Source organism: Micromonospora sp. NPDC005979, from assembly GCF_040614415.1.
Classification (GTDB): Bacteria; Actinomycetota; Actinomycetes; order Mycobacteriales; family Micromonosporaceae; genus Micromonospora.
This window is the reverse complement of sequence record NZ_JBEXUR010000020.1, coordinates 1-110687: the sequence shown is the minus strand read 5'-3', so window position 1 is coordinate 110687 and position 110687 is coordinate 1. Positions and strand designations below refer to the sequence as shown.

Below are 110687 nucleotides of genomic sequence, written 5' to 3'. Positions count from 1 at the left end.
GGCCGCCGGCTGATCACCAGCTACCTGACGGTCCCGGCGTACGCCGAGTTCCACCGCTGGCTCGGCCGCGACGGGACGCTCGGGCCGATGTGGGATATGCCGGCACAGAAAGTGCAAGATCGCGGCCAGGCCCGGTCGATCATGGAGTTGTGGTGCCCGGCTCGGGTGGTATGGGTAGTTTTGTCGCCCACCACAACTCCATGATCGATCGGGCTCCGTGCAGCGACGCGGTTCCGAGCGGCGAGCGGGCGCAGTGCGGGAACGGGGCGCCGAGCGGGGACCGGGACGCCTGCCGGAACGGGGCGCCGAGCGGGGACCGGGACGCCTGCCGGAACGGGGCGCCGAGCGGGGACCGGGACGCCTGCCGGAACGGGGCGCCGAGCGGGGCTGAATCCGTCACGCGGCGGTTTCCCCACGGGCGTGCCCGGAGCGGGCATGCTGGGGCGGTGATCGCTCGCTTCAAGGACCTCTGTCTGGACGCCGCCGACCCGCTCGCCCTGGGCGGCTTCTGGGCGCGGGTGCTCGACGCCGACGTGGCCGACGCCGGTGACGGCGACACCAGGGTCGACCCTCGGTCGGCGCGCTCGGACGCCGAGTCGATCTGGGTGAACCGGGTGCCCGAGCCCCGGGTCGGCCGTACCCGCGTACACCTGGATCTGCGTTTGGCCGACGCGGACCCGGCGGCGCTCCTCGCGGCCGGCGCGCGGTCGGTGCGCGAGCCGGACGGCGACGTCGAGCGGTGGGTGCTGGCCGACCCGGAGGGCAACCAGTTCTGCGTGCTCCCGGCCGGCGACGAGGCTCGGCCGGGCCCGGTCGAGCTGGTGGTGGCTGCCGTCGACCCGGCGGCGCAGGCGGCGTGGTGGGCCGGTCTGCTGGGCGGCACGACCGGGTCCGGGCCGAACACCGCGTCGCTGCACGACGCCGCCGGTTTCCCCTGGCAGGCGTGGGTGTTCGACGGGATCGACGAGCCCAAGACCGTGAAGAACCGGATGCACTGGGACGTCGAGATGACGGCCCCGGAGCCGACCGCGCTGCTCGACGCGGGTGCGACGCTGCTGCGTGAGCCGGTCGACGGGGCGCCTTGGTGGGTGCTGGCCGACCCGGAGGGCAACGAGTTCTGCGCCTTTTCGCCGTCGACCACCGGGTGAACGACCGACTACCGAGCGCGGGCGCGGTGCACTAGCGTCTTTCCCAGCGCCGCAGCCAGCGCGTTCGCCGCCGCCGTCGACACGCCTCCGGCCGACCCAGCCTGCCCGATCGGTTGGTTATCGCGGGAACGCCCTTCCGCCACTGCACCGGTTCGGCAGGATCGTCCCCAACGAGGGAGGTGCCGCCGTGCAGGACACCCGCGCTCTCGCCCTGACGTTCGAGGTGAGCGGCCTGCCACCGGTCAAGACCGAAGCGTTGTCCATCTTCGCCGCCGGGCACCGGCAGGCGACGAGGGTCCGCACCCTGCTCCAGGCCGCCCTGGGCGCGGCCCAGCGCACCGGCTGGACGCCGTTGCCCGGGCCGATCGAGGTGGACGTGGTTCTGCGGTGCCCGCCCGGGCACCGTACGTCCGACGCCAGCACCCTGCTCGGCGGCGTCTGCGCCGTGCTTCAGGACAAGAAGCGCGTCGCCACCATCGGCCTGGCGCATCTCGGCGTCCTGGTGGACGTCGCCCTCTACGACGACGACCGGCAGATCCGCCGGTTGTCGTACCAGGAGGAACCGGCGGAAGACTTCTCCTACCAGGTGCGGGTCGCCGCCGTACCCACCGGAGTTTGACCGACGGCCGCGGTGGGGTATCGCGGACGCCGACGAAGGGAGCACCGATGTCGGAGCCACATGTCACGCTCGACCCACGCGGGCTCGATCCTGTGCAGCAGAAGCTGCGTGGCCCGTTGGAGGACCAGCTGACCTCGGCTCTCCAGGCGGCCACCGACCGGATCCGCGCCAGCTACGCGGGCGAGCCGGTCGAGCAGGTGTGCCAGCGGCTGTTGGACGAGACCCGCTCCGGGTTGCACCCCGACATCGCGGCCGGCTTCAACCCGGACATGGACGAGTTCTGCCGCGTGGCGATTTCGATCGTCCGCGGCGGCTCGGACGAGGCGGACGCCCGCCACGCCGGCGACGGCCGGCACCGCGCCTAGGGCCTGTTTGACGAGGACTGGCCGGGTCAGGACCGGGTCCGCAACTACCCGGCCCTGACCCCCGGCCGTCCGACGGGGGAGCGGACAGCTCCGGCATATCACCACGCGCGTGGGCGTGGCACGACGCCACGCGGCTCGGTGGGGAGGCCCGGCCGCCCTGCACTCAGCTCCACGGTGCCCACCTGTCGGACGCCGGTGCGCCCCCGGCACACCCCGAAAGGCCGCGAACGCCGGCTCAGGCTAGGCGGATCGCGCCGGGCCGGACAAGCGCTGCCGGGCCCGCCGCGACGTGACTGATCTCAAGGGCGAAAAGCGGCAGGTACGCGTAACGCGACCATGATCGTCGACGCTGTTCGGATTCGACGGTCAGAAGTGGTCCAGCAGGTCCCGAAAGGCCGCGAGCCGCAGCACGCCGGTGTCGGTCGGGTCCAACTCGTCGTTCTCCAACACCCAGGTGTTCTCGTTCGGGATGAACACCGCGTTCAGCCCGGCCGCCCGCGCCGGCAGGATGTCCGACTTCGGGGAGTTGCCGATCATCCACGCCCGAGCCGGCTCGAACCCGTGCTCGCCGACCAGCCACCGGTACGTGTCGACGTCCTTCTCGGCCACGATGTGCGCGGCCACCGAAGTGGTGCAGCAGGCCGCAGGCGTCCAGCTTGCGCTGTTGCTCCTCCCGGTCGCCCTTGGTCAGCAGCAGCAGCTCGTGCCGCTGCGCCAGCTCGTCGAGCGCCTCGGCCACACCGGGCATCAACTCCACCCGGTGCTCCACCAGAGCCAGGGCCAACCGGTCGATCTCCTGGCGCTCGGCGTCGGTGGCGGGCCGGTCGCGCAGCCGCTCCAGGCAGTCGCCGAGGCTGCGCAGGAACACCTTGCTGCCGTACCCGTGCGCCACCGCGTTGGCCCGCTCGATGTCGTCGAGGATCGCCCGGATCTCCGTCCGGTCCATCGTGGGATGGTCGATCCAGGCCAGGAAGTCGTCGATCACCCGCTCGAAGACGACGTTGTTCTCCCACAACGTGTCGTCCGCGTCGAAGATCAGCACCTGTGCCCGTCGGCGGGCCTCCTGGTCCACGGTCATGCCGACCCCTCCTCGCGATCATGCTCGTGCGGACGCGACTCTAGGGCATCGCGTACCCCGCACCCACCGGGTTCCCGCTCGTCGGGCAGGGCCACCACAGCAGCCTCTCCGTGATCATCGCTTCCCGCTCCTGGTGCGCCTCGGGGCGCAGACGACCACCGCGGGTGAGCATGACGACGCCGTGCAGCAGGCTCCAGCCCACCTCGGCGAGCGTGTCCGGGTCGCGGCCCTGGGCCAGCGGAAGCAGCGCCGCGCGCAGCGCGGCGAAGACGGCCCTCGGCGCCGCCGGCACCCCCGCCGCGCCGAGGGCGAGGTCCGGGGTCAGCGCCAGCATCGCGTCGTAGACAGCCGGATTGGCGTACGCGAAGTCGAGGTACGCGCCCGACATCACCGCCCAGGCCCGTTCGGGGCACGGGTTGTCGGCGTGTGCGGCGGTCAGCGCGGCGGCCAGGTCGGCGAAGCCGTGCACCGCGACGGCGGCCAGCATCGCCTCCTGGTCGGCGAAGTACCGGTAGAGGTCGCCGATGTCCATGTCGGCCCGTTCGGCGACCCGCCGGACGCTGAGCCCCATCCAGCCCTCGGCCTCGGCCAGCTCGCGGGCGGCGTTGACGACGAGCAGGCGTCGCTCCTGGTCGGTGGCCTCCTCGGCGGGTACGGACACCGGCCGAGCGTATCGACCCGCACTGCCCGCAGCCGCCTCGTGACGGATTGGTGACTGACGCGACTCGATCACGGACCCGTGGACGCACCTTTCTCAACCCTGTGCGGGTAACCCCTTGCGCAATGGTCAAGAAACGTTGACCATTACTCGCATGCCAACCGACGATCTTCCCGAAGCGCTGCACCTCACCACCGACGAGCAGCTCCGTGCCGTCTCCAACCTCACGCGTCACCGGATCATGGCCGTGCTCCGCTTCGAGCCGGCGACGATCACCCAGATCGCCGAGCGGGTGGGCCTCGCAAAGGGAAGCTCCAGCTACCACGTACGGCTGCTGGAGCGGGCCGGCCTGATCAGGGTGGTACGGACGCGGAAGGTCCGGGGCGTCACCGAGCGCTACTACGCCATGGCCGCGCGGGGGATCGTGCTGCCGGATCCGGGCGAGGGAGGGCCGGACGTGCTGATGCGGCACGCGGTGGCCGACCTGGAGGCGGCGCCGGCGCAGAGCGAGCGACACGTCCGGATGGCGCACCTGCGACTCACCGAGGAGCAGTTCGCGGAGTTGGGGGCGCGGCTGCACGCGCTGGCCGACGAGTACCGGGAGCTGTCGGACCCGACACTGCCGGACGCGTCACTCGTCTTCGCGCTGTTCCACCCGGGCCAGCGTCAGCAGACCGGAGAGGACGCCAAATGACCTCGGACGCCCAGACGTTACCGACCGGGTTCGGGCGACTGTGGACTGCGCAGACGGTGTCCTCGCTCGGTGACGGCGTGTCGCGTGCCGCGCTGCCGCTGCTCGCGTTGACGTTGACCCGGGACCCGCTGGCGCTCGCCGTCGTCGCGGCCGCCGGGACTCTGCCGTGGCTGCTCTTCGGAGTGCTCGGCGGCGCGCTGGTGGACCGCTGGGACCGCCGTCGCACGATGTGGGTCACCGACGCGGCGCGTGCGGTGCTGCTCGGGATACCCGCGGCGGCGGCCGTGCTCGATGTGCTGAGCATTCCGCTGCTCGCGACCGTCGCCTTCCTGCTCGGCCTCGGTGGACTCTTCTTCGACACGGCCGCCACGGCCTACCTGCCGGACCTGCTCGGCCGCCATCCGGCGCTCCTGGAGCGCGCCAACTCCCGGCTGCGCGGCGCACAGACCGCCATGTCCGGCTTCGCCGGACCGCCCGCGGGCAGTGCCCTGCTCGCGCTCGGGCGGGCGGTACCGCTGCTCGCCGACGCGGTGTCGTTCGCGCTCTCCGCACTCCTCGTACGGTCACTGCCCGCCGTACCCCGGCCGGTGCCGCAGGCCCGTGAGTCGCTGCTACGGCAGGCACGGGCCGGCGCCTCGTACGTCTTCCGGGACCGGCTGCTGCTCGGCCTCGCGCTGCGGCCGGCGGTCGGGAACGTCGCCTTCCTCGCGGTGGAGACCGTCCTCGCCCTGTTCGCACACGACCGCCTCGGCATCGACACCTACGGCTTCGGCCTGCTCCTCACCGCGGAGGCCACCGGCGGGCTGCTCGGGGCGGGCATCGCTTCCCAACTTGGCGGACGACTCGGCATCGGCACCGCGCTGACCTGCACAGCCGCCCTCGAAGGGCTTGCCATCCTGAGCCTGGCCGCCGCCCCGAACCCCTACGTCGCCGGTCTCGCGCTCGCCGTCTGCGGAGCGGGCATGGGCGCCACGATGGTGCTCGGACCCTCGCTGCGACAGACGATCGTTCCCGCCCACCTGATGGGCCGGGTCGCCTCCACCTCCCGCATGCTCGCCATGTGCGCCGCCCCGCTGGGCGCCTTCCTCGGCGGCTGGCTGGCCACCGCCTACGACGTCCGCACCCCGCTCTACGCCGCCGCCGGCCTTCTCCTCGCCATGACCGCCGTCACCGCGACCATGACCAGCAACCGCCGGGTCGAGGCGGCGCTTCGTCGTTCTTCCGACCGGGAGAGTGCCGCGCGGGACAGCCGCCCCGCCGCACTGATCTCCGCCTGATCGACGCATCACACCCCGACGACACGACCTGCCGGAAAGGCATCAGATGCTCTACTCGACCGCACGCGTCAGCACCGACCGCCCCCACCGCTACCTCAGGCAACTGGTCTCCCACCTGGGGCACAAGGTGCCCACCGAACTCGACGAGGAACGCGGGTCCGTCACGTTCAGCCGCGGTAACTGCCTGCTCGTGGCCTCGACGACCCACTTCGACATGATCGCCAGAGCCGACGGGGCGGACGCGATCACGGCCGTGCAGGACACCATCACCCGCCACCTGCTGCGACTCGCGACCAAGGACGAGCTCACCGTCGACTGGCTGCCCCTGGTGCGACCCGCCACCACCGACGACGACGCCGCACTCCTCGCCCTCGACGACGCGGCGTGGACCGCCGGGTCGAGGCTGCCCACCACCCGCGAGAAGGCGCGGACGGCGTACTTCAACGACCGCCGACGGCCCGAGACCCACCTCGTCGCCACTCTCGGCGGGCAGGTCGTCGGCGCCGTGAGCACCCACCAGACGACGCCCTTCCCGGAAGCAGCTCACGTCTTCGGCCTGTGGAACCTGCTGGTGGCCGAGCAGGCCCGCCGCATGAACATCGCCTCGGCCCTGCTGACGGCCGCCGAACGCCGGGCCGCCGAACGAGGTGCGAGGAAGCTCGGGCTGCGCGTTCTGGCGAGCAACACCGGCGCCCTACGGCTCTACGAACAGCACGGTTACGCCGTCGAAGGCCGATACGTCGACGAGTTCCTGATCGACGGCGCCTACGTCGACGACATCACCATGGGCAAACGTCTGACCCCGCTCTCGTAACGCGCCGCGCCGGAACGACCCCGAGGCGCGGGCTGGACCCTGACCAGGCGTGCCACAGCCGATCCGTCGCTCGTTAGGTGAGGAGATCACCACGACGGGAGGGCACGTGGCCGTTGGGCGGCAACGGCCCGGGGCAGGCCGATGAGCGGGAAGCCCGGCGTGCCGCTGGTCCGCGGCGAGGCCAGCCTCCAGCGCGCCACCTTCCTGGAGCTCTTCCTCGACCTGGTCTTCGTCTTCGCCCTCACTCGGATCTCGGCGCGGTTGATCGCCGACTTCACCGACGGCCAGCGAGGGGTGCTCGCGGGTCTCGGCCAGGCCCTCCTGCTGTTCCTGGCCCTGTGGGCCGTGTGGTCGCTGACCGTCTGGTCGACCAGTTGGCTGGATCCGGAGGCGCCGATAGTCCAGACCGTGATCGTCCTGACAATGATCGGCGCCATGACGATGGCCGTCGCGGTGCCGGACGCCTTCGGCGCGCGTGCCGCCCTCTTCGCCATCACCTACGTGAGCCTCCAGATCGGCCGCGTGGTCTACTTCCACGTCGCCGGGCATGGCCGGCCGGATCCGCTGCAGACGCTCCGGGTCCTGTCCTGGTTCGGCGTCAGCGCGCCGCTCTGGGTCATCGGCGCGCTGGTCGACGAGGGCACGGTCCGCGGGCCGCTGTGGACCGTCGCCGTACTTGTCGACTACACCGGGCTGCACCTCGGGTGGCCGCTCCCCCGTATCGGCGCGCAACGGATCGGCGGCCGGATGATCGCGGCCGAGCACCTGGCCGAGCGGTACCAGCAGTTCCTCCTCATCGCGATCGGGGAGGCGATCTTCGTGCTCGGGCTGGCGTTCAGCGGCAGCGGGTTCCACGCCGACCAGACCGGCGGCTACGTGGTGGCGCTGGCGACGACCGTGCTGCTGTGGCGGATCTACTTCCATGTCGCGGGCCGGGTGCAGGACGCCGCCATCAGCCACTCGCACAACGCTCCCCGGCTCGCCACCGAGATGGCGTTCGCCCACCTGACGATGATCGCGGGGATCGTCCTGACCGGGGTCGGCTTCGAACTGTTCATCATCGAGCCGCGCGGACACCTCCCGGCGGTCTGGCTCATCGCCATCCTCGGCGGCCCCGCGCTCTTCCTCGCCGGACGGTCGGCCCTGGAGTACCAGGTGTTCGCCCGGGTCTCCCGATCCCGGCTGGCGGGCCTGCTGGCCCTCGGCCTGCTGGTGCCGGTGACAGTCCACCTCGAACCGCTCACCGCCGGGATGGCCGCGGCCGTCGTGCTGACCGCCGTCGCCGTCGGGGACGCGCGACGCTCCCGCCGCCGCCGGACGGAGACACCACGGCCCCCGTTCTAGCTTGGTCCCATCACCAGACAGCCCTTGCTTCGCGATCTTCTTCCCTAGACAAGAGGAATGATCGACCAAGGGCTATCCCCATGATCAGCCGGGGTCGATGCCACCGCCCGACAGGTTAAAGATCAAGCTAGCCCCGCCCGGCTCAACCCCCCACGGCTCATCGGCTGAGCGCGGTCGGACGCCGCAGGTGCGACAACTTCTCGGGGTTACGCACCGCGTAGAGCCCGGTCACGAGGCCGTCGTCGATGCGAAGCGCGACGACCGTGTCGATCTCACCGTCCACGACCAGGACCAGCGCCGGGTGACCGTTGACCTCGGCGGGCCGCAACGACAGGGCGGCGACCCGGATCCGCCTGCTGGCCAACAGGCGAGCCACCTTGTCGGCTCCTCGGACGGGCCGCGACAACGCCTGCCTGATGCCGCCGCCGTCGCCCAGGAGCACCACATCCGGCGCCAGGACGTCCAGCAGGCCCTGCACGTCGCCAGTCTCGACCGCCCGCCGGAACGCGTCGAGCACCCGCCGGGCGTCGGCGGTGGAGACCGTCCCCCGGGGTCGGCGCGCGGCGACGTGCGACCGTGCCCGGTGGGCGATCTGGCGGACCGCCGCGGGGCTCTTCTCCACGGTCGCGGCGATCTCGTCGTAGTCCAGCTCGAACACCTCCCGCAGCACGAACACCGCCCGTTCCGTCGGGCCGAGCGTCTCCAACACCAGCAGCATCGCCATCGACACGTGCTCCGCCAGCTCGACGTCGTCGGCGACGTCGGGCGTGGTCAGCAGCGGCTCGGGCAGCCAGGAGCCGACATAGGACTCCCGGCGCCGCCCGATCGTCCGCAACCGGTTGAGGGACTGGCGGGTGGTGATCCGGACCAGGTAGGCGCGCGCGTCGCGGACCGCCGCGTGGTCGGCGTCCGCCCACCGCAGCCAGGTCTCCTGGAGTACGTCCTCAGCGTCGGCCGTCGAGCCGAGCATCTCGTACGCCACCGTGAAGAGCAGGTTCCGGTGCGCGACGAACGCGTCCACGGCGGGATCCATCCGCGACTCCTGTCCTCGACGTCGGCTCACCACCACCCGACACCGGTCGACGGTCTCCTGTGACACCACGGGCCTGTGCAGCACATCACCCACCGGGCTGAGTCACAGCCGCCGGGCCGGCGGTGTCTCCTGGTCGACCCCGACCGGAGGGAACGTCCATGAACATCGCGCTGTGGATCGCGGCCGGACTGCTGGCCACGGTGGCGCTGGCCGGCGGCATCACCAAGACCTTCGTACCCCGCAGGAAGCTGGCCTCGCACCGCGGCGGCGGGTGGACCGGGGACGCCAGCGACGGCTTCGTCAAGACCCTGGGGGTGCTCGAACTCCTGGCCGCCGTCGGCCTGATCCTGCCCGCCGTGCTCGACATCGCGCCGGTCCTGGTGCCGATCACCGCCATCTGCTGGATCGTGCTGATGATCGGCGCGATGATCACCCACCTGCGCTACGACGGGGCGAGGTTCGTCGCGTTGAACGCGGTGTACCTGGCCCTGGCCGCCTTCGTCGCCTGGGGTCGGCTCGGTCCCGAGCCCTTCACCGGCTGACGTTCACTGGATCTCCACACCGCCTCGCTAGCCTGGCGCGATGACATCGCCTCGACGCCTTCTCCTGGCCGGGCTCGGCGTCGTGGGCCTGCTGGCCTGCGGTTGGGGCCTGTGGTTCGCGTCGCTGTGGGCGTTCGGCGACGAGGGCTCGCTGCCGCCCAAGTGGCGGATCCCGGAGGTGCCCGCCGGGGCGACGGTCGTCGACGAGAGCGAGACGTGCGCCTCCGGCGGGTGCTCGTGGCAGGTGACGGTCGCGCCCCCGGTTGGCCAGTCACCGGAGGAGCTGGCCGAGACGATGGGCCTCTCCGAGCAGCAGGACCTGCCGCCGAAGCTGCTCGACCCCGGGTCCGTCTACGTGGTGGCGGAACCCCGGAACGGCCAGTTGGTGATCCACGTCGGCTACGAGTAGTCCGACGGGTCGTGCCCGCACCCACATGATCGTGCTCGATCCAGGATGTAGTGCCCTCCCGCGCCGAGGACACCACTACAACAAGGATCGAGCACGATCATGCCGCGCATGTCCGCAAGATCCACACAGCTTCGGCGATGTCGCTGGCTCAGGCCGTCGTGATGCAGCACCATCACTGAAGTTGCGCGGATCTTGCGGCCCAGCGGCGCTCACCGCGCAGCGGCGCTCACCGCGCAGCGCGGCGAGGGTCGGGGTCAGCGGCGACGGCCTACGAGGGCTGACGATCAGCCCAGGCCGCGCTGCCGGGCGAGCAACTCGACGGCGTCCTTGGCCTCCCGCAAACCGACACCGGTCGCCTCCCGGTATGCCTTGATGGCCTGGATCTTGCGGCCGGCGAGCAGCTCTTGCAGGACCGCCCCGGGGGCCTCGAGCTCCGGCTCGTGGATGTCGAGGTGCGCCATGATCAGATCCAGCTTGCGCTCGACCACGGCGAGCCGGCGAGCCAGCTGATCGGCATCGGAACGACGGCCACCCCCAGCGACCAGGAACACGAGCACGAGCGACAACACGACGGCGATGGGCACTGTCCACTCCATAACGCGCCATTGAACACCGGCGCGGGTACTGACACCACGCCCGCTTCGGGCTCGTTGGTCGAGCCCGTCCGGCATGCGTGATCTTTCCGGCGGGCCCCGGCACGGCATCCGCGTCATCCCGCACCCATGACCCGCCCGCCCGCACACCCGCACACCCGCCCGCATGATCCGCACACTTTCGGTGAAGTTGCTGCTTCCGGCCGCCGTGATGCAGCAGCATCACCGAAGTTGCGCGGATCTTGCGGGCACGGGCGCGATCATGGTGGGCCGGGCACGGTCAACGGCGCAGGGTGAGGATCAGGTCGGCGACCAGCGCCGTCCACCCGGTCTGGTGCCAGGCACCCAGGCCGGCGCCGTTGTCGCCGTGGAAGTACTCGGGGAAGGCGACCAGGTCCCGCCAGTCGGGGTGGGTCTGGAACAGCCGCGCCGCGCCGTAGATCGGTCGGCGACCCCAGTCGTCCTGGGTGAAGAGCGAGATCAGTCTCCTCGACAGGTCGTCGGCGATCTCGTCCAGCGAGAGCTTCACCCCCGAGCGCGTCGGATACTCCACCTGGAGGTAGTCCCCGAAGAACGCGGCGTAGTCGCGCAGCGCGCTGATCAGCAGGAAGTTCGTCGGCATCCAGATCGGCCCACGCCAGTTCGAGTTGCCGCCGAACAGGCCGCTCGTCGACTCGGCCGGCTCGTAGCCCACGGAGAACTCCTGCCCACCGAGGTTGACCGAGAACGGCTTGTCCAGGTGTGCGCGGGACAACGTACGGAGGCCGAAGTCGGAGAGGAACTCGTCCGTGTCGAGCATCCGGGCGAGCAGCCGGACCACCTGCTCCTGACCGACCATGGACAGCAACCGCTGCTGGCGGCCGTCCGGGCCGATCCGTCGGGTGCCGATGACCTCGGCGTACTCCGGGCGGTTGGTGAGGAACCAGCGCAGCCGCGCGCCCAGCTCCGGCAGGTGGTGCAGGGTCTTGGCGGTGAGGCGGGTGGTGGCGGCCAGCGGCAGCAGCCCGACCACCGAGCGGACCTTCAGCGGCACCTTCGTGCCGTCGGCGAGCCGCAGCACGTCGTAGAAGAACGCGTCCTCGTCGTCCCACAGGCCCTGCTCGTACGCGGCGGCGGCGATGTAGAGGAAGTGCTCGAAGAACTTGGTGGCCGTGTCCACCCAGGTCCGGTCGTGTTCGGCCAGCACGATGGCCATGTCGAGCAGGTTGAGCGCGTACATGGCCATCCAGCCGGTGCCGTCGGACTGCTCCAGCACGCCGGCCACCGGCAGCGCCGCCGAGCGGTCGAACGGTCCGACGTTGTCCAGCCCCAGGAAGCCGCCCTCGAAGACGTTGTTGCCGCCGGTGTCCTTGCGGTTGACCCACCAGGTGAAGTTGAGCAGCAGCTTGTGCATCACCCGGCCCAGGAACTCGAAGTCCTTGCCGCCGTCGATCTCGAACACCTTGAGGGCCGCCCACGCGTGCACCGGCGGGTTCACGTCGCCGAACGCCCACTCGTACGCCGGGATCTGCCCGTTGGGGTGCAGGTACCACTCGCGGAGCAGGAGCAGGATCTGCTCCTTGGCGAAGCCGGGGTCGACCCGGGCGATGCTCACGCAGTGGAAGGCCAGGTCCCAGGCCGCGTACCAGGGGTACTCCCAGGGGTCGGGCATGGAGATGACGTCGAAGCTGGTCATGTGCCACCAGGCGCTGTTGCGCCCGTGCCGACGTCCGGCCGGTGGTGTCGACCCGGGGTCGCCGTCCAGCCAGCGTTTGACGTCGAAGTGGTAGAACTGCTTGCCCCACATCAACCCGGCGATGGCCTGCCGGGCGACCAGCGCCTCGTCGGCGGTGGCGGCCTCGGGGATCACGTTGGCGAAGAAGCGGTTCGCCTCGGCCCGCCGGGCCCACACCACCGACTCGAAGCCGTCGCGCAGGTCCGCGGGGGGCGGTGGGCCGGCCGCCGGGGGCGACGCGGTACGGGTCAGCCGCAGCCGGATCTGGCGCTGCCCACCGGCCGGCACGTCGAGCACGTAGTGCAGCGCGCCCTTGGTGCCCTCGCGGGCCGGGTTGACGGTGGGCGCGCCGTTGACGACGTGGTCGTTGATGCCGTCCTTCGGGTACGGCGAGCGGCCCGCCAGGCCCCAGAGCCGTTCGGCGTTGGTGTCGTTGTCGCAGAGCAGCGGCACCGGGCCGCCGTCGCCTTCGAGCAGCAGTTGCCCGAGCACCCGGTGCTCGCCGACCAGCCGGGTGCCCTCCCCGGTCAGCCGGGGAATCCGGTCGCCGCCGGGCAGCCCCCAGGCCCAGGTGTTGCGGAACCAGAGGGTGGGCAGCACGTGCAGGGTCGCCGCCTCGTCGCCCCGGTTGGCGACGGTGATCACCATGCACAGGTCGGTCGGGGACGCCTTGGCGTAGTCGACGGTCACCGCCCAGTACCGGTCGTCGTCGAAGATGCCGGTGTCAACCAGCTCGTACTCGGTGTCGTCCCGGCCGCGTAGCGCGTTCACCGCGACGAGTTCGTCGTACGGGAAGGCGGCCTGCGGGTAGTGGTAGCGCCAGCGCATCCAGGAGTGCGTCGGGGTGCTGTCCAGGTACCACCAGTACTCCTTGGCGTCCTCCCCGTGGTTGCCGCTGTCACCGCCGAGGCCGAACATCCGCTCCTTGAGGATCGGGTCCTTGCCGTTCCACAGCGCCAGGGCGAACGCGAACGTCTGTCGGTCGTCGCACACGCCGGCCATGCCGTCTTCATTCCACCGGTAGGCTCTGGACCGCGCATGGTCGTGTGGGAAGTAGTCCCACGCCGTACCGTGCTCGCTGTAGTCCTCCCGCACCGTCCCCCACGCCCGTTCGGACAGATAGGGACCCCATGCACGCCAGTCCTGCTCCCCCGAGTCGGCCTGGGCGAGCCGAAGCCGCTCAGCGTCGGGTGGCGAGGCGTCGGAGGACGATCCGTCAGTGATCACGTGCACATCTTTGACGCCGCCGCGGTACTCCACCACAGCGGCCATTCTCGTCGTGGCGTGTTACACCTCGACGGCGGTGGAGGAAAGTTGATCGACATTATTTTCGGTCCGCAGGTCTGCGGCGACCTGACCAGCGCGTCCAGCCGGGAGTGGCTGGTGCCCGACGGCCTCGGCGGGTACGCCATGGGCACCGTCGGTGGGCTGCGGACCCGCCGGTACCACGGCCTTCTGGTGGTGCCCGGCGATACGCCGGCGTCCCGCCAGGTGGGACTGGTCAGCCTCGACCCGGCCGTCACCCTGCCGTCCGGGGCGCGGGTACGTCTCGGCGCGCACGAGTGGTCCTCCGGCGACGTCGACCCGCGTGGATTCGAGCTGCTGGAGCGCTTCGAGCTGGTCGACGGGCTTCCCCGCTGGCGGTGGCGGATCGGCGCGGTCGTCATCGAACGCGAGCTGGCCATGCTGCCCGGCCGCTCCTGCGTGGCCGTGGTGCACCGGCTGGTCGCCGGCGGTCCGGTCCGGCTGGAGCTGTCCGCCGCCTGCACCTGGCGCGACGCGCACGGCGAGCGGCGGGCCGACGGGCCGACGCCGCAGGTCGAGACGGTCGCCGACGGCGCGGTGGTCGAGGGCGCGTACCGGCTGGCCGGCCCCGGGTGGGCGCCGGAGGGGCAGTGGTGGCTGGGCGTGCACCACCGCGAGGAGGCCAACCGGGGCCTGCACCCGGACGAGGACGTCTGGTACGCCGGCCGCTTCGCCGGCGAGCTGGAACGCCCCGGTGACACGGTGTCGGTGCGGGCCTGGGCGGCTCCGCTCGACGAGGAGCCGCCGCCGGCCGTCGAGATCGTGGCGACGGCCCGGCGACGCAACCGGCAGGTGGTGGCGACGGCGAAGCCGGCCGATGACGTGGACGCGACGCTGGCGCTGGCCGCCGACGCGTTCGTGGTCCGCACCCGGCAGGCGGCGGTCGACGTGGTCGCCGGCTATCCCTGGTTCGGGGCCTGGTCGCGGGACACGATGATCTCGTACGAGGGGCTGTTCCTCTGCACGGGTCGGGCCGCCGAGGGGCGGGAGCTGCTGCGGGCGTACGCGGCGACGCTCTCCGAGGGGATGCTCGCCAACACGGCCGACACCGGCCGGGTGGAGTACAACACCGTCGACGGCACGCTGTGGTTCCTGCACGCGGTGAGCCGCCACGTGACGGTCACCGGCGACACCGATCTCGGCGACGAGCTGCTGCCCGCGCTGCGCGGGGTCGTCGACGCGCACGTCGCCGGCACCCGGTACGGAATCGCCGTCGACCCGGCCGACGGGCTGCTCACCCAGGGCGCCCCGGGCACCGCCCTGACCTGGATGGACGCCCGGGTCTACGGCGTGCCGGTCACCCCGCGCACGGGCAAGCCGGTCGAGGTCAACGCGTTGTGGATCAACGGGCTGGCCGGACTCGCCGAGTTGACCGAGCTGGCCGGGCAGGACGCGGGCGAGCTGTGGCGACTGCACGGGCGGGCCACCACCTCGTTCCGGGAGCGGTTCCCCGCCCCGACCGGGTGGCTGCACGACGTGCTGGACGCGCCCGCGCCGGCGTATCCGCTGGGTGGGGCCGCCCTGCACGACGACGACGCGCTGCGCCCCAACCAGTTGCTGGCCTGGTCGTTGCCGTTCGCGCCGCTGGAGCCGGACGAGGCGACGCTGCGCCGGGTCGCGAACGGGCTGCTCACCCCGCTCGGGCCGCGCAGCCTCGCGGAGGACGCGGCCGAGTTCGTGGGTCGCCACCGGGGCGGCCCGGCCGAGCGGGACGGCGGATACCACCAGGGCACGGTGTGGCCGTGGCTGCTCGGCCCGTACGTGGATGCCACCCGTCGGGGCAAGATGCCAGTCGATGACGTATTGATTGGCATTGAGTCCCATCTGACCGAATATGGGCTAGGATCGGTAAGTGAGACGGCCGACGGTGTCGCGCCGCACTCCGCCACCGGCTGCCCGTTCCAGGCGTGGTCGGTGGCCGAGCTGCTGCGGGTGCGCCGAAGAGGCCAGTAGCGCTTTACATGACCGCAACGGCGGTGTCTCCGCTGGTTATCTCGGCGCCGGCAGGATTGGCCCCGATCCAGACGCGACGGCGACATCGAACTCCGGTGTCGGTCGGCGCGCGCCCGGGGACAACTCAAAGGGGGCCGCATGTCACCCGACGCCCACGTGATCGACATCAACCCCGCCCGCCAGCTACGGGTGCTGATGCTGTCGTGGGAGTACCCGCCGGTGCTCGTCGGCGGCCTCGGCCGCCACGTCCACGCCCTCTCCGTCGCCCTGGCCGCCGCCGGCCACGAGGTCACCGTCGTCACCCGCCACGCCGACGGCGCACCCCTGGAGGAGTACGCCGACGGCGTACGCATCCTGCGCGCCCCCGAAGACCCCGTCGCCTTCCCCCTCGCCACCGGCTCACTGCTCGCCTGGACCATGGCCTTCAACCACACCCTCACCCGCACCGCACTGCGCGCCACCCAGGCCGGCGCCTACGACGTCATCCACGCCCACGACTGGCTCGTCGCGCACACCGCCGTGACCCTGTCCGAGCATCTGGATCTGCCGCTGGTCACGACCATGCACGCCACCGAGGCGGGCCGGCACCAGGGCTGGCTGCCCGAGGAGATGAACCGCACCATCCACGGCGTCGAACACTGGCTCAGCGGGGCCTCCACCCGCGTCATCACCTGTTCGGGTTACATGCGCGACCAGGTCAGCGCGCTGTTCGACGTACCGACCGGGCTGGTGGACGTGGTCCCCAACGGGGTCGACGACCGGGCCTGGCGGGCCCGACCACGCGCGGTCGCGTCGGCCCGTGCCCGGTTCGCCGCGGACGGCCCCCTGGTCGGGTACGCCGGCCGGCTGGTCTACGAGAAGGGCGTCCAGCACCTCGTGCACGCGGTGCCCCGACTGCGCGAGCGGCACCCCGGGCTCCGCGTGGTGATCGCCGGCGACGGCCCGTACCGCCCCGAGTTGGAGGCCGAGGCCCGTCGCCTGGCGCTCGGCTCGACCGTCCGCTTCACCGGCTTCCTCGACGCCACCCAACTGCCGGCAGTGCTCGGCGCCACCGACGCGACGGTGGTCCCCAGCCTCTACGAGCCGTTCGGCATGGTGGCCCTGGAGGCCGCGGCGGCCGGAGCACCCCTCGCGGTGGCCCGTACCGGCGGCCTCGCCGAGATCGTCGAGCCCGGCGTCACCGGCGTGACGTTCCCGCACAGCGACCCGGTCGCCCTCGCGGGCGCGGTCGACCGACTGCTCGGCGACGAGGTCTTCGCCCGGCGGGTCGCCCGACGGGCCCGGACCATGGTCGGCGAGCGCTACGGATGGGCCACCATCGCGGCCCGCACCGCCGCCAGCTACGCCGCCGCCCGGCGCGAACACGGCCCGCTCCAGGCTCGCCGGGCCGCCGCCCGACTGGCCGGCGGACGGAACCGGATCGCCATTCCGGAGGGCAATCTGCTCGCCGCCGCCGACCACGCCGCCTCTTGAGCTAGGTCGGACGACCTATAGGTACCTTCCAATCCGCTGGTTAGGGTGTACACCGGACAGCGGCTGAGAAGGAGCGTGCGCAGGTGCTGATCGCCGGTCGGTACCGGCTGCTGGACCTGGTGGGCCGCGGCGGCATGGGTCGGGTCTGGCGAGCCCGCGACGAGATGCTGCACCGCGAGGTCGCGGTCAAGGAGGTCGTACCGCCGAACTGGCTGGCCGACCACGAGCGGGCCGAGCTGCGCTCGCGCACCCTGCGCGAGGCGCGCACCGCGGCCCGGCTCAACCACCCCGCCGTGGTCCGGCTCTACGACGTCGTCCAGGTCGAGGGCAGTCCGTGGATCGTGATGGAGTACGTCCCGTCGCGCACCCTGCAGGACGTCCTCGAAGCCGAAGGGCCCCTGGAGCCGGCCCGCGCCGCCCGCATCGGCCTGGCCCTGCTCGACGCCCTGGAGGCCGCGCACACGGCCGGGGTGCTGCACCGCGACATCAAGCCGCAGAACGTGCTCGTCGCCCACGACGGCCGGGTGATGCTCACCGACTTCGGACTGGCCACCTTCGACGGCGGGGACGGCGCGATGACCCGCCCCGGGATGGTGCTCGGCTCCCCGCAGTACGTCGCCCCGGAGCGGGCCGCGGAGGGGGTGTCCACGGTGGCCGCCGACCTGTGGTCGCTGGGCGCCACCCTGCACGCCGCTGTGGAGGGCCGCTCCCCGTACGCCCGCAGCAACGCGATGGCCACCCTCAGCGCGCTGGCCGCCGGCCCACCGGACCCGGCCCCGCATGCCGGTCCACTCGCGCCGGTGCTCGACGGGCTGCTGCGCCGCGACCCCCACGACCGTCTCGACCACGACGAGGCCCGCCGGCTGCTCGCCGCCGCCGCGGGCCCGACCGGCATCTCGTCCACTTCCGGGGAAGTCGCCCACTCCACCACCCCGCAGCCCGTGCCCGACCCGATCGGCTCCGGCGTCCACCCACCCGGAGACGCTCCCCTCGATGATCGCCCGAGCGTCGAACCGGACGTCCCGTACCCGCCGGACGCCGCCATCAGCACGACGGGGCGAGCGGCCCGCCGGCCAGCGGCCCGGCGGGCCGCTCTGGTCATCACGACACTGCTCGTGGCGGCGGCCGCCGGGGTGGGCACCGCGCTGGCCGTGGCCGGCGACGCCCCGACCGACACCGCCGGGCCGACCACCACCCCGACCGCCGGACAGGTGGACGACGGTCGAGGGCCGGACGGGGAGTACGGCGACGACCGGGGCGGCCCGCACCGCGGCGGCCCGGGTCGGCCGCCGCCCGGGGGTCGCGACGTGCCCCCGCCGCCGTTCCCCTGCGTCCGCCCGGACATCGTCGGCGCGCCGGTCACGGTCGGGTCGCCCGCCGCCGGCGAGCGGTTCCGGCCGCCACCGGGATGGGTGTGGCATGCCGACACCACCGGTTTCCGGGTCTCCGTCCCGGCGACCTGGTACTACTCCCGGGAGGGCACGGTGGCCTGCTTCCAGGACCCGGCCACCGGCCGGGCGTTGAGCGTCGCCGAGGGCGGCGCGGCCGACCCGATGACCCGACTACGCGCGGCCCGCGACGAGGCCGCTCGGGCCGGTGCGCTGCCCGGCTACGACGAGATCCGGCTCGCCACCGGCGACACCGGCGCGGAGTGGGAGTGTCGGTGGGACGCCCCGGACGGCCCGCGGATCCACGCCCGGCAGCAGATTGTGGGTGAGTCGCGCTGGACACTGGGTTGGATCACCGACGACCGCGACTGGAACACCGCCGACGGGGACTGGGCCACTGTGCGAAAGAGTTTCCGACCACCCCGCTGACCTGCGCCGTATGGCCCTGCCCGGCCCCCCGTCCGGCGTGGATCGAGGCCGCTCAGCGGATGAGAAAAACGGCGACGGTGGCTATCGTGTAACTCAGGGTGACCGAGGGGGAGCGACCGTGCAGCAGTTGCTGATCGCGGGTCGGTACCGGCTGCTCGACCTGGTCGGCACCGGCGGGATGGGCCGGGTGTGGCTGGCCCGCGACGAGATGCTGCACCGGGACGTGGCGGTGAAGGAGGTCGTGCCGCCGGCCTGGCTGGCCGAGGCCGAGCGGGCGGAGCTACGGCTGCGCACGCTACGCGAGGCGCGCACCGCCGCACGGCTCAACCACCCCAACGTCGTCCGGCTGTACGACGTGGTGCACGACGGCGAGAACCCGTGGATCGTGATGGAGTACGTGGCATCCCGGTCGGTGCAGCAGATCATCAACGCCGAGGGTCCGCTCAACCCCACCCGCACCGCCCAGATCGGGCTTGCGGTGCTCGCCGCGCTGCGGGCCGCGCACACCGCCGGTGTCCTGCACCGCGACGTGAAGCCGCACAACGTGCTGGTCGCCGACGACGGGCGGGTGGTGCTCACCGACTTCGGCCTGGCCACGTTCGACGGTGGCGACGGGGCGATGACCGGCCCGGGCCTGGTGCTCGGCTCTCCGCAGTTCGTCGCACCGGAGCGGGCGCGCGACGGCGTGTCGGACCCGCGTACCGACCTGTGGTCGCTGGGCGCGACGCTCTACGCGACGGTCGAGGGGCAGTCCCCGTACGCCCGGTCCAGCGCGATGGCGACGCTCAGCGCGCTGGCCACCGAGCCGCCGGATCCGATGCGCCGGGCCGGCCCCCTGCGTCCGGTGATCAGCGGCCTGTTGCAGCGCGATCCCTGGCGGCGCTTGACCGCCGCCGAGGCCGAGCCGCTGCTGCGCGCGGCGGCAGCGGCGGCCGACCACGACCAGCCCTCGCCGCGGTCCACGGCGGTCGCGGCGGTCCGCGGCGCGGCCCGGGCGGCCGCGTCCGCCCCGGTCCGCGCTCCCGATCCCGCGCCGGACGCGGCGACGTCGGCCCACCGCCCGGCGGACCGCGCCGTGGGCCGACGCGGACGGGTCATCGCATGGAGCGGCGCAGCGACCGCGGTGGCCCTGCTCGTCACCGGGGGCGTCACGGCGGCGCTGCTGCACCGCCCGGACGACCGCACGCCACCGTCCGGCTCCGGCGGCGGCGCGACCGCCACCCGACCGGCCGCGTTCGCCTGCGCCACGCCCCCGCCACCGACGGCCACGCCGGTGCCCTCGACCCCACCACCGAAGGACGCGCGGTACGGGCTACGGGACGGCTGGACCTGGCACACCGATCCGACCGGCTTCCGCATCGCGGCCCCGGTGGGCTGGGCACGCTGGACCGAAGGGGCGGTGACCTGCTTCCGGGAGCCCAGCGGGGCGCGCGTGCTCAGCGTCGAGGCGGGACCGCTGCGCACCGATCCGGTGGCGCACCTCGACGCCGAGGAGGAGCGGCTCGTCACCGCCGACGCGCTCCCCGGCTACCGCAAGGTGGACATCTCCGCACTGGACGTCTTCGACGGCGGGGCGCTCTGGGAGTGCAGTTGGGAGAACGCCGCCGGCGAACGGGTGCACAGCATCCGGCTGCTCGCCAACACCTCGGCCGGACACGCCTACACCGTCTCGTGGTTGACAAAGGAGTTCGACTGGCAGGTCAACGCGGCATACTTCGTGATGATCCGGCAGAGCTTCACGCCCACCCTCTGACACTGTCCGCTGTGGACACCTCAACTGACGCCCCTGCGACACCGGTGCTGGCTACAGTGGCGTAGTTTTGGCGCTCAAGATCCCTGGGGAGGGTGAGCCGAAGATGATGGGACCGTCGCACGCGCTGTCCGGCGCGGCGGTATGGCTGGCCGGGTCCTGGGCGCTGGACCAGTTCGCCGACTACCACCAGTCGCCTCTGGCGCTGGCGGTGGGCACGGCGGTGTGCGCGGGTGGGGCGCTCTTTCCCGACCTCGACCTGTCCGGCAAGGTGACCCGCAACCAGGGTGGCGCCACCGTCGCCCGCACGTTCGGGGTCTTCTCGCTCTTCGTGGCCGAGGTGATGGAGAAAATCTCACTCGGCGTCTACTACGCGACGAAGCTCAGCAAGGACCCGCGTCGCAACAACGGGCACCGGACGCTCACCCACACGCTCCCGTTCACGCTGCTGGTCGGCTGGGGCACCACCGCGCTCTGCGCCGCGTACGGCAAGTGGGCGGTGATCACGATCCTGTTCTTCATGTTCGGCCTGGCCCTGCGCGGGCTCTTCGACGAGTGGGCCGAACGGGCCGGCTGGGTGATCGTGACGCTCGCGTCGGCCGGAGCGGCCTGGTTCACCTTCGCCAACCTTCCGGGCGGACGGGGTTATCCGCTGATCGGCACGGCCGTCGGGGTGGGCTGCCTCGTGCACATCCTCGGCGACATGATCACCAGGGCCGGGGTGCCGATCCTCTGGCCGATACCGATCCGCCGCCGCATGTGGACGATGATCGGCCTCCCGAACAGCATCGCGCTGCGCACCGGCAGCAAGACCGAGGTCGTCGTCCTGCGCGCCGTGCTGACCGTGGTCGTGGTCCTCGCCACCGCGGGCCTGATCGCGCCCTCAGTCCTACAACGCCTCAACATAGACGTATAGCCCCCTCCGCCGCCCCGCCCCGGCCGCCCCGGCCCGGCCCCGCCCCGCCCCGGCCCCGCCCGGCCCGGCCGCGTCGATCTTGCACTTTCGGATGCCGATCCGCCCCGTTTCGCGACCTATGTCGCCGCAGAAAGTGCAAGATCGACGCGATGAGGGACGTCGCCGACGTCAAGATCGTGCTTGATCCAGGATCCAGTGGCCTCCCCGTCGCTCCGAGAGCACTAGATCCTGGATCGAGCGCGATCATGCCGGCCCGGAGGGCCGGGAAGGACCCGACCACTCACGCCGATCTTGCACTTGCGGTTGACGAAGTGTTGATGTTTGCGCAATTTGTCGGCGCAGAAGGTGCAAGATCGGCGCGCCCCGTGCCCCCTGCCCCGTGCCCCGCGCCCCGCGCCCCGCGCCCCGCGCCCAAGATCCGCACAACATCGGGGAAGGTGCTGCATCCGCCACGCCGGAAACAGCAACATCGGTGAAGTTGCTGCCGCGAGCACGCCGAGGCACGCCCAGGCACGCGCTCAGGACAGCGCGGGCACGCCCTGGCGGCATCTGCGGATCGCGGGTGCCAGCTCGCCTGACTTCTTTTCGACATCGGCTATTGACGGTGCCGTAACACGTGACCTAGCGTCTGTCGAAACGTTTCGTCGAAACGCTTCGACGATCATCCGGGAGCGGTTCCACTCCAGGCCGGAGGAGGTGCTTGGTGGCCACGATGCACGACGTCGCCCGCCTTGCGCAGGTCTCGGTGAGCACCGTGTCGTACGTGCTCACCGGCGCCCGGCCGATCTCCCAGGCCACCCGCGCCAAGGTGCTCGCGGCGATGGCCGAGCTGGACTACCAGCCCAACGCCATGGCCCGGGGGTTGGCCAGCCGGCGCAGCCGCATCCTGGGTCTGCTGATGCCGATGGACGAGCGTGGTCTGGGCGCGACCGAGACCGCTTTCGTCACCGGCGCCGCCGCCGCGGCCAGCGCGGTCGGCTACCACCTCGTGCTCTCGCCGGTCGGCGGGGGCGACCTCGACGACCTGCGCCGGCTCGCAACCCAGCGGATGCTCGACGGCGTGGTGCTGATGGAGGTGCAGCTCGCCGACGAGCGGGTCACCGTGCTCCAGGAGGCGGGGGTGCCGCTGGTGCTGATCGGGCGTACCGGCGACGCCACCGGGCTGTCCTTCGTCGACATCGACTTCGACCAGACCGTGCGGGAGGCCGTCGCGCACCTGGTCGGGCTGGGGCACCGCCGGATCGTCTACGTCAACCACTCGGCGGCGACGCTGGCCAGCGGTTACGGCCCGGCGTTGCGTACCCGGGACGCGTTTGTCACGGCCATGACCGGCCACGGCCTGGAACCGATCATGATCCCGGCCGAGGACAGCGCCGCCGGTGGGCGGGCGGCTCTGGCCGCCGCGCTCGCCCGGGCCCCGGAGCTGACCGCCCTGCTGGCGATGAACGAGACGGCGCTCTTCGGCATCCTCGGTGAGCTGACCGGGCGCGGACTGTCGGTGCCCGACGACGTGTCGGTGGTCTCGATGGTCACCTCGCCGCAGGTCGCCGAGTTGGCCACCCCGGCGTTGACCGCGATGACCTCGCCCGGGTCGGCCCTGGGCCGGATCGCGATCGAGGCGTTGGTACGCCATCTGGACGGCCCCGGCGACGAGCGCCACCAGCAACTGCTGCCGTGCTCACTGGAGGTGCGGGGATCGACCGCGGCACCACGAGCAGAGCAACCCCATGGGGGCTGACCAGTAGAAACGGCCCGCCGCCGCGCGGCAACGCGACGACGGGCCCAGTGAGATACCGGGCTCGATACTCAACGAGGAGGATAGCAATGCAGCGATTTCGCCGGATCGTCGCGGCGATCGCCCTGGCGGCGACCGCGACGACCACCGTGGCCGCCTGCGGCGGCGGCGAGAGCGAGGACGACAGCGGGGCCAAGACCCTCAAGCTCTGGCACTACGAGAGCGAGAACAGCGCGATGGGGGTCGGCTGGAACAAGGCGATCGAGATCTTCAAGGCCGAGCACCCGGGCGTCGAGGTGCGTTTCGAGCGCAAGGCGTTCGAGCAGATCCAGCAGAACGCCGGCATGATCATCAACTCGTCCGAGGGCCCGGACATCATGGAGTACAACAAGGGCAACGCGACGGCCGGCCTGCTGTCGTCGCAGGGCCTGCTCACCGATCTGAGCGCCGAGGCCGACAAGCGTGGCTGGGCCGGCAAGCTCAGCCCCAGCCTGCAGACCACCGCGCGGTACAGCGACAAGGGCGTGATGGGGTCGGGCAACTGGTTCGGCGTGCCGAACTACGGCGAGTACGTCACCGTCTACTACAACAAGGACCTGTTCGACCGCAACGGCGTCAAGGTGCCGACCACGCTGGCCGAGATGACCGCCGCGATGGACACCTTCGTCAGCAAGAAGATCACCCCGCTGGGCATGGCCGGCGCGGAGTACCCGGCCGGGCAGCTCTTCTACCAGTTGGCGCTCTCCAAGGCCGACCGGCAGTTCGTCGACAACTACCAGCTCTACAAGAACCCGGTCGACTTCAAGGCCGACCCGCTCAAGTACGGCGCGGACACGTTCGCGGAGTGGGTGCGCAAGGGCTACGTCGCCAAGAACTCGGCGAGCCTCAAGGCCGAGGACATGGGCACCGCGTTCATCGCCGGCAAGACCCCCATGATCGTCTCCGGTAGCTGGTGGTACGGCCGGTTCAAGACCGAGATGAAGGCCAACTGGGACACGTTCCTCTTCCCCGGCAACACCCTCAACGCCGGGTCGTCGGGCAACATCTGGGTGGTGCCGTCGAACAGCAAGGCCAAGAGCCTGGCGTACGACTTCATCGACATCACGCTGCGTCCGGAGATCCAGGACCTGATCGGCAACAACGGTGGCGTCCCGATCGCCGCCGACGCCTCGAAGATCAGCGACCCGAAGGACCGCAAGCTGATCGAGGACTTCAACACGGTCAGCAAGTCCGACGGCCTGGCCTTCTACCCGGACTGGCCGGTGCCCGGCTACTACGACGTGCTCGTCGGCGGCTTCCAGGGGCTGATCAACGGTTCGAAGTCCCCGGACCAGGTGCTCGACACGATCGCCAAGCCGTACGCCGATGGCGTCAAGGAGATCACCGGCAAGTGACACGGCGAGCGGCGGGCGCGGCCGGCACGACCGGAGCGCCCGCCCGCACCGCCGGGAAGGATCTCCCATGGCAGTCTCCGAGACCGTCGCCGTCACACCGTCGACGGCGACGCCCACCCCGCCGACACCCCGCCGCCGACCTCGCGGCCGTGACGCGGCGTACTGGCTCTACCTGCTCCCCGGGGCAGCGCTCTTCCTCCTGGTCATCGGCGCGCCGCTGGTCGGCACCGGCTACCTGTCGCTGACGAAGTGGTCCGGGATCGGCGACCCCACCTTCATCGGGTTCGACAACTACCAGCGGCTGCTGGACGACGAGGTGTTCTGGGCGTCGTTCCGCAACACCGTGGCGATGATCGTCGCGATGGTGGTGGTGCCCACCCTGCTGGGGCTGCTGCTCGCCTCGGTGCTCTTCGACGTCATCGGCCGCCGGTTCCAGCCGCGTACGGCCGCCGGCCTGCGGGCCGCCTTCTACCTCCCGCAGGTGCTGCCGGTGGTGGTCGCCGGCATCGTGTGGGGCTGGATCCTGCGCCCGGACGGCGCGTTCAACAGCCTGCTCGACGCGGTCGGCCTCGGCGCGCTGCGCCACGACTGGCTCGGCGACCCGGACACGGCGCTGCCGGCCGTGATGGCGGTGATGATCTGGGTGCAGATCGGCTACCCGGTGGTCGTGTTCATGGCCGCGTTGCAGCGGGTGGACCCGGAGCTGTACGAGGCGGCCGAGGTCGACGGCGCGAACTGGCTGCACCGGTTCCGGGCGATCACCCTGCCGCAGATCCGGCCGGAGACCTTCGTGGTCGCCCTGACCTGCACCATCGCGGCGTTGAAGGTGTTCGGGCCGATCTTCGCGCTCACCCGGGGTGGCCCGGAGAACGCCACGAACGTGCCGTCCTACTTCGCCTACTACACCTTCTTCAAGAAGCTCCAGGTCGGCTACGGCTCGGCGATCTCCACGGTGCTCACCCTGATCATCGTCGTGGTGGCCGGGATCTTCATCTGGTGGCAGGCGCGCACCGAGCGCCGGGACCGGGGGTTCTGACATGGCCGTGACTCTCACCCCGGCCCCGACGCCGGTCCGCCGGCCGGTCCGCGACCGGCACCACCGCGGCGTGAGCCGCTGGGTCGTGCTCGCCCTGGTCACCGTCGGCGCGCTCGTCATGCTGGTGCCGTTCGCGTTCATGCTGCTCAACGCGTTCAAGTCGCCCGGTGACTATTCGTCGGCCGGGCCGCTGAGCTGGCCCAGCGAGTTCTACACGAAGGGCCTGCGGACGTACTGGAACGAGGTCGACTTCCCGCTCAAGCTGTGGAACTCGGCGCTCATCGCCGGTTCCGTGGCGGTGCTCGGCGTCCTCGTGTCGCTGCTGAACGCGTACGCCCTCGGCATCGGTCGGGTCCGTGGCCGACTGTGGATCGTCGGGCTGTTCCTGTTGGCCAACATGCTGCCGCAGGAGGCGCTGATCTACCCGCTGTACTACGTGGCGAAGGAGGTCGGCCTCTACAACACCCGGCTCGCGGTGATCATCATCTTCACCGTGATCCAGAGCGCCTTCGGCACGTACCTGCTGGCCTCGGTCCTGGGCACCTTCCCGCGCTCGCTGCTGGAGGCCGCCGCCCTGGACGGCGCGGGCAAGTGGACGGTGCTGTGGCGGGTGGTCTTCCCCAACCTGCGACCCACCCTGGCCGTACTCCTCATCTTCTTCTTCATCTGGACCTGGAACGAGTTCCTCATCCCGCTGGTCATGCTGATCGACAACCAGACGCAGACCATCCCGGTCGCGCTCGCCTCGTTGCAGGGCGACCGTCTGATGGACGCCCCGACGACGAACGCCGGCGCTCTGATCAGCCTGGTGCCGGCCATCCTCTTCTTCCTCATCTTCCAGCGCACTCTGGCGCGCGGCATCACGGCAGGAGCCGAGAAGTGAAGTTCACCGACGGGTACTGGCAACTGCGCCCGGGGGTCAGCGTGCTGCGCCCCGGCGCGGTGGAATCGGTCGAGCCGGACCAGAGCGGCTTCACCGTCTTCGCGCCGGCCGGTCAGATCACCGGTCGGGGCGACACCCTGAACCGGCCCGTCGTCACCGTCCGGTTCTTCTCCCCCGCGCCGGGCGTCATCGGGGTGACCATCGGTCACCACAGCGGCGGGCTCCCCCGCGAGCCGCACTTCGAGTTGACCGCCGACAACGACCAGCCGGTCACCGTCGACATCACCGGCATCACCGCGTCGCTGACCAGCGGCGAACTGACCGCGCGGGTCGCGCTCGTCGACGGCTGGCGGGTCCAGTTCCGGCACGGCGACCGGTTGCTCACCGCGTCCACCGCGCGCAGCGTCGGGATCGTCACCGACGGCCGGGGCCGCCGGCACGTGCACGAGCGGCTCGCCCTCGGCGTCGGCGAGACGGTGTACGGGCTGGGCGAGCGCTTCGGCCCGTTCGTCAAGAACGGCCAGACTGTCGACATCTGGAACGCCGACGGTGGCACGGCCAGCGAGCAGGCGTACAAGAACGTGCCGTTCTATCTGAGCAGCGCCGGCTACGGGGTCTTCGTGGACCACCCGGAGCACGTGTCGTTCGAGGTCGGCTCGGAGGTCGTGGCGCAGAACCAGTTCAGCGTCGAGGGCCAGTCGCTCACCTACTACGTCATCGACGGGCCCACCCCGAAGGACGTGCTGCGCCGGTACACGGCGCTGACCGGGCGACCGGCCCGGGTCCCCGCCTGGTCGTACGGGCTGTGGCTCTCCACGTCGTTCACCACGTCGTACGACGAGAAGACCGTGACCGAGTTCGTCGACGGGATGGTCGAGCGGGACCTGCCGCTGTCGGTGTTCCACTTCGACTGCTTCTGGATGCGCCAGTTCCACTGGGTCGACTTCGTCTGGGACCCGGCGACCTTCCCCGATCCGGAGGGGATGCTGCGCCGCCTGCACGAACGCGACCTGAAGGTGTGCGTCTGGATCAACCCGTACATCGCGCAGCGCTCGTACCTCTTCGAGGAGGGCCGCCGGGCCGGCTACCTGGTCCGCAACCCGGACGGCTCGGTCTGGCAGTGGGACAAGTGGCAGGCCGGCATGGCGCTCGTCGACTTCACCAACCCGGACGCGGTCGCCTGGTTCACCGGCAAGCTCAAGGTCCTGCTGGACATGGGCGTCGACTGCTTCAAGACCGACTTCGGTGAGCGCATCCCCACCGACGTGGTGTGGCACGACGGCTCCGACCCGCAGCGGATGCACAACTACTACTCCTACCTCTACAACAAGGCCGTCTTCGAGTTGCTGGAGGCCGAGCGCGGCGAGGGCGAGGCGGTGGTGTTCGCCCGCTCCGCCACGACGGGTGGGCAGCAGTTCCCGGTGCACTGGGGTGGGGACTGCGAGGCGACGTTCGTCGCGATGGCGGAGTCGCTGCGCGGCGGGCTGTCCCTGGCGGCGTCCGGCTTCGGCTACTGGAGCCACGACATCGGCGGCTTCGAGGGCACCCCCGACCCGGCCGTGTTCAAGCGGTGGATCGCCTTCGGTCTGCTCTCGTCGCACTCGCGGCTGCACGGTTCCGGCTCGTACCGCGTGCCGTGGGCGTACGACGAGGAGGCCGTCGACGTGCTGCGGCACTTCACCCGGCTCAAGCTCAGCCTGATGCCGTACCTGGCGGCAGCGGCCGAGGAGGCACACCGCGACGGAATCCCCATGATGCGCCCGATGATCGTGGAGTTCCCGGACGATCCGGCCGCCGCGCACCTGGACCGGCAGTACATGCTCGGCTCCGACCTGCTGGTCGCGCCGGTGCTCAGCGCCGACGGTCAGGTCACCTTCTACGTCCCGGCCGGAACCTGGACGCACCTGCTGACCGGCGCCCAGCTCACCGGTCCGGCCTGGGTGACCGAGAAGCACGAGTTCGACAGCCTGCCGGTGCTCGCCCGTCCGGGCGCGGTCATCGCGTTCGGCGCGCGCTCCGACCGGCCCGACTACGACTGGGCGGACGGTGTCCGCCTGTGCCTCTACGCCCCGGCCGAGGGGCAGCGGCGTCGGGTACGGATTCCGTCGCCCGGTGAGGGGGCCGGCGCGGAGTTCGAGGTAGGTTTCCGCGACGGCGTGGCCAGGGCGGAACTGGTGGCGGGTGAATCGTCGGCGTACCACTGTGTGGTGGCCGGGACGGAGGTGGCAGGACAGTGACGGCACATGCCTTTCCGGAGAGTTTCCTGTGGGGTTCGGCGACGGCGGCCTACCAGATCGAGGGCGCGGCCAGCGAGGACGGCAGGGGCCCGTCCATCTGGGACACCTACAGCCACACCCCGGGGCGGACGCTGAACGGCGACACCGGTGACGTGGCCGCCGACCACTACCACCGCTGGGCGCAGGACCTCGACCACGTCGCCGAGCTGGGCCTGGCGGCGTACCGCTTCTCGATCTCCTGGCCCCGGGTGCAGCCGGGCGGCTCCGGCCGGCTCAACCAGGCCGGCGTGGACTTCTACTCCCGGCTGGTCGACGGCCTGTTGGAGCGCGGCATCCGCCCGGTGGCGACCATGTACCACTGGGACCTGCCGCAGGAGTTGGAGGACGCCGGCGGGTGGCCGGTACGGGACACGGCGCTGCGCTTCGAGGAGTACGCGGCGGGGATCGTCGCCGCGCTCGGCGACCGGGTGCACACCTGGACGACGCTCAACGAGCCGTGGTGCTCGGCGTACCTGGGTTACGGCTCCGGCGTACACGCGCCGGGTCGGACCGAGCCGGCGGCGGCGCTGGCCGCCGTACACCACCTGAACCTCGCGCACGGCCTGGCCGGTCGCGTGGTCCGGGAGACGGCGCCGACCGCCGAGCTGTCGGTGACGCTGAACCTGCACGTCATCCGCCCGGCCTCGGACGTGGCGGCGGACGTCGACGCGGCCCGCCGCATCGACGCGCTGGCCAACCGGGCGTTCCTCGGGCCGATGCTGAACGGGGCGTACCCGGCCGACCTGCTGGCCGACACGGCCGCTGTCACGGACTGGTCGTTCGTGCGCCACGGCGACGAGAAGGTGGCCGCCGTGCCGCTGGACGTGCTGGGCGTCAACTACTACTCCAGCACCCTGGTCCGCGCCTGGGACGGGCACTCGGCGCGCTCGGACGCCGACGGTCACGGCGCGTCGGCGCACTCGCCGTGGGTGGGCGCGGACGACGTCGACTTCCTGCCGCAGCCCGGTCCGTACACGGCGATGGGGTGGAACATCGACCCGCCGGCGCTGACCGAGCTGCTGCTGCGGCTCCAGCGCGAACATCCCGGCCAGCCCATGATGATCACCGAGAACGGCGCGGCGTTCGACGATGTGGTGTCGGCCGACGGCCGGATCCACGACGACCGGCGGATCGACTACCTGCGTCGGCACATCGGCGCGATGGCCGAGGCCCGTGCCCAGGGCGCCGACGTACGCGGCTACTTCGTCTGGTCGTTGCTGGACAACTTCGAGTGGGGTTACGGCTACGACCGCCGCTTCGGGATCATCCGGGTCGACTACGACACCCAGGAGCGCACCTGGAAGGACAGCGCGCACTGGTACCGACGCCTCGCCACCACCGGCCAGTTGGATCCGCCCTCGGAGTAGTCGGCCCGGCTCCACCGACCGGCAGCAAGGGTGTTCGGCCCCTTTGCTCTGCTTCAGCGGAGGCAACACCTGGTGTCCGGATAACGGACGCACGGTGTTGCGCGGGTTGAAGCAGAGCAAAGGGGCGACAGGTGGGTGCTGCCCCCGCCGATGTCAGGCGTGCGACTACACGCCGACGCGCTGCGGCGGGACGGTGAGGCCGTAGAGCTCCATCAACTCCGGGCTGTCGACCCGGCTGCCGTCGGCCACCGAGTCGCAGGCGATGTCGACGATCTGGTCCTTGTGCGCCAGCAGGTACGGCCGCGCGCCCACGTCGGCGCTGGCCAGGGTGGCGATGCCGGACCAGTGTCGGCGGCCGAACAGCATCGGGTAGCCGCGCAGCCCGTCGTAGGTGGCGCACACCAGCACGTCCGGGTACGGCAGCGCGGCCACCCGGCGTACGGCCGCCGCGGTCAGGCCCGGCATGTCGACCGGCACCACCACCACCGCCTCGATGCCCGCGTCGTCCATCGCGGCCAGACCGGCGCGAATGGACGAGCCGACCCCGGTGCCCCACGCCTTGTTGACCACCACGGTGGCCTTGCCCAGGTCGGCGGTCTCCCGGACCTGGTCGGCCGCGGCGCCCAGCACGATCACGATCTGCTCGCAGCCTGCCTCGGTCATCGTGTCGATCATCTGGTTGACCAGTGGCTTCTCGCCCTGGTGCAGCAGCGCCTCGGGACCGCCGATACGGCGTCCACCACCTGCGGCGATGATCATTCCTGCGATCCGGTTCAGCTGGGCCCCCTCAAGCACGGGACCGACCGTGACCGGCCGGCCCCTCCTACGGACACTGCAACGAGGAGAGCCGCGCACGGGTGGCGGGGCGAAAAGGGAAAATAGTGCAACCGTTACGCAACGGACGGCTACCGAACCCGGCGGCCAGGCCGGTCAGGCGGCGTCGGCGTAGCAGTCGACGATGGACAGATCGAGCGGGAAGCGCACCGGAGTCTCGCCGAAGAGCAGCGCGGTGGCCCGCTCGCCCGCCCGGCTCACCGCGGCCGCCACCGTCTCGGCCTGCTCGGCGGGCGCGTGCACGATGACCTCGTCGTGCTGGAAGAAGACCAGTTCGGCGTCGGCGCCGGCCAACTCGGCGCGCAGGGTGGCCAGCAGCGTCGAGGCCCACTCCGCGGCGGTCGCCTGGATGACGAAGTTGCGGGTGAACCGTCCCCGGGACCGCGCGGCACGCGCACGCGGGCTCTGCCGGTCGGCGGCGGCGTCCGGGTCGATCGGCCCCTCGTCCGGGTCGGCGGGCCCGACGCCACCCGGCGGGCACGTCCGACCCAGCCAGGACCGCACGAGGCCGCCCGCCTCGCCGGTACGCGCCGCCGCCTCCACGTAGCCGAACGCCGTCGGGTAACTGCTCTTCAACACCGCCAGCGCGGGCACCGCCGCCCCGCCGGTCTGCCCGTACATGGCGCCCAGCAACGCCACCTTGGCCCGGGGACGGTCACCACCGAACGACTCCCGCGCCAGGGCGGCATAGAGGTCGCCGGCCCCACCCGCCGCCGCCAACCGCGCGTCCCCGGAGACCGCGGCCAGGACGCGGGGCTCCAACTGGCCGGCGTCGGCCACCACGAGCCGCCAGCCCGGGTCGGCCACCACCGCCCGCCGGATCACCTTGGGGATCTGCAACGCGCCACCGCCACGGGTCGCCCAGCGGCCGGAGACGACCCCGCCCGGCACGTACTCCGGCTGGAACCGCCCGTCGCGCACCCACTGCTCACGCCAGGACCAGCCGTGCGCCGTCCAGATCCGGTACAGCTCCTTGTATTCCAGGACCAACGGCACCGCCGGGTGGTCGACGCCGCGCAACACCCAGGCCCGGGTGTTGGGTAAGTCCACGCCGGCCCGGGCAAACGCCTTGAGCAACTCGGCCGGGGAGTCGGCGTGCAGCCGCCGGACGCCGAACGCGTCGGCGATCCGGGCCGCCAACTCGGCCAACCGGCGCGGCGGCCCGCCGACCGGGGACGGCTCACCCAGCAGCTCGGCGAGGATCTCGTCGTGCACGTCGGCACGCCAGGGCAGCCCGGCGGCACCCATCTCGGCAGCGATCAGGGCGCCAGCCGACTCGGCGGCCACCAGCAACCGGAACCGGCCGGGGTGCTCGGTCCGCAAGGCCCGGGCGAGCTGATCGGCGTACACCTGGGTCAGTGCCTCGAGGCCCGGGCCCGGCGGGCCCGCCAGCGTGTCGAAGAGCGCGCCCTGGCCGTGCCCGGGCGGCGCGGCGGCACGCGGCGGTGGGTCGGCCGGCACCGGCCCGCCGGTCAGGCGGGCCCAGGCGGCGGCCAGCGCGCGGGGCTCGCCCCACCGGCCGGCGTGCCCGAGCAGCAACGCCTCGGTCAACTCCACGTCGTGGCACCGCTCGACCCGCACCCCGGCCCGCAGCAGCGCCGGGTAGATCGTGCCCGCGCTCGCCCAGACCCAGCGCGGGCGCGAGACCGCCTCCCGGGCGGCCACCGCAGACGCGAGGTCGGTGACGGACTCGGTCGGGCCGGCGGGGCGGCCGGCGGCGTCGAGCGGGCACAGCTCTCCCCCGCCCTGCTCATCTGCCACCACCGCCACCAGCACGAATGTGATTCTGCCTTCCCCCTCCGACAGGAAAACGGGTCGGTGGGTCGGCCCACCGCTCGGTAGCGTTACCGGGTGCCCGTCCAGATCCCGCACCCCGACCCTGGCACCCCCGACACCCGTGGTCCGATGCGGTACCTGTGGTGGCTGGTGCGTCGCCAGCCCGGCCGGGTTTTGCGCGGCAGCCTGCTCGGCACGGCCTGGATGGTCGGGTTGTCGGTCCGGCCCTACCTCATCGCCCGGGCCGTCGACGACGGGCTGCGCGGCCGCGACTCCCGTGCCCTGATCCTGTGGGTCGCGGCGATCGTCGTGGCGGGAGTGGGGTTGTCGTACCTGGGCATCATGCGGCACCGCACGATGACCTTCATCCGCGAGGACGCCAAGGCCCGCTCCGCCGAGGTGCTGCTGCGTCACCTGTCCCGGGTCGGCGCGGCGCTGCCACGCCGCTCCGCCGCCGGTGAGGTGGCCACCGTCGGCGGGTCCGACATCGAGTGGACGGCGCAGGTGCTGACGCTGACCGGTCCCGGGGTCGGGGCGGTCGTCGCGTACGCGGTCATCGCCGTGGTGCTCTGGTCGATCTCCCCGGTGCTGGCGCTCTGTGTGCTGGTGGGCATGCCGGCGGTCGGGCTCGTCGTCGGGCCGCTGCTGCGCCGGCTCGAACGGGTGGAGTCGGTCTACCGCGGGCAGCAGGGCGCGCTGACCGCCCGGTCCGGCGACATCGTGGCCGGGCTCCGGGTGCTCGCCGGGGTGGGTGGCCGGGACCTCTTCGCCCGCCGGTACGCGGCCCGATCGCAGGCCCTGCGGGCCGAGGGCTACCGCGTCGGAGCGGTGATCAGTTGGATCGACGCGGCGACGGTCGCCATCCCCAGCCTCTTCCTGGCGGCGGTGGTGTGGCTGGCCGCGCGGATGGCCGTCACCGGCGACGTCACGGTCGGCGAGCTCGTCGCCGTCTACGGCTACGTGGCGACGCTGATCGTGCCGGTCTGGTTCCTGTTGGAGGGCAGTCACCAGCTCATCCGGGGTCGGGTCGCCGCCCGGCGGATCGCCGGCCTGCTCCGGCTCGCCCCGGACGACGTCGGTGGGCCGGGCCGCCGGTGGCCGGCCGGTGTCCCCGGCGCCCGCGACCCGCACGCCGTCCCCGCGCCGACCGGCCCGGCCAACCTGCACGACCCGTCGACCGGGCTCAGGGTACGCGCCGGCCGGCTGACCGCGGTGGCCGCCGACGACCCGGCCGACGCCGTGGCGCTGGCCGACCGGCTCGGCCGGTACGTCACCAGCGACGTCACCTGGGGCGGCGTGCCGCTGACCGCAGTCGCCCTGGACGAGGTCCGGGCCCGGATCCTGGTCGCCGACCACGACTCGTACCTCTTCGCCGGCACGCTGCGCGACGTGCTGAGTCCCGGGGCCGACGACGACGAGATCCGCGCCGCCCTGCGGACCTCGTCGGCCGACGACATCGTCGACGCCCTGCCGGCCGGGCTGGACACCCCGCTGGACGCCCGGGCCCGGACGCTGTCCGGCGGTCAACGCCAACGGGTACGGCTGGCCCGGGCGCTGCTCGCCGAGCCGGAGGTGCTGATTCTCGTCGATCCCACCTCGGCCGTGGACGCGCACACCGAGGCCCGGATCGCCGAGCGGCTACGGACCGCGCGGGCCGGGCTGACCACGGTTGTGCTCGCCACCTCGCCCCTGCTGCTCGGCCGCGCCGACGAGGTCGCGCACCTGAGCGCGGGTCGGATCACCGCCACCGGCACCCACGACGGCCTGCTCGAATACGTCCCCGGTTACCGGCACCTGGTGGCCCGGGGCAGCGACGACGAGCAGCACTCCGACGCCGAGGAGGCGCACCGGTGAGCCGCCTGCCGGTCGCGGATCGCGGCACCGTACGCCGCGCCCTGCGAGACATGATCAGCAGACATCGTCGGGCGGTCGGCGTCGTGCTGGCCCTGCACAGCGCCGCCGCGCTCGCCGGGCTCGCCCCGCCGTGGCTGCTGGGCACCATCGTCGACCGGGTCACGGCCGGCGCGGGCGTGGCGACGGTCGACCGGCTGGCCCTGGCGATCGCCGGCTGCGTCGTGGTGAGCGCGCTACTCGCCCGGTACGCCCAGTACGCCGGTCACCGCTTCGGCGAACGCGCCGTCGCCGAACTGCGCGAACAGTTCGTCGACCGGACGCTCGCCCTGCCCGTGTCGGTCGTGGAGCGGGCCGGCGCGGGGGATCTGGCGACCCGCAGCTCGGTGGACGTGGCGACCGTCGGCACCACGGTCCGGGACGTGGCGCCCACCATCGTCATCGCCTCGGTGCAGTTGACGTTGCTGTTCGGCGCGGTGTTCCTGCTGCACCCGCTGCTCGGGCTCGCGGCGCTGGCCGGTCTGCCGTCGATCGTGGCGGCGACCCGGTGGTACCTACGGCGGGCCAGCTCCGCGTACCTCACCGAGGGCGCGGAGGCGGCCGAGCTGACCGAGGCGTTGACGACCACCGCCGAGGGCGCCCGCACGGTCGAGGCGCTGCGGTTGGCCGACGACCGCGTCCGGTACGGCACCACCCGCGTCGCCCGGCTGTGGCAGGCCCGCCGGGCGACACTCGCGCTGCGTACCGTGTTCTTCTCGGTGGTCGAGGCCAGCTATCCCCTGCCGATCGCCCTGGTGCTCCTGGTCGGCGGCTATCTGCTCTCCGCCGACCTGGTGTCCCTCGGGTCGGTGGTCGCCGCCGCGCTCTACCTGCAACAGGCCATCGACCCGATGGACCGCCTGTTGCAGTGGACCGAGCAGGCGCAACGTGGGTTCGCGTCGTACGCCCGGGTGCTCGGGGTCGGGCTGGTCCCACCCGAGTCGCCAGGCGGCACGGCCACGTCACGGGGCGAGCGGCTCGTCGTGGCCGAGGCGCGGTTCTCGTACGCCGACGGCCCCGACGTGCTGCACGGCATCGACCTGGAGGTGCGGCCCGGCGAACGGTTGGCGATCGTCGGCCCGTCGGGCGCGGGCAAGTCCACGCTGGCCCGGCTGCTCGCCGGGATCGACGCGCCCCGGCAGGGCGTCGTCAGCATCGGCGGTTGCCCGGTCACCGACCTGGACCCGGCCGAACGGCGACGGCGGATCGCCCTGGTCACCCAGGAACACCACGTCTTCATCGGCTCGGTCCGCGACAACCTCGCGTTCGCCGCCCCGGACGCCACCGACGACCAGATGCGCGCCGCGCTCGCCATGGTGGGCGCCGACTGGTTCGACGCGCTGCCCGACGGTCTGGACACGGCGCTCGGCGACGGCGCCCGGCAGCTCGGCGCGGCCGAGGCCCAGCAGGTGGCGCTGGCCCGGTTGGTGCTCGCCGACCCGCACACGCTGATCCTGGACGAGGCGACCGCGGCCCTCGACCCGAGCACCGCCCGGCGGACCGAGCGGGCCCTCGCGGCGGTGCTCGTCGGACGGACGGTCATCGCCATCGCGCACCGGCTGAACACCGCGCACGACGCCGACCGGGTGGCCGTCCTGGCGGACGGCCGGATCACCGAGATCGGTAGCCACGACGACCTGGTGGCGGCCGGCGGGGCGTACGCGGCGCTCTGGCGCTCGTGGCACGCCCGCGCCGACGCGCGGTGACCGGAGTTACTTGACCGCGCCGGAGGTGAGGCCCGCCTGGATCTGCCGCTGGAACACCGCGTACACGATGATCATCGGCAGGATGGCGATGGTCAGCGCGGCGAACAGCCCGGACCAGTCGGCCTCGTAGCCGGCGTTGACCGAGATGTCGGCGATGCCCTGGGTGAGCACCCACTTGTCCTTGGCGTTGGAGAGCAGCACCAACGGAAGCTGGTACTGCGCCCACTGTCCGATGATGTTGAAGATCGCCACGCTGATCAGGCCCGGCTTCGCCATCGGCATCATGACCTGGAAGAACAGCCGGGTGTGCCCCGCGCCGTCGATCATCCCCGCCTCGGCGACCGAAGTCGGCAGCGTCTTGAAGAACGCGGCCAGGAAGAAGATCGTGAACGGCAGCGAGTAGGCGATGTAGACCAGGATGACGCCCTGGTAGGTGTCCAGCATGCCGAGCTGCTTCACCACGAAGAAGAGCGGCACCAGGGCCAGGAACACCGGGAACGCCAGCCCCGAGACGAACAGGTAGTAGATCGCCCGGTTGCCCCAGAACTTGTAACGCGCCAGCACGTACGCGGCCATCGAGCCGAGCAGCATGGTGCCGAAGGTGCTGCACGCGACCACGAAGACGCTGTTGAGGAAGTACCGGCCGACGTTCGCCTTGGTCCACGCCCGGCCGAAGTTCTCCCAGCGCAGCTCGGCCGGCAGGGTCCATGGACTGCTGAAGATCTCGCTGGTGTTCTTGAACGCGGCGAGGAACGTCCACAGGATCGGGACGATCACGATCACCGCCCACACGGCGAGCGCGATGTGCCCGAGGCTGGCGAAGAGCCGTACCTCCGAACGAGGGCCCTTGCCCCGCCGGCCGCCGGTCGCGGACGGATCGCCGGTCTTCGGCGGTAGCGCCGCCGGCGTCGGCGGCAGCGTCGACTGCGGGTTCATCAGTACTCCACGCTTTCCCGCTTGGTGAGCCGCAGCGTCAGCGCCGCGAACGTGAGGGTGAGGAAGAACAGCGCCACGCCCATCGCGGAGGCGTAGCCGTACTTCGAGTAGACGAACGCGTTGCGGTAGATCTCCATGGCCAGGACGGTGGTGGCGCCGTCCGGGCCACCACCGTCCACCGAGAGCACGGCCACGATGGCGAACGCGTCGAACGCCGCGATGCCCAGGTAGACCCACGCGACCTGGAGCGTGTCCCAGAGCAGCGGCAGGGTGACCCGGAAGAACAGCGTCACCTTCGTCGCCCCGTCCATCTCCGCGGCCTCGTAGATCTCACCCGGGATGGAGGCCATCCCGGCCGAGAAGAGCACCACGTAGAAGCCGACGGCCTGCCAGACCAGCACCGCGAGGATCGACCAGAGGGCCAGGTTCGGCTTGATGAGGAAGAGGATCGGCTCCAGGCCGAACTTCATCAGCACACCGTTGATCAGACCCGACTCGTTCGGCCGGTAGACCATCTGGAACAGCACCGCGATGATCGCCACCGCCAGGACCTGGGGGAAGAAGAACACCACCCGGTAGAACTTCGCCCCCCAGACCCCCTGGCGTTGACCGCCGCTGCTCTTGCCACCCACGTTGAGCAGGAAGGCGAAGAACAGCGCGATGGCGATCGTGATCAGCGGCAGGGCAAGCAGCAGTACGCCGTGGTGCTGGACCGCCTTCCAGAAGGCCCCGTCGTCGAGCAGCTTCCGGTAGTTGTCGAAGCCCACCCACTGCGGGGCGGAGAGCCCCCGCCAGTTGGTCATCGAGATCTGGAACGCCTGCGCGTACGGCCAGATCACGAATGTCACGTACAGCGTGACCGGGAGGAACAGGAACCCGACCACGAAGGGATACTTGCCGTGCCGCATGACCCTAGCTCCGATCGATCAGCGCTTGAACTTGGCGACCGAGCTGTCCTTCTTGATCGCGTCGGCGCGCTTCTGGATCCGCTCCACGAAGGCGTCCGCGTTGATCCGGCCGAACATCAGCTCGTTGGTGGCGCTGCGCGCCTCCGTGTCGAGCTCCTTGTACCAGCCGTCGAAGTACAGGTTGAACACGTCCTGGCCGGCCGCCTTGAGCGCGGCCTGCGAGCTGGCCACACCGGGCGGGAAGGCGAAGCCCTCCGAACCGGCGGTGACCACGGTCGGGGCCTTGACCACCTCGGTGAAGCCCTTCGCACCCTCCTTGGACAGCATCTGGCGCATGTACTCCAGACCGCCCTTGGGGTTCTTGCTCTTGGCCGAGACGAAGTAGCCCTCGCCCGCGGTGGCCCGCAGCGCGGTGGCCGGCAGCTTGTCCGACGCGGTGAGGCTCGGCACCGGCATGAGCTGGTAGTCGAAGCCGGCCGGGGTGTCCTGCTTCTGCTCGCCCTCCAGCCAGTCACCACTGGGGTACAGGGCCACCTTGTACTGGTTCTGCCGCAGCTGCACGTCGGTGTGCTTGAGCCCCTCGAAGCTCTTGTCGCTGAACTTCGCCCCGACCTCGGCCCACGCCGCGGCGGCCTGCTTGACCGCGTCCTGCTTCCAGGCGCCGTCCTCCAGGTTGTCGATGTTCTTCAGCACGTCCGTGCCACCGATCTTGGCGGCCTGGGTGAGGATCACGTTCCACTGGTAGTAGGCCGCGTTCGCGCCCGCGTACCCGTACGGCGTGATGCCCTTGGCCTTGATGGCGGTGAGCAGCTTGATGAAGTCGTCCCAGGTCTTCGCCGGCGCCCAGCCGTTGTCCTTGAACAGCTTGGCCGAGTACCAGATGCCGAAGACGGTGGAGACGTAGTACAGCACGTACGGCTTGCCGTTGAACGAGCCCGCCTCGACGGTGCCCGGCACCACGGTGTCGCGGACCTTCTTGGCCGGGTCGTCGACCGACGGGGCGTCCCACAGCTCGGTGAGGTCCTGGAGCTGACCGTCGGCGACCAGCGAGCCGAAGTCGATCAGCTTCTCGCCCGAGTTGTTGACGAACTCCGGCGGGTTGCCGGACGCGAACCGCGGCTGAAGCACCGTGGAGACGGCCTGCGTGGACTGGTGCTTGATCTCCGCCTTGGGAAACGCCTTCTTGTACAGCGGCTCGTGCACGTCGGTCGCGTACTTCTCGCCGTAACCGCCGTTGAAGATGATCACCTCGATGGGAGCGTCCTCCTTGACGCCCAGCGGGTTCTTCTCGCTCTTGGTGCCTTCGGCGGCCTTCTCATTGTCCTTGTCACCGCCGCTGCTCGTCGCGCAGGCGCTGAGCAGGCCGATGGCCGGGGTGGCGAGCATGCCCACGGCGGCGGCGCGACGCAGCACCGTGCGGCGGTCGAGCGCGGCCGGGTGCTCGGGGGTAATCGACATCGTCGTCTCTCCTTGTGGAATTCGGGTCAGGCCGTACGCCGGAGACGTCCGGCGTACCGCGACTCGAGGGCGATGTTGTGCTCGTCCCCACCGGGGACGTTGGCGGAGAGGTAGATAGGGGGTACCTCCCCGGCCTGGTGGAACCGTCGTACGACCTCAGCGGTCAGCAACTGCGCCAGCAGCGCCGTGGTGACCGAGGAGACCGCACAGACCGCGCCGCCGCCCTCGAGCGGCAGCAGTGCGTCACCGTACGGCGCGCCGTTGTCCAGCACGACGTCGGCGAGGTCGGCGAGCCGTTGACCGGACGGGTGCCGTGGCGCCACCCGCGCGGTGTGCTCGACCGAGGTGACCGCGATCAACGGGTGACCGCGCTCGGTGACCAGCGCCGCCAGCTCGACCACCGAGCCGTTGATGCCGGACTGGGACGCCACCACGAACACGTCGCGCGGCTGGGGCGCCGCGAGCGCGTAGATCTGGTGGGCGATGGAGGGATCACGTTCCAGCTTCGGGTCGGCGAGCACGTCGCGTGGGGCGTCGCCGTGCACCACCAGGTCCCGTACCGAGAGCCGGTTCGTGGGGACCAGCCCGCCGGCGCGCGCGACCAGCTCGGCGGCGAACGCCTCGGAGTGCCCGGCCCCGAACGCCTGGAGCACGCCGCCGGCGCGCAGGCTGTCGGTGATCAGGTCGGCGGCCCGGGTGATCCCGTCGGCCTCCGAGTCGAGCAGGCGGTCGAGCACCGGACGGACCGCGTCCGCGTACCCCTGTGCGCTGATCATGAGAGGACCCCCTTGGCGGCCTTGTGCCCGTCGACGGCCTGCGCGGTACGCCGGAAGGCCGCGTGGGCGCGGTCGTGGGTGCGCTGTGCGACGGCGATGTAGAGCAGGTCGAGCACCACCAGTTGCGGGTGGCGGGCGGAGAGCGCGTCCGGCCGGAAGGTGGTCGCCTGGCTGGCCGTGAGTAGCACGATGTCGGCCAGCTCGGCCAACGGCGAGCGGGGGAAGCCGGTCAGGGCGAGGGTCGTGGCGCCCCGACTGCCCGCCTCGGCGAGCATCTCGATGGTCTCCCGGGTCTGGCCGGTGTGGGAGATGCCGAGCGCCACGTCGCCGGCGCCGAGCAGCGCGGCGCTGGCCAGCCCCTCGTGCACGTCGCTCCACGCCCAGGCGGCCACCCCGATCCGGTGCAGGCTGAACTGCATCTCCTCGCCCACCAGGGCGCTGCCGCTGGCCCCGAAGATGTTCACCCGGGTGGCGCCGGCGATCGCCACGGCGGCGCGTTCCACCTCGCCGAGGTCGAGCAGCGCGGCGGTGTCGTGCATGGCCCGGGTGTCGGCGGCCATGATCTGGTCGAGGACCCGACCGAGGGGGTCGTTCGGCTGGATCTCACGGCCGATGTCGACGGTCCAGCCGGCCGAGCGGGCCCGGCCGGTCTCGGCGGCGATGCCGAGGCGCAGGTCGGCGTACCCCTCGAAGCCCATGGCCCGGCAGAAACGGGTGATGGTGGCCGGTGAGGTGCCGCTGCGCTCGGCCAGTTCCACGATGGTCGAGCGCGCCGCGGCCTCGGGGTCGCTGAGCACGTGCTCGGCGACCCGGCGTAGCGCGCCGGTCAGCTCGCCGAGCCCGTTGCGCACCCGGGCCAGCACCCCGTCGGAGGCCGCGCTCCTTCGGTCGATCGCGTGGGCGTCGACCACCGCGGTCCCCGCGGCGGTGTCCACCTCGTGATCAACCATGGGACGCCTCACCTTTCCGAAAAGACTGTTAACTGTTAGTGGTAAAAGTTCTTACTGAACGGCCCTCCGTGTCAAGACTGTGGGCGAAGTTTTCAAACTGTTACCTGGCGCACAAGCCTCGCGGTCCCTCCGGAGTTGCCCCACGCGGCCGTGCCGACCAGCATGAACAGGCCCGTGACCACGCAGCGCAAGGAGGCCCGTGCCGATGTCCGACACCGTCGTGGTCGGTCTCGACGTCGGGGGTACGTCCACCCGGGCGACCGCCCTGACCCTCGCCGGCGAACGCCTCGGCACCGGCAAGGCCGGCGGTGGCAACCCCACCAGCCACGGTGCAGAACGGGCCGCCGCCGAGGTGCTGACCGCGCTGCGCGCCGCGCTCGCCGACGTCGACCCGAACCGGGTGGCCGCCGGCACCATCGGGCTGGCCGGAGCGGCCCGGCTGCTCGCGGACCCCGCCGGACGCGCCGCCTTCGACTCCGCCTGGCACGACGCCGGCCTGCGCTGCCCGTACGCCGTGCACGGCGACGCCCTCGTCGCCTACGCCTCCGGCACCGCCGAGCCCGACGGGACGATCCTCATCGCCGGCACCGGCGCGATCACCGCGCAGGTCGTCGACCTGCGGCTCGACCGGGTCGCCGACGGGCACGGCTGGCTGCTCGGCGACGCCGGATCGGGCTTCTGGCTCGGCCGCGAAGCGGTCCGCCGACTCCTCGCCGACCTGGACGCCGGCCACGCTCCGGGCAGGCTGGGCGCGGCCGTGCTCACCGAACTCGTGGGCAGCGCCGACGTGGCCCGCCGCAGCCGCGACACGGTGGACGCCACGATCCAGGCGGTCACCCGGCGACCACCGATCGACCTCGCCCGGCTGGCGCCGCTCGTCGTCACCGCGGCGACCGACGGCGAACCGGTCGCCACCGCCCTGATCGCCGAGGCCGCCGCGCACCTGGCCGAGAGCGTCACCCGCATCCGCCCGGCGGAGTCGACGACGCCGGTCGTGCTCGGCGGTGGACTGCTCATCGCGGACACCCCGCTCGCCAGCGCCGTCCGCGCCGAGATCGGTCGACGCTGGCCGACGGCGCCCCTGCGTACCGCCGGCGACGGCGCGGCCGCAGCCGCCTGGCTCGCCGCCCGCGACCTCCCCGAGGTCACCGACCCGGCAGCCCTGCACACCCTCCTCTTCCCCACCCCCTGACCCGGGCCCCACCCGCTGACCGGACTGCAGCCGGTCATGATCGTGCTCGAACCAGGATGTAGTGGTCTCACGCGACGAGGAGGGGACTACATCCAGGATCGAGCGCGATCAAGGCGGCGCCCGACCCTCCCCATGCGCCCAGACCCGCCCCACCCGCCGTCTAGCGACCAAGATCCGCGCACGTTCGGTGAAACTGCTGCCTCAGAACGCGCCGAGCCAACAGTTTCACCGAAGTTGCGCGGATCTTGGTCAGCATGGCGTGCGCCGGACCCCCCAAAACCCACCTCCCCCACCCAAGCCCTCACCCCGGTGATCAAGAGGTTCGCGTCAGCGAGAGCGCGATCAGTGACGCAAACCTCTTGATCACCGCGACCGGGTGGGCCGGGTGGGGTGGGTGGGGTGGGTGGGGTGGGTGGGGTGGGTGGGTGATCGGTATCGGTCAGGTGGTGGGCTTCGTTCGGGGGCCGGGCGGGGTCGCACCGTTCTCGACGGTGTGGCCGGTCAGGTTTGGGTGGGGAAGCCGAGGTTGACGCCACCGTGGCGCGGGTCCAGCCAGCGGCTGGTGACCACCTTGCTCCGGGTGAAGAAGCGCACCCCGTCCTCGCCGTGGGCGTGCAGGTCGCCGAAGAGGGACGACTTCCAGCCGCCGAACGAGTGGTACGCCATGGGCACCGGGATCGGCACGTTGATGCCGACCATGCCCACCTCCACCTCGTGCTGGTAGCGGCGGGCCGCCCCGCCGTCGTTGGTGAAGATCGCCGTGCCGTTGCCGTACGGGCTGGCGTTGACAAGTGCCACGGCCTCGTCGTACGAGCCCACCCGCACGACGCTGAGCACCGGCCCGAAGATCTCGTCGGTGTAGATCGACAGGTCCGGGGTCACCCGATCAAAAAGGGTCGGGCCGAGCCAGAAGCCGTCGGGGTCACCGTCGGGCGTCACCGTCCGCCCGTCGACGACCGGCACCGCCCCGGCGGCCACGCCCGCGTCCACGTAGGACCGGACCCGCTCGGCGTGCGCGGCGGTGACCAGCGGTCCCATGTCGCAGCCCCGCCGGCCGTCACCGGTGCGCAGCCCGGCCATCCGGGCGGCGATCCGCTCCACGAGGGCGTCCGCGACCGGCTCCACCGCCACCAGCACGGAGATGGCCATGCACCGCTCCCCCGCCGAGCCGAACCCGGCGTTGACCGCCGCGTCCGCCGCCAGGTCCAGGTCGGCGTCGGGGAGCACCACCATGTGGTTCTTCGCCCCACCGAGCGCCTGCACCCGCTTACCGGCGGCGGTGCCGCGTTGGTAGACGTGCCGGGCGATCGGGGTGGAGCCGACGAACGACACCGCGCGCACCTCGGGGTGGTCCAGCAGCGCGTCGACCGCCTCGGCGTCGCCGTTCACCACGTTGAACACCCCGTCGGGCAGGCCTGCCTCGGCGAACCACTCGGCCAGCAGCAGCGCCGCGCTCGGGTCCTTCTCGCTCGGCTTGAGCACCACCGCGTTCCCGCAGGCCACCGCCACCGGCACGAACCACAGCGGCACCATCACCGGGAAGTTGAACGGCGAGATCACCGCCACCACGCCGAGCGGCTGCCGGATCGTGTACGAGTCGACCTCGGTGGAGACGTTCTCGCTGAACGCGCCGCGCAGCGCCGAGGGCATTCCGCACGCGTACTCGATGACCTCCAGGCCGCGCTGCACCTCACCGGCGGCGTCGGCGAGCACCTTGCCGTGCTCGGCGGTGATCACCTCGGCGAGCCGGTCCCGGCGGGCGTGCACCAACTCCCGGAACGCGAACAGCACGGCGGACCGCCGGGCCAGCGACGCGTCGCGCCAGGTCCGGGCCGCTTGGGCGGCGGCCCGCACCGCGACGTCCACGTCCGCGGTCGAGGCCAGCTCGACCTCGGCGGTACGACGACCAGTGGCCGGATCGAACACGTCACCCCGCCGCTCGGACGTGCCGCCGACCCGCTTGCCGTCGACGAAGTGGCCGATGCTCACGCCGCCCGGACCGCCGATGCTGGTGCCGCCCAGACCGCCCGTGCTCACGCCGCCCAGACCGCCGGTGCTCATGCCGTCACCTCCGCGGACGAGCGGATCGCGTCGACCAGGATCGCCAGGCCCTCGCGGGCCTCGTCCTCGGTGAGCGTCAACGGTGGACCCATCCGCAGCACGTTGCCGTAGAGCCCGCCCTTGCCGGTGAGCAGACCGCCGTCGCGGCACGCCTCGAAGACCCGGTTGGTCAACGCCGGATCCGGCTCGCCGCTGCCCGGCCGGACGAACTCGACGCCGAGCATGAGCCCCTTTCCCCGTACCTCGGCGACGCAGTCCAGACCGCCCACGGCGGACCGCAGGCCGTCGGCGAGGATCGCGCCGACGCGGGCCGCGTTCGCCTGGAGGTCGTGCGCGACCAGGTAGTCGAGCACCGCGTTGCCGGCCGCCGTCGAGATCGGATTGCCGCCGAAGGTGGAGAAGCTGATCCCCGGCACCGCCTGGAGCACCTCGGCCCGGCCGACCACCCCGGCCAGGGCGAACCCGTTACCGATGCCCTTGGCGAAGGTGAGCAGATCCGGGGTCACGCCGTGCGCCTGGTAGCCCCAGAAGTGCTCCCCGGTACGCCCCCAGCCGGTCTGCACCTCGTCGGCGATGAACAGGATGCCGTGCTCGTCGAGGACCTTCTTCCAGGCCGCGAAGAGCCCGTCCGGTGGGTGCACGAACCCGCCCACGCCCTGGATCGGCTCGGCGATCAACGCGGCCACGTCGCCGGACGTCTGGGTGGCCAGCACCTCGCGCAGGTCCTCCACGGCCGCGTCGACCTGCTCGTCGGCGCTCAACCGGGCCAGCAGGCCGCGTACCCGGTCACCGGAGTGCAGCCAGGCCACCTGCAACGGATTGAGCGCGCTGGCCGACCAGGTGCGGTTGCCGGTGACGCCCATCGCCGCGTACGACCGGCCGTGGTAGCTGTTGCGCACGGCCAAGACCTGGTGCGAGCGGCGGTGGTTGGTGGCGACCAGCAGCGCCGCCTCGTTCGCCTCGGTGCCCGAGTTGGTGAAGAAGACCCGGGCATCCGGGATACCGGAGCGCTCGGCGATCTTCTCGGCCAGCTCGACCTGCTGGCGGATCAGGTAGAGCGTCGAGGTGTGCACGATGCCGGTGGCGAGCTGCCGCTCGACGGCCTCCCGGATCTCCGGGATGTCGTACCCGAGCATGTTGGTCAGCACGCCGCCGAAGAAGTCCAGGTAACTGCGGCCCTGCGCGTCGGTGACCCGGCGGCCGGAGCCGGAGACCAGCTCGATCGGCTCGGCGTAGTACAGCGGCATCCAGGGTGGGAGAACGGCCCGGTGCCGGGCCAGCAGGTCGTCGGTCATCGTGGCACCCTTCAGCGGCGTTCGTGGATACCGCACGCTCCCACCGGCGGCCGGTGTGGACAACTGTCAGGGTGTAGCGCAGAGCGGGTAGGACCTGACACTCAGGCGGCGGGCGGACGCCACGGCAGGTGCAGGACGGCGGCGACCACCGCGAAGGCAGCCCAGCCGGCCCCCAGCGCGCCGGCCGTCGAGACGTCCTGGACGTAGTGGTACGCGGTGAGGAAGGCGACCAGCGCGAGACTGTTGCGGGCGAAGTGCACGGTGAACTCGGACAACTGGTGTCGCGCCTCGACGGCCACCAGCACCCCCGAGTACGGGAACGTCACCACCATTCCCCGCAACACGGCCCCGAGCAGCGCGGTGAGGATCGCCCCCACGAAGATCACCGCCAGCTTGAGCGGTACGGGCAGCCCTGCTGCGGCTGACCCGTCAGCGGTGACGGTGACCGGTCGGGCGCGATGGCGGCGCAGCAGCATGGCCGTCGCCCAGAGCACGAGCGTGCCGGCGAGGGCCGCCTCGAACGGAACGTCGACGGCCATCAGGCCGGCGCTCAGCGCCACGTAGACGCCGATCCCCGCGCCGTCGGCGAGCAGGATGGGCCAGCGCAGCCGCCGGTGGGTGACCGCCACGGTGACGAAGAAGAGGTTGAGCCCGAGCACGCCGAGCACCTGCGCGCCGTCGACGTCGTACCCGGTGGTCACCAGGGCCAGCGTCATCGGCAACGGAAGGCTGTAGACCAGCGCCCGGAGCCGTACCGAGCGGATCACGCTCACCGCCCCGACCACGGCCGTCACCAGCAGGACGGCGCTCCACGTCATGGCGTCGGCGTCGGGTCCTCGAACGTCGCCGCGCTCGCGCAGGCGTCGAACACCCGGGTCAGTCGCTCGACGTCGGCGCGGTTGACGGAGAACTGGTTCTCGCCGATCTCGCCGTGGGCGGTCATCCGGGCCTCCCAGCAGCTCGACGAGTCCCAGAGCGTCAGGTTGACGAGCAGGTGCGGGCCCACCGCGCCGAAGGGCAGCAGCCCCACCCGGGCCCCGGCCGCACGTTGCCGACCGGCCAGGTCGGACAGTTCGTCGGTCAACGTGGCGTAGACGAAGACCCGGGTGATCCGTACGCCCCGCCGCAGGGCCTCGACGTTCGCCTCCCAGTAGCGGCGGCCGATCTCGCTACGCCACCAGCTCAGCTCCCCGCTCGCCCGGGGCATCACGTTTGTCAACGCGTCCAGCCGGTGTACGCAGGCGCGGGTCGCGCCGAGCAGGTCCTCGGCCTCGTCGCCCCGCCGGATGACGCGCCCCTGCGCGAACTGCTCGGCCTCCAGCCGGAACTGCTCGTAGCGTCGCCGCGCCTCCACCGCGACCCGCGTGCCGGCGTGCTGCTCCGTCGCCTCCCGCATCGCGACGACCACCTCGGTGGCGGTGTGCGCGAGCCACGGTGGACCCTCCAGCAGCGTCCGCAGGTGGAACCGGCGTTCCGCGCGGGCCAGCGAGTCCACCAGCAGCGAGATGGTGATGCCCATCAGGCCGGCCAGCAGCGACTCCACGCCCGAGGCCGCGCCGGTGAGGTCGAGCAGGACGCTGAGGGTGATCGACAACGTGATGCCGACCAGCGCCACCGGGTCGGTGTGCGCCACCAGCCGGAGGAAGCCGCTCGCGGAGGGGCCGCCCCCGCGCCGTGGGCGCGCACCGTCACGGGTCATCGAAGTCCCCCCATCAGCCGCTGCGGCCAGCGTAAACATCAGCCACAACAGCCGGCCGGTAGCATCCGGCAGGTGCAGGAGACGCAGACAGGTACGGTCACCCAGCGGATCGAGGCCTGGGTGTGCTCCACCGCGCTGCGCGGCCTGGTCGGGCACTTCGGCGGCGACTGGCCGGCCGGCGACCTCGCCGAGGCGCTGCGGTACCTGGACGACTTCTCCGCCCGCCACTGGGACTTCCGGGGCGGGCGGGAACGACCCGACGCGCGCGAACCGGACCTCGATCCGGCCACCGCGATGCGGGTCATCGACACGGCCGCCGCGCTCGGGCTCGTCCACCCGGTATTGCCGGCCCGGTCGGCGTACGCCCATCTGGTCGTACTGGGCGGGCTGGCGCACGCGTGCGTGCGGCGCGTCGGGTACGCGGCGCACCTGCTTCGCGCCGGCCTGACGGTACGGGGTGAGGTTGCCGTGCTGGGCAGCTTCCGACCGCTGTCCGAGTGGGAACGGGCCACCCTCGCCGACGCTGGTCTTCCGGCCGACGAGACCGAGGTGGACGTGCTGGACACCGCCGTCCGGCGGGTGTTCGAGGTAGCCGCGCCGGCGGAGCAGGCCGGCGTGGACGCCGGACACCCGCACCACTCCTGGTCGTCGCGGACCTACCTACCGGCGGGACTGCCACCGGTACGGGTGCTGGCCGCGCCGTCCAGCGAACCGGACCGGCGGCGGGCACACACCGCCGACACCCAACGGTTCTGGGCCGGGCACGCGCGACTCGCCCCGGGTGACGAGGTGCTGATGGTCACCGCGCCCATCTACGTGCCGTTCCAGCACTGCGACGCGCTGCGCACCCTGGCCGTGCCCTACGGCTGCCACATCGACACGGTCGGGGTGGATCCGGCGGTGGCCGATCCGGCGGTGCTGCCCGAGCAGACCCTCACACCGGGCCGCTACCTCCAGGAGATCCGCTCGGCGATCCGCTCGATGCGCGCCCTGCACGAAACCCTGGGCTGAGCTGTGCTCAGCCGGCGGTGTCGCGGACGGCCTGGGCGAAGACCTCGGAGCGGTGCTCGAAGTTGCGGAACCGGCCGTAGCTCGGGGCGGCCGGCGACAGCAGCACCACTCCGCCGGCCGGGGTGACCTCCCGGGACAGCCGCACCGCGTCCACCAGGTCGTCGACCAGTTCCGTGCGCACCTTCGGCAGGTTGGCCAGCGCCTCGACGATCCGCGCGCCGCTGTCCGGGATACCGATGACGGTCAGCTCGCGCTCGGCCAGGTGCTCGGCCAACGGGGTGTAGTCCAGCCCCCGGTCGTTGCCGCCGACGATCACCGTCAAGGGGCGCCCGTCGTACGCGTCGATGGCGTGCATGGCCGCGTACGGGCTGGTGGCCAGCGTGTCGTCGACGAAGGTCAACCCGGACGGGTCGGTGATCTCGGTGAGCCGGTGGGCCAGCCCCTGGAACTCGGCGACGGCGACGGCGAGGTGGTCCTTGGCGGCCACCACGTCGACACCGAGCGCGTCGAGCACGGCGAGCGCGACGCAGAGGTTGCCCTCGTTGTGCCGGCCCACCAGCGGCAGCACGGCACGCGGGAAGAGTGGGTGGTCACCGAGGTGGAACCAGGGCGTACCGTCCGCGCCGGTGGCGACGTGGGTGGTGTCCGGCCGGCCGGCCCGGGTCGCGGGCAGGTCACCCAGCTCGGTGGCGAGCCGCGGGTCTCCGCCGTTGACCACGATCGTCTCCGGGTCGTGGGCGAGCAGGTTGAGCTTGTCGCGGTAGTACTCCCGCTCGCCGCCGTGCGCGTCCAGGTGCTCGGGGAACAGCGCGGTGACCACGGCGACCCGGGGCGAGTCGGTGAGGTCGCTGCACTGGTAGCTGGACAGCTCCAACACGTACAGCTCGGCGTCCGGCAGGTCGAGCGTGGGCACCCCGATGTTGCCGCCGAAGACGTTGGGTCGGCCCATCGCGGTGAGCAGGTGGCTGATCAGGCTGGAGGTGGTGCTCTTGCCCTTGCTGCCGGTGACCCCGACGGTGCGGGCGGCGTGGTCGGCCATCCACAGGGCGGTGCCCTGGGTCACCGGGACGCCACGTCGCCGCAGCTCGACCAGCCACGGATGGGTCTGCGGCACCCCGGGCGAGCGGACCACCACGTCGGCGGCGGTCAGCCGGGCGAACCCCGCCTCGCCGGTCACCAGGGGAGCCGCCTCGGCCAGCGGACCGTCCCACGGCAGCGACAGGAAGTTGGCGCTGTCGTCGACGGCGACCAGCTCGGCGGGGCCGTGCGCCGCGATGGCGGTCACAGCGGCCCGGCCCTCCCGACCGGTGCCCCAGACGGCGACGGTACGTCCGCGCAGGTCAGACAGGCGCACGGGGCTCTCCTCGGGGTCACGGCGGCGGCTGGCGGGGCCCGGTCCGGACACGGCCGGACGAACCAGGGCCTAGTATGGCGTGTGCCCAACGAGCAGCTCCGGCGGATGGACGCCTTCACCTTCCCGTCCTACTCGATCGACTTCGCCACCGGCGAGGTGTTGTTCGACTACGCGCTGACCGGCCCGGACGGTGACCAGCGGTTCACCGAGGTGATCACCCTCCCGCTGCCGGCGGAGCCGCCGTCCGACGAGACGGTGGCGGCCCTCAACCGGGTGCTGGAGGTGCTGCACCTCGTCGCCGGGGTCAGCTACTACAAGGCCGCCGCGCCGCCCCGACTGGTGCTACCGGCGCCGCTGGGCGCGGCCACCGTCGACTACGTCACGGCCGTCTACACCAAGGGCCTCGCCGAGTACGCGTACCGCAACGAGTTGCCGTACGTGCTGGAACTGCGTCCGGAGGTGCCGTCCGGTGACGTGACGCCCGCCCGGGTGTACGACAACTCCGACCGTCGCCCGCTCTCGGCCGTCGGCGGCGGCAAGGACTCGATAGTGAGCTTGGAGGCGCTGCGCCGCGCCGAGTTGGACCCGGTGCCGTTCTCGGTGAACCCGAACCACGTGATCGTCGCGGTGAACGAGGCGTCCGGGCTGACCCCGCTCGCCGCCCGCCGCCGGATCGACCCGGTGCTGTTCGACCTGAACGCCAGCGGGGCGTTGAACGGCCACATCCCGGTCACCGCCATCAACTCCCTGATCGCGGTGGCGACGGCCGTCCTGCACGGACTGGGCCCGGTGGTGATGTCCAACGAGCGCTCCGCGTCCGATCCGAACCTGATCTGGAACGGTCACGAGATCAACCACCAGTGGTCCAAGGGCGTGGAGGCCGAAGGGCTGCTGCGGGGCGCGCTGGCCGAGCACGCCGGGCTCACCGAGCCGTACTTCTCCCTGCTGCGATCGCTGTCCGAGCTGCACATCGCCCGGCTGTTCGCCGAGTTCACCCGGTACGACGACGTGGTGACCAGCTGCAACGCCGCCTTCAAGCTGCGCGACGCCTCCGAGCGCTGGTGCCGGAACTGCCCGAAGTGCCGGTTCGTCTTCCTGGCCATGGCGCCGTTCATGCCCCGGGAGCGGGTCACCCACATCTTCGGCGGGGACATGCTCGCCGACCCGGACCAGATCCCCGGCTACCGGGAGCTGCTGGGCGTGGACGGGCACAAGCCGTTCGAGTGCGTGGGCGAGGTCGAGGAGTCGGTGGTGGCCCTCGGCCTGCTCGCCGAGCAGGACCAGTGGCGCGACGCCCCGGTGATCCGAGCCCTGGTGGACGCCGTCCCCACCACCGCCTGGTCGGCCGTGGCGACGACTGACGTCTTCACCCCCGGCGGCCCCAACCACATCCCCCCGACCTACGCCAAAGCCCTAACCTCCCTCGCCTGACCGCCGCGGTAATGACGACGTGGGCGTCGCCGGAGGCGATGTCCAGGACGGGTGACCCGGCGGCGAGCGTGGCGTGGTTCACGCTCGCGGAGACCTACGGTTGTCTGGTGCCCGCGAGTAGGCGATGGGTGGCGGGTTCCCGCTGTTGTCATAGCCGCCACCAGGGGCCGGGCCAGCCGCCGTGGTCAGGTGGGCGGCGTTCGCATCGAATGGCTGGAACGTCTCGAAATCGGTGCCCGCGTACTGCACATGACCCATCCGACCAGGATCCTGCCCCTCATACCCACCCGAGTACGCACCGACCTGGTAATCCTCCTGCAGCGCGGCATAACCCGCGTAGGAATACACCCCACCGGCCGACGGCTGCACCGAACCCATCACCGCCTGCGGGACCGACTCCCACCCGGCGCCCCCGTACTGCCCCCCACAACCAGGCTCATACCCCATCCCACCCGGCGCCTGCGCCCTATACTGCCCCGGAACGACGCCCGCACCATCAGAGAACTGCGCCGACGACCCACCACCCCCACCCGTGTCGGCAGGACGGTGAGTTGCTTGACTCGCCGCGACCGCCTTCCCCCAGGCCCCGACCGCGCCGTACTCCTCCAACAGGGCCCGGACATATTCGGGACACCCCTTGGGAACACCACGTCGACGGAAGTCTTTGAGGTCACGACCGAGGTGGACGGTCGTGCTACCGGCTTCGAAGATGTGCCTAGTCGGAGGGACCGCCACGAGCCTTTTTTTCGAATCTGCGTAAAAGTCTTCCAATGCTTGCGCAAATGCGCGCCATTCATTGTCACTCTTCTTCTTTGGACCGCTCTTCGCCATCGCTTTCGCCGAGCTTCCGATTGCCCCGCACTCCCGCAAGAACTTCCTAGTGTCCGCGGGCATGCTTTTGGGAACATCCGCACCCTCCCGCCTCCAGTGAGCAAGGTCTCGTCCGAGGTGCACCATGATTCCGTTACTGGCTTGCGCTTCGAACTTTGTCGAGGGGAGTTCGGACATCTTCTTGCCGGCATCCGCATAGTATTTTCGGGCCACCTCGTCGAATGCCGCCCATTCAGCAGCACCCTTCCTTTGGCGGGAGGGCACGATCGCTCTCGCCAAACTTCCGATCGCTCCGCACTCCTCCAGGAACTTCTTGGTGGCTGCGGGCATCCCCTTGGGGACCGTCCCCGGCCCGCGCATCCAATTTTGGAGGTCTCGTCCGAGGTGTACCACAACCCCGTTACTGGCCTGGCGCTCGTACATCTGGGTGGGGATTTCTAGCACATTTTCGGTGCCATCTGCGTAGAACTCTCGCGCCACCTCGTCGAACGCCGCCCACTCCTCTGCGGTCTTCCTCATACGCTGCGGCACGAGACGCCCTCTCTTCTTCAATAGGTTTGCACTGATATAACTGAAGTGTGCGGCAAGGGTAGGTCAACGTGGTCGTTGCCAATCAGGCCGTCATTCCTCGTCCGGAGTTGGCCAGCGGGCGGATTCAACGTCGACTCGCCCGGACGGGTAACCCGGCGGTCGGTTCCTGGCCGTGGCGGGCCGCGCCGGCCACCGCCTGGTCCGCAGTGGCAATGTCGGGGGTCTTCACCCCCAGCGGCCCCAACCACATTCCCCCGACCTACGCCGAAGCCCTGATCTCCCTCACCTGAAGACGACGTTTGCAACGAAGGCGGATTTCCTCCTATGGCCAAGCCACTGCCGGGCGATTATGGTCGCGGCGGTCTGCGAGTTCCCGGCCGCCAGGAATAGTTGGTGGGCGGCGGGTTGCCGCCATTGTCGTAGGCGTCAGGCCCGGGTGGGTTGGTGGTGGTGAGGTAGGCGACTCCCATGTCGATTGGCTGGAAGTTCTCCCACTGAGTGCCCGGATATTGTCTCGTATAACCGATCGGAGTAGCGGACCGGGCAGGAAGTTCCGCCGGGTTCTGGGTCGAATAGGTGCCGCCGTCGTAGTAGCTCTCGGATTGCGCGGATCCCTCGCCGTAGGAGTGCGTGTACATGGCGGCGTTGCCGGTCGGTTCGCATGGAGGGTTGGTGGTGGTGAGGGTGGTCGCATCCATGCTAATTGGCTGGAAGTTCTCCCACTGAGTGCCCGGATATTGTCTCGTATAACCGATCGGAGTAGCGGACCGGGCAGGAAGTTCCGCCGGGTTCTGGGTCGAATAGGTGCCATCGCCGTAGTAGTTCTCGGGGGGCGCCGGGTCGCTGCCGTAGGAGGAGCGCATATGCATGCCCGCCACGCTGGAGAGATGCTCTGAAGGCTCGGCTAGGGCCCCGCCAGATGCGGCCATTCGAACACGCTCCCGCGCCTGGTACACGGCACCGGGATGCTGGCTGGCAGCGATCGCTCTCCCCCAGTCGCCGATCGCCCCGTACTCCTCCATGAGCTTCATGATGTCCTCGGGACAATCCCTGGGAACACCACAACGAGGGTCACGATAGTCAGACAGGTTCCGTCCGAGACGGACTTCGATGCCGTCAACCACCTGGGTGTACGACTTTGCAGGTACGACCGTGAACCTCTTACCCTCATCTTCGTAGAACCTTGTCAACGCAATCTTGAATGCCCTCCACTCTGCACTGGTCTTCGATCTACCCCGGCCAATTTGGCTGGCGGCCACCGCAATTGACCAATCGCCGATCGCTCCGTATTCCTCCATGAGCTTCTTGATGTCCTCAGGACAACCCCGGGGAACGCCCTCCCTCCGCCAACGCCTGAGATCATCTCCGAGATTCACCTGGATCCCGTTGGAGTAGGCCACGTGAGTCTGCTTGGGTACGACCGTCAGCCTCTTGGTCTCATCTTCGTAAAATTTGTTCAAAACATCCTTGAACGCTTCCCATTCTTCCCTGGTCCTCTTTTTCCTCTTCCCCATTTGTGCCGCCTCTCGCTGCGCTTTCACCGATTGGAACCTGTTGGACTCGGTGCGACTTCGGCTGCTGCACACCGGTCCGGGTTGCCGGTCACCCGGGGCGTGCACCCCCCTCAGCCGTGGTGACCGGCTGATCGTCCCTACGGGTCGCGGGTGTCTCCGGTTCGAGCTCGCCGCGGATAAAGTGCGACGTCGATGTCGGAAGGTGATGAAAACTTCGTCAGGGGGTGCGGACCGCTTCCAGGGCCAGCAGGGCCACGTGCAGGGAGAGGCTGGCCTCTACCGAGTCGAGGTCCACGTCGAGGATGCGGGCTATCCGGGCCAGGCGTTCGTAGAAGGCCGGCCGGGACAGGTGCGCGGCGGCCGCGCCGGCGGACTTGTTGCGCCCCTGCTCCAGGTACGCGCGCAGGGTGTCGAGGAGCCGCTCCCGGGGGTGCTGGGCGTCGTACTCCAGGAGCGGGCCGAGTTCCCGCTCGACGAAGGTCTGGAGTCGGGGCTCGTCGCGCAGCAGGTGCAGCAGGCCGGCCAGACCCACGTGCGGCAGCCGGAATACCGGCAGGTCACGCCGGTCCCGCCGGGCGGCCTCGGCGATCTGCCGCGCCTCGACGAGCGACCGCCGGGCCTCGCGCAGACTGTTCACCCCGGATCCGGCGGCCACGATCACCCCGGCGGAGGCGTTCGACGCGGTCCGGCCCGTGGCGGCGTCGAGGCGTACCCGACGAAGGGCCTCGGCGAACGCGGACAGTGCGCGGTCCTCGGCGGCCGGGTCGGTCAGGGCCAGCAGCGCGCCCACCGAGTTGTCGTCGACGGCGCTGGTCAGTGCCGTCAGTTTGGCCTCCCGCAGCGCCTGGCCGACGGCCTCGGAGAGGTCGCGTAGCCGGGCCTGGCCGGCTTCGGGGCCGCCGTCGACGGCGGAATCGTCGGCTCGGTGGCGGACCAGCACGCCGACGAGGTGCCGACGGTCCAGCGTCACGCCGAGCGCCTTGGCGCGCAGCGCCACCTCGTCGACCGGCCGGGAGTGGTCGAGCAGGGCGGTGAGCAGGGTGCGGTGGAGCTGTCGTTCCAGCCCTTCGGCGTCGCGGCGGATCAACCGGCCCAGCGCGAGGGTGGACGCGGCCCGCTCGACGAGGATGTTCAGCCGATTGGGGGGAGCGTCGGTGGGCGCGTCGCCGCTCGCCGGCCAGCGCAGCAGCAGCCGTCCCCAGTCCTGGCCCCGCGCGCCGACGACGGTCACCAGCCAGCCGCTGTCCGGGTCGTACGCGGTCCGCCCGACCGGACGGACGCGCCGGGAGTGCTGCTCCCAGCCGTCCAGCAGCAGCTCCGCGCTCTCCCCCGCCGGGTCGTACCCGAGAACCTGCCGGGACAGGTTCTCCAGCACGACCGGGCACCCGGACAACTCGGCGGCCTGTCGGATCACCTCGGCGGCGTCGGCGCCCTCGACGGAGAGGTCGGTGAACCGCTGGTGGATCTCCTCGGCGGCACGCAGCTCGGTGAGCTGCGCGTCGACGATCAGCGCGTGCACCGCCTCGGTGATCCGCACGAACGGGGTGGCCCGGCGCAGCTCGACCAGGGGTAGGCCGCGTCGTTCGGCGGCGGCGGTCATCACCCGGGGTACGCCGGTGACGTAGCGGCGGCCCAGTTCGACGACGAGTCCGGAGACACCCACGTCGGCGAGGTCGCCGATGAATGCGCGCAGTCCCGCGTCGTCGGCCGGCAGGCCGATGCCGGTGGTCAACACCAGCTCGCCGCCGCCGAGGAGGGTGGCGATGTCCGGGACCTCGGCGACGTGCACCCAGCGGACCGGCCGGTCCAGCCCGGCGTCCCCGGCGACCACGCGCGGGGCGCCGTGGCGGACCGGGTCCAGGGTCAGGATCTCACGGACGGTAGGGAACACGGCCGACACGCTACCGTCCGTGACCCCGGGCTTCGACCGGCCGGGTACCGGATCAGTCCGTGCCGAACTCCATGGCCGCCCGGTCGAGCGCCTCGTCCGCGGCGGTGGCGACGCCTCGGGAGGCGATGGCTTCCGCGCCGCCCTCCGGCATCGCGCCGATCAGTCCGGTGGAGGCTGCCTGCGCGGCCCCGATCATCCGCTCGCTTCCCGCGCCACCGACCATGCCGAGGGAGGCGTACTGCTCCAGCTTCGCCCGGGAGTCGGCGATGTCGAGGTTGCGCATGGTGAGCTGGCCGATGCGGTCCGACGGGCCGAAGGCCGAGTCCTCGGTGCGCTCCATCGACAGCTTGTCCGGGTGGTAGCTGAACGCGGGGCCGGTGGTGTCGAGGATCGAGTAGTCCTCGCCCCGGCGCAGCCGCAACGTCACCTCACCGCTGACCGCCGTGCCGACCCAGCGCTGCAACGACTCGCGCAGCATCAGCGCCTGCGGGTCCAGCCAGCGACCCTCGTACATCAGGCGGCCGAGGCGACGACCCTCGCTGTGGTAGTTGGCCAGGGTGTCCTCGTTGTGGATGGCGTTGACCAGCCGCTCGTACGCGATGTGCAGCAGCGCCATCCCGGGCGCCTCGTAGATGCCCCGGCTCTTGGCCTCGATGATCCGGTTCTCGATCTGGTCGGACATGCCCAGGCCGTGCCGGCCGCCGATGGCGTTGGCCTCCAGCACCAGGTCGACGGCGCTGCCGAACTCCTTGCCGTTGATCGTCACGGGACGGCCCTGGTCGAAGCCGATCGTGACGTCCTCGGTCGGGATCTCCACCGACGGGTCCCAGAACTTCACGCCCATGATCGGGCTGACCGTCTCGATGCCGGTGTCGAGGTGCTCCAGGGTCTTCGCCTCGTGCGTGGCGCCCCAGATGTTGGCGTCGGTGGAGTACGCCTTCTCGGTGCTGTCCCGGTAGGGCAGGCCGCGCTCGAGCAGCCACTCGGACATCTCCTTGCGCCCACCCAGCTCGGTGACGAAGTCGGTGTCCAGCCACGGCTTGTAGATGCGCAGCATCGGGTTGGCCAGCAGGCCGTAGCGGTAGAACCGCTCGATGTCGTTGCCCTTGAAGGTCGAGCCGTCGCCCCAGATCTGGACGTCGTCGGCGATCATCGCGCGGACCAGCAGGGTGCCGGTCACCGCCCGACCCAGCGGGGTGGTGTTGAAGTACGAGCGTCCGCCCGAGCGGATGTGGAAGGCGCCGCAGGTCAGCGCGGCGAGGCCCTCCTCGACCAGGGCGGCGCGGCAGTCGACGAGTCGGGCGACCTCGGCGCCGTAGCTGAGCGCACGGCCGGGGACCGAGCCGATGTCGGGCTCGTCGTACTGGCCGATGTCGGCGGTGTACGCGCAGGGGACGGCGCCCTTGTCGCGCATCCACGCGACCGCGACCGAGGTGTCGAGGCCGCCGGAGAAGGCGATGCCGACACGTTCGCCGATGGGCAGGGAGGTGAGAACCTTGGACACGGGGAAGATTATTCAACAAGACGCATGGTCATGCAAGCGGATCGCCGCGTCCCAGTTCCCAGAAGGCCACCGCCGCCGCCGCGGCGACGTTCAACGAGTCCACTCCGCGCCGCATCGGCAGGACCACCCGCACGTCGCTGGCCGCCTGCGCCGCCGCCGTCAGGCCGGGCCCCTCGGCGCCCAGCAGCAGCGCCGCCCGCTCGCGCTGCGCCGGCGTCAACCGCTGCATGGGTACGGCGTCCGGCGCGGGCGTCATGGCGAGGACGGTGAACCCCGCCGCGCGTGCCTCGTCGAGGCCGGCCGGCCAGCGGTCGAGCTTGGCGTACGGCAGCGCGAAGACCTCCCCCATGCTCACCCGCACGCTGCGCCGGTAGAGCGGGTCGGCGCAGGACGGCGACAGCAGCACCGCGTCGACGCCCAACGCGGCGGCCCCCCGGAAGATCGCGCCCAGGTTCGTGTGGTTGTTGACGTCCTCGAGGATCACCACCCGGCGCGCGCCGGCGAGCACCTCGGCCGCCGTCGGCAACGGACGGCGGTGGAAGGACGCCAGCACTCCCCGGTGTACGTGGAAGCCGGTGGCCTTCTCCAGCACGTCCTGGGTGGCGGCGTAGACGGGCGCGTCGCCGGTGTCCAGGTCGGCCAGCTGGTCGACGCGCTTGGCGTCGATCAGGTACGACCGGGCCGGATAGCCGGCACGTAGCGCCCGGCGCAGCACCAGCTCGCCCTCGGCGATGAACAGGCCGTGCGGAGGCTCCCAGCGGGTGCGCAGCTCGACGTCGGTAAGCGCGCGGTAGTCGGCGATCCGGTCGTCGTCGGGGTCGGTGATCTGGTGGACGGGCACCCGACGATTCTGCCGGACGCCCGGCTGCCACCCCGACGTCCGCCCGGCGGGGGGTGTTTTGCCCGGTCGAGAAGGGGAACGACCGGTGGGATACCGGACGCCACGGGAAGGACCAGCCAGGTGAGCGCAGAGCACACGGCACCGGCCGAAGGGGGCACCCTGCCCCGCCGTCCGACCGTCGCGGACCACATCGTCTCCCGTTTGTTCAGTTGGGGCGTACGCCGGTACTTCGGCTATCCGGGAGACGGCATCAACGGCATCACCTCCGCCCTGCAACGCACCAACGAGCGCGCGCAGTTCATCCAGGTACGGCACGAGGAGACCGCCGGGTTCGCCGCGTCCGCCCACGTCAAGTACGGCGGCGGGCCGCTGGGCTGCGCGCTGGTGACCAGCGGCCCCGGTGCCATCCACCTGCTCAACGGCCTGTACGACGCCAAGCTCGACCACCAACCCGTGGTCGCCCTGCTCGGGCACACGGCGGTCACCGCCGAGGGCGGCGGCTACTACCAGGAGGTCGACCTGCTGGCCCTGTACAAGGACGTGGCGGCGGCCTTCCTGGCCCAGCTCGACCACCCCGCGCAGGTACGCCACCTCGTCGACCGGGCGTGCCGCACGGCGCTGTCCCGGCGCACCGTCACCGCGCTGGTGCTCCCCTCGGACATTCAGGACGAGCCGGCCGTCGTGGATCCCCCGCACGCGCACGGCTACTACCACACCAGCAACGTGCCGAGCAGTACGCCGACCGTCCCGCCGACGGCCGACCTGCGCCGCGCCGCCGAGGTGCTGCGCGGTGGCGAGCGGGTGGCCATGCTGGTCGGTCAGGGCGCGCTCGGGGCCGAGGCCGAGGTACGCGAGATCGCCCATCGGCTCGGCGCGGGGGTGGCCACCGCGCTGCTCGGCTTCGCCACCGTCGATCATCGCGAGCCGTGGGTGACCGGCGCGATCGGGCTGCTCGGGACCCGGCCGAGTTGGCAGCTCATGACCGGCTGCGACCGGCTGCTGATCGTGGGCAGCAACATGCCGTACTCGGAGTTCTACCCGCCGCCCGGCCAGGCCCGCGCGGTGCAGATCGACCTGGACGGCACCCAGCTCGGCCTGCGGTACCCGACCGAGGTGAACCTGACCGGCGACGCCCGCCCCACCCTGCGGGCGCTGCTGGACGAGCTGGGCCCCGGCCCCGGGCCGACCGCCTGGCGGGCGGAGATCGCCGAGGCCACCTCGGCGTGGCGACGCGCCCAGCGCGACCTGGCCGGGCAGAGCGCCGACCCGGTCAACCCGCAACTGCTGTTCAGCACTCTCAGCGATCGGCTGCCCGACGACGCGATGCTCGCCGTGGACTGCGGCACGGCGACCGCCTGGTACGCCCGGCACGTGCAGGTCCGGCCCGGGATGCTGGCCAGCCTCTCCGGCACGCTGCTGTCCATGGGCGGCGCGATGCCGTACGCGCTGAGCGCCAAGTTCGCCCACCCGGACCGGCCGCTGATCGCGATGATCGGCGACGGGGCCATGCAGATGAACGGCGTCAACGAGCTGATCACGGTGGCGAAGTACTGGCGCGGCTGGACCGACCCACGGTTCGTGGTGCTGGTGCTCAACAACCGGGACCTGGCGTTCGTCAGCTGGGAGCAGCGCTCCAGCGAGGGCACGCCGATGTTCCCGGACAGCCAACAGCTCCCGGACATCGGCTACCACCAGTGGGCCGAGGTGCTCGGGTTGCGCGGTGAGCTGGTCGACTCGCCGGATCAGGTCCCGGGTGTCTGGGACCGGGCGCTCGCCGCCGACCGTCCGGTGGTCATCAACGCGCTGGTCGACCCGGCCGAACTGATGCTGCCGCCGCACTTCACCGCCGAGCAGGCCCGCAAGACCGCGGCGGCGGTCCTGCGCGGCGACACCGACTGGGCCGGCATCATCCGGCGCGGCCTACCCGCGACGATCGCCAGCTACCGCCCCCGCCGCCGCGAACGCTGACGGCGCGACACCGCTTGACACCGGGGCTCCACAGTTGTCCAATTCATGTCGCGACATGCATGTCGCGACATGAAAAGGAGTACCCCGATGAACCCGATCAAGCGCGTCGCCGTCGTCAGCACGGGCACCGTCCGGATCCGTCCGGAGCACGTCGAGACGAACGGCACTCCACTGCTGTGGTGGCTCAACACGTCACGCCGGTGGACCGACCCCCTCCCGATCAACGTGTACGTGATCGAGCACGACAAAGGGCTGGTGCTGTTCGACACCGGCCAGGACCGGCGCTCGGTCACCGACCCGGGATACTTCCCCGGCGGCCCGGCCGGACACATCTACCGCCGACTCGCCACCTTCGACGTGCCTGCGGGCGCGACCCTGACCGACCGCCTCCGCGAGCAGGGCTACGACATCGCCGACGTGCGCGTGGCCGTCCTCTCGCACCTGCACCAGGACCACATCGGCGGCCTTCGGGAACTGCCCGGATCGGCGCGGATCCTCGTCCACGCCGCCGAATTGGCCGAGGTCGACAGGAGGTTCGCGGCCTTCGCCGGTCTGCTGCGGGAGCACATCCACGTGCCGGGCGTCAGCTTCACGGCCGTCACGCCGCAGCGGCTCGACGATCCGTCGATCGCGCCGTTCACCCACGTCCACGACGTCATGGGTGACGGTTCCCTGCTCCTGCTGCCCACCCCCGGGCACACGCCCGGATCGATGTCGCTGCTGCTGCGCGGCCAGGGGATGCCGCCCATGTTGTTCGTCGGCGACGTCACCTACGACGTGCGGCGGCTCGCTGCCGACCGCGTCCCCGGAGTCGGCGACGCCGCCCGGCTGCACGAGGTCACCAGGCGGGTCAACGCGCTGGCCGCCCGCTACCCGGGCATGCCGATTCTCGCCGCACACGATCCCGCGGCGGCCGGGCTTCTGGCCGGCGCGCTGGCGGAACACGGCACCATACCGGTGTGAGAACAGCCGAACAGCTCCGCTACCTCATCCTCGCGGCACAACGAGAAGGCAATCGTCAGCTCACAGTGCTGCTGTCCGCGATCGGCCTCACGCCGGCGCAGTCCGAGGCACTGCGCATCATCGCGGACCACGAACCGCTGGCACTCCGGGAACTCGGCGACATGCTCGTCTGCGACACCGGCACCAGTCCCAGCCGCATCGTCGACCGACTCGTCGCCGCCGGCCTCGTGGAGAGAACCAGTAGTCAACACGACCGGCGGCAGGTCACGCTCACGCTCACCGCGGCGGGCCAGGACAAGGCCCTGCGCGTCGTAGAGATCGAGAACCAGCTGTACGACCTGCTCGACCATGCCACCGCGGGCACGGACGTGGGCGCCTTCATCGCGTTCCTGGACGGGTTCACCCGACAGTCCCCCGCCGGAACCGCCCTCGCGAACCGCCTCGCCGCCGAGAAGAAACAACCCGACTGAACCGTCGCCGAGTGCGACACGCCCGAAGGAAACAGCATGAGCTTCCAGCTAGCCCTCGACATCAAGGCCCCCGCAGCGCAGGTGTTCGACTTCGTCGCCGACCTCACCACCATGCCGAGGTGGTATTCGGCGGTGCGACGCGTGGAGCGTGTCGAGGGCACCCACGGCCTCGGGATCCGCTACCACGTGTATCGGGACCTCCCCGGCGGGCCGGCCCGCAACGACGTCTCGATCACCACGTACGCGGCGGGTGACGAGGTCACCTTCACCTCGGTGAGCGGGCCGACCCCGTTCACCTACCGCTACCTCGTCCGACCGTCGGGCGGCATGACGACACTCGTCCTCGAGGGCACGATCAGCGCCTCCGGGCTCAGCGGACCGGCGGCACTCCTCGGACCGTTCGCCGAGAAACTCTTCAGCGGCGGGATGCGCGACAACCTCGGCACGCTCAAGCTGATCCTGGAGGCGGCCGGCTGAACGCCGTACCGACGTGAGGTTCCCTGCCGCCATAAGGGCCTGTCAGCCGCGGCGGTCGAGCCAGCGTTGCAGGGCCGAACGCGGGTCCTGGGTGGGCTGCTGCGGGCGGTCGGGGACGGCGGGGCGCTCTACCGGGCGGCGGGGGTCGCCGGCCAACTCCTTGCTGGGGGCGGTGAACGCCTTCTCCGGCTGGCCCTTCACAGCGGTGGCGATGACCCGCGCGACCGCGTCGATCACCTTGCTCTGCACCGCCGAACCCACCGAGTCGGCCGGGTCGTCGGGGTTGGCCGCAATGCCCGCGACGGCCACCTGCGGGGTGAAGCCGACGAACGTCTCGGTGGCGTTCTCCTCCGAGCTACCCGTCTTACCGGCCACCGACCGGCCGTCGAGGATGTCGTTCACACCGGTGGCGGTGCCGCCGTTGCACTGCCCGAGCGCCGACTGCTGGCCCACGGGGCAGCGGGCCGCGTCGGTCGCGGCGCGCGCCACGTCGGCGTCGAGGACCTTTTTGCAGGACGGCTCGCCGACCGGCACCTTCGTGCCCTTCGCGTCCGTCACCGAGACCACCGGCACCGGCGTGCAGTAGGTGCCCTCGGCGGCCACCGTGGCGTACGCGTTGGCCAGGTCGAGGGGGGTGGTGGCGGCCACACCGAGGGTGAACGATCCCCAGTTCGCGGCGTTGTTCTTGGCGAAGGCGGCGTCGGTGTCGGCGCGGAACGTGATGCCGAGCCGCTGCGCCATCTCGACCACCTTGTCCTGGCCCACCTGCTCGGCCAGCCACACGAAGTAGGTGTTCACCGAACGGCCGAAGCCGTCCCACATCATCCGGTACCCGTCCATCCACGCCGGGTTGGCGTTCGCCGGGCACCACTTGCCGTCACAACTGCCCGGCCCCTCGGCCGGGTACCGGGTGGGCAGCTTGGCCGGGGCGTCGAACCCGGTGGAGAGGGTACGGCCCGACTCCAGCGCGGCGAGCATGGTGAACAGCTTGAACGTCGAACCCGCCTGGTACCCGTCGACGCTGGCCCCACCGGAGATCAGCGGGTTGACCGTGTTGGGGTAGTTGGCCTGCCCGGCCGGATTGTCGGCGAGGCTGTAGTGCCGGTTGACCGCCATGGCGAGCACCCGACCCGTGCCGGGCTGGACGGCCGCGATCGGCAGGGCCCGCTTGTTGTCGTACCCGTAGACCTTGGTGGCCTGCTGCTGCGCGGTGGCCTGGATCTTCGGGTCGAGCGACGAGACGACGGTGTAGCCGCCCGCGCGCAGGGCCTGCTCGCGCTCGGCGGGGGTGGCCCCGAAGGCCGGCTGGGTCAGCCACCACTGGCGCAGGTAGTCGCAGAAGTAGCCCCAGTCGTCGTGTCCCTGGGCGACGGCGGTGCAGCCGTTGGGCTGCGCGGTGGGGTGCAGCGCCAGCGGCTCGGCCTTGGCCTGCGCCGCCTGCGCGGCGGTGATCGCCCCGGTGGCGACCATCGAGTCCAGCACGTACGACCGGCGGGCGAGGGCCTGGTCCTTGTCGCCGCTGATCGGGCTGTACGCGTCCGGGGACTGCACCAGACCGGCGAGCAGCGCCGACTCGGCGAGGGTCAACTGCGCCGGGGGCTTGCCGAAGTAGCGCTGGCTGGCCGCCGCGATCCCGTACGCGCCGGAGCCGAAGTAGGCGATGTTCAGGTACCGGCCCAGGATCTCGTCCTTGCCGAGGCTCTTGTCCAGCGCGCCCGCGTACCGGATCTCCTGGATCTTCCGACCGACGGTGGGGTCGGTGGCGGCGGCCCGCTCCTCGGCGGTGCGGGTGGGGTCGGTCTTGAGGACGTTACGGACGTACTGCATGGTCAGCGTCGAGCCGCCCTGCTCGGTGCCGCCGCCCTTGACGTTGGCGACCAGCGCCCGGGCCAGGCCCCGCAGGTCCGCGCCACCGTGGTCGTAGAACCGCCGGTCCTCGGCCGCCACGATCGCCTGCCGCATCACCGGGGCGACGTCCGCCAACGCCACGTCCGTCCGGTTGACGTCGTAGAACGTGGTGAGCAGCGTCTTGCCGTCGTTGGCGTAGAGGTAGGAGCGCTGCGGCGTCGCCGGGGTGCGCAGCGCGTCGGGCAGCGCGGCGTACGAGCTGAGCGCGGCACGCGCGGTGAACCCGACCAGCAGATTGCCCGGCAGCGCCGCGGCGGCCAGGACCAACCCGGCCAGCAGGCCGGTGAGCAGCACGGTGAACAGCCGCGACAGCGGCGAGCGGGGGGCGGCCATGCAACCCAGGATTGCCACAAATAACGCCAACCGACCACCCCCGAAGCCCAATTGTCAGCAACTTCACGGCACCCCACAACCAGCACGCCCGCGCCCCTCCACAGCGGTGATCAAGAGGTTTGCGTCAGATACGGGCCGATTCTTGACGCGAACCTCTTGATCACCGAGGCGGGGTGGGGTGGCGCTCGGTGGGGCGGGTTAGGAGGTTGGGGGGGTGGAGAGGCTGGCGTTGGCCGCGTCGTCGGCGGTTTGGCGGGGCATCAGGCGGCCGCTGCGGTAGCCGATGCCGATGCCGGCGATCAACACGAAGATCGCGCCGAAGGTCTGGAGCGACCCGATCAGGGCGCCGCCGAGGCCGAGCAGCGGCGCGGCGATGATCAGCATGACCCCGTCGCCGAGGCTGAAGGTGCCCGAGCGGGACACCGCCCACCCGGTGAGGAACCACCCCACGCTGTAGAACGTCGCGCCGAGCAGGACCAGCGACCGCGCGGTGGTGCCGAAGACCGGCGTCTGCTCCTCGAAGCCGGCGAACGGCAGCATCAGTACCGTGCCGGCGATGCTGACCAGCAGCCCGGCGGCGGCCACCCGGCGGCTGCGGGTCGCGGCCAGCAGGCCGGTGAGGGCCAGCAGCGCGAGCAGGCCGAGCCAGACCGCCGCCACCCAGCCGATCAGGTACACCGCCCGGCCGTCCGCCGGATACGGGTCGTTGCCCACCCCGCCGTCGCTGGCCATCGCCACCGCGCCGTAGAGGATGGCGTACGCGGGCAGCAGCCACACCGCGGCCCGGGCGAACCGGCGTACCGACCAGGCCCAACTGGCGTTCGTGGCGGGGGCGAGCGGAGTGGGCTCGCCGACGAATGGCAGTACGCCGAAGCCACCGCCACTGCGCCGGGAGCCCAGCGGCGCGACCGGATCGTGCGCGCCGGGTACGGGGGCCGAGGACCACATCCGATTCGCCGGATCCTTCATGCGTCACCTCGCTCGTCCACGAGCGGTGCGAGACGCGCCGGGGCGCCCCGATTGCCTGGTCACCACCCGTCCTAGGACCGATCGTGGCAGGCGTCGGAGCGCCCCATGAGTCTTTCTCGTATTTACCCGGCCGAACGCCGACGTTGGCTGCCCGCCGCCTCAGCGCCGCGCGAACGGCCGCGCGTGCCGGGTCAGCCGCGCTCGCGCTGGTCCGTCGGGTCGTTGACCAGACTGTCCGGGGTGACCGGCTCCGGCGCGGGCAGACCCTGCGGCTTGTTGCCGCCGGTGGCCTGCGCCTCGGCGACGCGTACCTCGTCGTGGATCTGCTGGGCGGCGGCGGCCGCGGCCTGCGCCGCCTCCGCGGCCTCGCGCTCGACCTGGCTCGCGTGGTCGGCGGCCTCCGGCGCGGGCAGATCCCCCACCATCTGGCTCAGCCCACCGAGCGCGCCACCCATACCCTCCAGGGCCTTGGTCAGCTCGGCCGGCACGATCCAGACCTTGTTGGCGCTGCCCTGGGCGATCTGCGGCAGCGCCTGCAGGTACTGGTACGCGAGGACCTTTTGGCTCGGGTTCGCCTGGTGGATCGCGTCGAACACCGTCCGGATCGCCTTCGCCTGCCCCTCGGCCTGCAGGATCCGCGCCTGCCGGTCACCATCGGCCCGCAGCACCGCGGACTGCTTCTCACCCTCGGCGGTGAGGATCTGCGACTGCTTGTGCCCCTCCGCAGTGAGGATCGCGGCGCGACGGTCCCGCTCGGCGCGCATCTGCTTCTCCATCGAGTCGCGGATGCTGGCCGGCGGCTCGATCGCCTTGATCTCGACCCGGGTCACCTTGATGCCCCAGCGGCCGGTCGTCTCGTCCAGCACCCCGGACAGGTGCCGGTTGATCTCGTCCCGGCTGGTCAGGGCCCGCTCCAGGTCGAGCGAGCCGATCACGTTGCGCAGCGTGGTCACCGTCAACTGCTCGATGGCCTGGAGGAAGCTGGAGATCTCGTACGTCGCCCGGACCGAGTCGACCACCTTGAAGTAGAGGACCGTGTCGATCGAGACCACCAGGTTGTCCGAGGTGATCACCGGCTGCGGCGGGAAGCTGACCACCTGCTCCCGCATGTCGACCTTGGTACGCACCGCGTCGATGAACGGCACCAGCAGGTTGAGGCCGGGGCTGAGGGTGCGCTTGTACTTTCCGAGCCGTTCCACCACGTCCTGGCGCTGCTGCGGCACGATCCGCACAGCCTTGGCCAGCGTTATCACGGCGATCAACGCCACCGCGATGATCAGCACCCCGACTATCGTCATCCCGTTCACCCTCTCGCTTCCGGCAGCTCGCCGGCGGAAGAAACATCGTCCTGCCACACCAGGGCGGTAGCGCCCCGGACCTTTATCACCCGAACCCGCTCACCGGGCTCGAAAGTCTGCGTCGTGTCGTACGGCCGGGCCGTCCACATCTCACCGTCGATCTTGACGAGGCCGTGGTCGGCGTCCACCCGCTCCAGCACCAGCGCCGTGGAGCCCTCGATCGCCTCCACGCCGAACGGCTGTTCGCCGCTCTCCAGCGCGGACCGGCTGTGCCGCTTGATCACCGGCCGGACCACGACCAGGCTCAGCGCGGACACCACGGCGAAGACCAACGCCTGCACGGCGACCGGCGCACCCAGGGCCGCAGCGCCCGCGGCGGCGAACGCGCCGACCCCGAACATGATCAGAAAGAGGGTCGTCGTGAAGATCTCGGCGACCGCCAGCACCACACCCAGAACGATCCACACCACCGCGTCCACACCACGATCGTGACACGCAAATGCTCGCGCAGCCTCTTCAGGAAGATCAGTAGGCTCGGCGAGACCCATCCGGCGGCGGCCCGACCCGAGGAGAACCGTTGACCCTGCTACCCGAGACCGCCCGACAGATCGACAACCAGGTCGCCCAGGCACAGGCCGCCGGCCACGTCCCGTCGCTGGTGCTGGGCGTGGTCCGCGACGGCGCGCTGGCACACCTGGCCGCTGCGGGCGAACACCCGCGCCCGGACGTCGACCTGCAGTACCGGGTGGGCTCGATCAGCAAGACGATGACCGCCACCCTGATCATGCAGTTGCGCGACGCCGGCCGACTGGCTCTCGACGACCGGCTGGAGCAGCACCTGCCGGACACCGGCCTCGGCGCGCTCACCCTGCGCCAACTCCTCGGGCACGCCAGCGGGATCCAACGCGAACCCGAGGGCGACTGGTGGGAGCGGAACGAGGGCGTCGACCTACCGACCCTGCTCGCCGGGGTCACCGCCGACAAGATCACTTACTCCCCGCACACCACGTACCACTACTCCAACCTGGCGTACGGGCTGCTCGGCGGGGTGCTCGAACGACTCACCGGGACGCCCTGGGCAGACCTGCTCGACCAACGCATCCTCACCCCGCTGGGCCTGCGCCGGACCACCTACGCGGCCACCGAGCCGTACGCCCGCGGCTACGTCGTCCACCCCTGGCACCACACGTTGCGGGAGGAGCCGCGCACCGACACCGGCGCGATGGCCCCGGCCGGGCAGCTCTGGTCGACGATCGAGGACCTGGGCCGCTGGGCCGCGTTCCTGGCCGAGCCCGACCCGTCGGTGCTGGCCGTCGACACGCTGACCGAGATGTGCGCCCCCGTGGTGATCAGCGACCTCGACTCCTGGACCGGCGGGCACGGTCTGGGGCTGGAGCTCTACCGCGACGGCGAGCGCGTGTACGTCGGGCACGGCGGCTCGATGCCCGGGTACGTGGCCGCCCTCGTGGTGCACCGGTCCAGCCGTACCGCAGTGGTCGGCTTCGCCAACTCGTACGGCTTCCCGATCACCGCACTCGGCCGTCGACTGTTGACCACCGTGCTGGACGCCGAGCCGGCGTTCGGCCAGCCGTGGCGGCCGGCCACCACCGCGCCCGCCGCCGACGTGGCCGAGCTGACCGGCCGCTGGTGGTGGATGGGCACCTCGCTGGACCTGAGCTGGGACGCGGGCGAGCTGGTGGCTCACGTACGCGGCGAGCGGGTGAGCCGGTTCACCGCCGAGGGGACGGACCGCTGGCGGGGACGCTCCGGCCCGGAGAACGGCGAGATCCTGTCGGTGCTACGCGACGACGACGGACGGGCGACGGCGATCGACATCGCCACCTTCGTCTTCACGCGTAGCCCGGACGAGGCCCCCTGACCCGCCGCCCGGCCCTGGGCGCCTGGCGGGCGGTCACGACGGACCAGGCGGTCAGGCGGGCTCGGTGACGAAGTCGATCAGACGCTCCATGGCGTTGATCAACGGAGTCTCGACGTCGGCGAAGCTGTTCACCCGGGACAGGATGTGCCGCCACATGTCGGCCGGCTCCGCCACCCCGAGAGCCGCGCAGACGCCCTCCTTCCACGGCCGCCCCGGGGGCACCACCGGCCAGGCCGCGATGCCCAGCGCCGCCGGCTTCACCGCCTGCCACACGTCGACGTACGGATGCCCGGTCACCAGCACGTACGGCGAGGTCACCCGGGCCACGATGCGGCTCTCCTTGCTGCCCGGCACGAGGTGGTCGACGAGCACACCCAGTCGTCGGGTCGGACCGGGGGCGAAGTCCCGCACCGCCGCGTCCAGGTCGTCGATGCCGTCCAGTGGCTCCACGACCACACCCTCGATCCGCAGGTCGTCGCCCCAGATGCGCTCGACCAGCGCGGCGTCGTGGATGCCCTCGACCCAGATCCGGCTGGCCTTGGCGACCTGGGCGCGGACGTTGTCCACCGCCACCGAACCGGACGCGGTCCGCCGGCGGGCCGCCGGCACCGGAGCGCGGGTCGGGCGGCGCAACGTCACCGGGCGGCCGTCGAGCAGGAACGCCGCCGGCAGCAGCGGGAAGTTGCGCCGTTTGCCGTGCCGGTCCTCCAACACCACCGCGCCGGCCTCGAAACCCACCACCGCTCCGCAGAAGCCGGAGTCGGCGTCCTCCACCACGAGATCCGCTTCGGCGTCCACCTCGGGGGTGACCTTCCGCCGCCGCCAGTCCCCCGCCAGCACGTCCTCGCCGTATCGCCCCGCCATGTAGATCACGCTAACCCGCCCTCCCCCACCCCCTCCCCCCGACACACCGCCACTCCCCACTCCCACCCCGCGTCGCGTCGTCCCGCCCCGCCCCGCCGTGTCGTGTCGTGTCGTGTCGTGTCGATCATGGAGTTGTGGTGGTGCACGAAGCACTACCAACCGCCAGCTATCAGGCACCACAGTTCCATGATCGACGCAATGAGGGGCGGGACCCCGGGGTGGGGCGTGGCAGGTGGGGCAGGGCGGCATGGGACGGGGCGAAGGGGGCAGTTCGGGGCAGGGAGGGCGGCCGGAGCGGCAGCCGAGACAGGGCCACCGATCACCACGTACCCTTTCGGCATGTCCACCCCCGCAACGGGCGCGGCCACGCTTGCGCCGCGCCGGTCGAGCCGGTTCGTTGCCTGGGTGCGCGCGTGGCGCGCTGGGTTGGTGCCGTACGACGAGGTCGCCGACGCCATCGCCGGCGACGAGGAACATCTCGTCGCGGACGCCCCGGGCACCTGGACCGACGTCCCGCTGGGTGCCGCGCTGCCCACCCTGGCCAAACTGTCGCCCGACGAGATCCGGCTGGTGCTGCCCGCGCCGGGTGACCCACGGGGTCTGCCCGGTCCCGGGGACTTCGCCGGAGCGGCGCTGGTGGCGGGCGAGGCGGTGGTGGCCGGTGGGCTGGGCCTGATCCCGCAGGTACGCAGCCACACCTCCGGCTCCGGGGACTGTTTCGAGACGGTGCTGTGGCGGGTCTACCCGCTGCCGGCCGACGCGCCGGCCGCCTCGCTGTCGCTGCCCGGGGCCGCCGAGGCCGAGGCCGAGTTGGCCGCCGCGCTGGCCGAGACGACCGCCGTGCTGACCCGGCTCGACGTGGCCCAGTGGCGGCCCGAGCTGGCCGGCGCGCTGGCCGCGCTGCGCCGCCCGGACGGCACCACCGACCTGCCACCCGGATTCGACCCGCGGGCCCGCCGGCTGTTCGCCCGGGCTGCGGTGCTCGACCGGGTGCTGGCGTTGGCCGGGCACGCCGCCCCGGGCGGCGCCATTAACAACTACGAGGCGCAGCAGCGCGACGCCGCGCTCCGCCCGCTCACGGCAGCCTGCCGCCAGGCCCTGGTAGCCGCCTGCAACGCCCCCCTACGCCCCTGACAACACCCCACCCCCGCGCCCCGCGCTGAGACGCCACACCCCCGACACCGCGCCGATCTTGCACTTTCTGCTGCGACCTAAAGGACGTAACGCCCCATAGCGGCGACAGTAAGTGCAAGATCGACGAGAGCGGGGCGCGCGGGGCGCGGGGCGGGGGGGCGGGTTACACCTCGTCGATCAGGTCGGCGACGGAGTTGACGATGCGGGACGGGCGGTACGGGTAGCGCTCGGCCTCGGTGCGGCTGCTGATACCGGTGAGCACCAGGATGGTCTCCAGCCCCGCCTCCAAACCGCAGAGGACGTCGGTGTCCATCCGGTCGCCGATCATCGCGGTGGTCTCCGAGTGCGCGTTGATCGTGTTCAGCGCCGACCGCATCATCATCGGGTTGGGCTTGCCGACGAAGTACGGCTCCACCCCGGTCGCCTTGGAGATCATGGCGGCCACCGAGCCGGCGGCCGGCAACGCCCCCTCGACGGACGGGCCGGTCACGTCCGGGTTGGTGCAGATGAACCGGGCCCCGTCGTTGATCAGCCGGATCGCCTTGGTGATCGCCTCGAAGCTGTAGGTGCGGGTCTCGCCGAGCACCACGTAGTCCGGGGCGAAGTCGGTGAGCACGTACCCGACGGCGTGCAGCGCGGTGGTCAACCCGGCCTCGCCGATGACGTACGCGGTGCCGCCCGGCCGTTGGTCGGCGAGGAACTGACCGGTGGCCAGCGCCGAGGACCAGATCGACTCCTCCGGCACGTCCAGCCCCATCCGGCTCAACCGGGCCGTCAGGTCGCGCGGGGTGTAGATCGAGTTGTTGGTCAGCACCAGGAACGGCTTGCCGGAGGCGCGCAGCCGGTTGACGAACTCCGGCGCTCCGGGCACCGGCTGGCCCTCGTGCACCAGCACGCCGTCCATGTCGGTGAGCCAGCTCTGCACAGGCTTGCGGTCATGCATCGGGGCCCCCAGCAGGCGTCGGTCGGCGGGTCGGTACACAGCAGACGGTGGGACAGGTGTCCCACCTGGGCAGATCCCCGAGGCGGCGGCGCAGCTGCGCGCCGTCCGGGTCGGTCCGTTCGGTGACCAGCTCCCGGACCATGGTGACGAAGCGCGGGTCGGTACCCGGGGTGCCGGCCCTCACGAAGTCGAGGCCGAGCTGCTTGGCGGTCTCCAGGGCCTCGGTGTCCAGGTCCCACACGACTTCCAGGTGGTCCGAGACGAACCCGATCGGGCTGACCACCACGCCGGTGACGCCGTCCTCGGCGAGCGCGTTGAGGTGGTCGTTGATGTCGGGCTCCAGCCACGGCACGTGCGGCGGGCCGGACCGGCTCTGCCACACCAGGTCGTACGCCAGGTCGGGGGCGGCGGCCGCGGCCACCAGGCGGGCGGTCTCGCGGAGCTGCGCCTCGTAGCGGCCGCCGTGCGGGCCGGCGTTGGCCGCCATCGAGGTGGGGATGGAGTGGGCGGTGAACACCAGTCGGGTGGTGGCCCGCTTCGCGGGGTCGAGCTGGGCGAGGGCGGCCCGGACCGCGTCGACGTGCGGCTCGACGAACCCGGGGTGGTCCCAGAACTGCCGCAGCTTCTCGATCACCGGCGCGTCGGGCCCGACGGCGGCGCGGGCGGCGGCGATGTCCTCCTGGTACTGCCGGCAGGACGAGTAGCCGCCGTACGCGCTGGTGACAAAGGCCAGCGCGCGGGTCACGCCGTCGTCGCGCATCTGGCTGACGGTGTCGGCGAGCATCGGGTCCCAGTTGCGGTTGCCCCAGTAGACGGGCAGGTCGACACCGTGCGCGGCGAAGTCGGCGCGGACGGCGGCGAGCAGGTCACGGCACTGCTGGTTGATCGGGGACACCCCGCCGAAGTGCTGATAGTGCTCGGCGACCTCGGCGAGCCGCTCGGGTGGCACCCCCCGGCCACGGGTCACGTTCTGCAGGAACGGCATCACGTCCTCGGGCCGTTCGGGCCCGCCGAAGGACACCAGCACCACCGCGTCGTACGCCATGGGGTCATTCTGGTACCTCGCCCCCGACGGCCCGGCGACGCCCCCTGCCGGCGCGGGCGGCCGACGCGTCAGGAAGGGCCCCCTGCTATACGGCAAGCGTTAACAGGGTGCCCTTCCTTGCGACGTCAGGCGCCGATGGCGTGGTAGCCGCCGTCGACGTGCACGATCTCGCCGGTCGTGGCCGGGAACCAGTCGGACAGCAGCGCCAGGCAGGCCCGCGCGGCGGGCTCCTGGTCGGTGAGGTTCCAGCCGAGCGGGGCGCGCTCGCTCCAGGCGGTCTCGAACTGGTCGAAGCCGGGGATCGACTTGGCGGCGATGGTGCGCAGCGGCCCGGCGGCGACCAGGTTGCTGCGGATGCCCTGCTTGCCCAGGTGCAGGGCCAGGTAGCGGGAGGCGGACTCCAGGCCGGCCTTGGCGACGCCCATCCAGTCGTAGACCGGCCACGCCTTGGTGGCGTCGAAGGTCAGACCGACCACCGCGCCGCCGGACGACATCAGCGGCAGCGCCGCCATCGCGAGGGACTTGTACGAGTAGGTCGACACGTGCAGGGCGGTCGCCACGTCCTCCCACGGCGCGTCGAGGAAGCCACCGCCGAGGCAGCTCTGCGGGGCGAAGCCGATCGAGTGCACCACGCCGTCGAGCCCGTCGACGTGCTCACGGACCCGGTCGGCGAGGCTGGCCAGGTGCTCGGCGTTGGTCACGTCGACCTCGATCACCGGCGCGGGCTCGGGCAGCCGCTTGGCGATCCGCTCGACCAGGGAGAGCCGGCCGAAGCCGGTGAGCACGACCTGAGCGCCGTTCTCCTGGGCGAGTTTCGCCACCGAGAAGGCGATCGAGGCGTCGGTGATGACACCGGTGACGAGCAGCCGCTTACCGGCGAGCAGTCCGGACATGCAGGGTTTCCTCCGTAGTCAGAGAAGGTCAGTGGCCCATGCCGAGGCCGCCGTCGACCGGGATCACGGCCCCGGAGACGTACCCGGCGCCGTCCGACGCCAGCCAGGTGACCACGGCGGCCACCTCGTCCGGGCTGGCCATCCGGCCGGCCGGGATGGACTTGCGGATCTCCGCCTTGCGGTCGTCGGACAGGCCGGCGGTCATGTCGGTGTCGATGAAGCCGGGCGCCACCACGTTGGCGGTGATGTTGCGGCTGCCCAACTCGCGGGTGACCGAGCGGGCGACGCCGACCAGGCCGGCCTTGCTGGCGGCGTAGTTGACCTGCCCGGCGCCACCGGAGAGGCCCACCACCGAGGAGATGAAGATCATGCGGCCCCACTTGGCCCGCAGCATCTTGCCCGAGGCGCGCTTGGCGACCCGGAACGCGCCGGTGAGGTTGGTGTCCACCACGTTGGTGAACTGCTCCTCGGACATCCGCAGCAGCAGCGTGTCGTCGGTCATGCCGGCGTTGGCGACCACCACCTCGACCGGGCCCAGCTCGGCCTCGACAGCGGTGAACGCGGCGTCGATCGAGGCCGCGTCGGTGACGTCGGCGCGTACGCCGAACAGCCCTTCGGGGGCCTCGCCACTGCGGTGGGTGACCGCCACCCGGTCGCCCTGCTTGGCGAAGGCCTGCGCGATGGCCAGGCCGATTCCCCGGTTGCCGCCGGTCACCAGCACGGTACGGGCCACGGTTCCTCCTTGCGACTGCTCAGCATGGACGCGTCGGAGCCTAGGCGTTACCCGCAAGTAAGCGCTAACGGGTGTGGCGTCCCACCCGGGTACGACGTGGGGATCAACCTGCGGGGGCACGCCTGGTGGCGCCCTCGGCCCGTAGCCTCCGGGTGGTGAACCGGCAACCTGTCGTCGTGGCTCTGGGAGCGCTGGGGCAGGCTTTGTGGGGCCGGGACGCCCCGCCGGCCCGGCCGCTGCTGGCCCGCTGGCCGCGGCTCGCCCGGTACGCGGCCCCGGCCGGCCTGCTCGCCGCGCTCGGCCTCTTCTGGATCACACTGGCCGTCGAGCTGGATCTGGGCCTTCCGACGCTGGTGGCGGTGCTGTTCGCGGCGATGACCGTGGCGCCGCTGCTCGCGCTGCCCCGGCGTCCCCTGCTGGCCTGGCGGCTGACGGTGCTGGCCCTGCTGGTGTGCACCTTCAACGCGCCGGCCAACCAGCCCGGACCGTGGACCCCACCGCTGGCCCTCGGGTCGGTCGCGGTGGTCGCGCTGACCGTCGCGCGGGTCGACCGGCCGGTGCTGGCCTGGGTGGTGGTGATCACGGCGGTGCCGGTGCTCACCCTGGTCCGCCCCGAGAACCGGGCCGCCGTCCTGGCGCTGCTCGGCGCGCTGGCGATCGTCGGCGACCTGATCCGGCGCAACCGGTTGTCCCGCCGGGCGCTCGCGGCGCAGACCGAACTGAGCGAGCGGGAGCAGGAGCGCCGCGCGGTGCTGGAGGAGCGCACCCGGATCGCCCGTGAGCTGCACGACGTGGTGGCCCACCACATGTCGCTGATCGCCGTACAGGCCGAGACCGCGCCGTACCGCCTCGACGACGTGCCCGCACCGGCCGCCGCCGAGTTCGCCGCCATCGCCGGCTCGGCCCGCGACGCGCTGACCGACATGCGGCGGCTGTTGGGGGTGCTGCGCAGCGAGGCCAGCGGGCCGCAGACCGCTCCGCAGCCCGACCTGGCCGACCTGGGCGCGATGGTGGACGCGGCCCGTCGCGCCGGGCTGGCCGTGACCCTGGACGCCGAGCCGCCGGGTCCGGTGCCCGCGCCGGTCGGGCTGGCCGCGTACCGAATCGTCCAGGAGGGCCTGGCGAACGCGGCCCGGCACGCGCCCGGCGCCGCGGTGCGCGTCACCGTCCGCTCCGGTCCGTCCGCTCTGGAAGTACGCGTCGACAACTCCCCGCCCGACGCCCCACCGACCGCCTTCCCGCGCGGTGCCCCACCGACCGCCGACGGCGGGGCGGGGCACGGGTTGACGGGCATGCGGGAGCGCGCCACCTCGCTCGGCGGTACGTTCACCGCCGGGCCGCTACCCGACGGCGGGTACGCGGTGGCGGCCGAACTGCCGTACGAGGTGGGGAGCCTGGACACATGATCAAAGTGCTGATCGTCGACGACCAGGCGATGGTCCGGCAGGGCTTCGGCGCGCTGCTCGCCGCCCAGCCCGACCTGCTGGTGGTGGGCGACGCCGCCGACGGCGCGCAGGGGGTCGCCGCCGCCCGTCGGCTCGACCCGGACGTGGTGCTGATGGACGTGCGGATGCCGGTCCTGGACGGGCTGGCCGCCACCCGTCAACTGTTGGGCGACCGCTCGGCGCAGCGCCCCCGGGTGCTCATCCTCACGACGTTCGACCTGGACGACTACGTGTACGAGGCGCTGCGCGCCGGCGCGAGCGGCTTCCTGCTCAAGGACGCGCCCGCGGCCGACCTGGTGCAGGCGGTGCGGGTGGTGGCCGCCGGGGACGCGCTGCTCGCCCCGGCGGTGACCCGTCGACTGATCGCCGAGTTCGCGGCCCGCCCGGACCGTCGCCGGCCCCGCCCCACCGACCTGGCCGGGCTGACCCCGCGCGAGACCGAGGTGCTGCGGCTGATCGCCCGGGGCCGCAACAACACGGAGATCGCCGCCGACCTGGTGGTGGCGGAGCAGACCGTCAAGACGCACGTCGGGCGCATCCTGGCCAAGCTCGGCCTGCGCGACCGCGCCCAGGCCGTGGTGCTGGCGTACGAGACGGGTCTCGTCGCCGCCGGCGAGTAGCGCCTCGGGGCCACCCGGGAGACAGCTCCCCGGTACGACGACCGAGACCCGTTCGCCCCCGCACTCTCCCCTCTCGGACGTCATTCGGGAGGGGAGAACATGGTGCGACGACGAGGTGTCACACGTGTCGCTCTGAGCGCGTTGCTCGGGGCGGGCCTGGTCCTGCCCGGCACACCGGAGCCGGTCACGGAGGTGGGGTTCGTCGAGGCGTACCCCGGCACGGCGGCGGCGATGCGCGCGGCCGGCGCCCCGTACGCGGACTGGGCGGCGGACGGACGCCGTTTCCTGGCCTTCGACCCGCGCGGCGACGGGCGGGCGGTGGAGGTCCTCGGCGACCTGGCGGGCGCGGACCGGATCGCGGTGCTCGTGCCGGGGGTGGGCAGCACGCTCGCCGACTTCGACCGCGGACTGGGCGGGGTGCCGCGGCGGGCGCCGTCGGTGCAGGCGGGGCAGCTGTACGGGCAGGTCCGGTCGAGCGACCCCACGACGCGGGTGGCCGTGCTGGCCTGGCTCGGCTACGACCCGCCCGACGGGTTGGTGGGCGCGGCCAGCGACGCCGACGCCCGGCGTGGGGCGACCGGACTGGCCCGGCTGCTGCGGGAGCTGGTCGCGCGCCGTCCGGCCGCGACGATCACGCTGATCGGGCACAGCTACGGGGCCCTGGTGGCGGCGCTGGCGGCGGCGCACGCCCCGGCGCAGGTCACCGACGTGGTCAGCCTCGGTGGCGTCGGCGCAGGTGTGCCGCGCGCCGACGATCTGCGCGCCGGACTGCGGTTCTGGGCGGCCGAGGCGCCGTCCGACTGGATCCGCCGGGTGCCGTCCGTGCGGTTCGCCGGCCTCGGGTACGGGCGTCGCCCCGGCGATCCGGCGTTCGGGGCACGCCCGCTGCCGGTGGACGGGGTGTCCGGGCACGACGACTACCTGACCACGGGCACCGCCACCCTGATCGCGGTCGCGGCGGTCGTGCGGGGCGCCGGTCCGGTCGAGGACGCCCGATGAGCCGCGACCGTACGGTCGACGCGCTGCGGGCGTACGCGATCGGCGGGGTGGTGCTCGGACACTGGCTGGTCACCGGGCTGGTGCTGACCGGTGACGGCGGGCTGCGTCAGGCCAGTCCGCTGACCGCGCTGCCCCCCCTCGCCCCGGTCACCTGGGTGCTACAGACGCTCGGGCTGTTCTTCTTCGCCGCCGGCTTCGGTTCGGCCCGGTCGTTGGCCCGTCACCGGGGCACCTCGGGCGGCTGGCTGGCCCGCCGTTCGCGTCGGTTACTGCTGCCCACGGTGGCGCTGCTGGGCACCGGGGCCGCCGTGCTGCTGGCCGCCACCGTTGCGGGCGCGCCGGAAGACACACTCGCCGTCGGGCTCCACCTCGCGACCAGCCCGCTCTGGTTCCTGGCGCCGCTGCTGCTCCTGGTCGCCTTGAGCGGCCCGCTGCGCGCGGCCGTACGCCGATGGGGAGTTCTGCGCTGCGCGCTGCCGGCGGTGGCCGTGGTGGCGGCGAGCGACCTCGCGGTCCGCCTGCTGCCCGACGGCGTCACCGTGCCGCCGGTCAGTGTGGTGGCGGCCTGGTCGGTGCCGTACCTGCTCGGCGTGGCGTACGCCGACGGACGGCTGGCCGGCCGGCGGGCGGCGGGACTGCTCGCCGGTGGCGGGGCCGTGACGCTGGCCGTGCTGGTGGCGGTGGGCTATCCGATCAGCGCGGTCGGCGTGCCCGGTGCCGGCGTGTCCAACCTGAACCCGCCCTCGCTGCTGGCCGTGGCGCTGGCGGTCACCCAGGTCGGGCTGGGTCTGCTGGCCCGCGCCGGGTGGGAACGGCTGCTGGACCGGCCGCTCGTGGGCCGGGCGGTGGCCGCGGTGAACAGCGACGCCGTGCGGATCTACCTGTGGCACCAGCCGGTGCTGGTCGCGGTGACCGCGCTCACCGCCCGGGGTGGCCTGGACCTGCCCGGACTGCACACGACGCCGGACGGCCCCGGGTGGGTGCTGGCCCGGTTCTGCTGGTTGCCGCTGCTCGCCACGGTGCTGGTCACGGTGGTACGCGGCGGGCGCGGGAGCGCCTCGACGCCGCGTCCGCCCGGGCCGGACCGACCGCGCGGTGGAGCGCTCACGGACCGGTCGGCCGAGTGCGTGCCGAGAGCGGCTCAGGTGTACGATCATCGACGTTCGGACCGGGCCGACCTGCAGGAGGTGATCGCTGTGCGAGATAGCGATCCTCCCAGTCGTGGCCGGGCCGATGGTCAGCCCCGCTGAGCCACGACTCAGTCTGGCGAGCTGACCCCGCTCCGCTCCCACACCACCTCGGCCAACGCCGCGGTGCGTGCCGCGCCGTCCGGTCACCGGACGGTCGCCGGGAGCCGCCCGGTCACGACTTCGTGTGCGCGTCCCCACCCCCTGCGGTCCGCCCCCGCTCGCGGACCGTCCAGCCGCCACTCGGAGCCGTCCATGAGCCGCTACGTCGCCCCGCTGGGCTTCACCCTCGCCGCCGTCTGGGTGGCCGTCGTCTTCGTCCTGGCCGGCGGCGGTCACTGACCACCACCGGCCGTTCGTCGGCCGCTCGCTTCGCCGTCCCGGCCGACGGGCATCCCGCCCGTCGGGCGCCTCGGACCCGCGCCGGCCGACGGGCGTCCCGGCCGACGGTCAGATCATCCGTGACGACCAGAGCAGGCTGAGCGCGCCGGCGCAGAGCGCCAGCAGCAGCGCCAACCCGGCGTACCACTGGGTCACCTCGCGCGGCTCGGTCCGGAAGCCGATCGAACTGCCCATGTCCTGGTAGACCTGCTTCAGCTCACTCACCGAGGCCGCCTCGTAGAAGTAGCCCTCGGTCGTCTCGGCCAGCTCGGCGAGGGCCAGCCGGTCCACCGGCACCCGTTGGAGCTGCCCGCCGATGTCGACCTGACCCGTGTCGGTGCCGAACGCGATGGTGGAGACCGGCACGTTGGCCGCCTGCGCGGCGGCCGCCGCCTCCTCCACCGACCGACCCGAGGTGCGGAACCCGTCCGACAGCAGCACGATGCGCGCCGGCGGGATACCCGCCGCGCCATCGGCCGGCACCGACCGGATCGCCTCCAGGCAGGTGAACACCGCCTCACCCGTGGCGGTCGCCTCGGCCAGCACCAGCCCGTCGATCCCGGCGGTCACCGCGTCCCGGTCCTTGCCCGGCGGCACCAGCACGTTCGCCGCCTTGGCGAACGAGACGAGGCCCAGGTTGTAGCTCGCCGGCAACTCGGCCACGAACTGCTTGGCCGCCTCCTGGGCGGCCTCCAACCGGTTCGGCGCCACGTCGTCGGCCTGCATCGACAGCGACACGTCGATGGCGAGCATCACGGTGGCCCGCTCCAACGGCTCCTTCGTGTCGATCGCGGGGCGGGCCAGGGCCGTGGCGAGCACCAGCAGACAGAGCAGGAACGCGGTCGCCGGCACGTGCCGCCGCCAACCCAGGCCCTTCGGCGCGACCGTACGCAGCAGGTCCACGTTGGTGAACCGCATCGCGTACGCCCGGCGGTGCAGTTGCCGCCAGACGTAGAACGCGGCGAGCGCGAGCACCGGCAGCACAGCCAGCAACCACCACGGTTGCAGAAAACGGATCATCGTGTCGTCCCCCGGGTACGCGCGTGCCGCTGCGCGGCCACGAAACGCACCATGTCGAGCAGCCAGTCTCGGTCCGTACGCAGACGCAGGTGGGCCGCGCCGGCGCCGCGCAGCGCGGCGGCGATCGTGGCCCGTTGAGCGGCGGCGGCCTCCGCGTAGCGCTGCCGCAGCCGGGGGTCGGCGGTCTGCACCTCGTGCAGCTCACCGCTCTCCGGGTCGACCACCGGAAGCACCCCCACGTCGGGTAGCTCCAGCTCGCGGGGGTCGACCACCTCGATCGCCAGCACGTCGTGCCGTACGCGCAGCTTGCGCACCGGCCGGGCCCACTGCTCGGCGGGCGCCAGGAAGTCCGAGACCACCACGGCCACCCCGCGCCGCCGGGGCGGCCGGTTGAGCATGTCGACAAGCGCGCCCAGGTCACCCCGGCCGGGCTGGATCGCCGTGCCGGCGACGGCCCGCAACAGGCCCTGCGCCTCCTTGCGACCGGAGCGGGCCGGCAGGCGGGTGAACGCGCCCGGACCGGCCGGAGGCGGCCCGCCCCGCCAGCGCCGCGCCGGTGTGGACGTGCCGCCGCCGGTGCCGATCACCGCGCCGATCCGGTTGCCACCGCGCACGGTCAGGTGGGTGATGGCGGCCGCGGCGGCCACCACCACCTCCCGCTTGAGCCACTGCCCGGTGCCGAAGTCCAGGCTGGCCGAGAGGTCCAGCGCCAACCAGGTCTCCAACTCCCGGTCGGCGACCGTCCGTCGCACGTGCGCGGTCGTGGTCCGCGCGGTCACCGGCCAGTCCATCCGGCGTACGTCGTCACCGGGGCGGTACTCCCGCGACTCCCCCGCCTCGCTGCCCGGCCCGGGGAGCAGACCGGCGTAGTCGCCCTGGAGCAGACCGTCGAGCTTGCGGGTGACCAGCAACTGGAGTCGGGAGAGCACGGCCTCGCTGCGGTCACCCAGAGGGGCGGGACGAGGGGTGGGTGAGGTCACGGCCGCTGCCCGGGCCAGCCCGCGCCGGGTGGTGGGGCGCTCGACGGCGGGGTGGCCTGCTGCCGGGGCGCGACCGACGGAAGCGGAATCGTCGACATCACCCGCTGCACGATGTGGTCGGCCGGCACGTCGTCGGCGAGCGCGTCGTAGCTGAGCACCAGCCGGTGCCGCAGGATGTCCGGGGCGATGTCCTGCACGTCCTGGGGCAGGGCGTAGTCCCGTCCCCGCAGCAGCGCCAGCGCGCGGGTGGCCCGGACCAGACCGAGCGAGGCGCGCGGGCTGGCCCCGTACTGGATCAGTTGGGCGACGTCCGGCATGCCGTGCTCGGCGGGCGTACGGGTGGCCAGCACCAGACGAACCGCGTAGTCGACGAGCGCGTTGTGCACGAAGACCTGGTCGGCCTTGCGTTGCAGAGCGATCAACTCGGGGGTGTCGAAGACCGCCGTCGGTTCCGGCGCGGCCACGCCCATCCGGTAGACGATCTCCCGCTCCTCGGCATCGGTCGGATAGCCCACGACGATCTTCATGAGGAACCGGTCCCGCTGAGCCTCGGGCAGCGGGTAGACACCCTCCTGCTCGATCGGGTTCTGGGTGGCCATCACGAGGAACGGGTCGGGCACCCGGTGGCTCTCCCCGCCGATGGACACCTGCCGCTCGCTCATCACCTCCAGCAGCGCCGACTGCACCTTGGCGGGAGCACGGTTGATCTCGTCGGCGAGCAGGAAGTTGACGAAGACCGGGCCCAGCTCCACGTCGAACTTCTCGCTCGACTGCCGGTAGATCCGGGTGCCCATGATGTCGGCCGGCACCAGGTCGGGGGTGAACTGCACCCGGGCGAAGGACCCGCCGACGACCTTGGCGAGGGTCTCCACGGCCAGGGTCTTGGCCACGCCGGGCACACCCTCGAGCAGGCAGTGGCCGCGCGCGAGCAGCGCGACGAACATCCGCTCGACCATCCGGTCCTGGCCGACGATCACCCGTTTGATCTCGAACAACGCCTTCTCCAACAGGGTGGCGTCCTGTGCGGGCGTGGTCACCGGGGCGGGCGCCTGGGGTGCCGCCCCGTTGGGCGTCGGGGCGTCGGGCGTGGTCGGCTGGGCCACCGGTCCTCCACAGCGTTTGTCGGTCGTCGCGGCTGGTGCGGTATCAAGACTCGCATGCCTTCCTGAGTGTCGAGGTGGGGAGAACCCGATTTTCGCCACGCGGTCCCGAGCATCGAATCGCGCGTCACGGGTGGACAGGGACCGGGCCGCCGCGTGTACGATTCATCCCGTCGCCGGGCGGCTCCCCCCGTGGCCGCCCGGCGCTCAAACTTCCTCCCCGGCCGCCCTAGACTGGCCCGGATGAACGTCCCCACCCCCGCCGACGAGGCCCTGGTCTGTTCGGCACGAGGCTGCCGCGCCCCCGCCGTCTGGGCCCTGAAGTGGAACAATCCCCGCCTGCACACCGCCGATCGGCGCAAGACCTGGCTGGCCTGCGCCGAGCACCGGGAGACTCTCGGAGCGTTCCTGGACGCCCGTGGCTTTCTTCGTACCGTCACTCCGGTGTCCGGATCGCCTACCCTCGACGTGTGAGCGAGCGATGAGGCACAGCAGCGTGGCGGTGCGGGGCGCGTGGAACGGATCTGGTCGATGAGTCCGGAGGACCGCGCCGACCCACCGGCTTCCCCCGGCCCCACCGCCCCGTCCCCACCGACCTCCCCGGCGGCGGCACCGCCCAGCATCGCGCCGCCGCCCGGCGCCTTCCCGGCGCCCGGCACGCTCGGCCCGGACCCATCGCCGCCGGACGCCTCGTCGCCGGCCCCGCTGCCGCCGAACGCCGTACCGCCGTCGCCCGGTCACGCCGCCCTCTCGCCCCCGCCCGACCTGCCGGCCCCTGGCCTCCTGCCACCTCCCGGCCCCGTGTCGGCTCCCGGCCCTTCGGCGGTGGGCAACGTCTCCGCGACGTCGGACCGCGACCCGTTGGAGCCGTGGCCCGACACCGTACGGTGGCAGCCGATCTCGACCGACCTGATCTGGGTGGAGTTGATCCGACTCGCGATCGTGGTGGCCATCGGCCTGGCCGTGACGGCGGTCGGCTGGGCACTGAGCGGTCACTGGCTGTTCGGACTCGCCCTCGCCACCGTGCTGGTGCTCGGCGGGTGGCGGGCCACGGCCATCGTCCGGGCGGTACGCGCCTGGGGCTACGCCGAGCGCGACGACGACCTGCTCGTGCGGCACGGACTGCTGGTCCGACGGTTGTCCATCGTCCCGTACTCCCGCATGCAGTTCGTCGACGTGAGCGCCGGCCCGCTGGAGCGCGCCTTCGACCTGGCCACCGTGCAGTTGCACACGGCGGCGGCCGCCAGTGACGCGCGGGTTCCCGGCCTGCGTCCGGCGGAGGCATCCCGACTGCGCGACCGGCTCACCGCGCTCGGCGAGGACCGGGCGGAAGGGCTGTGACCACCCGCGCGGGCGACCGCCGACGCCATTGGGCGCTGGCTCGATGAGCGAGAGCCCCGTGGAGCCCGGCACCGTGCCGCCACCCCCCGACAGCGACGCGTCCCCCGCCGGCCCGCCGCACGTTGGTGGGCTGCCGCACGCCGGTGGGCCGCCGCACGTTGGTGGGCCGCCGCATCCTGGCGGGTTTTCGGATGCCGGCGGGACGCAGTACCCAGCTGCGCCGCTGCACGCTGCCGCGCCGCATCCGGCCGGGCCGCCGCATCCCGCCGGGCAGCACGGGGCGGTCCAGCCGTGGCCCGCCCCGGTGAGTGGCGGTGGCGGGGAGCCTCGACAGCGGCTGCACCCGCTCAGCCCGCTGCTGCACGGTGCCAAGTCACTGGTCGTGGTGATCGCCGGCCTGTCCTGGTCGACACTGTCGCGGGTCGGCTTCGGTTGGTTCGCCGCCATGGTGGTGGTGCTGGCGCTCGGCGCGACCGTGCTGTCGGTGATCAGCTGGTACAACACCGGCTACCACGTGGTGGGCCGCGAGCTGCGGGTGCACGAGGGGCTGCTCTGGAGGCGTACCCGGGCCATCCCGTTGGAGCGGTTGCAGGCCGTGGAGGTGGTCCGGCCCCTGCTCGCCCAGCTCACCGGCTTGGCCGAGCTGCGCCTGGAGGTCGTCGGAGGAGGCAAGACCGAAGCGCCGCTGGCGTACCTCGGGGTGGCCGACGCGGCCCGCCTGCGGGAGCGGCTGCTGGCGCTCGCCGGACGCGTGGTGCCGCCCGGCGACACCGCGCCCGCGACGCAGGTCGAGACGCCGACGGCCGTGCGGGCTCGGCCACTGCACGCGGTACGCAACCGGGACCTCCTGGTCAGCCAGTTGCTCACCCCGCAGGCGTTCCTGCTCCCGTTCGGCGTCGCCTTCGTCGTGGTGCAGTTCGTCACCGCCGGGTCGTGGTCGTTCATCGCGGTGGCGAGCACGCTGACCGCGATGGCCGGTGTGCTCCTGCAACCGATCCGTCGGGTCCTCGACGACTGGAACTTCCGGCTGGCTCGCGACGGTGGCACCCTGCGGGTACACAACGGCCTACTGGAGACCCGCGCGCAGACCGTGCCGCTGGACCGGGTCCAGACCGTACGGGCCACCTGGCCGCTGCTGTGGCGGTTCAACGACTGGCTGCGACTGCGGTTGGAGGTGGCCGGCTACTCGCTCGCGGAGGCCGACGACCGCAACCGACCGGACCGGCTGCTGCCGGTGGGTGACCTGCCGACCGCCACGATGATCGTCGGCGAGGTGCTGCCCGGCGTACGCCTGGACGCGCTGACGCTGAGCCCGCCACCGCCCCGGACGCGTTGGCTGCACCCGCTCGGACGCGGCGCGCTCGGCGCGGGACTGTTCGATCGGGTCTTCGCCACCCGGTCCGGGCTGCTCACCCGGCAGTTGGCGATCGTGCCGTACGCCCGCATCCAGAGCGTGCGCGTCGTGCAGGGGCCGGTGCAACGCCGGCTGCGCCTGGCGACCGTGTACGCGGACACGGCCGGCGGCTCGGGCGCGGCGGCCCAGGACCGCGACCTCGCCGAAGCCTGGTCCCTGGCAGCCGAACTAACCCGCAGAGCCCACCAAGCCCGCCACCAAACCCCCTAACCCCCACCCACACCCCACCACTGCGGTTGATCAAGAGGTTTGCGTCAAGAATCGGGCACTCGGTGACGCAAACCTCTTGATCAACAAGGACGGATCGGTCAGTGGTCGGCGGGGACCGAGCGGTGGGTGGTGGGGGTGCTGTCTGGAGTCGGGGGATCGGGCTGGTTGGCCGGGGGGTCGGGCTGGTTGGGGGGCGGTTGCGTTCCGGCCTTCGGGTGGCGAGTGCGGTAGGACCTCCACGCCCGCTCGGCAAGGCCGACGACCAGGTAGGTCAGCCCGACGTACGTCCAGCCCACCAGCACGTCGATCACGTAGTGCTCGCCGGAGTAGACCAGGGTGAAGGTCATCGCCAGGGGGTACGCGAGCAGCAGCGGCCACCAGCGGCGACGGGTGGTGTGCAGGAAGAACAGCACCACGAACAGCGCCCACGCGGTGTGCAGCGACGGCATGGCGGCGACCGGGTTGGAGGCGATCTGGCCGGCGTTGAGCACGTTGCCGGCACCGTGCATGCCGAACGCCTTCCAGCCCCGGGTGGAGATCCGCGCCACCTCGGTGAGCAGGCCGTTCTGCGCGGCCCACCAGGGCGGCGCGGCCGGGTAGACGAAGTACGTGACCAGGCCGGCGGCGCACAGGAAACCCCACCGCCGCATGTAGGCGGCCCAGCGGTGCCGGTCCCGCATCCAGAGCACGGCGGCGGCGGCCAGCGCCACCACGAAGTGCGAGAAGTACACCCAGCTCGCCGCGATGTCCCACCAGTGCACCTGTGGGCGGTAGAGATGCTGCTGCAACCAGACGGTGGGCACCTCCCCACCGGTGGCCCAGCCGAACATGAACCGGTCGGCGACGATCAGCTCCATGGCGTGCGGGGTGGCGCCGTTGTCGGCGAACCCGCGCGAGAGGTTGTACGCGGCCAGCAGCAGCACCACCGGCACCCAGTCCCGGGCGAAGCGCAGGTGGCTGCGCCACGGGCGGTCGCTGTTCCAGGCGATGGTCCCGAGCCAGATCCACACGAAGGCGTACGCCGGGTCGGTGGGCAGCCCGATGCCGAGCCACGCGGCGACGAAGGCGACCGCCCAGATCGTCATGGCGACGATGCGCCGACGACCCGCGTCCGGGGACGCGGGTGGGTCGGTCCGGGCGGGGGGCTGGGGGTCAGTCACGACGGCCATCGCGGTCAAGGTTAACGACGGCTACGGCATCGACCGACGGGTACCACCCGGCGGGGCGACGCACAGGTGGGAGGGCGGGCGGCGCCGGGATCGCCGGGCGCGTGCTCGACGGGGTCGCCGAACACCTAGGCTGACGACCATGCAGGAGCAGCCCGAGCCGGCCCTCGCGCCGGGTCTGACCGCCCAGGTCGAGCTGACCGTCACCGACGCGGACACCGCCCAGGCGGTCGGTTCGGGGGACGTACCGGTGCTGGGCACACCCCGGGCGCTCGCGCTCGCGGAGGCGGCCACCGTCGCGGCCACGGCGACGGCGATGCCGCCTGGTTCGACGACGGTCGGCACCCGGGTCGAGCTGGAGCACCTCGCGCCGACGGTGGTGGGCCGCACGGTACGGGCGCAGGCGCTGCTGACGACGGTCGACGGTCGGCGGTTGTCGTTCGAGGTCAGCGTCTCCGACGGCGACCAGACGGTGGCCCGGGGCCGGGTGGACCGGCTCCTGGTGGACCGGCAACGCTTCGTCGACCGGGCCGGGCGGGCGTCGTGAGCGGCGGGTTCGTCGAGGTCGCCGACCGGGTGTACGTGCGTGTCGAGCCCCTGCTGCGGGTCAACGTCACCCTCGTCGTCGGCGACGACGGGGCGCTGCTGGTGGACACGCTCTCCTCGGCGGGGCAGGCGACCGAGCTGGCCGCCGCCGTCCGGGGAGTCACCGACCGTCCGCTGACCCTGGTCAACACGCACCACCACTACGACCACTGCTTCGGCAACGCCGTCCTGGCCGGCGAACCACCCCGACCGGTGTACGCGCACGAGCGGGCCGCCGCCGCTCTGCGCGACGACCCGGAGGGGCTGCGCCGGGAGGCGTACGAGGAGGTGCGCGCGGAGCACCCGGAGCTGGCCGCCGACCTGGCGGACACCCCGCTGCTGACCCCGACGCACGTGGTGCACACGGAGACGAGGCTCGACCTGGGCGGCCGGCGGGTGCTGCTGCGGCACCCGGGGCGCGGGCACACCGACTCCGATCTGGTGGCGCACGTGCCCGACGCGGACGTGCTCGTCGCCGGCGACCTGGTGGAGCAGAGCGGCCCGCCCGCCTTCGAGGACTCGTACCCCCTGCAGTGGCCGGACGCGGTCGCGGACCTGCTGCGGCTGACGACGCCGGGCACGGTGGTGGTCCCGGGCCACGGCGACGTGGTGGACGTCGACTTCGTCCGGGCCCAGCACGCCGAGCTGGTACGGCTGGCCTGGCTGATCCGGGCCGCGCACACCGGCGGCGCGCCGCCGGAGCGGGTGGCCGCCGAGGCGCCCTTCGGGGCACGCGCGGCCCTGATCGCCGCCCGCCGCGGCTACCGCGAGCTGAACGGCGAAGCCTGACCCCGAAACCCGCGCCGATCTTGCACTTTCTGTGGCGACATACCCCGGATACGGGACGAATCGTCAACCGAAAGTGCAAGATCGGCGCGGAAAGGGGGGAAGCTAGACCGCCGTGCGGCGCCACTGTTGGTTCGTGGCGGTGGTGCAGGTGGATTGCACGGCGCGGGCGCCGTCGGTGGTGGCGGCGTTGAGGATGGTCAGGCACTTGTTGCTGTGTCTCGCTATCAGCTGGACTGCGCCGGTGGTGCCAGTGTCCTGGACGCGCCACTGCTGGTTGGTCCCCCCGTTGCAGGTCCACTGGGTGACCCGGACGCCGTCGGCGGTCGCGGACGCGCCGCCGTACACGTCCAGGCACTTGCCGCTGTGCACGCTGACCACCGTCTGGTAGCCGCTACCGGCGTCCTGGAACCGCCACCGCTGGTTGGCCTGCCCGTTCGCGCTCCACTGCACGATGTCGGCACCGTCGGTCGTGGCGTTGTTGGAGACGTCCAGCAGCTTCCCGCTGTGCTGGGCGGCGAGGGTGTACGCGGTCGGCACCGGCACGGTGCTTCCCGGGGTCAGCCGGTACAGCCCGGAGCCGTGGGCCGCGAGCGAGCGGGTGAGGGTTCCGGTCACCGTGCCGAGGGCGGCGCCGGACCACAGGTCGGTCACGGTGGCCGAGCCGATCCCCAGGTCGGCCAGGTTGACCGAGACGTTCGCCGTGCCGCTCTCGCGGTTGAACAGGGCGAGGTAGCGGTCGGTGCCGCCCGGCACGTCGGCGGTCCACGCCTGCCGGGTGCCGCCGGTGAGCTGACGGTTGTTGGCGCTGTTCTGGTCGACGGCCAGCACGGCGGTGTTGGTCATCAGCGCCAGCTCCGAGGCGCGGTTCTCGACCAGGTTGCCGCCCCACATCAGCGGCGCGCGGTTGATCGCCCAGAGTGTCATCAGGGTGCGTTGCTCGTCCGAGGTGAGGTTGGAGTAGCGCGGTGAGCCGACGGGCCCGTACTTGGAGAGCCGGCCGATGGGGATCATGTCCGGGTCGGGCCAGGCGCCGGTGGCGCGGTACGGGGTCCAGTTGCGGAGTTGGTCGAAGAGGGCGTCGACGGACGACCAGTTGTCCCAGAGGTCGTTGACGATCCGCCACATGTGCGCGTTGGCCTGGACGTGGCTTCCGCTGGCCAGCGGGGTCGCGCCGGGCGACAGGCTGAGCACCATCGGACGGCCACTGCGCTGGATCGCCAGCTTGTAGCCCTCGATCTCCGCCTGCCGGTAGGTCGGCGCGGCGATGTCGTCCACCTTCACGAAGTCGATCCCCCAGGACGCGAGCAGTTGGAACACCGAGTCCAGGTAGCTCTGCGCGCAGGGGTTGGACATGTTCAGGCCCCACATGAGGTTGAGCCAGGCCGCGGTGGTGCTGTTGTTGATCTGGTTGGCGCGGCAGCTGGTGCCCGAGATCGGGACGTTGTCGGCCACCGCCTGGCGGGGGATGCCCCGCATCAGGTGGACCCCGACCTTCAGGCCCTGGGCGTGGATGTAGTCGGCCAGGGGTTTGAACCCGTTGTCACCGGTGGCGGAGGGGAATCGGGTGGTGTCGGGCAGCAGCCGACCGTTGGCGTCCATCCGGAGCCGGGGTTGCAGGTTGGAGTCCTGGTTGGGGCTGTTGTTGTGTCGTCCGGGGTAGTACCACCCCCAGTCGATGACGATGTACTGCCAGCCGGACTGCCGCAGGTTGGTGGCCATGTAATCGGCGTTCGCCCGTACGTCGGCCTCGGTGACGCTCCAGTTGAACGAGTCGTAGCTGTTCCACCCCATCGGCGGGGTGCTGGCCACCGCGTTGTCCCAGGCGCGCGCCGGCTCCGGAGCACTGACGGCGACGCCGCCGACGGCAACCAGGGCGACGACCAGTACGGCGGCGAGGCGGCGGAATGACGGTGGTACCAGGACGAGTCTCATCGGAGTCTCCCGGATAACACGCAGGAAATAGGCAGACGCCGATGTTAACGTTCACATAACAGGGACGTCAACCAGCCGTCACCCGCCCTCAACCGCCGAAGCGGCGTTCGACCTCGACGCGGGTGGGCATGGCGGTGGCCCCGCCCGGCGACTCACAGACCAGACCGGCGACCCGCAGCGCGAACGCCACCGACTCGACCCAACCCGTCGGATCGGCCGGCTCGCCGTCGCGGAGCAGGTCGGCGATGAGCGCGGCCATGACCGAGTCACCGGCGCCGGTGGCGTCGACGGCGTCCACCTTCGGCGCCGGCACCCGCACCGGGTCGGCCTCGGCGGCGGCCAGCACCGCGCCGGCCGCGCCGAGCGTCACCACCACGGTGGACGCGCCCAACTCCCGCAGGTACGCGGCGACCCCCTCGACCGGCTCACCCGGATACAGCAGCGCGGCGTCGGCGCTGCTCAACTTGACCAGGTGCGCGCCCGCGGCGAACTCCGCCACCACCTGCCGCAACCCGTCCATCGCGACCGGCCCGTCGAGCAGTCGCGGACGGACGTTCGGATCGAGGACCCGCAGGCCGGTGGCGAGCGACCAGGCCCGGCGGGCGGCGGCCAGCGTGCCCGGCTCGAGCAGCACGATCGAGCCGCAGTAGAGCACGTCGGCGCCCTCGGTCAGCGCCAGGTCCACGTCGTCCGGGCCGAGCAGGCCGTAGGAGCGCGGCTCGCCGTAGAAGTGGAAGTCCGGTTCCGGGCCGGCGTACGTCACCACCGCCAGCGTGGTCGGCGCGGACACCGTGACCGCACCGGCCAGGCCGACGCCGACCCCGCTCAGGAAGTCGCGGATCCGCTGGCCCAGCACATCGTCACCGAGCGAGCCGACGAACTCCGCCGCCCCGCCGAGCCTGGTCACCCCGACGGCGACGTTGAGCGGGCCGCCACCGATGACCTGCCGGTAGACCCGCTCCCCGTCGACGTCGCCGTCGAGCAGGTCGACGAGCGCCTCGCCGAGCACCACCGCGTACCCCATCAGAGCCCCCTCGCCGTCGGCGGCCGCGACGGCCGTCTCGCCCCAGGCTGGCACAGCGGGATCAGTCCGCGTGGTGGATCGGCCCGTCGGTCGCGGCCAGGGGGCGGCCACTGCCGCCCCAGCGGGCCGCGACGATCTGCGCGGCCACGCTGACCGCGGTCTCCTCGGGGGTACGACCGCCGAGGTCCAGCCCGATCGGTGAGGCCAGCCGGTCGAGCTGTGCGGTGCTGAGCCCCGCCTCGCGGAGCAGCTTGTGCCGTTCGTCGTGGGTACGTCGCGACCCCATCGCGCCGACGTACGCCAGGGGGTGGCGCAGGGCCAGCGCCAGCAGCGGCACGTCGAACTTCGGGTCGTGGGTGAGCACGCAGACGACCGTGCGCCCGTCGACCCGGCCGGCGTCGATCTCGTCCCGCAGGTAGCGGTGCGGCCACCGCACCACCACCTCGTGCGCGTCGGGGAAGCGCCGGCCGGTGGCGAAGACGGGCCGAGCGTCGCAAACGGTCACCCGGTAGCCGAGGAACGCTCCGATCTGCGCCACCGCCGCCGCGAAGTCGATCGCCCCGAAGACGATCATTCGGGGCGCGGTGGCGTACGCGGCCACGAAGAGACTGAGGCCGCTGCCCCGGCGCTGTCCCTGGTAGCCGTAGCCCAGGACGCCGCTGTGCCCGGCGGCGAGCAGCCCGAGCGCGTCGTCGGCCGCGGCGTCGTCCAGCCGGTCGTCGCCGAGCGAGCCCGTCACCCGCCGCCCGGTCAGCACCAGCCGGCGACCCAGCCGCCCCGCCGGGTCGGGCGTGTCACCGGCATCGGCGGCCACGCAGGTGACGACCGCGGCCGGCTCGCCGGCCTGTCGCGCGGCGGCGACCACGTCGAGCTGCGCCAGGGCATCGCCGTCGAACCGCTCGACGAACACGTCCAGCAGGCCGCCGCAGGTGAGCCCGACGGCGTACGCCTCGTCGTCGCTGACGCCGTAGCGGACCAGCTCCGGTACGCCGGTGTCGAGGACGTGGCGGGCCCGCTCGTAGAGGTCCGCCTCGACGCAGCCGCCGGAGACGCTGCCGGTGACCGTCCCGTCGGCGGCGACCAGCATGGCGGCGCCGGGCGGCTGCGGCGCGGATCGCCAGGTGGCGACCACGGTGGCCAGGGCGACCGGCTCGCCGGCCCGGCAGCGGCGGTGCAGTTCGTCGAACACGTCGGGCACGCGCTGCCGCCTCCTTCGTCTGCGCGACGCCACGGGCGGCGCAAGGCGACCCGAGGCGGGCGATCTGCGCGGGAAGACCGTCGGGGCGCAGACCATCACTATAGGAAGGAACCCGCCGGACCGGATAGGAGTCCGCCGAGCCGACGCCGGCCCGCCGGGTTTGACGCATCGAGGAACGACTATTGCGCCGGTGGCGGACGACGTGGTGGGATGGCCCGTGCCGGGTGGTGCGAGGGCTGTCGCGCTTCCGGTTGCCGGGTTGTTGGACGCGAGGGCACCGGTCCAGGACAGGACCGTCGATGGCGTGTGTCCGCCGGCCGATCTTCTGCCGGGGCGCGCCAGGGTGATCGTCGTATCCGCTTGCGGCGGGGCGGCCTCGGGCGGCACGCCTCGCGAGTCAGGAGAACCCGTGAACCGTTCCCGTACGGCCGCAGTGCTCACCGCGGCCCTGACCTTTGCGCTGGGCGCCGTCGCCCTGGCGTCCAGTCCACAACCGGCGGCCGCGCACGGCGCGGCGATGACGCCGGGCAGCCGCACCTACCTCTGCTGGCAGGACGGCATGAGCCAGACCGGCGAGATCAGGCCGAACAACCCGGCCTGTGCCGCCGCCGTGGCGCAGAGCGGCACGAACTCGCTCTACAACTGGTTCAGCGTGCTGCGCTCCGACGCCGGTGGCCGGACCACCGGCTTCATCCCGGACGGGCAGCTGTGCAGCGGTGGCAACACCGGCTACCGGGGCTACGACCTGGCCCGCACCGACTGGCCGCTGACCCACCTGACGTCCGGCGCACGGCTGGACTTCAAGTACAGCAACTGGGCGCACCACCCGGGCACCTTCTACTTCTACGTGACGAAGGACAGCTGGAGCCCGACCCGTGCGCTGGCCTGGAGCGACCTGGAGGAGCCGTTCCTGACGGTGACCAACCCGCCGCAGCGCGGCGCGGTCGGCACCAACGACGGTCACTACTACTTCAGCGGCAACCTGCCGTCGGGCAAGAGCGGTCGGCACATCATCTACTCCCGCTGGGTGCGTTCGGACTCGCAGGAGAACTTCTTCGGCTGCTCCGACGTGACGTTCGACGGTGGTAGCGGTCAGGTGACCGGTGTGGGTCCGGGCGGATCGAACCCGACCACCCCGCCGCCCACGACGCCGCCGCCCACCACGCCGCCGCCGACGACCCCGCCACCCACCACGCCCCCGCCCACCACGCCGCCGCCGACCACCCCGGCGCCGACCACGCCGCCGCCGTCCAGCGGTGACTGCATGGCCGTCTACTCGGTGACCAGCACCTGGCAGGGCGGATTCCAGGGACAAGTCACGATCATGAACCACGGCAGTACGCCGTTCTCCGGCTGGACCGCGAGCTGGACCTGGCCCAGCGGCCAAGTGATCAACCAGGTCTGGAATGCCACCCAGACGACGTCCGGCGCCTCGGTGACCGCGACGAACGTCTCGTACAACGGCACGGTCGCGCCCGAGGGCACGACATCGTTCGGCTTCCTGGCCAGCAGCACAGGAACGAACACCCTCCCAACGGTCACCTGCGCCCGTCGCTGAGGTACCCCTGAAATGATCAAGAGGTTTGCGTCACCCGGAGCGCTTCCGGTGACGCAAACCTCTTGATCGACAGGGTGGGGCGGCGGGTCAGCGGACCATGGAACCGACCACCGGCTTCGTCAGCAGGGCCGACTGGTTGCGCTGGATACCCGGGTCGAGCGTCTTGGCCACGAAGATGGCGTGCCAGATGCAGAAGATCAGCACCGTCCACACCTTGCGGGAGTGGTCGAACTCCTCCCGCTTGTGCTCGTCGAGCAGCCGCAGCGCGTACGACAGGTCGAGCAGGTCACCCGCGCCGGAGGTGCTCAGCACGTGGCGGGCCCACTCGTACATCTCGCCGCGCAGCCACACCCGGGTCGGGGTCGGGAAGCCCAGCTTCTTGCGGTTGACGATCGCCGGCGGGACGACGCCCTGCAACGCCTGACGCATCGCGTACTTGGTGGCGTCGGAGCGCGGCGGCAGCTTCAGGTCCACCGGGATCTTCGCGGCGACGTCGAAGACCTCGCGGTCGAGGAACGGCACCCGCACCTCCAGCGAGTGCGACATCGAGATCCGGTCGGCCTTGACCAGGATGTCGCCACGCAGCCAGGTGTAGAGGTCGACGTACTGCATCTTGGTGACGTCGTCCAGCTCGGTGCACTCGGCGTAGATCGGGGCGGTCACGTCGGTGTAGCGCACCGAGGGGTCGTAACGACGCAGCAGGTGCTGCTTCTCCTCCTCGGTGAACATCCGCGCGTTGCCGTAGTAGCGCTCCTCGATCGGGGTGGTGCCCCGCTCCAGGAAGCTCTTGCCCTTGACGCCCTGCGGGATGGCCTTGGAGACCGCCCGCAGCCCCTTCTGCACACCACCGGGCAGACCGTTGACGGTGCCCAGCGACAGCGGCTCCCGGTAGATCGTGTAACCACCGAAGAACTCGTCGGCCCCCTCACCGGAGAGCACCACCGTGACGTGCTCGGCGGCCTTCTTCGCCACGAAGTACAGCGGCACCAGCGCCGGGTCGGCCACCGGGTCGTCCAGGTGCCAGACGATCTTCGGCAGCGCGTCGATCATGTCCTGCGGACCGATCTTGGTGGGGATGGTGGTGACGTCCAGGTGCCGCGCCGAATCCTGGGCGACGTCGATCTCCGAGTAGCCCGGGACGTCGTAGCCGACGGTGAAGGTCAGGATGTTCGGGTTGAACTCGCGGGCCAGCGCGACCACGGCGGTCGAGTCGATGCCGCTGGACAGGAACGAGCCGACCGGCACGTCGGAGCGCATGTGCATGCGCACGCTCTCGCGCAGCGTCTCGCGGATCTCGTGGTACAGCTTCTGCTCGTCGTCGACCGGCGCGGGCCGGAACACCGGCCGGTACCACCGCCGGACGTCGATCCGCCCGCCCGGGGTCCAGGTCAGGTACTCCCCCGAGCCGATCCGGCTGATGCCCTTGTGCAGCGTGCCGGGCTCCGGCACGTACTGCAGCGTCAGGTAGTGGCTCAGGTTCGCCGCGTCCACGCCCGCGTCGCCCTGGTAGTTGCTGTGCGCGAACGGCAGCAGCGCCTTCTTCTCCGAGGCCAGGTAGAGGCCGTCGGCGGTCTCCAGGTAGTGCAGCGGCTTGATGCCGAAGTAGTCGCGGGCGCCGAACGCGCGCCGCTCCTGCCGGTCCCAGATGACGAAGGCGAACATGCCGCGCAGCCGGGTGAGCACCTGCTCGCCCCAGTAGTGGTAGCCGGCGACGATCACCTCGCCGTCACCGGCGGTGGCGAACTGCGCGCCGAAGTCCCGGATCAGCTCGTCGCGCAGCTCGATGTAGTTGTAGATCTCACCGTTGAAGGTCAGCAGGTAACGGCCGTTCGCGTAGGGCAGCGGCTCGTGACTCGACGCGACGTCGATGATGGCGAGCCGCTTGTGGGCGAACACTCCGTCCGCGTACCGGCCGGACGCGTCGCCGACCACCTCGACCCCTGTCTCGTCCGGGCCGCGGTGGTGCAGGCATTCCAATGCTCCGGCGATGTGGTCGCGGTGCGCGGCGGCGTTGCCGTTCGCGCTGAAGAAGGCCAGGAGTCCGCACATGGTCGTCATCTTTCCACGCGCTCCGTCGGCCCGTCGCAGCCGTCCGTCGTTCGGGGCGCTCCCGGCCGCCACCACCGCGAACCGGGCGCGCGGTACCGTCGGGACCAGCCACGAGCGGAGGGGAGCGGCGCAATGACCGAGGAACGCAAGAGCACCGAGGGTACGCCGACAGACGGCACGGAATCGCACGATCCGGACTTTCCGGAGGCGTTCCTGTCGTTCATGCGGCAGGGCTGGCGCGACACCGAACTCCCGGTCACGCCGCGTCCGGAGGTCCCCAACTACGCCAAGCGGCGGGCCGCGCTCTCCGCGGCCTTCCCGGGCGAGACGCTTGTCATCCCGACCGGCGGCGAGAAGGTCCGCGCCAACGACACCACGTACCCGTTCCGGCCGGGCAGCGACTTCGCCTACCTGACCGGTGACCACGACCCGGACAGCGTGCTGGTGCTGCGCCCGAACGGCTCGGGCCACGACGCGACGCTGTACATGCGGCCCCGCTCGTCCCGGGAGACCGACGAGTTCTTCCGCAGCCGGCACGGTGAGCTGTGGGTGGGCCGGCGGCACACCCTCGGCGAGAAGTCCACCGAACTGGACCTGCCCACCGCCGACCTGACCGGGCTGGAGGCGGCGCTGGCCGACCTCGCTCCGGGGCGTACCCGGGTGTTGCGCGGTTTCGACGCCCAGGTGGACGCGGCCGTGCGCCCCTACGACGGGCCGCGCGCCGAGGGGCAGCCGGCCCGCGACCGGGAGCTGGCCATCGCCATCTCGGAGCTGAAGCTGGTCAAGGACGAGTGGGAGATCGGCCAGCTCCAGGACGCGATCGACGCCACCGTCCGGGGCTTCGAGGACGTGGCCCGCGTCCTGCCGGCCGACCGGGCCGTCTCCGAGCGGCTGCTGGAGGGCATCTTCGCGCTACGCGCCCGGCACGACGGCAACGACGTCGGGTACGGCTCGATCGTCGGCGCGGGCGAGCACGCCACGATCCTGCACTGGGTGCACAACCACGGCGCCACCCGCCCGGGTGACCTGCTGCTCATGGACATGGGGGTGGAGGGGCGCAACCTCTACACCGCCGACGTGACCCGGGTGCTGCCGGTCGACGGCCGGTTCACCGCCCTGCAACGCCAGGTCTACGACATCGTGTACGCCTCGCAGCAGGCCGGCATGGACGCCATCCGCCCCGGCGTGAAGTTCAAGGACGTCCACCTGACCTGCATGCGGGTGCTCGCCGAGGGCCTGTCCGACCTGGGCCTGCTGCCGGTGAGCGTGGACGAGGCCATGGACGAGAAGTCCTCGGTCTACCGGCGCTGGACGCTGCACGGCTTCGGTCACATGCTCGGCATCGACGTGCACGACTGCTCCAACGCCCGCAAGGAGACCTACCGCGACGGCGCCCTGGGCGAGGGCTACGTGCTCACCGTCGAGCCGGGTCTCTACTTCCAGCCCGAGGACGAGCTGGTCCCCGCCGAGCTGCGCGGCATCGGCATCCGCATCGAGGACGACGTCCTGGTCACCGCGACCGGCGCGGTCAACCTGTCGGCCGGCCTGCCGCGCACCTCCGACGAGGTGGAGACCTGGCTGGCCGAGCAGCGCGAGGCCGGGCCCCGCCTGCCCGGCTGACCCAAACCCCACCCCTCGACCTCGACCCCGAGCCCCTGGGGTCGCCGCCTCGGCATCGACCTGGGCCTGGCCTGGGCCTCGTCCAGGCCAGGCCTGGTCCTGGCCGATGCCTGGACCTTGTCCGAGCCTGACCTGGTCCTGGCCGATGCCTGGGCCTGACCTGGTCCTGGCCTGGGCCTGGACTGGGCCTGGCATGGGCCTGGCCTGGGACTCGGGCCTCGGTCTGGACTCGTGGCCGGCACGCTCCGGACCACCGCCCGCGGCCCGGCGCGTGCTACCGGGCGAGATCCACTCGACTTCCTTGATGTCGGGGTTTCCGATCCGCTCGAAGAGCGCATCTTCCAGGAACCCGAGCCGATCACCCACCAGCGGCGCCGCCGAAGGCCGCGCGCCGGGCGGCAAGGGGCGCCTCGTGGTGTTTGGGCTGCTCACACCTCTTCCGGTCCCGCCGGACCGTTACGGGCTCGTGCCCTTACTTGAGGCATATGCGGGGTTTTCTCGGATACGTCCGCCTCGCGAAGATAGTTCTCATACGGTGGGCATCAGAGGCTACAAGCCATTTGTAGCTGGTCGTGGCGCTGCGGGCGGTGCGACCCCGTCTGGTAGTAGGAAGGGCGGAAGGCTCTGATGTCCGATGACATAACGAGTACCGAAGGCGGGGCCTCGACGGCTCCGCCAACACGACGACGACGGGCCCTGTGGGTTGCCGGCGTCGCGGGCCTGACCGGGGTGGTCGGTCTGGCCGCCCTCGGTGGCGTCGCCGCACGGGACGACAAACCCACCTCCGCCCGGGTGTCCGACGCACAGCCGTCGACGAACCGGCAGAACGTCAGCGACGCCGGCGCGAACGCCGACGGCGGCAAGGAGGACGGCGGCAAGGAGAACGGTGGCAACGACGAGTGGAGCGGCGGCGACTGGAGCGGCTTCGACGACCGGGCCAGCAAGGACGACAAGCGGGACGAGAAGGATCGCGCCAAGCAGGTGCCCTGCGACTCGGACAAGCTGATCCAGGCGATCACCTTCGCCAACAGCGGCGACGGCGGTGTCCTGGAACTGGCGAAGGGCTGCACGTACACCCTGACCCGCAACCAGGACGGCAACGGCCTCCCGGTGATCACCGAAGCCATCACTCTCAAGGGCGAGCACACGACCATTGGTCGTGCGGCCACCGCCGACTACTTCCGCATCCTGAACGTCGGCCCGGGCGGGCAGCTCACCCTCAAGGGCCTGAGCATCAAGGGTGGGCAGACCATCCAGCAGGCGATGACCGTGGAGCCGGCGACGGTCTGGGGGCCGTACTCGACCTCGGCCCGGACCACGGCGGCCACCACCGCAGCGGGCGCCGCAGCCCAGCCGGCCACGACGGCGGCGGCGAAGTCGGCGACGTCCACCGCCCCGGCCAAGGCAGCGGCCGCCAAGCCGACGACAACGACGGCCAAGCCGACGGCGGCCAAGCAGGCAACGACCAAGCAGGCGGCGGTCAAGGCTGCGGCGGTCAAGGGCTCGGCCGCCAAGCCGGAAGCGAGCAAGGCGGCGGAGCCCGCAGCAGCGACCAAGGCGGCAGCGAAGCCGGCAGCGACAACGGCCAAGACGGCCACGGCGGCGAAGGCAGCGGCCGCCAAGCCGGCAACCGGAACCGCAGCCAAGCCGGCAGCGGCAACCGCCCCGGCCCCGACGACGACGGCGACCGGAGCTCAGGTGGCGCCGCTGGTGGAGGAGCCCGGGTTCAACGACGGCGCCGGGGTGCTCGTACAGCCCGGGGGCCGGGCCGAGATCCTGGACAGTGAGCTGCTCTACAACCAGTCCGGCGGCAACGGCGGCGGGTTGGCGAACTTCGGCAGCGCCAGGCTCAGCAAGAGCACCGTCGCGCACAACACCGCCTTCTTCTTCGGCGGCGGCATCTTCAACGCCGGTGTGCTCCAGGTCGACGAGTCGAAGATCAAGGACAACACCGGCATCATCGGTGGTGGCGGTATCTCCAACGGCGCGGCCGAGATCTTCACCGAGTCCGTCGACGGCGGTGCGGTCTGGGTCTACAAGAGCGAGATCACCGACAACGAGACGCTCGGCTTCGGCGGCGGCGTCCTGGACGTCGAGGGCACCACGACCCTGCACGACACGAAGGTCACCGACAACACGGCGGTGCTCGACGGGGGCGGCGTTGCCGTGGCCGACAGTCAGCTCACCCTCAAGCACGCCACGGTGGCCAGGAACAGCGCTGGCCGCGACGGTGGCGGTGTGGCGGTCGTCTCCGACAGCACCGCGACGATCGAGGACACCGCCATCAAGGACAACACCGCGGGGTCCGCCGGCGCTGGCCTCTTCAACGACGAGAGCCGCACGACGCTGCGCGACAGCGAGGTCGTCGGCAACCGGGCCATCGGCCCGTTCGCCCGCGGCGGCGGCATCGTCAACACCGAGGGCAGCGAGGTCACGCTTTACCGGACGAAGGTGGCGCACAACTTCTCCACCCTTGAGCCGGGGGGCATCTTCAACAGCCTCGGCGGCACCGTGCGGCTGGACGACGAGTCCGCCGTCACCGCCAACCGTCCGACCAACTGCTTCAACGTTTTGGACTGCTTCGCCTGATCGGGTGGGGCTGAACCACATAGAACGCCCCTCCGAGCCGCCAACGGCTCGGAGGGGCGTACCCATTTGGGCAGGTCACGGGCCCGCAGGCCGACTTGGGCACTGGTGTGTCCATCCGGGCCTCGGTGAGGGCAACATGAACCTAATGCGGGGTTGTTTCGGATACGCCCGCGAGGCGAGGAACATTCTCATAAGTTGGTTTTGGGAGCTACAACCGATTTGTAGCAGGGGACGACCGTCTGAGGGCGGCGACCCTGTCTGGTACGAGGAGAGGGCAGAGAGCTCCGATGTCCAACTACCTAACGAACAACGAAGCCTCCGGGCGGGCGACGGCCAAGAGCCGCCGCAAGCTCTGGCTCGCCAGCGGCGTGGCCGGTCTGACGGGCGTGATCAGTCTCGCGGCGGTGGGCGTCGCGGGCAGCGCCGGGGCGGTCGGCCTGAACTGGAACACCGCGCAGGTCAGCAAGGACGGCGACCAGCACGGTGACGAGGGTCGTGACTGGGACAAGGACCGGGACAAGGACAAGGGCAAGGACCGGGACAAGGACCACGAGCGTGGGAAGGAGGTGCCCTGCGACACCGACAAGCTGATCCAGGCGATCGTGTTCGCCAACAACAAGCACGGCGGTGTGCTGGAACTGGCCAAGGGCTGCACCTACAACCTGACCCGCAACGACTACCAGGGCAACGGCCTGCCGGTCATCACCGAGAACATCACCCTCAAGGGCGAGCACACCACGATCGCCCGCGAGGCCACGGCCGACTACTTCCGGATCCTGAACGTCGGTGCGGGCGGCCACCTCACCATCAAGGGCCTGACCATCAAGGGTGGCCAGACCCTGGAACTGTTCGACAACGTCGAGCCGGCGGCCGTCTGGGCGTCCTACTCGGACTCCGAGGCGATCGCGGCGCAGGTGAAGGCCGGCACTCCGCTGGAGCAGGCCCTCACCGCGCGGCAGGCCAACCCGAAGGCGGGCCTGAAGGCCGCGCCGAAGGTGACGCCGAAGGCCGCGACGAAGGCGGCGCCGGGCGCGGTCACGCCGCTCGTCGAGTACCCGGACGACAACGACGGCGCGGGCATCCTGGTGCAGCCGGGCGGCACCGCCGAGATCATCGAGTCCGAGGTCGTCCTCAACCAGTCCGGCGGCAACGGCGGCGGTGTGGCCAACTTCGGCACCGCGAAGATCTGGCACAGCACCGTCGCGGGCAACACCGCCTTCTTCTTCGGCGGCGGTGTCTTCAACGCCGGCCTGCTCAAGGTCGAGGAGTCGAAGATCAAGGACAACACCGCGATCATCGGCGGTGGCGGCATCTCCAACGGCGCCGCGGAGATCTTCACCGAGGACGTCGACGGCGGCACGGTCGAGCTCAAGAAGGCCGTGATCAGCGACAACGAGACGCTGGGCTTCGGCGGCGGCTACCTCGACATCGAGGGCAACACCACCGCGTACGACACCGAGATCACCTCGAACACGGCGGTCCTCGCCGGTGGTGGTCTGGCCGCGGCGGACAGCCAGCTGAACCTGCACAAGGTGACGGTGGCGAAGAACAGCACCGCCGGGGTCGGTGGCGGTCTCGCCATCGCCTTCGACAGCGCGGTGACCGTCGAGGACAGCTGGATCAAGGAGAACACCGCCGGCTTCTTCGGCGGCGGGGTCTTCAACGCCGGCAGCGTCCTGACGCTGCGCAACACCGAGGTCGTCGGCAACCGGGCCATCGGCCCGATCGGGGTCGGCGGCGGCATCTTCAACATCTTCGGCGAGGTCAACCTGTCGAAGACGAAGGTTGCCAACAACTTCTCGACCTTCGCGCCGGGCGGTGTGTTCACCTTCTTCGGGCCGGTGAACGTGGACGACAAGTCCGCCATCACCGCGAACCGCCCGACGAACTGCCTGGCCATCCCGGGCGGCGCCATCGAGAACTGCTTCGCCTGAGCACCACACACGAAGCACCAACAAGAGACCGGCCCCCTTCCGCGCGACGCGGAAGGGGGCCGGTCCCCGCTCACTTCTGGACGAACACCGCCACGCTGCGCGCCGGCACCGTGAAGGTGCCGGCCGCCCGGTCGAACGACGCCGTCCGTAGCGTCGGGTCGGCCGAGTTGACCAGCACCGGGTGCAGCGACACGTCCGCGCCCCGCAGCCCGGTCACCGTCTGCGTCGCCGTCTCCGGAGTGCCGTTGAAGACGACGGTCAGCGCGGTCCAGGCCCCGCCCAGACCACGCGCGTCAAGCGTCATGGTCAGCACGCCCGGGGTCTCCGACTCGCCGGACAGCGGGAACGCCACCCGCCGCTGCACCTGCTCGGCGCTGCCCAACCCGAACACCGGCGACGACGCCCGGACGCGCAGCAGCTCGGCGTACCGGGCGTCGGTGGTGCCGATCGCCGAGCAGTCGGGCACCAGGGCCGGGTCCGCGAGCAGCGGCTTCGCGTACGGCCACTTGTCCTGGTTGTCCTGCGCCGGTGGCAGGCCGACGCCGAACCCGTTGCCGCTGGCGCAGTCCCAGCGGATCTGGTTGAACCAGTCACCGGAGTTGAACGAGTTGCGATCCAGCGACTTCGACCGCAGCCGTTCGGTGCCGGCGGTGACGAACCCGGCGCCCTGCCCCAGCACCACCGTGCTCAGCGCCAGCACCTGCATCCGGGACCGGTCCGCCGCGCTGGTGCCCTGCGGCAGCTTGTACGCCAGCGCGTCGTACAGGATCTCGTTGTCGTGCGCGTCGACGTAGGTGACGGCCTCCCCCGGCGCGGCGGTGTACCCGGCGGGCGAGCCGTTGTAGTCCACCTGGGCCCCGGTGACCGTACGCCCCGAGGTGTCGGTGAACCGGTAGTCCCGCAGGTTGCCGGTGAGGCCCACCTTGATCAGGTCGTGGGCGTGTAGAAGACGGGTCTTCTGCTCGGCCGCCGAGCCGTTCACCGGGTCGCCGTTGGGGTCGGTGTAGAGCCCGGAGGCGAAGCCCTGCACGCGCGGGTTGGCGTCGAACGGGCCGCCGCCGCGCACGGCGTCGCGCAGCCGGTCGTTGAACGTGCCGACACCCGTGCCGGCCATGTTGGCCTGGGTGGCCTGCTCGAACCGGGCGTCGTTGGCGACCTCGCCGAAGTTCCAGCCCTCGCCGTACAGCATGATCGCCTTGCCGTCCACGCCGTCGCGGGCGACGGTGAGCCGGTCCAGGGCCGCCCGGACGGCCAGGATGTTCGCCTTCGGGTGGTGGCCCATCAGGTCGAACCGGAAACCGTCCACCTTGTACTGCCTGGCCCAGGTGACCAGCGAGTCGACCACCAGCTTGCCCATCATCGCGTGCTCGGGCGCGGTGTTCGCGCAGCACGTGGAGTTGGCGACGGTGCCGTCGTCGAGCAGCCGGTGGTAGTAGCCGGGCACCACCTGGTCGAGCACCGACCTGGGGTCGACGCCGGCCGCCGCCGTGTGGTTGTAGACCACGTCCATGACCACCCGCAGGCCGGCGTCGTTCACTCCGGCCACCATCCGACGGAACTCGGTGGTCCGCGCCGCCCCGCTAGGGTCGAGGGCGTAGCCGCCCTCCGGCACGGTGTAGTGCAGCGGGTCGTACCCCCAGTTGTAGCCGTCGGTGTCGGCGACGGCCGCGACGCACGTCTGCTGCTGGTCCGAGTCCGGCGGCAGCGCCGCCAGGTCACAGGCCGGCTGGCGCTGGTCGGCCCGCTTCTCGGGGATGGTGGCGAAGTCGAACGCCGGCAGCAGGTGCAGGTGGGTGACGCCGGCGTCGCCGAGCGCCCGCAGGTGTTTCATGCCGGCGGTCCCCGGGTCGGTGAACGCCAGGAACGTCCCCCGCCGCGGCGCCGGCACGGTCTCGTCGGCGATGGAGAAGTCGCGCACCGACAGCTCGGAGATCTGCGCCTTCGACGAGGGCACCCCGGCCGGCTTGCGCAGCGTGCGCCACCCCGGCGGGGCCAGCGCCGGGTCGTCGAGATCGACGAGCTGGCTGTGGGTGGAGTCGGCCGCGAGGGACACCGAGTACGGGTCGGTGACCGACGCGGTGACCATCCGCTGCACGGCCGGCTGCCACGCCCGCACCCGGTAGCGGTAGTACTTCCCCGTCCAGGCGTGGCTGCCGCGTACCGACCAGACGCCGGTGCGGTCGTCGCGGCGCATCGCCACCGTCTTCGGCGCGGCCGTGGGCGAGTCGAACAGTTCCAGCTCCACCGTCCGCGCGGTGGGGGCCCAGAGCGCGAGGCTCGGCGTCCGGCCGGCGAAGGTCGGGCCGAGCGTGACCTGGGTGGCCCGGGAGTACACGTCGTCGAGCACGCCGGGGATCTGCACGCCGGTGGCGGCGAGCAGCTTCCCCTGGGCGTCGCGCTCGGTGACCAGCAACTGCCCGCGCAGCGCCGCCGGCACCTTCGCCAGGTCACCCCGGTCGAGGGTGAAGGCCCGGTAGGACCACAGGTGCCCGAACGCCGCGCGCTGGGCCTCGGTGAGCCCGTTGCGCTGCGCGCGCAACGGCAGACTGGTGTACGCCCCGGACAGCTCCCCGTCGACGACGCTCACCCCGCCGGCCGGGGCGGCCACCAGGGCGTACACCCGGCCGTCGGTGGGTGGGGTCTGCCAGGCGATGGTGGACCGGTCGATCCAGTGCGCCTTCTGCTTGCCGATGTCGGTGTCCCCGCCGGCGCTGGTCGCGGTGGACGGCAGCAGCCGCCCCGGGGTGGCGGCGAGCAGCCACACCTCCCGGCCGGCGCTGGCGAAGTCGAGCCGCTGGTCGTCGGGCAGGTCCTTGGTGTCACCCTTGTGCAGGATGTAGTTCAGCCCGGTCGCCCCGGCCGCCAGCGGCACCCGGAACACCGCGCCGAACGCGTCGGTCGAGGTGGGCGCGAGCGGGCTGGCCCAGTCCGTCGGGTTGGCCGCGCCGTCCCACAGGTGCAGACCCCACCCGTCGTAGTTGCCGTCGGCCCGCCGATAGTGGATCACCGCGGTGCCCTCCTCGACCGCCGGGTCCGGTTGCCCGGTGGCCGCCTGCCGGCTCGGATAGACGGTCGCGTCGCCCTGCTTGAGCCAGATCTCGCCGGTCCGGGTGACGTCCATCGTGCGGTCCTGGGCGACGTCCTTCGTGCCATCGGAGTCGACGACAACGAAACCCACGGACTTCGCGCCCGGCTTGAGCTTCACCCAGGCGAACCGGCCGTAGGAGTCCTCCCCGGCGAACGGTTGCCCGGTGGGCCACTCGGTGACGTACGCCGGGTCGATGTCGCCCCAGGCGTACAGCCCCCAGTCGTCGTACCCCCCGGCCGGACGCTGGTAGTGCACCACCGCCCACTCCCGGGATCCACCCAGCTCGGGCGTGCCGACGACGGCGACGGACCGGGCGGTGGCGGTGCGGCCCCGGCCGTCCCGGACGACCGCGCGGTACTCGACGCGGGTGCCGCCGGCCAGCCCGTCCAGGTCGTGGTGCACGGTGTACGGCGCGTGGTCGGCGCTGCCCAGCAGCGTCCACCGGCCGCCGCCGACCCGCGCCGCCACGGTGACGGTCGACAGCGGGTCGCCGGTCACCTGCGCGGTGACCGCCGCCCGGGTCGCCACCGACGCGTCCGGCGCGGGGCTGGTGATGGCGATGGTCGGCGTGCCGCTCGCCCGGGCGATGGGGCTGCCCGCGCGGTACACGGCCGCCGACAGCGGCGGCACGGTCAGCGTGACCTTCCCGTCGCCACCGGCCTTCGCGCTGGCGGACGCGCCGTAGATGCCGGTGAAGGTGGCGCCGGCCGACCAGGTGTCCACGCTGACAGTCTGCGCGGTCGCGGCGTTGTTCACCGCCACGAGGTACTCGGTCCGGTCGGCGGCCGCGACGCGGGAGGCGGCGAAGACGCCGGGACCGTCGGCGGCGTACCGGGTGACCTGGATGCCGTCGCGCAGCGCGGGGTGCGCCTGGCGCAGCCGGCCCAGCTCGGCGATCGTCCGGTACAGCGGGTGGGCGGTGTCGAACTGGTCGCTGGCGTGGGTGCGGTCGGTGCCGAGCAGGTCGTCGTCGAGGTAGTCGGGCACCTTCGAGGCGAACATGTCCTGCCGGGCGTCCTTGTCGCCACCGGGGCCGGTGAAGCCCTGCTCGTCACCGGAGTAGATCACCGGCTGGCCGCGGGTGAGGAACATGAGCTGGTGGGCGAGCTGGTCGCGGCGCAGGTGACTGGTCGGGTCGGTGCCGCCGCCGACGATGAACGACCCGATCCGGCCCATGTCGTGGTTGCCGAGGAAGGTCGTCAGCCGGCCGGCGTCGGTGTCCCGGGCGGCGTAGAGGTCGTCGCGGGCGTACACGTCGGCGAGGGCCTTCGCCGAGCCGCCGCCCGCCGTGTAGCCCCGCGCGGCCTCCTGGAACGCGAAGTCGAGGGTGGCCGGCAGACCGCCGCGGCGCACGTACGTCGACGTGACCTCCGGATCGGCGCTGTACACCTCGCCGAAGACGAAGAAATCCTTCTTGCCGGCCTTCTCGGCGGCCCGCTCGACGCCCCGGGTGAACTGCGGCCAGAAGTCCATGTTGACGTGCTTGACGGTGTCCAGCCGGAACCCGTCGACGCCGGTCGCGCCGATCCAGTCCCCGTACGCCTTGGTCATCCCCTGGACCACCTCGGGCCGTTCGGTCCACAGGTCGTCGAGACCGAAGAAGTCGCCGTACTCGCTGTTCTCGCCGGTGAACGTGGAGTCGCCCCGGTTGTGGTACATGCTGGCGTCGTTGAGCCAGGCCGGCACCTTCACCGTCGCGTCACCCGGCTCGGGAAGGACCGGCGTGTACGGGCCGGCGTTCGCGTCGACGGTCGGGAAGTCCCGGCTGCCGTCGGCGTAGTTGCGGTCCTCGAAGGTCCGCCCCCGCGCGTCCGTGTACGGCGAGGTCGCCTTGTCCACGTAGGCGTAGCGGTCCTCGGCGTACCTGATGACGTCGGCGGTGTGGTTGACCACCACGTCGAGATAGACCTTGATGCCTCGCCGGTGCGCCAGCGAGACCAGCTCCTTGAGCTGGGCGTTCGTGCCGAAGTGCGGGTCGACCTGGGTGAAGTCGGTGATCCAGTAGCCGTGGTAGCCGGCGGAGACGTCGTTCCCCTCACCCTGCACCGGGCGGTTCTTGAAGATCGGGGCGAGCCAGATGGCGGTGGTGCCCAGGCCCTGGATGTAGGCCAGCTTGTCGATGACGCCCTTGAGGTCACCGCCGTGGTAGAAGCCCTTGTCGGCCGGGTCGAGACCGGTGCGCAGCCGGTCACCGGTCAGCCCGCCGGAGTCGTTGCGGCGGTCGCCGTTGGCGAACCGGTCCGGCAGGACGAAGTAGAACTGCTCGGCACGCGCGGCGTCGGCGCCCGCGGCCAGCAACGCGTCGGCGCTGGGCTCGTCGCGCCACTGCACCGCGCCGGTTGCAGTCAGGGGATCGGCGCCGGACGGTCGGGGATCGGCGTCGGCGCCGAGGGGGCGGGCGGATACCGGCGTGCCGACGAGGGTGACGGTGAGCAGGCTGACGAGCGCGAGCAGGGCGGTACGGCGTATCGGCGGGGGTTTCATCGACGGCCTTCCTCTGGTCGTGATTGGCCGCACGCTAACCCTTGCCGCAACGATCTGCAATACCTTGCAAACAAAGTCGTAACAGAGCAGCAAACTTGCGGAAGGCTCGCTCAGAACCCGCTACAACGCGCCCCGTCGACAGTGCACCCGCGCGGCGTCGAGGGCGCCCGCTCCAGATGGAACCGCAGCGCCACCGACCCACCGGCCGAAACGTCCACCCCGCTGACGTACGTGAAGCCGCCGTCGAACTGCCGCAGCGTCCCCTGGGGTACGCCCTCCACCCAGGTGGTCACCAGCCGACCACCGGCGAACTCGAACCGCACCGTCCACCCTCGGTCCACACCGGACGCGTTGACGATCAGCACCTCGCCGATGAAACCGCCGTCGAAGCTCTGCACCACCCGGTAGCGTCCGCTCACCGCCGACGGCTGCTGCGGCGGCCGGACCGGCGGTCGCGCCGACGTCGACGCAACCGTCGGGCCGACCGTCGACGGCCGCGACGGGACCGGCGTGACCGGCGCGCTCGGCGGCAGCCCGCTGGCTCGCGGCGACAACCCGGGCAACAGAGCCGAGTTCTCCGGCAACGGCGTCGGCGACAGCCCGGACGGCGACACCGGCGCCTGCGGCAACGGCAGACCCGCCGGTGGCGGCCCGCCGTCCCGCGCCGGACTACGCCCCCGGTACGCGCCCAGGGCCACGAACAGCAGGACCACCATCACGACGACACCGGCGCCCACCACGATCCACGGCGACGACGCGATGGCCGCCGGACCGTGCGACGGTCGCGGGGCACGACGCATGCCGGACATGTACCTCCCTCAGCGGGCCGTCCGGGCAGCCTAGCGATCGACGGCACACCCGGAAAGCGTCGGCGTCGCGCGCGACGCGGCTCGACGCACGGTCAGCTGAGCCGGCACTCCACCCCGTTGATCACGCACCGCACCGGACGCTGCGCCGATCCATCCCAACTGACCCGCAACCGCAGGGTCTGCGTGTCACCGGCACCCAACGACTCTCCGCCGCTGAGCACGAACGCGCCGTCACCCTGAGCCGCCACCGAGATCCCCGCCGCGCCGCTGACGCGCAGGCCCCGCGTGTCGTCCGCGAAGGCCAACTCCACCCGCCAGTCCACCGACCGGTCCGACCCGTTGGTCACCGACAGCGTCGCCTCGGTCGCGTTCCAGCCATCCGTACCGACCTTGTACTGCGCCGACACCGCCGGGTCCTTCGTCGCCAGGGCCGCGGCGCTCGTCGCGCCCGGCGACGGCGACTTCGTGGTGGCGCGCGGCGACGGCGTCCGGCTGCTGCGCGACGCGCGCGGTGACGCCGACCGCCGCTCCAACCCACCCGTCGTCGGCGCCGACGACGCGGCAGCCGGCGTCGTCGGCAGGAACACCGGCGGCGCGGCCTGCGGCGTGCCTTCCCCCTCCCGGGTACGGAACGACAACAGCGCGACCACCAACAGCACCGCCAGCGCGCTGACGCCCACCAGCACCACGATCCACGGCAGCGACAGCACCACTCGCGCCGTCCGCGGACCTCCCGCGCCGTCCGGCCCCACCGCCATCAGGTCTCCCCTCGTCCCACCGACGCGACAGCGTAGCCAGCGCCGGGCGGACCGGAAACCTGGCGGGTACGGATCGGACCGACCGGCCCCCTCCGTACGGAAAACGGCTCGGATGGGTCGACGCTCCGCTGGCGGTCAGCCCGTCCGGACGACCGTGCAGATCAGCGGCCCCTCACCCGAGGTTCGCAGCAGATAGCGGTACCGCTCCCCCGGCACCGCACGCCCCTGGCTGTCCAGGAACTCCCACTCGACCGACACCAGGGTCAGCAGCGCGGACACCGGCTGCACGTCCTCGATCCGGGCGTGCGCGGCGATCAGCTCCCGGTCCTGATAGTCGGGCGCGGCGCCCACGAAGGACAGCGCGACCGCCGCCAGCGAGGTGAACGAGAAGCTGTACGTGTCCGCCACCACCAGCCCGGGCAGGGCGTAACAACCACCGAGGGACGGCAGGTCGCCCGAGGTCAACGCGACGCCGTACCGGTCGAAGAACCCGGTCAGCGTGTCGAGATCCGTGGAGGCGTTCACGGCGACAGCAATTGCCCCGCACCGGGTGGACCAAACCTCGGGTCGATCCTCAGCGGGGCGGGACCCGCACCTCGATCTCCGTACCCAGTCGGGCGCCCCCGGCCAATCCCAGGTCGTCACCACTCCAGAACCGGCCCGGGTCGTACCAGTTCGGACGCTTGCCGGCGGGCAGCAGGCCCATCGCCTCGTAGGTCACGGCCACCACCTCGGCGCAGTACGCCGTCTCCAGCGCCCGGTCCCGCGCGGCCGCGCTGGCCGGAGCGGCAGTTGTCCCCCGGTTGGCCGCGGTGCCCGCGGCGACCGGGTCGGCCCCGTTGGTCGAAGCGGTCGGAGTGGCCCCGGCGGTCGGGGTGGCCCCGCTGGTCGAAGCGGTCGGGGTGACCGAAGCGGTGGGATCGACCCAGGCCGCTTGGGCGGCCCGCGATACGGCTCGGAGTGCCGCCCGGCCAGGACCCGGCAACGACGGCACCCGGCCGCGCACCCACCGCCACGCCAGCTGCGCGGTCGACGGGAACGGCGTGCCGTCCAGGCGTGCGACGGTCCGCAGCACCGCGCGTTCCATCTCGCCCTCGGCCGGCGGGTCGAGCTGCCGCAGCCAGGCCCGCTGACCGTACCGGTTGGCCCACACGCAGACCGCGTCCCGCAGATCGTGCAACTGAACACCGCGCTGGTGCGTGCCCGACCACAGGTCCGGCAGGGACTTGCCCAACTCCGCGTGCCACATCAGCGGCGGCATGTCGTCCAGCACGACGGCCATTCCGACGTGGTTGACCGGACTGTTCGTGGTGAACTGGATCGCCCGGTCCGGCACGCTACGACCCCGGAACACCCACACGTCGCCGGTGCGGGTCAACTCGACGGCCTCATCCAGGCTGATGCTCATGAGGGACTAGCCTAGGCCGATGCGGCAACGAGTGCGGTGGTGGAAGGTCCTCGGCCTGGCCGGCCTCGCCGGGGTGGCAGCGTCCGGTGTGGTCATTGCCCGGGCGGAGCGGCGCCGACGCGCGTACACCCCGGAGGAGATCCGGGAGCGCCTGCGGGAACGTCACGCCCAAGCCAATGAGGCGGCGGACTCCGCCTAACCACCCGCCGGTCCAACCTCCGGCAACCTGGGGAAGTCCGTGCGGAACGTGGCGCGCGGGCATGATCGCGCTCGATCCTGGTTGTAGTGGCCTCGAGCGCGCGGCGAGGGCCCTCTTTCCTGGTTCAAGCACGATCTTGCTCCGTGTGCACCCTCTCAGACCCGTCGGGCTCGTGCGCCCTGCTCGGTGAGACAGCACTTTCTGGGACGTTGCTGCCTCACAGCCGGCTAAGGCAGCAACATCCCCGAGCTAGTTGCATCCTGTTTGTGCTGGTGGGTGGGTGTTGACGTGGTGGTGTGGGGTGTTTTCGTGCTGGCCGAGGGCTTGTTGATCTTTGGTGT

The 110687-nt window shown here is 71.7% G+C and carries 89 protein-coding genes and 2 pseudogenes; 47 read left to right on the top strand and 44 right to left on the bottom strand.

Translation table 11 applies throughout. From position 1 onward, the window contains the following. The 4 genes and pseudogenes from ABZ272_RS27320 to ABZ272_RS27305 form a co-directional block, all read left to right on the top strand. A pseudogene (locus tag ABZ272_RS27320) lies at nt 1-204 on the top strand (hypothetical protein); the annotation flags it as partial. Between the two features lie 242 nt (nt 205-446). Next, nucleotides 447-1148: a VOC family protein gene (locus ABZ272_RS27315; RefSeq protein ID WP_355052780.1), complete on the top strand. Its 702-nt coding sequence runs from the start codon at nt 447-449 to the stop codon at nt 1146-1148. Between the two features lie 187 nt (nt 1149-1335). After that, on the top strand, nt 1336-1767 hold the full coding sequence (locus ABZ272_RS27310) for a hypothetical protein (protein ID WP_355052779.1): 432 nt from the start codon (nt 1336-1338) through the stop codon (nt 1765-1767). 47 nt (nt 1768-1814) lie between these two features. Beyond that, the gene (locus ABZ272_RS27305; protein WP_355052778.1) at nt 1815-2132 is read left to right on the top strand and encodes a hypothetical protein; all 318 of its coding nucleotides are present in this window, start codon (nt 1815-1817) and stop codon (nt 2130-2132) included. 366 nt (nt 2133-2498) lie between these two features. On the opposite strand, the pseudogene ABZ272_RS27300 reads toward ABZ272_RS27305, so the two are convergent. Further along, nucleotides 2499-3210: pseudogene (locus tag ABZ272_RS27300) on the bottom strand (HAD family hydrolase). A gap of 40 nt (nt 3211-3250) precedes the next feature. Beyond that, on the bottom strand, nt 3251-3871 hold the full coding sequence (locus ABZ272_RS27295) for a TetR/AcrR family transcriptional regulator (protein WP_355052777.1): 621 nt from the start codon (nt 3869-3871) through the stop codon (nt 3251-3253). 151 nt (nt 3872-4022) lie between these two features. Between ABZ272_RS27295 and ABZ272_RS27290 the strand changes: the two genes are divergently transcribed. From ABZ272_RS27290 to ABZ272_RS27275, 4 genes are all read left to right on the top strand, one after another. Further along, nucleotides 4023-4562: a helix-turn-helix domain-containing protein gene (locus ABZ272_RS27290; protein ID WP_355052776.1), complete on the top strand. Its 540-nt coding sequence runs from the start codon at nt 4023-4025 to the stop codon at nt 4560-4562. Continuing rightward, nucleotides 4559-5839, top strand: a complete 1281-nt coding sequence (locus ABZ272_RS27285; RefSeq protein WP_355052775.1) for an MFS transporter — start codon at nt 4559-4561, stop codon at nt 5837-5839. The genes ABZ272_RS27290 and ABZ272_RS27285 overlap by 4 nt, the downstream gene beginning before the upstream one ends. A 46-nt stretch (nt 5840-5885) precedes the next feature. Continuing rightward, on the top strand, nt 5886-6653 hold the full coding sequence (locus tag ABZ272_RS27280) for a GNAT family N-acetyltransferase (RefSeq protein WP_355052774.1): 768 nt from the start codon (nt 5886-5888) through the stop codon (nt 6651-6653). Between the two features lie 141 nt (nt 6654-6794). Continuing rightward, nucleotides 6795-7997, top strand: a complete 1203-nt coding sequence (locus ABZ272_RS27275; protein WP_355052773.1) for a low temperature requirement protein A — start codon at nt 6795-6797, stop codon at nt 7995-7997. Nucleotides 7998-8154: 157 nt separating this feature from the next. On the opposite strand, the gene ABZ272_RS27270 is transcribed toward ABZ272_RS27275, so the two are convergent. Continuing rightward, nucleotides 8155-9030: an RNA polymerase sigma-70 factor gene (locus ABZ272_RS27270; protein ID WP_355052772.1), complete on the bottom strand. Its 876-nt coding sequence runs from the start codon at nt 9028-9030 to the stop codon at nt 8155-8157. A gap of 158 nt (nt 9031-9188) precedes the next feature. On the opposite strand from ABZ272_RS27270, the gene ABZ272_RS27265 reads away from it, so the two are divergent. Both ABZ272_RS27265 and ABZ272_RS27260 read left to right on the top strand, forming a co-directional pair. Beyond that, nucleotides 9189-9572, top strand: a complete 384-nt coding sequence (locus ABZ272_RS27265) for a DoxX family protein (RefSeq protein WP_355052771.1) — start codon at nt 9189-9191, stop codon at nt 9570-9572. 40 nt (nt 9573-9612) lie between these two features. Then, nucleotides 9613-9981 carry a hypothetical protein gene (locus tag ABZ272_RS27260; protein WP_355052770.1) on the top strand — a complete coding sequence of 123 codons (369 nt, stop codon included), beginning with the start codon at nt 9613-9615 and terminating at the stop codon, nt 9979-9981. Between the two features lie 284 nt (nt 9982-10265). Here the strand turns inward: ABZ272_RS27260 and ABZ272_RS27255 are convergent, their stop codons facing one another. After that, the gene (locus tag ABZ272_RS27255; RefSeq protein WP_355052769.1) at nt 10266-10565 is read right to left on the bottom strand and encodes a ribosomal protein L7/L12; all 300 of its coding nucleotides are present in this window, start codon (nt 10563-10565) and stop codon (nt 10266-10268) included. Between the two features lie 289 nt (nt 10566-10854). After that, a complete protein-coding gene (locus ABZ272_RS27250; RefSeq protein ID WP_355052768.1) occupies nt 10855-13560 on the bottom strand; it encodes a glucosidase in 2706 nt (901 codons plus the stop codon). Between the two features lie 42 nt (nt 13561-13602). On the opposite strand from ABZ272_RS27250, the gene ABZ272_RS27245 reads away from it, so the two are divergent. The 11 genes from ABZ272_RS27245 to ABZ272_RS27195 all read left to right on the top strand — a co-directional run bounded on the left by ABZ272_RS27245 (nt 13603) and on the right by ABZ272_RS27195 (nt 30193). Beyond that, nucleotides 13603-15546, top strand: coding sequence for an amylo-alpha-1,6-glucosidase (locus tag ABZ272_RS27245; RefSeq protein ID WP_355052767.1), 1944 nt, complete (start codon nt 13603-13605; stop codon nt 15544-15546). Nucleotides 15547-15684: 138 nt separating this feature from the next. Then, nucleotides 15685-17019 carry a glycosyltransferase family 4 protein gene (locus ABZ272_RS27240; RefSeq protein ID WP_355052766.1) on the top strand — a complete coding sequence of 445 codons (1335 nt, stop codon included), beginning with the start codon at nt 15685-15687 and terminating at the stop codon, nt 17017-17019. An 83-nt stretch (nt 17020-17102) separates the two neighbouring features. Then, nucleotides 17103-18836, top strand: coding sequence for a serine/threonine-protein kinase (locus ABZ272_RS27235; protein WP_355052765.1), 1734 nt, complete (start codon nt 17103-17105; stop codon nt 18834-18836). A 118-nt stretch (nt 18837-18954) separates the two neighbouring features. Next, entirely contained in the window at nt 18955-20589 is a 1635-nt protein-coding gene (locus ABZ272_RS27230; protein ID WP_355052764.1) for a serine/threonine-protein kinase, read from the top strand. Nucleotides 20590-20692: 103 nt separating this feature from the next. Beyond that, nucleotides 20693-21502 carry a metal-dependent hydrolase gene (locus tag ABZ272_RS27225; protein WP_355052763.1) on the top strand — a complete coding sequence of 270 codons (810 nt, stop codon included), beginning with the start codon at nt 20693-20695 and terminating at the stop codon, nt 21500-21502. Between the two features lie 712 nt (nt 21503-22214). Then, a complete protein-coding gene (locus ABZ272_RS27220) occupies nt 22215-23240 on the top strand; it encodes a LacI family DNA-binding transcriptional regulator (protein WP_355052789.1) in 1026 nt (341 codons plus the stop codon). An 86-nt stretch (nt 23241-23326) separates the two neighbouring features. Further along, the gene (locus ABZ272_RS27215) at nt 23327-24631 is read left to right on the top strand and encodes an extracellular solute-binding protein (RefSeq protein ID WP_355052762.1); all 1305 of its coding nucleotides are present in this window, start codon (nt 23327-23329) and stop codon (nt 24629-24631) included. A 67-nt stretch (nt 24632-24698) separates the two neighbouring features. Then, complete coding sequence (locus ABZ272_RS27210) at nt 24699-25667, top strand: sugar ABC transporter permease (RefSeq protein WP_355052761.1); 969 nt, start codon at nt 24699-24701, stop codon at nt 25665-25667. 1 nt (nt 25668) lies between these two features. Then, complete coding sequence (locus ABZ272_RS27205; RefSeq protein ID WP_355052760.1) at nt 25669-26550, top strand: carbohydrate ABC transporter permease; 882 nt, start codon at nt 25669-25671, stop codon at nt 26548-26550. After that, nucleotides 26547-28787 carry an alpha-xylosidase gene (gene yicI, locus ABZ272_RS27200; RefSeq protein ID WP_355052759.1) on the top strand — a complete coding sequence of 747 codons (2241 nt, stop codon included), beginning with the start codon at nt 26547-26549 and terminating at the stop codon, nt 28785-28787. Before ABZ272_RS27205 ends, yicI begins: the two co-directional genes overlap by 4 nt. Beyond that, nucleotides 28784-30193 carry a GH1 family beta-glucosidase gene (locus ABZ272_RS27195; RefSeq protein WP_355052758.1) on the top strand — a complete coding sequence of 470 codons (1410 nt, stop codon included), beginning with the start codon at nt 28784-28786 and terminating at the stop codon, nt 30191-30193. The genes yicI and ABZ272_RS27195 overlap by 4 nt, the downstream gene beginning before the upstream one ends. 165 nt (nt 30194-30358) lie before the next feature. On the opposite strand, the gene ABZ272_RS27190 is transcribed toward ABZ272_RS27195, so the two are convergent. After that, a complete protein-coding gene (locus ABZ272_RS27190) occupies nt 30359-30952 on the bottom strand; it encodes an NTP transferase domain-containing protein (RefSeq protein ID WP_355052788.1) in 594 nt (197 codons plus the stop codon). A gap of 171 nt (nt 30953-31123) precedes the next feature. Beyond that, nucleotides 31124-32833 (bottom strand): bifunctional 3'-5' exonuclease/DNA polymerase, encoded by a 1710-nt coding sequence (locus tag ABZ272_RS27185; RefSeq protein ID WP_355052787.1) that lies wholly within the window; start codon nt 32831-32833, stop codon nt 31124-31126. Nucleotides 32834-32932: 99 nt separating this feature from the next. On the opposite strand from ABZ272_RS27185, the gene ABZ272_RS27180 reads away from it, so the two are divergent. Next, nucleotides 32933-34657: an ABC transporter ATP-binding protein gene (locus ABZ272_RS27180; RefSeq protein WP_355052786.1), complete on the top strand. Its 1725-nt coding sequence runs from the start codon at nt 32933-32935 to the stop codon at nt 34655-34657. Nucleotides 34658-34707: 50 nt separating this feature from the next. Then, nucleotides 34708-36399, top strand: coding sequence for an ABC transporter ATP-binding protein (locus ABZ272_RS27175; RefSeq protein WP_355052785.1), 1692 nt, complete (start codon nt 34708-34710; stop codon nt 36397-36399). Nucleotides 36400-36405: 6 nt separating this feature from the next. Here ABZ272_RS27175 and ABZ272_RS27170 read toward each other — a convergent pair whose 3' ends face one another. The 5 genes from ABZ272_RS27170 to ABZ272_RS27150 are packed head-to-tail and all read right to left on the bottom strand — an operon-like array spanning nt 36406 to nt 41427. Beyond that, the gene (locus tag ABZ272_RS27170; protein WP_355052757.1) at nt 36406-37335 is read right to left on the bottom strand and encodes a carbohydrate ABC transporter permease; all 930 of its coding nucleotides are present in this window, start codon (nt 37333-37335) and stop codon (nt 36406-36408) included. Beyond that, the gene (locus ABZ272_RS27165; RefSeq protein ID WP_355052756.1) at nt 37335-38243 is read right to left on the bottom strand and encodes a sugar ABC transporter permease; all 909 of its coding nucleotides are present in this window, start codon (nt 38241-38243) and stop codon (nt 37335-37337) included. The genes ABZ272_RS27170 and ABZ272_RS27165 overlap by 1 nt, the downstream gene beginning before the upstream one ends. A gap of 18 nt (nt 38244-38261) precedes the next feature. Beyond that, the gene (ngcE, locus tag ABZ272_RS27160; RefSeq protein WP_355052755.1) at nt 38262-39701 is read right to left on the bottom strand and encodes an N-acetylglucosamine/diacetylchitobiose ABC transporter substrate-binding protein; all 1440 of its coding nucleotides are present in this window, start codon (nt 39699-39701) and stop codon (nt 38262-38264) included. A gap of 26 nt (nt 39702-39727) precedes the next feature. Next, nucleotides 39728-40477: an SIS domain-containing protein gene (locus ABZ272_RS27155; protein WP_355052754.1), complete on the bottom strand. Its 750-nt coding sequence runs from the start codon at nt 40475-40477 to the stop codon at nt 39728-39730. Next, nucleotides 40474-41427 carry a MurR/RpiR family transcriptional regulator gene (locus ABZ272_RS27150; RefSeq protein WP_355052753.1) on the bottom strand — a complete coding sequence of 318 codons (954 nt, stop codon included), beginning with the start codon at nt 41425-41427 and terminating at the stop codon, nt 40474-40476. The genes ABZ272_RS27155 and ABZ272_RS27150 overlap by 4 nt, the downstream gene beginning before the upstream one ends. 205 nt (nt 41428-41632) lie before the next feature. On the opposite strand from ABZ272_RS27150, the gene ABZ272_RS27145 reads away from it, so the two are divergent. Continuing rightward, complete coding sequence (locus ABZ272_RS27145) at nt 41633-42619, top strand: BadF/BadG/BcrA/BcrD ATPase family protein (RefSeq protein ID WP_355052752.1); 987 nt, start codon at nt 41633-41635, stop codon at nt 42617-42619. Between the two features lie 501 nt (nt 42620-43120). On the opposite strand, the gene ABZ272_RS27140 is transcribed toward ABZ272_RS27145, so the two are convergent. The 4 genes from ABZ272_RS27140 to ABZ272_RS27125 all read right to left on the bottom strand — a co-directional run bounded on the left by ABZ272_RS27140 (nt 43121) and on the right by ABZ272_RS27125 (nt 47674). Next, nucleotides 43121-44608 carry a CoA-acylating methylmalonate-semialdehyde dehydrogenase gene (locus tag ABZ272_RS27140; RefSeq protein ID WP_355052784.1) on the bottom strand — a complete coding sequence of 496 codons (1488 nt, stop codon included), beginning with the start codon at nt 44606-44608 and terminating at the stop codon, nt 43121-43123. Between the two features lie 68 nt (nt 44609-44676). Next, complete coding sequence (locus ABZ272_RS27135; protein ID WP_355052751.1) at nt 44677-45975, bottom strand: aspartate aminotransferase family protein; 1299 nt, start codon at nt 45973-45975, stop codon at nt 44677-44679. A gap of 101 nt (nt 45976-46076) precedes the next feature. After that, nucleotides 46077-46793, bottom strand: a complete 717-nt coding sequence (locus ABZ272_RS27130) for a hypothetical protein (RefSeq protein ID WP_355052750.1) — start codon at nt 46791-46793, stop codon at nt 46077-46079. Then, nucleotides 46790-47674, bottom strand: coding sequence for a hypothetical protein (locus ABZ272_RS27125; RefSeq protein WP_355052749.1), 885 nt, complete (start codon nt 47672-47674; stop codon nt 46790-46792). Before ABZ272_RS27125 ends, ABZ272_RS27130 begins: the two co-directional genes overlap by 4 nt. Before the next feature lie 72 nt (nt 47675-47746). On the opposite strand from ABZ272_RS27125, the gene ABZ272_RS27120 reads away from it, so the two are divergent. After that, nucleotides 47747-48685 carry a hypothetical protein gene (locus ABZ272_RS27120; protein WP_355052748.1) on the top strand — a complete coding sequence of 313 codons (939 nt, stop codon included), beginning with the start codon at nt 47747-47749 and terminating at the stop codon, nt 48683-48685. Nucleotides 48686-48692: 7 nt separating this feature from the next. On the opposite strand, the gene murD is transcribed toward ABZ272_RS27120, so the two are convergent. Then, entirely contained in the window at nt 48693-50039 is a 1347-nt protein-coding gene (murD, locus tag ABZ272_RS27115; protein ID WP_355052747.1) for a UDP-N-acetylmuramoyl-L-alanine--D-glutamate ligase, read from the bottom strand. Nucleotides 50040-50120: 81 nt separating this feature from the next. On the opposite strand from murD, the gene ABZ272_RS27110 reads away from it, so the two are divergent. Continuing rightward, nucleotides 50121-51470 carry a hypothetical protein gene (locus ABZ272_RS27110; RefSeq protein ID WP_355052746.1) on the top strand — a complete coding sequence of 450 codons (1350 nt, stop codon included), beginning with the start codon at nt 50121-50123 and terminating at the stop codon, nt 51468-51470. 78 nt (nt 51471-51548) lie between these two features. Here the strand turns inward: ABZ272_RS27110 and ABZ272_RS27105 are convergent, their stop codons facing one another. Beyond that, nucleotides 51549-52820 (bottom strand): hypothetical protein, encoded by a 1272-nt coding sequence (locus ABZ272_RS27105; RefSeq protein WP_355052745.1) that lies wholly within the window; start codon nt 52818-52820, stop codon nt 51549-51551. 80 nt (nt 52821-52900) lie between these two features. On the opposite strand from ABZ272_RS27105, the gene ABZ272_RS27100 reads away from it, so the two are divergent. Further along, entirely contained in the window at nt 52901-53122 is a 222-nt protein-coding gene (locus tag ABZ272_RS27100) for a hypothetical protein (protein WP_355052744.1), read from the top strand. Nucleotides 53123-53179: 57 nt separating this feature from the next. Here ABZ272_RS27100 and ABZ272_RS27095 read toward each other — a convergent pair whose 3' ends face one another. The 4 genes from ABZ272_RS27095 to ABZ272_RS27080 form a co-directional block, all read right to left on the bottom strand. Beyond that, the gene (locus ABZ272_RS27095) at nt 53180-54373 is read right to left on the bottom strand and encodes a hypothetical protein (protein ID WP_355052743.1); all 1194 of its coding nucleotides are present in this window, start codon (nt 54371-54373) and stop codon (nt 53180-53182) included. Nucleotides 54374-54563: 190 nt separating this feature from the next. Then, nucleotides 54564-56246 carry a PucR family transcriptional regulator ligand-binding domain-containing protein gene (locus ABZ272_RS27090; protein WP_355052742.1) on the bottom strand — a complete coding sequence of 561 codons (1683 nt, stop codon included), beginning with the start codon at nt 56244-56246 and terminating at the stop codon, nt 54564-54566. A 43-nt stretch (nt 56247-56289) separates the two neighbouring features. Further along, a complete protein-coding gene (gene argG, locus ABZ272_RS27085; RefSeq protein ID WP_355052741.1) occupies nt 56290-57741 on the bottom strand; it encodes an argininosuccinate synthase in 1452 nt (483 codons plus the stop codon). Between the two features lie 28 nt (nt 57742-57769). Then, nucleotides 57770-58582 carry an RNA methyltransferase gene (locus ABZ272_RS27080; protein ID WP_355052740.1) on the bottom strand — a complete coding sequence of 271 codons (813 nt, stop codon included), beginning with the start codon at nt 58580-58582 and terminating at the stop codon, nt 57770-57772. Nucleotides 58583-58702: 120 nt separating this feature from the next. Here ABZ272_RS27080 and ABZ272_RS27075 point away from each other — a divergent pair, with 120 nt between their 5' ends. The 4 genes from ABZ272_RS27075 (at nt 58703) to ABZ272_RS27060 (ending at nt 62460) form a co-directional block, all read left to right on the top strand. After that, complete coding sequence (locus ABZ272_RS27075) at nt 58703-60550, top strand: thiamine pyrophosphate-requiring protein (protein WP_355052739.1); 1848 nt, start codon at nt 58703-58705, stop codon at nt 60548-60550. Nucleotides 60551-60637: 87 nt separating this feature from the next. Continuing rightward, a complete protein-coding gene (locus tag ABZ272_RS27070; RefSeq protein ID WP_355052738.1) occupies nt 60638-61513 on the top strand; it encodes an N-acyl homoserine lactonase family protein in 876 nt (291 codons plus the stop codon). After that, on the top strand, nt 61510-61983 hold the full coding sequence (locus ABZ272_RS27065) for a MarR family transcriptional regulator (protein ID WP_355052737.1): 474 nt from the start codon (nt 61510-61512) through the stop codon (nt 61981-61983). The genes ABZ272_RS27070 and ABZ272_RS27065 overlap by 4 nt, the downstream gene beginning before the upstream one ends. Before the next feature lie 36 nt (nt 61984-62019). Then, nucleotides 62020-62460 (top strand): SRPBCC family protein, encoded by a 441-nt coding sequence (locus ABZ272_RS27060; RefSeq protein WP_355052736.1) that lies wholly within the window; start codon nt 62020-62022, stop codon nt 62458-62460. Nucleotides 62461-62502: 42 nt separating this feature from the next. Here ABZ272_RS27060 and ABZ272_RS27055 read toward each other — a convergent pair whose 3' ends face one another. From ABZ272_RS27055 to ABZ272_RS27040, 4 genes are all read right to left on the bottom strand, one after another. Continuing rightward, nucleotides 62503-64701 carry a transglycosylase domain-containing protein gene (locus tag ABZ272_RS27055; protein WP_355052735.1) on the bottom strand — a complete coding sequence of 733 codons (2199 nt, stop codon included), beginning with the start codon at nt 64699-64701 and terminating at the stop codon, nt 62503-62505. Nucleotides 64702-64899: 198 nt separating this feature from the next. After that, entirely contained in the window at nt 64900-65670 is a 771-nt protein-coding gene (locus ABZ272_RS27050) for a hypothetical protein (RefSeq protein ID WP_355052734.1), read from the bottom strand. A 191-nt stretch (nt 65671-65861) separates the two neighbouring features. Then, nucleotides 65862-66968: an SPFH domain-containing protein gene (locus ABZ272_RS27045; protein ID WP_355052733.1), complete on the bottom strand. Its 1107-nt coding sequence runs from the start codon at nt 66966-66968 to the stop codon at nt 65862-65864. Nucleotides 66969-66973: 5 nt separating this feature from the next. Next, the gene (locus tag ABZ272_RS27040; protein ID WP_355052732.1) at nt 66974-67447 is read right to left on the bottom strand and encodes an NfeD family protein; all 474 of its coding nucleotides are present in this window, start codon (nt 67445-67447) and stop codon (nt 66974-66976) included. Nucleotides 67448-67545: 98 nt separating this feature from the next. Here ABZ272_RS27040 and ABZ272_RS27035 point away from each other — a divergent pair, with 98 nt between their 5' ends. After that, nucleotides 67546-68847 carry a serine hydrolase domain-containing protein gene (locus ABZ272_RS27035; protein WP_355052731.1) on the top strand — a complete coding sequence of 434 codons (1302 nt, stop codon included), beginning with the start codon at nt 67546-67548 and terminating at the stop codon, nt 68845-68847. Nucleotides 68848-68898: 51 nt separating this feature from the next. On the opposite strand, the gene ABZ272_RS27030 is transcribed toward ABZ272_RS27035, so the two are convergent. Next, complete coding sequence (locus tag ABZ272_RS27030) at nt 68899-69711, bottom strand: DUF3097 domain-containing protein (protein WP_355052730.1); 813 nt, start codon at nt 69709-69711, stop codon at nt 68899-68901. A gap of 339 nt (nt 69712-70050) precedes the next feature. Between ABZ272_RS27030 and ABZ272_RS27025 the strand changes: the two genes are divergently transcribed. Then, a complete protein-coding gene (locus tag ABZ272_RS27025; RefSeq protein ID WP_355052729.1) occupies nt 70051-70845 on the top strand; it encodes a hypothetical protein in 795 nt (264 codons plus the stop codon). 163 nt (nt 70846-71008) lie between these two features. On the opposite strand, the gene ABZ272_RS27020 is transcribed toward ABZ272_RS27025, so the two are convergent. From ABZ272_RS27020 to fabG, 4 genes are all read right to left on the bottom strand, one after another. Next, entirely contained in the window at nt 71009-71788 is a 780-nt protein-coding gene (locus ABZ272_RS27020) for an HAD-IIA family hydrolase (RefSeq protein ID WP_355052728.1), read from the bottom strand. Next, a complete protein-coding gene (locus tag ABZ272_RS27015) occupies nt 71781-72833 on the bottom strand; it encodes a ferrochelatase (RefSeq protein WP_355052727.1) in 1053 nt (350 codons plus the stop codon). The genes ABZ272_RS27020 and ABZ272_RS27015 overlap by 8 nt, the downstream gene beginning before the upstream one ends. 125 nt (nt 72834-72958) lie before the next feature. Further along, complete coding sequence (gene fabI / locus ABZ272_RS27010; RefSeq protein WP_355052726.1) at nt 72959-73726, bottom strand: enoyl-ACP reductase FabI; 768 nt, start codon at nt 73724-73726, stop codon at nt 72959-72961. Between the two features lie 28 nt (nt 73727-73754). Continuing rightward, a complete protein-coding gene (gene fabG, locus ABZ272_RS27005; RefSeq protein WP_355052725.1) occupies nt 73755-74459 on the bottom strand; it encodes a 3-oxoacyl-ACP reductase FabG in 705 nt (234 codons plus the stop codon). Between the two features lie 155 nt (nt 74460-74614). Between fabG and ABZ272_RS27000 the strand changes: the two genes are divergently transcribed. The 4 genes from ABZ272_RS27000 to ABZ272_RS26985 all read left to right on the top strand — a co-directional run bounded on the left by ABZ272_RS27000 (nt 74615) and on the right by ABZ272_RS26985 (nt 78773). Beyond that, nucleotides 74615-75865, top strand: a complete 1251-nt coding sequence (locus tag ABZ272_RS27000; protein ID WP_355052724.1) for a histidine kinase — start codon at nt 74615-74617, stop codon at nt 75863-75865. Next, nucleotides 75862-76524 carry a response regulator transcription factor gene (locus ABZ272_RS26995; protein WP_355052723.1) on the top strand — a complete coding sequence of 221 codons (663 nt, stop codon included), beginning with the start codon at nt 75862-75864 and terminating at the stop codon, nt 76522-76524. Before ABZ272_RS27000 ends, ABZ272_RS26995 begins: the two co-directional genes overlap by 4 nt. Nucleotides 76525-76623: 99 nt before the next feature. Further along, nucleotides 76624-77523 carry an alpha/beta fold hydrolase gene (locus tag ABZ272_RS26990; protein ID WP_355052722.1) on the top strand — a complete coding sequence of 300 codons (900 nt, stop codon included), beginning with the start codon at nt 76624-76626 and terminating at the stop codon, nt 77521-77523. Further along, the gene (locus tag ABZ272_RS26985) at nt 77520-78773 is read left to right on the top strand and encodes an acyltransferase family protein (RefSeq protein WP_355052721.1); all 1254 of its coding nucleotides are present in this window, start codon (nt 77520-77522) and stop codon (nt 78771-78773) included. Before ABZ272_RS26990 ends, ABZ272_RS26985 begins: the two co-directional genes overlap by 4 nt. A gap of 387 nt (nt 78774-79160) precedes the next feature. On the opposite strand, the gene ABZ272_RS26980 is transcribed toward ABZ272_RS26985, so the two are convergent. From ABZ272_RS26980 to ABZ272_RS26970, 3 genes are read right to left on the bottom strand one after another with little or no spacing between them, the layout of a single operon-like run. Further along, on the bottom strand, nt 79161-80111 hold the full coding sequence (locus ABZ272_RS26980) for a VWA domain-containing protein (RefSeq protein WP_355052720.1): 951 nt from the start codon (nt 80109-80111) through the stop codon (nt 79161-79163). Then, the gene (locus ABZ272_RS26975; protein ID WP_355052783.1) at nt 80108-81109 is read right to left on the bottom strand and encodes a DUF58 domain-containing protein; all 1002 of its coding nucleotides are present in this window, start codon (nt 81107-81109) and stop codon (nt 80108-80110) included. The genes ABZ272_RS26980 and ABZ272_RS26975 overlap by 4 nt, the downstream gene beginning before the upstream one ends. Next, nucleotides 81088-82194, bottom strand: coding sequence for a MoxR family ATPase (locus ABZ272_RS26970; RefSeq protein ID WP_355052719.1), 1107 nt, complete (start codon nt 82192-82194; stop codon nt 81088-81090). Before ABZ272_RS26970 ends, ABZ272_RS26975 begins: the two co-directional genes overlap by 22 nt. 240 nt (nt 82195-82434) lie before the next feature. Between ABZ272_RS26970 and ABZ272_RS26965 the strand changes: the two genes are divergently transcribed. The 3 genes from ABZ272_RS26965 (at nt 82435) to ABZ272_RS26955 (ending at nt 85156) form a co-directional block, all read left to right on the top strand. Next, a complete protein-coding gene (locus tag ABZ272_RS26965) occupies nt 82435-82665 on the top strand; it encodes a hypothetical protein (protein ID WP_355052718.1) in 231 nt (76 codons plus the stop codon). Between the two features lie 327 nt (nt 82666-82992). Next, nucleotides 82993-83532 (top strand): PH domain-containing protein, encoded by a 540-nt coding sequence (locus ABZ272_RS26960; protein WP_355052782.1) that lies wholly within the window; start codon nt 82993-82995, stop codon nt 83530-83532. Between the two features lie 304 nt (nt 83533-83836). Next, nucleotides 83837-85156, top strand: a complete 1320-nt coding sequence (locus tag ABZ272_RS26955) for a PH domain-containing protein (protein WP_355052717.1) — start codon at nt 83837-83839, stop codon at nt 85154-85156. A gap of 98 nt (nt 85157-85254) precedes the next feature. Here ABZ272_RS26955 and ABZ272_RS26950 read toward each other — a convergent pair whose 3' ends face one another. Continuing rightward, the gene (locus ABZ272_RS26950) at nt 85255-86325 is read right to left on the bottom strand and encodes a phosphatase PAP2 family protein (protein WP_355052716.1); all 1071 of its coding nucleotides are present in this window, start codon (nt 86323-86325) and stop codon (nt 85255-85257) included. Between the two features lie 139 nt (nt 86326-86464). Here ABZ272_RS26950 and ABZ272_RS26945 point away from each other — a divergent pair, with 139 nt between their 5' ends. Both ABZ272_RS26945 and ABZ272_RS26940 read left to right on the top strand, forming a co-directional pair. Further along, complete coding sequence (locus ABZ272_RS26945) at nt 86465-86869, top strand: hotdog domain-containing protein (protein WP_355052715.1); 405 nt, start codon at nt 86465-86467, stop codon at nt 86867-86869. Next, nucleotides 86866-87696 (top strand): MBL fold metallo-hydrolase, encoded by an 831-nt coding sequence (locus ABZ272_RS26940; protein ID WP_355052714.1) that lies wholly within the window; start codon nt 86866-86868, stop codon nt 87694-87696. Before ABZ272_RS26945 ends, ABZ272_RS26940 begins: the two co-directional genes overlap by 4 nt. Before the next feature lie 102 nt (nt 87697-87798). Here ABZ272_RS26940 and ABZ272_RS26935 read toward each other — a convergent pair whose 3' ends face one another. From ABZ272_RS26935 to ABZ272_RS26925, 3 genes are all read right to left on the bottom strand, one after another. After that, nucleotides 87799-89628 carry an RICIN domain-containing protein gene (locus tag ABZ272_RS26935; protein WP_355052713.1) on the bottom strand — a complete coding sequence of 610 codons (1830 nt, stop codon included), beginning with the start codon at nt 89626-89628 and terminating at the stop codon, nt 87799-87801. 88 nt (nt 89629-89716) lie between these two features. Beyond that, nucleotides 89717-90652 (bottom strand): carbohydrate kinase, encoded by a 936-nt coding sequence (locus ABZ272_RS26930; RefSeq protein WP_355052781.1) that lies wholly within the window; start codon nt 90650-90652, stop codon nt 89717-89719. Between the two features lie 61 nt (nt 90653-90713). Then, nucleotides 90714-91850: an XdhC family protein gene (locus tag ABZ272_RS26925; RefSeq protein WP_355052712.1), complete on the bottom strand. Its 1137-nt coding sequence runs from the start codon at nt 91848-91850 to the stop codon at nt 90714-90716. A gap of 409 nt (nt 91851-92259) precedes the next feature. Between ABZ272_RS26925 and ABZ272_RS26920 the strand changes: the two genes are divergently transcribed. After that, nucleotides 92260-93408: a lytic polysaccharide monooxygenase gene (locus ABZ272_RS26920; RefSeq protein WP_355052711.1), complete on the top strand. Its 1149-nt coding sequence runs from the start codon at nt 92260-92262 to the stop codon at nt 93406-93408. Nucleotides 93409-93495: 87 nt separating this feature from the next. On the opposite strand, the gene asnB is transcribed toward ABZ272_RS26920, so the two are convergent. Continuing rightward, nucleotides 93496-95457: an asparagine synthase (glutamine-hydrolyzing) gene (gene asnB, locus ABZ272_RS26915; RefSeq protein WP_355052710.1), complete on the bottom strand. Its 1962-nt coding sequence runs from the start codon at nt 95455-95457 to the stop codon at nt 93496-93498. A gap of 132 nt (nt 95458-95589) precedes the next feature. On the opposite strand from asnB, the gene ABZ272_RS26910 reads away from it, so the two are divergent. The 3 genes from ABZ272_RS26910 to ABZ272_RS26900 all read left to right on the top strand — a co-directional run bounded on the left by ABZ272_RS26910 (nt 95590) and on the right by ABZ272_RS26900 (nt 101600). Further along, nucleotides 95590-97077 carry an aminopeptidase P family protein gene (locus tag ABZ272_RS26910; RefSeq protein ID WP_355052709.1) on the top strand — a complete coding sequence of 496 codons (1488 nt, stop codon included), beginning with the start codon at nt 95590-95592 and terminating at the stop codon, nt 97075-97077. Between the two features lie 729 nt (nt 97078-97806). Continuing rightward, nucleotides 97807-99666, top strand: coding sequence for a right-handed parallel beta-helix repeat-containing protein (locus ABZ272_RS26905; RefSeq protein ID WP_355052708.1), 1860 nt, complete (start codon nt 97807-97809; stop codon nt 99664-99666). 287 nt (nt 99667-99953) lie between these two features. Further along, complete coding sequence (locus ABZ272_RS26900) at nt 99954-101600, top strand: hypothetical protein (protein ID WP_355052707.1); 1647 nt, start codon at nt 99954-99956, stop codon at nt 101598-101600. Between the two features lie 70 nt (nt 101601-101670). Here the strand turns inward: ABZ272_RS26900 and pulA are convergent, their stop codons facing one another. The 5 genes from pulA to ABZ272_RS26875 form a co-directional block, all read right to left on the bottom strand. Further along, on the bottom strand, nt 101671-107172 hold the full coding sequence (gene pulA / locus ABZ272_RS26895) for a pullulanase-type alpha-1,6-glucosidase (protein ID WP_355052706.1): 5502 nt from the start codon (nt 107170-107172) through the stop codon (nt 101671-101673). Nucleotides 107173-107282: 110 nt separating this feature from the next. Further along, entirely contained in the window at nt 107283-107981 is a 699-nt protein-coding gene (locus ABZ272_RS26890) for a cellulose binding domain-containing protein (protein WP_355052705.1), read from the bottom strand. 92 nt (nt 107982-108073) lie between these two features. Continuing rightward, entirely contained in the window at nt 108074-108739 is a 666-nt protein-coding gene (locus ABZ272_RS26885; protein ID WP_355052704.1) for a hypothetical protein, read from the bottom strand. A 135-nt stretch (nt 108740-108874) separates the two neighbouring features. Next, entirely contained in the window at nt 108875-109264 is a 390-nt protein-coding gene (locus tag ABZ272_RS26880) for a hypothetical protein (RefSeq protein ID WP_355052703.1), read from the bottom strand. A gap of 49 nt (nt 109265-109313) precedes the next feature. Then, a complete protein-coding gene (locus ABZ272_RS26875) occupies nt 109314-110147 on the bottom strand; it encodes a hypothetical protein (RefSeq protein WP_355052702.1) in 834 nt (277 codons plus the stop codon). A gap of 19 nt (nt 110148-110166) precedes the next feature. Here ABZ272_RS26875 and ABZ272_RS26870 point away from each other — a divergent pair, with 19 nt between their 5' ends. Then, the gene (locus ABZ272_RS26870; RefSeq protein WP_355052790.1) at nt 110167-110346 is read left to right on the top strand and encodes a hypothetical protein; all 180 of its coding nucleotides are present in this window, start codon (nt 110167-110169) and stop codon (nt 110344-110346) included. Nucleotides 110347-110687: the final 341 nt, after the last annotated feature.

What these genes read in the sequence shown, in the direction of transcription:
- ABZ272_RS27305 (WP_355052778.1), top strand. Translation starts at nt 1,815, where the DNA reads ATGTCGGAGCCACATGTCACGCTCGACCCACGCGGGCTCGATCCTGTG.
- ABZ272_RS27290 (WP_355052776.1), top strand. Translation starts at nt 4,023, where the DNA reads ATGCCAACCGACGATCTTCCCGAAGCGCTGCACCTCACCACCGACGAG.
- ABZ272_RS27285 (WP_355052775.1), top strand. Translation starts at nt 4,559, where the DNA reads ATGACCTCGGACGCCCAGACGTTACCGACCGGGTTCGGGCGACTGTGG.
- ABZ272_RS27280 (WP_355052774.1), top strand. Translation starts at nt 5,886, where the DNA reads ATGCTCTACTCGACCGCACGCGTCAGCACCGACCGCCCCCACCGCTAC.
- ABZ272_RS27275 (WP_355052773.1), top strand. Translation starts at nt 6,795, where the DNA reads ATGAGCGGGAAGCCCGGCGTGCCGCTGGTCCGCGGCGAGGCCAGCCTC.
- ABZ272_RS27270 (WP_355052772.1), bottom strand. Translation starts at nt 9,030, where the DNA reads ATGGATCCCGCCGTGGACGCGTTCGTCGCGCACCGGAACCTGCTCTTC.
- ABZ272_RS27265 (WP_355052771.1), top strand. Translation starts at nt 9,189, where the DNA reads ATGAACATCGCGCTGTGGATCGCGGCCGGACTGCTGGCCACGGTGGCG.
- ABZ272_RS27260 (WP_355052770.1), top strand. Translation starts at nt 9,613, where the DNA reads ATGACATCGCCTCGACGCCTTCTCCTGGCCGGGCTCGGCGTCGTGGGC.
- ABZ272_RS27250 (WP_355052768.1), bottom strand. Translation starts at nt 13,560, where the DNA reads ATGGCCGCTGTGGTGGAGTACCGCGGCGGCGTCAAAGATGTGCACGTG.
- ABZ272_RS27240 (WP_355052766.1), top strand. Translation starts at nt 15,685, where the DNA reads ATGTCACCCGACGCCCACGTGATCGACATCAACCCCGCCCGCCAGCTA.
- ABZ272_RS27225 (WP_355052763.1), top strand. Translation starts at nt 20,693, where the DNA reads ATGATGGGACCGTCGCACGCGCTGTCCGGCGCGGCGGTATGGCTGGCC.
- ABZ272_RS27220 (WP_355052789.1), top strand. Translation starts at nt 22,215, where the DNA reads ATGCACGACGTCGCCCGCCTTGCGCAGGTCTCGGTGAGCACCGTGTCG.
- ABZ272_RS27215 (WP_355052762.1), top strand. Translation starts at nt 23,327, where the DNA reads ATGCAGCGATTTCGCCGGATCGTCGCGGCGATCGCCCTGGCGGCGACC.
- ABZ272_RS27210 (WP_355052761.1), top strand. Translation starts at nt 24,699, where the DNA reads ATGGCAGTCTCCGAGACCGTCGCCGTCACACCGTCGACGGCGACGCCC.
- ABZ272_RS27205 (WP_355052760.1), top strand. Translation starts at nt 25,669, where the DNA reads ATGGCCGTGACTCTCACCCCGGCCCCGACGCCGGTCCGCCGGCCGGTC.
- ABZ272_RS27190 (WP_355052788.1), bottom strand. Translation starts at nt 30,952, where the DNA reads ATGATCATCGCCGCAGGTGGTGGACGCCGTATCGGCGGTCCCGAGGCG.
- ABZ272_RS27180 (WP_355052786.1), top strand. Translation starts at nt 32,933, where the DNA reads ATGCGGTACCTGTGGTGGCTGGTGCGTCGCCAGCCCGGCCGGGTTTTG.
- ABZ272_RS27175 (WP_355052785.1), top strand. Translation starts at nt 34,708, where the DNA reads ATGATCAGCAGACATCGTCGGGCGGTCGGCGTCGTGCTGGCCCTGCAC.
- ABZ272_RS27170 (WP_355052757.1), bottom strand. Translation starts at nt 37,335, where the DNA reads ATGAACCCGCAGTCGACGCTGCCGCCGACGCCGGCGGCGCTACCGCCG.
- ABZ272_RS27165 (WP_355052756.1), bottom strand. Translation starts at nt 38,243, where the DNA reads ATGCGGCACGGCAAGTATCCCTTCGTGGTCGGGTTCCTGTTCCTCCCG.
- ngcE (WP_355052755.1), bottom strand. Translation starts at nt 39,701, where the DNA reads ATGTCGATTACCCCCGAGCACCCGGCCGCGCTCGACCGCCGCACGGTG.
- ABZ272_RS27155 (WP_355052754.1), bottom strand. Translation starts at nt 40,477, where the DNA reads ATGATCAGCGCACAGGGGTACGCGGACGCGGTCCGTCCGGTGCTCGAC.
- ABZ272_RS27150 (WP_355052753.1), bottom strand. Translation starts at nt 41,427, where the DNA reads ATGGTTGATCACGAGGTGGACACCGCCGCGGGGACCGCGGTGGTCGAC.
- ABZ272_RS27145 (WP_355052752.1), top strand. Translation starts at nt 41,633, where the DNA reads ATGTCCGACACCGTCGTGGTCGGTCTCGACGTCGGGGGTACGTCCACC.
- ABZ272_RS27135 (WP_355052751.1), bottom strand. Translation starts at nt 45,975, where the DNA reads ATGACCGACGACCTGCTGGCCCGGCACCGGGCCGTTCTCCCACCCTGG.
- ABZ272_RS27130 (WP_355052750.1), bottom strand. Translation starts at nt 46,793, where the DNA reads ATGACGTGGAGCGCCGTCCTGCTGGTGACGGCCGTGGTCGGGGCGGTG.
- ABZ272_RS27125 (WP_355052749.1), bottom strand. Translation starts at nt 47,674, where the DNA reads ATGACCCGTGACGGTGCGCGCCCACGGCGCGGGGGCGGCCCCTCCGCG.
- ABZ272_RS27105 (WP_355052745.1), bottom strand. Translation starts at nt 52,820, where the DNA reads ATGAGGAAGACCGCAGAGGAGTGGGCGGCGTTCGACGAGGTGGCGCGA.
- ABZ272_RS27070 (WP_355052738.1), top strand. Translation starts at nt 60,638, where the DNA reads ATGAACCCGATCAAGCGCGTCGCCGTCGTCAGCACGGGCACCGTCCGG.
- ABZ272_RS27060 (WP_355052736.1), top strand. Translation starts at nt 62,020, where the DNA reads ATGAGCTTCCAGCTAGCCCTCGACATCAAGGCCCCCGCAGCGCAGGTG.
- ABZ272_RS27055 (WP_355052735.1), bottom strand. Translation starts at nt 64,701, where the DNA reads ATGGCCGCCCCCCGCTCGCCGCTGTCGCGGCTGTTCACCGTGCTGCTC.
- ABZ272_RS27050 (WP_355052734.1), bottom strand. Translation starts at nt 65,670, where the DNA reads ATGAAGGATCCGGCGAATCGGATGTGGTCCTCGGCCCCCGTACCCGGC.
- ABZ272_RS27045 (WP_355052733.1), bottom strand. Translation starts at nt 66,968, where the DNA reads ATGACGATAGTCGGGGTGCTGATCATCGCGGTGGCGTTGATCGCCGTG.
- ABZ272_RS27030 (WP_355052730.1), bottom strand. Translation starts at nt 69,711, where the DNA reads ATGGCGGGGCGATACGGCGAGGACGTGCTGGCGGGGGACTGGCGGCGG.
- ABZ272_RS27025 (WP_355052729.1), top strand. Translation starts at nt 70,051, where the DNA reads ATGTCCACCCCCGCAACGGGCGCGGCCACGCTTGCGCCGCGCCGGTCG.
- ABZ272_RS27020 (WP_355052728.1), bottom strand. Translation starts at nt 71,788, where the DNA reads ATGCATGACCGCAAGCCTGTGCAGAGCTGGCTCACCGACATGGACGGC.
- ABZ272_RS27015 (WP_355052727.1), bottom strand. Translation starts at nt 72,833, where the DNA reads ATGGCGTACGACGCGGTGGTGCTGGTGTCCTTCGGCGGGCCCGAACGG.
- fabI (WP_355052726.1), bottom strand. Translation starts at nt 73,726, where the DNA reads ATGTCCGGACTGCTCGCCGGTAAGCGGCTGCTCGTCACCGGTGTCATC.
- ABZ272_RS26995 (WP_355052723.1), top strand. Translation starts at nt 75,862, where the DNA reads ATGATCAAAGTGCTGATCGTCGACGACCAGGCGATGGTCCGGCAGGGC.
- ABZ272_RS26990 (WP_355052722.1), top strand. Translation starts at nt 76,624, where the DNA reads ATGGTGCGACGACGAGGTGTCACACGTGTCGCTCTGAGCGCGTTGCTC.
- ABZ272_RS26985 (WP_355052721.1), top strand. Translation starts at nt 77,520, where the DNA reads ATGAGCCGCGACCGTACGGTCGACGCGCTGCGGGCGTACGCGATCGGC.
- ABZ272_RS26980 (WP_355052720.1), bottom strand. Translation starts at nt 80,111, where the DNA reads ATGATCCGTTTTCTGCAACCGTGGTGGTTGCTGGCTGTGCTGCCGGTG.
- ABZ272_RS26965 (WP_355052718.1), top strand. Translation starts at nt 82,435, where the DNA reads ATGAACGTCCCCACCCCCGCCGACGAGGCCCTGGTCTGTTCGGCACGA.
- ABZ272_RS26950 (WP_355052716.1), bottom strand. Translation starts at nt 86,325, where the DNA reads ATGGCCGTCGTGACTGACCCCCAGCCCCCCGCCCGGACCGACCCACCC.
- ABZ272_RS26945 (WP_355052715.1), top strand. Translation starts at nt 86,465, where the DNA reads ATGCAGGAGCAGCCCGAGCCGGCCCTCGCGCCGGGTCTGACCGCCCAG.
- ABZ272_RS26935 (WP_355052713.1), bottom strand. Translation starts at nt 89,628, where the DNA reads ATGAGACTCGTCCTGGTACCACCGTCATTCCGCCGCCTCGCCGCCGTA.
- ABZ272_RS26930 (WP_355052781.1), bottom strand. Translation starts at nt 90,652, where the DNA reads ATGGGGTACGCGGTGGTGCTCGGCGAGGCGCTCGTCGACCTGCTCGAC.
- asnB (WP_355052710.1), bottom strand. Translation starts at nt 95,457, where the DNA reads ATGTGCGGACTCCTGGCCTTCTTCAGCGCGAACGGCAACGCCGCCGCG.
- ABZ272_RS26910 (WP_355052709.1), top strand. Translation starts at nt 95,590, where the DNA reads ATGACCGAGGAACGCAAGAGCACCGAGGGTACGCCGACAGACGGCACG.
- ABZ272_RS26900 (WP_355052707.1), top strand. Translation starts at nt 99,954, where the DNA reads ATGTCCAACTACCTAACGAACAACGAAGCCTCCGGGCGGGCGACGGCC.
- pulA (WP_355052706.1), bottom strand. Translation starts at nt 107,172, where the DNA reads ATGAAACCCCCGCCGATACGCCGTACCGCCCTGCTCGCGCTCGTCAGC.
- ABZ272_RS26890 (WP_355052705.1), bottom strand. Translation starts at nt 107,981, where the DNA reads ATGTCCGGCATGCGTCGTGCCCCGCGACCGTCGCACGGTCCGGCGGCC.
- ABZ272_RS26885 (WP_355052704.1), bottom strand. Translation starts at nt 108,739, where the DNA reads ATGGCGGTGGGGCCGGACGGCGCGGGAGGTCCGCGGACGGCGCGAGTG.
- ABZ272_RS26875 (WP_355052702.1), bottom strand. Translation starts at nt 110,147, where the DNA reads ATGAGCATCAGCCTGGATGAGGCCGTCGAGTTGACCCGCACCGGCGAC.
- ABZ272_RS26870 (WP_355052790.1), top strand. Translation starts at nt 110,167, where the DNA reads ATGCGGCAACGAGTGCGGTGGTGGAAGGTCCTCGGCCTGGCCGGCCTC.